We start from the raw sequence: 115,343 nt of genomic DNA, 5'->3' as shown, positions 1-115,343 counted from the left end.
CTCGTTGCCGCGCTTGTAGTTGCCGGTCCAGCGGGCCATCACTTCCTGCGGGTCGTCGTCGACCTCGGCCAGGAACTCGCTTGCGCGGGCGCCCCGCAGTACCGTCGCCGGCTTGCCGTGATGGGTGATCCGGACCGACCCGTCAGGGGTGGTCGCGTAGTCGAATCCGTTGGGTGCCGGCACCGAGCCATTCCAGCAGGAGCGGCTCGGTGCCGGCAACCAAATTAGGACGTTTCGGTCACTCGTCGCCGGACTTGCCGGAGTCCAGGTTGGTCTTGATCAGGTCCATCACCGTGCTGTCGGCCAGCGTGGTGACGTCGCCGACCTCACGGTTCTCGGCCACGTCGCGGAGCAGGCGGCGCATGATCTTGCCGGAGCGGGTCTTCGGCAGTTCGGCGACCACCATGATCTGCCGGGGCTTGGCGATCGGGCCGATCTCCTTGGCGACGTGGTTGCGCAGTTCCTGGACCACGTCCGGGCCGCCGTCGCCGGCCTCCGAGCGGAGGATGACGAAGGCCGCGATGGCCTGGCCGGTGGTCGGGTCGGAGGCGCCCACCACCGCGGCCTCGGCCACCTTCGGGTGCGAGACCAGCGCCGACTCGATCTCGGTGGTGGAGAGGCGGTGGCCGGACACGTTCATCACGTCGTCGACCCGGCCGAGCAGCCAGATGTCGCCGTCCTCGTCCTTCTTCGCGCCGTCACCGGCGAAGTACACGCCCGGCCAGCGCGACCAGTAGGTGTCCTTGAAGCGCTGGTCGTCGCCCCAGAGCGTGCGCAGCATGGCCGGCCAGGGCTTGGTGATCACCAGGTAGCCGCCGGAACCGTCCGGTACCGACTCGCCCGCGTCGTCGACGACGTCGATGCTGACGCCCGGGATCGCCTTCATCGCGGCACCCGGCTTGCCGGCGGTGACACCGGGCAGCGGGGAGATCATGTGCATGCCGGTCTCGGTCTGCCACCAGGTGTCGACCACCGGAGCGTTGTTGCGGCCGATGTTCTCCCGGTACCAGATGTAGGCCTCGGGGTTGATCGGCTCGCCGACCGACCCGATCACGCGCAGGGTGGAGAGGTCGAACTTCTCCGGGATCTCCTTGCCCCACTTCATGAAGGTACGGATCGCGGTCGGCGCGCAGTACAGGATGGAGACCTTGTACTTCTGGATGATCTCCCACCAGCGGCCCTGGTGCGGGGTGTCCGGGGTGCCTTCGTAGAGCACGGAGGTGGTCGCGTTCGCCAGCGCGCCGTACACGATGTAGCTGTGGCCGGTGACCCAGCCGATGTCGGCGGCGGTCCAGTAGACGTCGGTGTCGGCCTTCAGGTCGAAGACGGCCCACTGGGTGTACGCCGTACCTACCAGGTAGCCGCCGGTGGTGTGCAGGATGCCCTTCGGCTTGCCGGTGCTGCCGGAGGTGTACATCACGTACAACGGGTGCTCGGCGTCGAACGCCTCAGGCGTGTGCTCGGTCGACTGCTTGCCGACGAAGTCCTCCCACCACAGGTCGCGGTTCTCGACCATGGCCGTCTCCTGGCCGGTGCGGTTCACCACCAGCACGTTGCGCACGTCCGGGCAGTCGACCAGCGCGGCGTCGACGGCCGGCTTCAGCGCGGCCGGAGCGCCCCGGCGGTAGCCGCCGTCGGAGGTGATCACGACGCGGGCGTCGCAGTCCAGGATCCGGCCCTTGAGCGCGTCGGCGGAGAAGCCGCCGAAGACGACCGTGTGCGGGGCGCCGATGCGGGCGCAGGCGAGCATCGCGATGACGGTCTCGGGAATCATCGGCATGTAGATCGCCACCACGTCGCCGGCCTGGACGTTCAGCTCGAGCAGCGCGTTGGCCGCCTTGCTGACCTCGTCCTTGAGCTGGGCGTAGGTGATCTCGCGGGTGTCACCGGGCTCACCCTCGAAGTAGTAGGCGACCCGGTCGCCGAGACCGTTCTCGACGTGCCGGTCGACGCAGTTGTACGCCGCGTTGAGCTTGCCGTCGGCGTACCACTTGGCGAACGGCGGGTTGCTCCAGTCCAGCGTCTCGGTCGGCTCGACGGCCCAGGTGAGCCGCTTGGCCTGCTCCGCCCAGAAGCCCTCGAAGTCGGCGTCGGCGGCGGCGTAGGCGTCCGCCTTCACGTTGGCGTGCGCGGCGAGCCCGGCGGGTGGCTCGAACCGGCGCTCCTCGTGCATCAGATTCGACAGCGCATCGGACGGGGTGGACTCGGAACTGGTCACGTGGCTGACTCCTTGTTGAAAGCTGTCGGTGCACGTCGCGGGTACTACCGAAGCATTTCTACCAATTGCGGACCAGTGACGGAATTGGTGCGTCGCCCAGTCGGCCTCGATCTGCGCCGAACGGCTGGTACCGCGCCCGGTGTCACGGGCCCGGCACCAGCCGTAGCGGCGATCGCGATCAGCAGTCGCCGAGGCGCTTGCGGGCCAGATCCCGGATCTTGGTGATGAACAGGTCCGGCAGCGTGGTGGCCGGGCCGGTGCACAGGATGGTGCCCTCCTCGGGGGAGGTGAAGAAGTTGAAGTTCAGCGTCCGGACCTTCCAGCCGATCGGCACGCTCGGGTACGGGTACCGGACGCACTCGGTGTACTGGTCGTAGCCGCTGACCTGCTGGACGCCGCGGTACAGGCCGTAGTAACCGGGCTGGTTGAAGTTCCAGGTGACGGCGGTGGATCTCGAGGTGGTCGTCGATCCGGAGGTGACGACGGTGTAGTTGTACGTCGCCTTGATCGAGGTCGACACCTTGGCGATGACCACACCGGCCTCGGCCGAGGCGGAGACCTCGACGCCGACCGAGTTGGTCACCGACCGGGTCACCGTCTCCACCTCGGTGAGGGTGTCGGTCCGGGTGCCGGTGGTGCCGGGCGCGATGTTGATCGCGACCTGGTCGGTGATGACGGGCTTGACGCTCATCCAGGGGCCGTAGTAGCTCCAGACCTTCTGGCCCAGTTGGCTCGCGGTGCAGGACGAACCGTCGATCGGCGGCGGGTCGGCGGATGCGGCGCTGGTCAGGACGGTCGACAGCAGTACGCCGCCGGCCAGCGCGGCGATGGTGGCCCGCGCGGCCTTGGTGACAGATGACATGGGCGGTGTCTCCTCGTGAGGTGCGACCGGGCGTGGCGAAACGCCGCGATCGCGAGGGGGTCGGCATCGAGTGACGCCAGCGCGGAGTCAAGCAGTGGCGTTCGGTAGCGACAAGTGAGTGCACAAGTTCGCTGGAAAGCGGCCCGAAAGGTAAGGGTTTCACTTCGTTTCGCGGGAACCAGAGGCGGCCGGCGTGCATCTGAGCTGATGTGTCGTTCGAAGGAGCCGGGATGAATCAGCAGATCGAGATGGTGGCAGCGCAACCAGTTCCGCGGCGTCGGCCGTCCCGCGCCGCCCGTCGTCGGGTGCACGCTCGCGAGCACCGCGTCCGCCGTACTCAGCGTGCTGCTCGCGCGCTGCTGCCGAGCTGGTGACCTGAGCGCCGGCGGGTTCCCGCTGGTGATCAGTGCTGGTGGTGTCGCAGCACCTTGGTCAGCAAGGTGGTGAGCTGGTCCCGCTCCGAGGGGGTGAGCGGGGCGAACAGCTCGTCCTGAGCGGCTCGGACCAGGGTTTCGAGCCGCTCACGCTGCTGCTCGCCGGCCGGAGTCAGAGTGATGATGTTGCGCCGCCCGTCGGCCGGGTCGGGGGAGCGTACGACGTACCCGAGGTCGGCCAGCTCGTTGATCGCGGCCACCACGTCACTGCGGTCGATGCCGGTCCGCCGGCCGAGTGAGGCCTGACTGGCCGGCCCGTACTCCGACAAGGTCGCGAGCAACCGGTAGTGGTAGCCACGGGCGTTCCCGGCGGCGAACCTCTCGGCGACGATCCGCTGGGCGTGCAACGCGCTCTGCGTCAGCAACCAGCTGGGCATGCCCGACAGCTCGCTCGGTCCCGCTTCCTCACCGGTCGCCACTCGCGGAGTCTATGGGGTCGGCCGGTTGCAGGTTGCTGCAATTGGCCGGTTCGAAACCGCTGCCGACCCCCGAACCTGTGTCACGATGCGTGTTCGGGTCTTACCGGGGGTGGTCGTGATGGAGCAGCAGACCCTGCAACTGCTGGTCGGAATGCATCGGGTGGTGCGTCATCTGCGCCGGACGGGAGCGAGCAGCGCGCTGCACCCGACCCAGTTCATCGCGCTGCTGCTGATCGGGGACGAACAGCCGATCCGGATCGGCGAGATCGCGAACCGGGTGCCGTGCTCGCAACCGACGGCGACCACCACGGTCGCCGGGCTGGAGGCGGCCGGACTGGCGCGCCGTCAACCCGACCTGCTGGACGGCCGCGCGACCGCCGTCGTGCTGACGCCTCAGGGCGATGAGGTGGTCAAGGAGGTCGGGCGACAGGCGGTCGACGATCTCTCCAAGCTGCTGGTCCGGCTCTCCGACGAGGACCGCGCGCTGGTGCTCTCGGCCGGCGCGGTCCTGTCGCGGATGGCCGACGACCTCTAGGGTGCCGTGTCGGCAACTCGTCACCGGAGCCCCGGCACCACCGACACCGTGTACGGCGGAGTGCCGGGCGCGGCATCCAGTTGGCTGTTCACCCAAAGCAGGCGGTCGCCGTCCCGGGCGATCGTGGTCGGGGTCGAATTAGTTGCTGCGGGCATCGAATCGGCGATCACCCGGGCGGTGGTCCAGTCCCGGTCGAGGTGCGCGAGTCTGGTGACGTACTTGCCGCCGCCGGCGTTGTGAACGGCGTACAGGCGACGGCCTTCGAGCAGGTAGCCGTCGCCGGACAGGACGCCGTTCGCGCCGCTGACCGCCAGTGTCCGCACGGTCTTGGTGCGCAGGCTGATGCGATAGGTGACGTCCTGCCCCTGCTCGCCGACCAGGAGAGACCGGCCGTCGGTGACGATGCCGTTGAGGAAGTACGGCGTCGGCTCGATCTTGTCGCGGGTCAGCCAGGGCTTCAGCCGGCCGAGACCGTTCTCGGTGAGTGAGGCGCGCCAGAGCTGGTTGTGCGCGGAATCGGTGACATAGACGGCGTCCTCGGTGAAGGTGAAGTCGTTGAGGAAGGAGCCTTGCGCGGCGGGGCGGATCGCGAGGAGGTGACCGCGGGCGTCGTACATGTAGAGGTTCGACGTACCGGCACCGGCGACGAGGACGCGTCCCCAGCGATCAACATGTACGCCGGTCGCCGCGGTGCGGCCGTCGCTGCCGGCCGGCAGGAACGGCCTGAGTTTCGGGTGGCGCACCGAGCCGCGGTAGACGGCGCCGGTGCCGACACTGGTGACGTACATCGTGCCGTCGCGGGTCACCTCGATGCCTTCCGGGGTGTCTCCCGGAGTGGTCGAGACGACGTAGGTGTCCGGGCGGGGACGGTGTCGTTGATCGGCCTGTGCGACTGGCTGGACGCCCGCCGCGATGAGCGGAGCGGCGAGCAGGGCGGTGGTGGCGGTGCGTCGGGTGATCATCGGGTCAGCGTGGACGCTCAGTGGCCAGGCGCTCGACCGGTTTCGGGCAGGGCCGAAGGCGGGCGCCACTGGGCTCCGCACGAGGCACAATCGGGGCATGTACCGGATCCGCTTCCGCCCGGAGGACCTGGGCCGAGTGACGTTCCCGGCCGAGCCGGAGCCACTGTGGGAGGCTGCGCTGGCCGCGCGGGCGCTCGGCGACCACACGATCCCGTCAGCCGGACGCCGGTGGCGGCGAGCAGCGGCCCCGCTGGTCCGGCCGTCGATGAAGCCACTCTTCAAGCTGATCAGCCCATCCGGGCAAGTCCCGGACTTCCTCACGCCCGAAGTACCGGCACCCGGTCTGGAGTCGAGTCTCGCCGTACTGATGGACACGCCCGCCGACGTGATCCGGGACGAGCTTGCGCCGTATCTGCCGCCTGACATCGACCTGTTCATGCGGGGATTGCTGGCCGGGGCAGCGGAGTCGCGTACGGCGCTCGGCAACGCCGTACGGGAGTTTCACCAGGAGGTGCTGGTTCCTTCGGGAGTGGAGTTGGAGCGCCGCTACGGCGGGGACCTCGCGCTCCGCTCGCGGGCGCTGCTGCACGGTGGCGTCGACTGCCTGCTGTCCGGCCTGCATCCGGACCTCGAATGGGAAGCGCCGATCCTCACCGCGCACGGCCTCGGATCGGGCCGCGTGTACGAGATAGACCTGGCCGGCCGGGGCCTGATGCTCTACCCGTCCTCCCTGACAGCGGAGTTCCTCATGCTCGACGTCCCCGGCCGCCGCCCGGTCCTCACCTACCCGGCCGCCGACCTCCCGTCCACCGACGAGATCGACGCCGACGCCCTCGCCGACCTCCTCGGCCGCACCCGAGCCGCCGTACTCCGCGCCCTGACCACCAGCGCCAGCACCACCCAACTCTCCCGCCGCACAGGCATCTCCCTCGCCTCCGCCAGCGAACACGCCCGAGTACTCCGCAACGCGGGCCTGCTGATCACCCACCGCACAGCCGGCACCGCCCACCACTCCCTGACCCCCACCGCCCGCCGCCTGCTCGCCACCGGGCAGGCACCGGGCAGCTTGGGGCAGATAGCAAAACTCAAGCCCTAGGGGAGATCCGCCAGCTATAGTTGGCTTTGCCTCGGGACAGAATAGTTCCTTGGAAGTGGACCCGGCAGCCTTCCGGACGGTAGGTGGGCCGGGTCTTGCGCGTTCAAAGCTCCCGCAGCTGGCTGAACGCCGCCACTTCCCGGCGCCAGGCGCCGCCGTGTATCCAGGCCACGGCATCAGGCACCCAGAGCAGCGGATCCGCCTTCGGAGCCAGCAGCTCGAACCGCAACTCGAAACAACCGAACCGCTGAATCGCCGCATGCACCGCTTGCCGGTCGTGGTCCATGATCGACTCGTCCCGCTCGATCCTCAGCAGTTCGGTTGTTCCCGCGGAGTCCCGCACGATGGCTTCCAGGCATCGGCGGCGGTTGGCCAGCGTGTCTGTCTCCGCGAAGTAGAGGTCGACCAGGATGTGAAAGCCGTCGATCACCCGGAGGATCTTCTTTCGGCGAGGATCGCTTTCGTGGCGAAAGTGCAATCGCTCCTGTCCCGGGAGCAGTAGCCCGCGTAGGGCCTTGCGATGGACCGCGACGTCGCCGGCCTGGCAGCGCGCGGCTGCCATCAGGAGACCGCGCGACTTGGTTTCGTCGACGAAGACGTGGACTGGCATTGCCTGACTTCCCCCAGAGATGCGAAGTGCAAGCTCCGAGCCTTGCAGATCCTGGGGGATGGATCGTAGTAATCCACAGGGCAACTCGGGGCAGTTCGATCTGCCCGTTGGAATTTCTGCCGGGACCAGCGTTTGAGCAATAAAATAAGGGACGCAGGGGAGTGCGGCCGCCGGGGGTGAAACCCGGCGGCCGCTACTACCGGGCCTAGTTGCGGTTGATGGTGAACGTGCTGGTGGTGTTGCGGATGTCTACCGCGTTGTTGGACAGGGTGAGGTTGTTGAAGGTGACGGAGCCGACGGCGGGGCCTTGGCCCGGTTCGGGGAGTTCGTTGGCCCAGATGCCGAAGCCGGACTTGGCGTCGAACTGGTCGCCGGACTTGCGGGCGCCGGAGATCGAGACGTTCGTCAGGATCGTGTCGGCGACCGGGAACTGCGGTGCCGAACCGACGTAGTTCGTCTGGAACATGATCCCGCTGTAGGTGGGATCGACGATGTCGACGTCAGTGAGCCGGATGCCCTGGAAGACCTTCGAGGCGGAGAAGATCCAGATTCCCGGGAAGGTCTGGCCGTTCCAGAAGTGGCCGCCGGCCCGGGCCACGGAGATGTTCTCCCAGCGGGTCGGTGGGGTGGCGCCGAAGCCGTTCATCGGGATGCCGAAGTCGAGCGAGCTGATCGTGATCCCGGAGTACACCAGGGTGTCCGCGACGTACAGGTTGCGGAACACGTTGTTGGTGCCGCCGTAGACCGCGAAGCCGGCCGCCCGCCAGGTCAGGGTCGAGGTCAGGTTCTCGAAGACGTTGTCCCGGACCTCGCCCCCGCCGCCGTCGACGGCGTTGAAGAGCGCGAAGCTGTCGTCACCGGTACTGCGGGCGTCGTTGTTGCTGACGGTGTTGCCGGACGACCCGTTGGTCATGTTGATGCCGTCGGCGAAGGTGTCCCGGATCCGGCTGTTCTTGATGGTGGAGTTGTCGGTGTTGGCACCCCAGTACAGGCACATCTGGTGCTCGATCCAGATGTTGTCGATCGTCATGTTCGAGGTGCCGTTGAAGTTGAACACCTTGCCGGGACCGTCGTTACGGCTGTCGTAGTTGCCGAAGTACGAGAAGCCGCTGAAGGTCGAGCCGTTCGCCGACGACGAGGAGTCGAAGCCGACGTCGGTGTTGGTCTGGGTCGTCGGCGCGACGAACCGGGTGTACCAGGGACCGGCGCCGACCACCTTGATCGCCTTGCCGTACACGTTGAACTTGCTGGCCGTCGGGTAGGTCCCGGCGGGCAGGTAGACGCCCTGCAGGGTCGAGCTCTGCCGAACGGTGTCGATCGCGTTCTGCACGTCCTGCTGGCTGAACCCGGACGGGACCAGGAAACCGGTGCCCGGGTTGGCGATCGGCGCGACCTGCTCGGTGTTGACGAAGTCGATCGCGTAGTTGGTGTCGTTGCCGGGATCCTTCTGCAGCTTGATCTTCGTACCGGCCGGGAAGGTCCCGTCCAGCATGATGTTCGCCTCGTCGTAGATGTGCCGCGGCGATCCCGCTCCCGGCGAGTTGCCCGGGCCGGCCTCCGCGCCGTACAGCCAGGCGTACTTCGAGGTCAGCGGCAGCGCCTTGTGGAAGGTGCCGTTGACGTACACGTTGATGGTCGAGTTGATCCCACCGCCACCGGCCGAGTCCGGGATGGAGAACCGGGTGACCAGCGTGTTGGTGCTCGCCCGGGTGGTGAACTCGACGAACGAACCGTTGGAGTTCAGCGTGACCGCCCGGCGGCCGGACGCCTCACCGGCGAGGTTGCCGACGGTGCGGTTCGGGCTGAGCACGACCGCGCCGCCACCGACCGAGGCGTCCTCGGCCTCCAGGTGGTCGTAGGGCATGTTGGCGCCGCGACCCACGAAGAACGGCCGTTCGCTGGTGTTGTTGGTGCGCTTGACCGGCAGTTCGTTCGCGTCGTCGGCGAGCACCACGCGGACGGAGTACCGGCCGTTGGCAGCTGTCCAGGTGCCCAGGCTGATCGGAGCCGTGGTGGCGCCCGCGGCGATCGCACCGGAGTACGACGCCGTCAGGGTCCGTACGACGGTACTGCCGTTGAGCAGCGTCAGCGTGATGCCGTGCGCGCCGGCCGCCGACGCGATGCTGCCCTGGTTCTTGAGCGCGACCGAGAAGGTCACGGTGTTGCCGGCCGCCGGGTTGCCCGGGCTCCAGCTCACCGCGGACGCGATCAGGTCGGAGCTGGCGACCGGGGTGACGACCAGCGGTCCGGCGCTGTTGCCGGTGTTGTTGGCGTCGTTCTGCTCGATCACCGTGTTGGCTTCGTCCACCTTGGCGCTGAGCGGGTAGCTGCCGGCGTCGCGGGAGCCGATCGCTGCGGTCACCGTCGCGGACGCACCTGCGGCGAGCGCTCCGACGGCCGCGGTACCGACCTTGGTGGTGCCGAGGTAGAAGTTGACGTTGGTGGCCGGCGCGGCCGCGCTACCGGTGTTGTTCACCCGGGCGGACAGCGTGATCGTGTCGGTCTCGACCGGTGAGGTCGGGGTCCAGGTGACGTTGGAGACGGTCAGGTCCGGGTTCGGGGCCGGAACGCCCATCACCTGGAGCTCGGCCACCTGGCCGGCCGGCGCGCCGGTGTTGGCAGTGAAGTTCAGCCGTACGTCGGCCACCCGCGCGCTCACCGGGATCGTCACGCTGTTGCCGCTGGCCGGGCTGAAGTTGTACGACGCGGAAGCGGCGATCGTGGTGAAGCCGGTCGCCCCCTGCTCGCGGCCGAGGACGGAGAAGGTCTGGGTGCGGTTGCCCCAGGAGCTGTCCGGGTTGAGCCGGACCACGACCGAGCTGAGGTCGGCGTTCGAGCCGAGCTGAGTGGTCAGCGTGGCCGGGCTGCCGTTGCCTTCCCAGTAGGTCTGCACGTTGTCGTCGTTGGCGTTGGTGGCGACGAAGGTGTGCACGGAGCCGGACGCGGTGATCGGCTTGCCGAGCGCGAGGTTGTTGCCCGGGCCGTTGCTGCCGCCGCGGGTGACGGTGTTGCTGTTCGGCGACTGGTTGCCGACGGCATCTTTCGCGCGGACGAAGTAGCTGATCGAGGCGCTGGCCGGCTGGCTGTCGGTGTAGGTCAGCACGCTGCCGGCGAGGCTGGTGCGCAGCGCGCCGTTGGCGTACACGTCGTACCCGGTGACGCCGACGTTGTCCGTGGAGGCGGTCCAGGTGAGCCGGATCTGGCCGGCCGCGGGCTCGGTGAAGGCAAGGCTTCCCGGGGCGGTGGGAGCCTGGGTGTCACCGGTCGCGGGGCCGTAGACCTCGAGCTCGGACAGCTGCCCGGCGGGCCAGCCGGTGTTGGCGGTGATCCAGATCCGGATGTACCGCACGGTGGAGGTGCCGTAGTCGATGGTCACGGCGTTGCTCGGCGGGTTGAACGCGCGCGAAGCGGAGGCGGACAGGTCGTTGAAGTTCTGCCCGTCGGTGCTGCCCTGGACGGCGAGAGTCTGGTTGCGTGCGCCCCAGCCGCTGGTCGGCAGCTTCAGGACGACCTGATTGGTGCTGACCGAGGAGCCGAGGTCGACCTGGACCCACTGCGGGAAAGCGTTGTTGGCGCTCTCCCAGTAGGTGCCCGCGTTGCCGTCGGTGACGTTGGAAGCGGTGTAGTTCTGGTTGCTGCTGGTCGAGCTCGCGGACTTGCCGGCCGCGAGGTTCGGCCCGGCCAGTACCGCGGCCGCTGCGGTGACGCCGCGGTCGTGCTGGCCGACTGCGGCGAACATCGGTCCGGCCGACAGCACGAGGCTGCCGACGACAGTGGCAGCGAACAGTCGCCACTTTCCAGGTGTGGTTCTCATGGCATCCGGGGCCTCTCCGGTGGGCGGGGTGGTGAGGGCGCAAGGGAGTACGGCTGCCAAGAAAATTTCACGATGCCTGCAGAAGTTTCGTGACTTTGCCAATTTCTTGCGCAGCGCTGGCTCATTGTTACGGCAGTGCTACGCGAGCGTCAACGGTTCGTGCAGGTGCTGTTCGCCCGGGGGCGCTCGGCGGTCGTCGGAGGTCAACCAGCGGGTGGGGCGGAAGGCGGGCAGAACGACGAGGTGCCCCACCCGCCGCCCCTTGACCGCAGAGCCCACCGTGGGGGGCTCGGACAGAAAACGGCGGCCGTGAACAAGAAATATCTTGTTCACGGCCGCCATATGGTGTTCAAGCCCACCAGTGGTGGGCTTGGTTAGTGCTTGCCTGCACCCTCAGCACCCGCACCCGTGAGAGCGCGGACGGAGAGTTCGTTGTAGCGGTTCGCGGCGGACTTGTCCTTGCCGAGATAGGTGCCGACGACGCCGAGCAGGAAGCCCAGCGGGATGGAGACGATGCCCGGGTTGGAGAGCGGGAACCAGGCGAAGTCGGCGCCGGTGATCATCGAGGTCGGCTTGCCGGAGACGACCGGGGAGAAGATCACCAGGACCACGGCCGAGATCAGGCCGCCGTAGATGCTCCAGACCGCGCCCGAGGTGTTGAAGCGGCGCCAGAACAGGTTGAAAAGCAGGGCCGGCAGGTTGGCCGAGGCGGCGACCGCGAAGGCGAGCGCGACCAGGAAGGCGATGTTCAGCTTCTGGGCCGGGATCGCCAGACCGATGGCGACCGCGCCGATGCCGATCGCGGCGAAGCGGGCGACCCGGATCTCGTTCTTCTCGGTCACCTTGCCCTTGGCGATCACGTTCACGTACAGGTCGTGGGCGAACGACGACGCCGAGGTCAGCGTCAGCCCGGCCACCACCGCGAGGATGGTGGCGAAGGCGACCGCGGCGATCAGCGCGAGCAGGATCGCGCCGCCGAGCGAGCCGGCTCCGCCGCCGACCACTTCGGCGAGCAACACCGAGGCGGTGTTGCCCTTCGACTCCGCGACCGCGCTGTCCTTGCTGGTGTCGAGCAGCGCGGCGGCACCGAAGCCGAGCGCCAGTGTCATCAGGTAGAACGAGCCGATCAGGCCGATCGCCCACTGCACCGACCGCCGCGCCGACCGGGAGTCCGGCACGGTGTAGAAGCGGATCAGGATGTGCGGCAGACCCGCCGTACCGAGGACCAGCGCGAGCCCCAGCGACAGGAAGTCGATCTGGCCGACCAGGTCCTTGCCGTAGAGCAGGCCGGGCTGCAGGAACGCCTCGCCCTTGCCCGAGTTGGCCGCGGCGGCGCCGAGCAGCTTCGACGGGTTGAAGTCGAACTTCAGCAGCACCAGGAAGGTGATCAGCAGCGTGCCGGTCATCAGCAGCACGGCCTTCACGATCTGCACCCAGGTGGTGCCGCGCATGCCGCCGATCGTCACGTAGATGATCATCAGCGCGCCGACCAGTACGATCACGCCGGCCTTCAGGCCCTCGCTCGTCACCCCGAGCAGCAGCCCGACCAGCGAACCCGCGCCGACCATCTGGGCCAGCAGGTAGAAGATCGACACCACGATCGTGGACGACGCGGCCGCGGTCCGCACCGGCCGCTGCTTCATCCGGAAGGCCAACTGGTCGGCCATCGTGAAGCGGCCCGAGTTGCGCAGCAGTTCGGCGACCAGCAGCAGGGCGACCAGCCAGGCGACCAGGAAGCCGATCGAGTACAGGAAGCCGTCGTAGCCGTAGAGCGCGATCTGGCCGGAGATACCGAGGAAGGACGCCGCGGACATGTAGTCACCGGCGACGGCGAGGCCGTTCTGGGCGCCGCTGAAGGAGCGGCCACCGGCGTAGTAGTCGGCTGTCGTCTTGTTCTGCCGGGACGCCCACCAGGTGATGTACAGCGTCACGGCGACGACCGCGGTGAACAGCGAGATGGTCAGTGCCTGGTTGCCCGGCTCGGCGTCGGCGAGGGGCAGGAGCAGCGGTGTGGTCAGCTGTGTCATCGACGGCGCTCCCTCTTGTACTTGGCGTTCAGCCCGGCGGCCAGCGGGTCCAGCTTGCGGTTCGCGAACCGGCCGTAGAGGGCGGCGATGGCGAAGGTCGAGACGAACTGCAGCAGCCCGAAGACCAGCGCGACGTTGATGTGCCCGATCACCTGCTGGCTCATGAAGTCCCGCGCCCAGTTGTTACAGGCGACGTAGGCCAGGTACCAGACCATGAACGCGATCGTCCACGGCACGACGAAGTTCTTGTACCGCCGTTTCAGTTCCTGGAAGTCCCGCGCCTCGTGCACGGCCTCGTACGCACGAGCTTCCCGCTCCTGCCCAGTTTCCTCAGACATCTGCACCCCTCAGTCCGGAACGCGAACAAGGGCACGTTAGCGGTTGGTCGGCAGTTTGTGACCGAACGCAACAGAATCGTTCTTCAGGCCATCGTGCGGCGGTAGTTCGCCAGGTCGCTGGGGCGGGTGCGGTAGCAGTTGGTGAAGTACGGCATCCGCAGCGGCTCCGGCGGGCGGGCGGTGCCGTCGTAGATCGCGTCGATCTGCTCGAGCACCGATTCCCGTCGCGACTCGGTCAGCACCGCGATCCGCGAGTGGGACTGGGCGAGCTGCTTGAGCCCGTTGCGGTCGAGGTCGTGCCAGTGCCGGAACCGGGCCGTCTCGACCATCGAGAACAGGTCGGACTGGAGCAGCGTCGGCATCGGGTCGAACTCGTCGTTGCCGGCCAGGAAGTCCTCGCCGATCATCGTCCGGTGCAGCCGGCGGACCCACGGCACCACGGTGTCGTAGCTGTTCCAGAGCAGGCCGAGGACGCCGTGCGGGCGCAGTACCCGGGCGATCTCCGGCAGCGCTCGGGAGTGGTCGAACCAGTGGAAGGCCTGCCCGACGATCACCGCGTCGACCGAGGCGTGCGCGAGCGGGATCGACTCGGCGGCGCCGACCATCGTGTCCACCCCGGACAGCTTGCGGCAGACCGCCAGCATCTCCTCGGACGGATCGACCGCCACGACGTCGTGCCCGAGGGCGGCGGCGACCTGGGTGAGCTTGCCGGTACCGGCGCCGAGATCGAGGATCTGCAGCCGCCCCGGCCCGAGGATCCAGGTCAGCGCGTCGGCAGGGAACGTCGGCCGGCCGGCGTCGTACGCGGCCGCGACGGCGCCGAACGAGTGCGCGCGTGCTGAGTCATCGGTGGTCATTACCGTAAATCATGCCGTAGCCGTGGCCTCGCGGGGCGTCACTCGCCGAGCTTCTTCTGCTGGATGTGTGCGTTGAGCGCGACCAGCTCGGGGTGAGCGGCCAGAATCGCGACCAGTTCGGCGCAGTCGAGGCGGCTCGCGTCGTGCTCCTCGATCAGCGCGGTGAGCAGTTTGCGGTCGTCCTCGGTGTCCAGCGTCAGCCGGTACCGCGCTCCGTCGGGGGTCCCACCGCTCCACGGCTGGTTCAGCAGCCGTACGTCGCCCGGCCGGTTCTGGTGCAGGTACGGCGTGACGTGCTCCCGGTCGACCGCGAGCGTCGCCTTCGCGTCGGCGTCCAGCAGGCGCGCGGCCGAGAACACCTCGTACTCCATCCCGCGCGGATAGGTCCGCTCCAGGGCGTTCGACAGGTAGAGGTCCGGATCGTCCTCGGCGCGCCAGCGGTCGACACCGGCGGCCACCACCGCGGAGTCGATCAGCGGACAGTCCGACGTCACCCGGACCACCCCGTCCAGCCCGTACTGCAAAGCCGCGCCGGCGTACCGGGAGAGCACGTCCTGCTCGCTGCCCCGGAAGACCGGCAGCCCGAGCTTCTCGGTCAGGATCACGATCGGGTCGTCGTCGACGTTGGTGGTGGTCGCCACGATCACCGGCAGGCCGGTCGCGACCAGCCGCTCCAGGTGGTACTCGAGGTACGTCCGCCCGGCGGCGGTCAGCAACACCTTGGCGGGAAGCCGGGTGCTGGTGGCGCGAGCCTGGGTGATGATGCCGATCGTCATTGAAACGCTTTCTTCGTCGTCCACTGGAACATGTCCCGGATCTCCGCCGGGTGAGCGAGGTTCTCGACACCCAGTTCGGTGTCGGTGAACTCGCGGGCCTGCTGCAACGGTACGTAGGGCTGGTCCAGCTCGGGCCACAGCCGCTTGATCCGGGCCTGTCCGCCGAACGAGGGGTGCTCGTTCTCCAGCAGCATCGGGTCGCCGTAGACGCCGGGCTGCAGACCGAGGGAGGCGCCGTAGAGGACCGCCGAGCTGAGCCGGTTGGAGGCGACCCGGCGGTGCTTGCGAAGCTCCTTGAGCTGTTTGAGCAGGAAGTCCCGGTCGGTCTTGCGCCAGTGCAGGCCGCGGTACCCGTGGGTGATGACGCGGAAGCCGGCCTGCTCGTAGACCTGCCGGATCGCCACGTTCTCGTACTCGTTCCAGTACAGGCAGACCGTCACCGGGCCCTGCTCGTGCTCGTTGATCGAAGCAACGATCCGGCCGTGGTCGCCGAGCACGTGCTGGCCTTCCCAGCCGTGGAACGGGTAGAAGATGGTGCCCTGGGCATCGTTCGCGGGCGCCGCCAGCTCGGGGTGCAGTTGCAGGAGGTAGAGCCAGGGCGCGCCGATCACCGAGTAGTCGCGCAGCCCCATCGACCAGCCGCGGCGCCGCACGCTGTCCGACCAGACGAACTTGGGCATCCCGGCGACGAACGCGGTGTTGTACGCGAAGCCGTCCAGGATGTTCCACCCGTGCTGCAGGTAGCCCCAGATCCGCGGCGAGCCGCGCAGGCCGGCGTACGCCGCCATCACGTGCGCGTGGCCGTAGAAGTGGTTGGCGTGGTGCATCAGAGCCGCCGGAGGCGCTTCACGACGACGCGGGCGGGGTTGAGGACGGCGTGACCGATCCGGTATGGCCGGGACCGCCGGATGCCGTCCAGCTGGCTCTCGAACCAGGTCGCCTGTTCGTTGGCATCGGCAAGCTCCTGGGACAGCCTGGCGATCGTGGCCAGCTGCTCCGCCTGACCCTGCGGCCGAAGGTTGTCAATGGCAACGGTCAGCTCGCCGGTCACCTCCAGTCCGGCCATCGAGGCGAGGCGTGCCGTCAGTGCCTGCGTGTCACCCGCCCATGGTTGCCGCGAGCCCGCTTCCTGTGCGCGACGGACGAACCGGGCCAGATGCTCCACGGCGCCGCCGGACACCACGACGCCACTGCCGAACAGCCGGTACGCCGTACCGTCGACGATCACGTTGTCCGGAGACGCGATCGCCGCCGACTCCGGATCGAGGGAGTGCAGCCAGCTCACATAGGCCGGCACCGTACGCCGCAGCGCCGCCTGGTCGTCGACTTTCAGTGCCGCCAGCAACTTCTCTTCCAGCAGTACGCCGTCGCCGACCGGAATCGCCTTGTCCGGAAGCGTTTCCGGCGCCTTGTCGCCGACCACGAAGTACCAGACCGGCGCCAGCTCGCGACCCAGTCCAGCGGTGATCGCATCCTGCACCAGCCGATAGGGGTCCATCAGGGTCGGGCCGCTGTGACGCGCGGCGACCGACCTGGCGATCGCCGAGGCGGTCAGCGGCCCGGTCGGTGACAGGAGAGCGAGGTCGGCCGCGACGAGATCGGGGTACACGCTGTAGACGGTGGTGGCGGCCGCCAGCGCGCCGAGCGCTGTCCGGATACCCGCCAAGCCGACCGGGGCCTCGAGCGCACCGCCCACCACGCCGGGCCAGTCCTCGTTGCGGGGAACCCCAGCGGTCACGTCCGGCTGGATCAACCGCTCGATGCCGAAGGCGTTCTCGGCGGCCAGCAGCAGCCGGCCACGAGGTGCCATCCGCGCCTTGAGCAGCGCGAGGCCTTCCGTCCAGGACATGGCGGGGGTGTCGGGGCCGATCAGCCGGGGCAGCCCGTCGAGGGCCACGACCACGTCGTACAGGTCGGTGCCGGTGAAGCGGTCGAGGGCGCCGCAGTACACCCGACCGCTGACGACCCGGGCGATCTGCTCGGCATCAGGAGCCGATCGGACCAGTACGTCGACCGTCGAGGCCCTGGTCGCGATCAGCTCGAGCAGTTGCAGGGAATGCGGCCCGACGACGAGCACCTTGTCGGTCGGTCGCAGCGTCGCGTCCAGCAGCGCGGCGGTCGCGGAGCCGCCCGTCGCCGGTCGTCCGTCGGAAGGCCGGAGGTCGGACCAGTTGAGCATCTCCGCGCCGACCATCAGCAGGCCTGAAGTAGTAGTCACCGCACCAGTTTCGTCAGTGTCTCGATCACCCGGTCGACGTCGGCGTCGGTCAGGTCGGGGAACATCGGCAGCGAGAGCTCCTCGCGGTAGAACTGCTCCGCGTTGGGGCACAGGCCGCGCTGGTAGCCCTGTTCGGCGAAGACAGGGTGCCAATAGACAGGAATGTAGTTCACCTGGACGCCGATCCCCGCGGCGCGCATCCCCTCGAACACTTCCCGCCGCCGGTCACCGAGGACCCGGACCGGGTAGAGATGCCAGGCGGGATCGACTCCGGCGCGCTGCACCGGCGTCCGGAGGCCGTCGACGGAGGCGAGGGCTTCGTTGTACCGCGCGGTGATCTCGGTGCGGCGCTGCTTGAAGGCGGCGAGCCGGCGCAGCTGCGACAGGCCGAGCGCGCAGGCCAGGTCGGTCAGGCGGTAGTTCACGCCGAACTCGTGCACCTCCTGGTGCCACGGGCCCTCGTCGGTGATCGCGAACCGGGCCGGGTCGCGGACCAGCCCGATGAAGTGGAACTCTTGCACCCGCTGGGCCACCGCGGGGTCCTTGGCGACGACCGCGCCGCCCTCACCGGTGGTGAGGTTCTTGGTCGGGAAGAAGGACAGCGTGGTGACGTCGGCGAGGTCACCGACCGGGCGGCCGCCGGCGAAGCCGCCGACGGAGTGGGCCGCGTCGTCCAGAGTCGAGGCGCCGACGCGGTCAGCGATCGGCTGGAGGGCCGCGTAGTCGGCGGGGTGACCGGCGTAGTCGACCGCGGCGATCACCTTGGTGCGGTCGGTGGTGACCGCGGCGACGGCGGCCGGGTCGAGCAGCGCGGTGTCCTCCTCGACGTCGGCGAAGACGATCTTGGCGCCGAGGATCGCGGCGGACGAGGCGGTCGCCACGAAGGTCATCGGGGTGGTCACCACCTCGTCGCCGGGGCCGACGCCCAGACCGGCGTACGCCATGTGGAGGGCGGCGGTGCCGGAGGTGCAGGAGATCGCCCGATGACCGCCGGTGAGCTCGGAGACGGCGTTCTCGAAGGCGGTCACGGCCGGGCCGGTGGTGAGCCAGTCACCGCGCAGTACGGCGGTGACGGCCTCGATGTCCTCCGCCGAGATCGACTGGCGACCGTAGGGAAGCATCGCTCAGTCCTCGAGGATCTTGCGGATCTCGTCGATCGAGTACCACTGGTTGTTGGTGTCCGACGCGTAGTGGAAGTCGGGCGCGACCGGGATGCCACCCGGCGGCGGGGTGTAGCCCCAGGAGGCCAGGTCGGGCTGCAGGACGAACCGGTTGCCGAGGGTCAGCGCCCGGCGGCCCTCCTCCGGGCTGATCATCTCCTCGTGCAGCTTCTCGCCCGGCCGCAGCCCGACGTCGTGCATCGTGGCGCCCGGCGCGATCGCCTCGGCCAGGTCGGTCACCTTCATCGACGGGATCCGCGGCACGTACAGCTCGCCGCCGGTCATCAGCTCGAACGAGTCGACCACGAACTCGACCGCGTCCGGCAGCGTGATCAGGAACCGGGTGCAGCGCAGATCGGTGATCGGCAGCGACTGACCGGCCTCGTGCAGAGCCCGGAACTTCGGGATGATCGAGCCGCGGCTGCCCATCACGTTGCCGTACCGGACCACACTGAAGCGGGTCTCGTACGCCGCCGCGTAGTGGTTGCCGTTGATGAACAGCTTGTCCGCGGTCAGCTTGGTCGCGCCGTACAGGTTGATCGGGCTGGACGCCTTGTCGGTGGACAGCGCGACGACGCGCTTGACGCCCGAGTCGATCGCCGCCTCGATCACGTTCTGCGAGCCGATCACGTTGGTCTGGACGAACTCCCACGGGTTGTACTCACCGCTGTCCACCTGCTTCAGCGCCGCCGCGTGCACGACGTAGTCGACCCGGTGCATCGCCCGCATCAGCCGGGCCCGGTCCCGCACGTCCCCGAGGAAGAACCGCAGCCGCGGATCGTCGCCGAACGCGGCCCGCACCTCCCACTGCTTCAGCTCGTCCCGGCTGAACACGATCACCCGCCGCGGGTCGAGGTGCTCCAGCGCATGCTGGATGAACGCCCGGCCGAAGGACCCGGTGCCTCCGGTGACGAGAATGTCGGAGCCGGTGAGGATGGACACGTCAGACCCTTCTGAGGCACATTTCCGAACCACGCGATCACACCGCGCAAGTCCGTACCTTAGCTGGCGGCCCCCGGCGCGCTGCCGTTCCCCTGTGCGGTGCGCGGATCGAACGGCGGGCCCGGCCGACCCGATACGGTCTGGGCGTGGATCGGGTGCTGCGGGTCGGGGTCAGGTGTGATGTCGGGGTGCGGCGTGGGGTGGGGCACGTGATGCGGAGCCTGGCGTTCGCGGAGGAGTTGCGGCGGCGTGGGGTCGAGGTGGTGTTCGTCTGCGACAGCCCGACCGTGCCTTGGGCGGATGCGCAGATCCGGGGGCGGGGGATCGCGGTCGAGGCGGCGGTGTGGACGCCGGACGAGCATGTGCGGCTGGTCGAGCGATTGGGGCTCGATGCGGTGGTGTTCGACTCCTATGACCTGCCGGGCGAGGTCTTCGGCGCCGTACGCCGGTCTGGGGTGCCCACGCTGGCGATCGTGGACGGTGACCTGCGTGGAGCCGATGCCGACCTGCTGGTGGACCAGAATCTGGGAGCAGAGTTCGACCAGCCCGTGCTGCCTGCGGGCGCGGTGAGGCTGGCTGGGCTCGACTACGTGTTGCTGCGCGACGACGTGCTGGCTCTCCGACCTTCCGACCCACCTGTACTCCGGCAGTCCGGGGTGCCCAAGGTGTTCGCTTTCTTCGGTGGCACTGACGCCTACGGCGCCGGACCGTACGTCGTACGCGCGCTGGCGGCGACAGGTGTGCCGTTCGAAGCGACAGTGGTTGCCCCCGGCGAGCAGTTGGTCGAGGCGATCTCCGCAGTGCCGCTGGAGGCCGAGCAGCGGGTGCAGGTGATCGGGCCGACCTCTCAGCTGGCTCAAGCCGTCGTGGAGTCTGACCTGGTAGTCAGCGCCTCCGGTACGTCGACCTGGGAGCTGCTGTGTCTGGGAGCCACCGCTGGTCTCGTGTGCGTGGTCGACAACCAGGAGATGGGCTACGAGCGAGCAGTAGCCACCGGGGCGGCAGCCGGCGTCGGCACACTCGCCGCGCTCAAGGCTGACCCGACAGAGGCGGCAGCAGTTCTGCGGTCTCTGCTGACAGACGCCCCACGGCGTACTCAGCTCGCTCAAGCCGGCTGGAAGCTGGTGGACGGCCAAGGCCGGGTCCGTGTAGCCGATGCTCTCCTGCAGTTGATCGACGCAGCTACCTGATCTCGTAGATCGTCGCGTCCAGCGTCGCGTGCCGCAGCCGCACGTACTGCTTCAGCTCCGGCGAGATCTCCCCGGCCAGGTTGTCGGCGTACAGCCAGCGCACGCCCAGCTTCCGCAGCCGCGCGATGATCGCCACCGACGGTGAGGTGAAGGTGGCGTCGTTCGCCGCGAGTTGCTCCTTGTTCCAGTACGGCACCTGACTCGGCTCGATCCCGGTGGTGGCCGAGATGCGGCTGGACCTGTTGGTCCGGACCCAGCCCTCGATCAGCACCTGCCGCTCGGACAGGGCCGCGATCCAGAAGTGCCGGCTGTCGCAGCTCTCACCCGACTGCGCGATGCAGTGCGCGTTGGTGGCGATCAGATCCTCGCGAGGCGTGTTCTCCTTCAGCCAGCGAGCAGCATCTGCCTGAGCCTCGGTCGGCCCGCCACGAGCGGGCCGGCCGTAGGCGATGTCACCCGCCTGCTCGGACACCAGCCCGAACAGGGGCAGCGTCATCGCACCGACCATGCCGGCAGTCACCACGGCCGCGCAGAAGGCCGTCGCCAAGCCGCCCTTGCGCCGACCGGCCTTCCAGCCGGCCGCAACCACCAGTCCGACCACCAGCAGCGCGGCAACCGTCCAGATCAACGGCTCCTTGACGCCTTGCAGCTCCGCAGAGGACCAACGAGCAAAGCCACAACCGATCAACCCGAGCCAGGCAGCCACCGCCACCAGTACGGCGCTGCGGCGGTCGTCCAGCCGCTCGACCAGCCGGGCCAGGCCGACGCAGGAAAGCACCGCCAGGAAGGGAAAAGCCATCCGGTAGAACGACAGTGGCTGACTGGTCACCAGCGCCGCCACGAAGCCACCGATGGCGAAGCCGGCCACATAGATCCCGCCCGCGTCCCGCCAGAACCTTCGCAGGAACAACACCCCGGCAACAGCGAGCCCCCAGGCCGCGAGGATCACCACCGCACTGATCAACTCGGCCCGCTGGTCGCTCTCCACCGCCGCCCGGATCGACTCGTACGGCGGGAGCTGGGTGAACAGGTCGCCGAACTTCACCTGCAACCCGGACGACTCACCGCCGAAGACGACCACCACCGACCCGACGAACAACCCCAGCGCGATCACCACGCCGAAGAACGCGTTGCGGGTCGACCGCCGGAACAGGAACACCAGCAAGAACCCGCAGACAGCCATCGGCAGCACGGTCGCCTTGGCACCCGCCGCGGCGAGCGCCACCAGGAGCAGCAACAACCAGCGACTCCGCGGCGGTTGCTTGCGCAGCAGGTCGATCGCCAGCACCGCCAGTACGAGGGCGAACATCAGGCCCAGGTTCTGGGTAGGGCTCAGATAGGCCCCGGAGACCATCGAGACCCCGCCGATCGACAGATCCTTCAGTGGCTCCAACGCCCCGCCCAGACCCGCGACCAGGATGGCGAGCGGCCCGGCCCACACCGCGGCAGCACTCTCACCGGGCTGGACGAAACGCTGCATCACCGCGAAGACCAGCCCGCAGCCCGCCAGCGCGAACGGCAGCCAGACCAGCGTGTAGATCAGTTGAGTGAGCTCGACCCCGGTCGCCCACGACGTCGCCGCGGTGAGCTGGTGGAAGAACGTGTGGAACTTCATCGGCTCGCCGCCGAGCCACAGCGGCACGACCGGTACGTCGGCCTTCGCGCTGGCCGCGAGCGCCTGGTGGAAGGCCATCCCTGGATCGCTGACCGACGGATCCGTGTACGCCGGTGCGTAGCGCTCCGGCCCGTTCCGGTAGATCGCGAACAGCACCAGCGCGGTCGCCAGCGAGGTCAACCAGGCGGTCAAGGGCGCCAGCGGAGCCTCGACCCGGCGCCAGACCCGGTTGCGTACATCGCGATCGAGGACACCGAGCACGAGCACGATCGGTGCCCATCCCCAGGCCCAGCGCTGCAGCCCGACCGAGGACGCGGCGAGGTACACGATCAGCTGGGCCGCTGTCCCGATCGCGAACCCGGCAGCGAAGTCCTCCACCAGGTTGCGGCGGTAGGCGCCGACCAGTCGCCAGATCACCAGGCCGGGCAGCAGCACGGCCACCACGACGTACAGACCGAACTTGGCCACGTCGAAGACCGGCGCGCGGGAGAGCAGCAGCACCAGGACCAGCAACAGCACCGGTAGTGCCGCCATCCGCCCGGCGAGGGTGCCGGCCCCGGTTTCCCTCGGCCCGCGCCGTCGAGCCCTGGAGTGCATGCCGGTCACCCTAATGCCGCGACGGCTCCGATGCGTAGGCGGACTGTTACTCAGCGAAGCTCGTAGATCAGCGCGTCGGCCGTCCTGAAGCGCAGGGTGGCCAGACTGTTCAGGGTGCTTGAGACGATCGTCTGAGTCGGGTCGGCGTACAACCAGCGGACGCCGTACTTCTCCTGCAGCACCCGCAGGTTGTCCCGGGTCGGCGCGACGAAGACGATGTCGTTCTCCTGCAGCCTGGCCTGGTCCCAGAACGGCAGCGAGTTCGGGCCCATCCCGGTGCCGGCGACCAGGTCGTTCAGAGTGTTGGTGTAGGCCCAGCCTTCGAGCAGCACGTGCCGTTCCGACAACGCCGAGATCCAGAAGTGCCGGGCGTCGCAGCCGATCGTGTTCTTCATCGCGCAGTGCGCGTTGGTCGCGATCAGTTCTCCGGGTGCCGCGTGGTCGCGCAGCCAGCGGGCCGCTTCGGCCTGGCTGCTGGTCGGTCCGAGCAACTGCTTGTCCGTCTGCGGCGCGAGCGTGACCGGCCGGTACTGCGCCATCGCCTGCACCGGAAGGAACAGGCCGGCTCCCATCCCGGCGAGCAGGAAGGACGCCAGCGCGATCCGGGTCGGCCGGCCCCGGCGATGACCGAGTTTCCACAGGCCGGTGACGGCAGCCGCGACCAGGAGCAACAGCCCGATCGTCCACACCCAGGGCCCGATCAGCCCCTGAAGCGATCCGTCGGCCTGCCGGAACGGCTTGGCGTCCGCCCGGACGATCGCCCGGGCCGCGGCGGTGGCGCCGATTCCTCCCAGCACCGAGGCGAGCACGATCAGGTCGGACCGCTTGTCGGCGAACCAGAACACGACCATCCACACGCCGGCCGCGGCCAGCGCCGCGATCACCGGTACGGCGGTGCGGTGGAAGTACAGCTGGCTGGTCCCCGGCTGGTCGGTCAGGATCATCGCGCAGAAGCCGGCGATCGAGATGCCGACCAGGAAGATCGTCCCGGGGTCGCGGAACCAGCGGGCCGAGCTGCCGAGCAGCATCACCAGTCCGGCCGTGCCGAGCACCAGCCCGAGGCAGGCGGTGATACCGCTGATCCACATCGCGCTGTGGTCGAACTGCCCGGACGGCAACGGATCGGCGATCTGCGGGTAGATGCCGATCTTGGCGAACGTCACCCACGGCTTCACCGCCAGCCCGGACGAGTGCATGCCGAAGACCACCACGATCGAGGCGGCGAAGAGCCCGCCCAGCACGGCGGCGATGAGCAGGGCGACCCCGGACAGCCGGCCGTAGCAGAGCCGGATGAAGACGACCAGCGCGAGACCGCAGATGATCAACGGCAGCACGGTTGCCTTCGAGCCCGAACCGGCCGCGGCGATCACGACGAACAGCAACCACGAAGAGGGCGCGCTGCGGTCGCGCAGCAGGTCGATCCCCATGATGGCGAGCAGCACGACCAGGGCTCCGCCGAGGTTCTGCGTCGGGCTGCCCCAGACGTAGTTCATCAGGCCCTCGGACAGCAGTGATGCCTGTGGATAAACGCTGACCGTGCCGCCGACGGCGGCCACCGCGATCGCCAGCGGACCGGCCCAGCGTGAGCTCGGGGCCAGCCGGTCGGTGAGCGCGAAGATCAACGCCAGCCCGGCGATCAGCAGTGGTACCCAGCCGATGGTGTAGACGAGGTCGGTCAGGTCAATGCCGGTCGCCCACGAGGTGGCAGCCGTGAACTGGTGCCAGAAGTAGTGATAGTCCATCTGCTCGCCTGCGACGTACGGCGCCTGCAGTGGGAAGTCGTACTTCGCACTGGCCGACAGTGCTTGATGGAAAGCCATGTCAGGCGAGTTGGAGCGTGCATCTGTATAGGGCGCCGGCAGCAGGTTGCGGTAGCGGCCAGTGCCGTACAGCGGGAGCGCGCAAGCCAGCACGATCAGCCAGGCGGTCAGCGGGTGCACCGGTCGATCGACCTTGCTCAGCACTCGCCGGCGCCAGGCCGGGACCGAGACACCGACCAGCAGGACGGGAGCTGCCCACAGCCAGGCCCACTGCTGCAGTCCCAGTGGGGCGACGGCCATGTAGACCAGCAGCAGGATGGACACGCCGACCAGCGCTCCGGCCGCGAGGTCCTCGATCAGGTTGTGGCGTGACGGGCTGGCCAGCCGCCACAGGATGAAACCGGGCAGCGTCAGCCCGAAGACCCAGAACCGCAGCAGCGCCACGATGCTGTCCCCGGACGCGTGCCCAGCCATCAGCCAGATCGACAGCACGGCCAACGCGACACCCGCGCCGGCCTTCACCAAGCGCGCGGTCAGTGTCTCCGGCCCTTGGCGAGCAGGGGCCTGCGGCGGCCGGATGAAACCTCTGAACTTCCGCGACGAAGCCCGCAACCGGGCGGCCTCCCGGAGCCGAGTCTCCTCGATCTCGCGGGCTTCCTCCAGCTGACGGGCACTGTCACGCCGCAGGGCTGCCTGGCGCCGGCGATCGGCGAGGCTGCCGGGCGCATCGCCCGTCACGATTGACACTGGAGCAGCCTATCCGCGCACCAGCCGAGTAATCTCCCCGCAAGGGAGGTCCTCATGCCGGTCAGCCAGCCTGTCCTGTCCGTCGTCGTGCCGATGTACGACGAGGAGGAGGTGCTGCCGATCTTCTTCGAGCGGATGCACCCCCTACTGGACGGTCTGGGCATCGACTACGAGGTACTGGTGGTCGACGACGGCAGCCGGGACAGGACAGCGGCCCTGGTTACCGAGGCAGCCGGCCACTGGCCGCAACTGCGACTGGTCCGCCTGCTTCGCAACTCCGGCCACCAGGCCGCTCTGTCGGCAGGCTTCCGCCGGGCGCGCGGTGAGTACGTCGTCACCATCGACGCCGACCTGCAGGATCCACCGGAGGTCATCGCCGAACTGCTCGCCGCTGCCCGCGACCAGGACGTCGACGTCGTGTACGGCGTCCGCTCCGACCGCTCCAGCGACTCCTGGCCGAAGCGCACCACCGCCCGGCTGTACTACCGGCTCATGTGCCGCCTGGTCGGCAAGCAGATCCCCTTCGACGCCGGCGACTTCCGCCTGGTCTCGCGCCGGGTCGTGGACGCGGTGAACGCCCTGCCCGAGGACGGCCGGGTCTTCCGGCTGGTGATCCCGTGGCTGGGCTTCCCGAGCGCCGAGGTCGCCTACGTTCGCGCGGAGCGGGCGGCCGGCGTGACGAAGTACAACTGGTCGAAGATGTTCCGGCTGGCCTTCGACAGCGTGACCGCCTTCTCGGCGGCGCCACTGAGGCTGGCCACCTGGCTCGGTCTGCTCGGCGGGCTGCTGTCTTCCGGGGTGGTGGTCGCCGCACTGATCATCAAGCTGGCTGGGCGCAGCGTTCCCGGCTGGACGTCGACAGTGCTCGCAGTAGGAGTCATCGGTGCGATCCAGCTGCTGTGCCTCGGCCTGCTGGGCGAGTACGTCGCCCGGTTGTTCCAGTCGAGCCAGCGCCGGCCACAGTTCCTGGTCGGGTACGACAGCCTCGAAGACCCTGGTCACCACAGCTTCCCAGAGGTGATCGAGACCCCCGAAACCGACCAGCGGTAAGCTCCGGACCCATGCCGGAGCTGTCACCCATCCCGTTCGTCAAGGCATTCCTGGCAGGTGACGAGCTGGCCTACGTGAGCCAGTCCTTCAGCTCTGCCGCCGTCACGGGTGACGGTCCGTTCACGGCTCGCGCGACCGAGCTGATCACCAAGCTCACCGGCGGCATCGCGTCGTTGCTGACCACCTCGTGCACGCACGCGCTGGAGCTGACCGCGTTGCTGCTCGACCTCGCGCCGGGGGACGAGGTGATCATGCCGTCGTTCACCTTCGTCTCCACCGCCAACGCCTACGTACTGCGGGGCGCGGTCCCCGTCTTCGTCGACATCCGGCCGGACACGCTGAACCTGGACGAGACCCGGCTGGAGGCCGCTGTCACCGCTCGGACGAAGGCGATCGTGGTGGTCCACTACGCGGGTGTCGCGGCCGCGATGGACGAGGTGCAGGCGGTCGCGGCGAAGTACGGGCTGGCAGTGATCGAGGACAACGCGCACGGGCTCGGCGGGTCGTACCGCGGTCGCCCGCTCGGCTCCTTCGGGTTGATGGCGACGCAGTCGTTCCACGGGACCAAGAACGTGCACTGCGGTGAAGGGGGCGCGCTGGTGCTCAACGACGCCGGCCTGGTCGAGCGGGCCGAGGTGATCCGGGAGAAGGGCACGAACCGCAGCCAGTTCTTCCGCGGCCAGGTGGACAAGTACCGCTGGGTCGACATCGGTTCCAGCTACCTGCCGGCCGATCCGCTGGCCGCCTTTCTGACGGCCCAGTTGGAGCAGTTCGAGCAGATCCAGGCGCCTCGGTACGCGATCTGGCAGCGGTACGACGAGGAGCTCGCCGTCTGGGCCGCGTCGCGAGGTGTCGGCGTACCGACCGTGCCTGCCGAGTGTGCGCATCCAGCACACCTTTACTACTTGCTGATGCCGACACACGAGGATCAGCAAGGCCTGATAGCCCACCTGCGGGAGCTCAACATCAGCGCACCGTTCCACTACGTCCCGCTGCACTCGTCACCAGCCGGTGAACGCTATGGCCGAGTCGCGCCGGGCGGCTGCGAGGTCACCGACCGGGTCAGCGACAGACTCGTGCGGCTGCCTCTGTTCAGCCAACTGACAGCGGCTGAACAGACACGGGTGATCGAGGGCGTCACCTCCTACGACCTGGTGGCCGCATGAGCTGGTACGACGCCCTGGAAGCCGGCGAGCTGACCAGTACGCCGGGGGAGTACGAGGCGAAGCGTTTCGGCGTCTCGGTCGACCGCATCTCCGTGTCGGCCTCAGCCGGTACGCCGCTCGACGAGGTGCTCGCCGCTGTCGACAAGTCCTCCGCCGACGTCGTCGTACTGCGCTACCCCGCCCGTGAGGTGACCTGGTTCGCGGCGCTCGCCACCGGGTCGCGGACGGCGCTGCTCGCGGACAGCCTTGTGTACTGGGCGCTACCGGTCGGCAAGGGGCGTCGCCCGGCACCGCTGGCCGGGTTCAACGCCAGCCTGGAGAAGGAGGTCGACGACGGCCTCGTGGACGACCTGGTCGGCGACATTTTCGGCGACTACGGCAACCACTACTGCGCCAACCCGCTGTTCAAGCGCTCGGAGGCACTGGCCGGGTATCAGGAGTGGGCCCGGCGCAGCGTCGCCGAGTCAGGTGCCGTCGTACTGCGTGGGCCGGATCGCCGGGTGCTCGCTCTGGCGACGGTCGACCAGCAGCGGTCGTGGACCGAGGTCCAGCTTGCCGGGGTGGTTCCGGCCGAGCAGGGCCGCGGGCGGTACGGGCACCTGCTCGCAGCGGTCGAAGATGCCAGTACCGGCACGCGGTTGGTGATCTCCACGCAGGGACATAACACTGGGGTGCAGAGGGCATGGGCGAGGTACGGGTTCGAGCCTGTGCATACCCTGCTGACAGTGCACTTAGTAGCCGATCGGCTACTGCTAGCATGACGAACCGGAAAGACTGAGCCGAGGAGACCGAAGCAGTTGTGACGCCGCGGCTGAGCGTGGTTGTGCCGTTCTACAACGTCGGGGAGTACATCGGGGCCTGCCTCGATTCGATCGCCCGGCAGACCTTCGCCGACTTCGAGGCGATCCTGGTCGACGACGGATCGCCGGACGACAGCGCGGCGATCGCCAAGGGGGTCTGCGCCCGCGACTCCCGGTTCCGGATCGTCGAGCAGCACAACCAGGGGCTCGGACCGGCCCGCAACACCGGCGTACGGGAAGCCCGCGGTGAGTACCTGACCTTCGTCGACAGCGACGACCTGGTCAGCCGGCACGGCTTCGAGCGGTTGATCCACAGCCTGGACGAGACCGGCTCCTGCCTGGCCGGCGGCAACGCGCGGCGGTTCAACAACAGTGCCGGCGTCCGGCCGTCGTGGATCCACCGGCTGCCGTTCGCCAAGGACCGGATCGCCACCCACGTGATCGAGACGCCCGACCTGATCCTCGACCGGATGGTCTGGAACAAGGTCTACCGGCGGTCCTTCTGGGACGAGCACGGCTACCGGTTCCCCGCGATCCGCTACGAGGACTACCCGGTCACTCTGCAGGCGCATCTGGACGCGGTCACCGTCGACGCGCTGGCGGTGCCGGTCTACTACTGGCGCGAGCGCGAGTCCGGCGAGTCGATCACCCAGCAGAAGTTCCAGTTCGGCAACCTGGCCGACCGGGTCACCTCGGCCGAGCTCGTGCTCGACCTGATCGACTCGGGGCAGGCGGGGCTGGGCGAGATCAGGCGGCGCGTGCACTCGCACTTCACCCAGATCGACATGCTGACGCTGATGATGGCGTTCGGCACCGTGCCGGAGACCGAGGAGCAGGAGCTGGTGCAGCTCGCCTCCCGGTTCCTCGACCGGCTGGACGGCTCGGTGCTCGCGAGGGCCCACGGCTACGACCGGCTGCAGCACGCCGCGCTGCGCGCAGGGGATGTCGACCTGCTCCGCCGGCTGGCGAACTTCCGCAACGACGGCGGGCTACGTGGGGGTGCACGCGCACTGGCCAAACCGGGCCGGCGCCGGCACTTCGAGCACAACTACCCGGGCGTGCACGAGCCGAACACGGCGATCCCGCGCTCGCTCTACCAGTTGCCGGCGCGTGAGCTGACGCTCGCGACGACCGTGCAGGAGGTCGCTTGGCGCGACGGCGGCCTGTCGATCAAGGGCACCGCCGAGATCCGCCACCTGGCCACGGACGCCTCGTCGGTCCTGCGCATCGCGCTGGTCGTCGACGGCACCGAGACGCCGCTGGCCGTCCGCCGGTACGACGCCACCGACTCGCACGGCGACATGGCTCCGGTCGGGTTCGAGGTACGCCTCGACAAGCCGCTGCTGGCGAAGCTGAACGCGACCGGAGTACCGGCGCACTTCGCCGTACGGATGAAGTCGGGGAAGGCGCGGCGGGAAGGAAGACTGCGAGGCCAGAAGGCCGGCAGTCCCGGCTGGCCGCCCGGCAACTGGATCTCCCCGAGCAGCTGGGTCCAGCCCGGTCCCGGGGCCGACGGCGCGTTCGTACTGCGCCGGATGGTCGACCCTTGCCGGTTGACCTCCGTCGAGCAGTACGAGGACGCCCTTGTGCTGCGTGGCCGGCTGCCGGCCACTCTGGACGATCCCAGCCTCCAGCTGACCAGGCCACTGTCGGGACAGGACCAGGTACTGCCGGTCGAGCTGTCGAGCGACCGGCGGTTCAGCGTACGGATCCCGTTCGGTCCGATCATCGCGGAGACCAACCCCGACGACCCGTTCAGCCAGCGCACCACCTGGGCGTTCCGGCTGGTCGGCAGCGACGGCACCGAGAAGCTGCTGCTGTGGACGGCCGACGAACAGGCCGCCAACCACTTGGAGAAGGGCCGGCTGATCTCGCTGACCCGCTCGACCGGCGGCTACGTCAACCTGCACGAAGGTCCCTCCCGGGTGGTCGCCGACCGGGCCGCGGTCGTTGCTGAGCGCAACGAACTGCGGATCAGTGGGCCGTTGACCGAGGTCACCCACAGTTTCAGCTGGCGGCGCTATCTGGACGACTCCGACGACCACCTGGACGTGGCCTGCCGCAGTAGGCTGTCGGACGGGAACTGGACGGCTTCGGTGAAGCTGCCCGCGCTGGTCCCGGACAATCCGGTCGCCCACGCGGTCGATCCGCTGGCGAGTCTGGCGGACTGGGTGCTGTTCGCGGTCGCCGCGGACGGTTCGGCGCAGGCGGTGCAGTGCGAGCCGTTCCTGGCCGGCCGGTTGCCGCTGGTGATCGAGCAAGCCGGGCACACGCTCGGAGTCCGGCCGCACGCAGGCACTCTTCACGTCGAGGTTCGCTGATGCACCATCACAATCACTACTACGGTCAGGCGCACATCCTGGCCCGGTACGCCGGGCTGAACGACGAGTACCCGCCCCGCCTGCGCGGCTACCTGCAGCACGGCTGGAACATCGGCGACGGCTGGAACCCCGTGCACGAGTTCTACGACGGCGCCTGGCGGTTCACCTGGAGCGACGCCCCGCGTCGCCGCGGGCACGCGCTCGGCCGGCGGAACTACCACAGCATCGGCGCGCCGTTCCTCTATCTGCTCGACCTCGAGCCCGAGCTCGGCGTGGTGCCGGAGGAGGAGCGGGAAGGCACGCTCTGGTTCCTGTTCCACGGCTGGGAGGGCGGCAAGATCGAGGGCGACCACAAGCGCCTGATCGACGAGATCCGCGAGACCGAGCCCGGGCCGGTCACCTTCAGCCTGTACTACACCGAGTACGACCGGCCGGAGATCCGCAAGTCCTACGAGGACGCCGGGTTCCGGGTGGTCTCCTTCGGGCGGCGAGGATTCTCCTACGAGGGCACGGATCCGCGCTTCCTCTACAAACAGCTCGCGGAGCTGCGCAAGCACAAGCGGGTGGCGGCGAACAGGCTGTCGACCGCGGTCTTCTACGGGATCGCGGCGGGTTGCGAACCGGCCGTGTACGGCGATCCGATGCAGATGGCCGGCGAGAACCCGCTGTTCGGCGGCGAGGCGCGGATCGCGCGGCTGTGGCCCGAACTGCTGGGCAAGGAGATCGACCTGGCGGCCGCGCGGGCGACCACCGAGCTGGAACTCGGCGTGCCGTGGCTGATGCCGCCCGCCGAACTGCGGATGTTGTTCGATTGGAGAGAACGTGTCTGACAACCAGCTGGCCGTCGAGGTGGTTCGCGGTGAGATGCAGCCGTGGAGCGACTACAGCGGCAAGCGCGGTGCCGTCGGCGGCCCGGTGCTCCGGGCGCTGCTGACCGACGTACTCCCTGCTGGGGCACGCACCTTGATCGTCGGCCCGCACGCGGCCGACCTCGTCGCCGTCGCGGTCGAGCAGGCGTCGAGCGCGACGATGCTGGTCCGCTCTGTCTCGGACGCCTCCGCGCTGGCCGAGCAGTTCCCCGGCCTGCAGGTGATCGCGGGCGCACTCGACGGCCTCAGCGGTCCGGCGTACGAGGCGGTCGTCGCCGTCGACGGGCTGGACCGGGTGCTGGGCTACGACAGCGACGACCTCACCTGGCCGGAGCGCCTCGACTCCCTCGGCGCACTCTGTACGCCGGAAACCGTGCTGGTGCTGGGCTTGGAGAACGAGTTCGCCCTCACCAGCCTGCTCGATCGCCGCCCACCGCTGGACCGTCACGGCGACGACGAGTGGCGCCCGCTGCACGACGACCCGGCCCGCCCGGTCTCCGCGGTCCAACTGGCCGCTGAACTCAACCGGGTCGGTCTGCCGTTGCAGAGCATCTATTCGTCCTTCGCCGACAAGACCTTGCTGGCAGTCGACGTCGCGGCGGCCGCGCGACCAGGAACCCTGCCGGCCCGCCTGGCCACGCAGGCGCTGGAGTCTACCGACATCCCGCTCCTCGCCCCGATCGCGGAAGCCGCGGATTCAGCCTCCCGAGCCGGCCTCCTGGCCTCGACCTCGAGCGGCTGGCTGGCGGTCACCGGCCTCCCCGTCAAGCACACGATCTACAGCGACGCCGGCCCCGCCGTCCTCACCGCAACCCAGACACCCACCGCGTCAGAGGTTGGTTGGTCGATTGCTGCCCGGGTCACCGACACCTCGGCAGGTGACGACGCTGGTGAGGTTGCCGACGCGACGCCCCGGCCTTCGATCCGTGGTGTCGTCTACGACGCAGCGGTCGTCCCGGCCGAAGTCTCCGGCGGTATCAGCGTCGAGACCGTGCTCCACCGGCTGGCCGCCGCCGAGGATGTGCCCGCGTTCCGCGCACTGGCCGCGCGCCTCGGCGAATGGGCCCTCGCGCAGACCGGTCAGGTCGTCCTCCGCTGGGACGACATCGCCATCGACGGCGACTCCTTCGGTTTCGGCGTATCGGGCTGGACCGCCGACGCGTCCCGCACCGACCTGCTGGCAGCAGCCTGGCAGCGCTTCCACGCGCGCCTGATCGACAACCACCGCCGTCACCCCTGGCCGCCGTGGATGATCGGGGACGACCTCGTCAGCACCTGGCTGGCAATGTCCGGCGTCCCCGACGCGGAAGTTGCCAGCGGCAAGGAAATCGCCGGCGCGCTGACCGCCGCGCTCGGAACGGCCGAGATCCAGGCGCCCGACGTACGGACCGCCCTCGCCGACGCCGAGCGGGCGAGGCGCGAACTGTTCGAGCTGCAGGGGCACGTGTTCGGTCTCGAGCGCACGCTCGGCTTCCGCGACAAGGCGCTCAAGACCCGCGAGACCCGGCTGCGGGAGCTGCGCCTGCAGGTGCAGAAAGCGAACGCCGAGCGCACCCGCTTCCGCAACTCCCGCGCCTTCGCCGTCACCACGCTGATCCGCAAGGCCGCGCTGATCCGCAACCCGCGCAAGTTCGCCTACAAGGTCAAGCGCCGGCTGCAGAAGAAGCTGGGCAACCGCTTCTAACGGCGCGCGATCAGCAGCTGATGGGTGTCCGGCCAGTCGACCGGTTCACCCTGGAGCGAGCTGAGGGACGCGACCGGGGCGATCCGGTTCTCGATCACCCAGTCGTTCCGCCACGCCTTCGACGCCGGGTCGACGGTGAAGCCGGCGTTCTCGGCGATCTCCGACCAGCCGGCGAAGTTCAGCCCGCAGAACTGCTCGTGGGTCTCGCTCAGCCAGTTGTCCACATAGTCCTTGCGGGTCAGGAAGTCCATCGCGTCGGCCAGCCGCAGTACCAGCTCGCCGCCGCGGACGGAGTACTCGAACGGCACGGACGCGTTCCGCCGGAAGTCCTGGGCGAACTGGAAGAACCGTGCCCTGGTGGACAACCTGCGGATGTACGCCGCCGGGTCGGCCAGCGCCTCCAGCTCGGCCGGCGCGTCCGGGTTCTCCCCGTCGCTGTCGTCCAGCGCCAGTACGACGCTGCGCTCCGGCTCGGCCGGACCGCAGACGTCGGAGTTCACCCAGACGCCACCCGGTGCCGTGTGCGCGAACAGCCCGTCGGCGAAACGCTGCACGGTGTCCGGGCGCGAGCCGTCGGCGTACGACCAGATCTCGTGGGTCAGGGCCAGCGTGAGGGTGGTGTCGATCGAGCGCGCCGGGAAGACCGCCGAGCCGAGCATGTTGCGCTGGTAGAAGTAGACGTTCGGGTTCTGGAAGAGCCCTTGCTCCTTCTTGTGCACGCATTCGGCGTACAGGTGCCGGGCGACCTCGACCCCGATCAGGTCGGACTCGTGGAAGCGAGGGTCGGCGTCGACCAGTTGCAGCGTGGCGCCGGTCGCGCAACCGATGTCGAGGATCCGCCCGGGCCGGACGAAGTCCTTGAGCTGCAGCCATTTCCGGTCGGCCGCGGTCTCGAAGGCATCGGCGTAGGTCTTGTAGTCGCGGGTGGTGGTGAGCCCGCCGTCGTCACCGACCACCGGGTCGTTCACGCAGCGCTGGATGTGCGCGTCCAGGTGGTAGCGGTCGAAGACGTCCACGGTGGCCGGATGGGCCAGCTTCCGCCAATCGTTGTTGCCCTCAGCAATCATCAGCAGCACGTCCCAGGGCCGGTGCTGGTCCTCGGGCTCGACGCCGATCACCTGGTAGCCGAGCTGTTCGTAGAGTTTGGCCACCTCCGGTGTCGAACAGGCGACGATCGTGTTGCCCGGATGCAGCTGGACCTGGTCGTCGGTACCGGCCTCGACCGCCTTGATGGTGACATCGGCGAAGTCGTCAGTGGGTGGGGTGTCGACCACACCGATCACCAGCGACCGGATTCCGACCGCCACGCTGAGCCGCTCGATCGCGGCCTCCCGCCGGTCGAAGGGCACCGGGTTGCGTTTGGTGGTGTGGTGGTTGGCCGAGGTGACCGCCCAGACGATCGTCGCGTCGTACCGGCGCAGGAACTCCGCCTGGAACCGGGTCAGCACGTGGTGCCGGCCCGGGAAGAGCAGGTAGTCCATCTCAGTCGACCTCACGCTTGATGTCGGGGTGGGCGTCCACGTCGGTCCGCTCACGAATCACGTACGTCGGCCGGCCCATCGAGCCGGAGTGCAGGCGTCCGACGTACTCGCCCAGGACGCCGAGGGCCAGCATCTGGGCACCGGAGAACAACGCCACCATCGACGCGATCGTGGTGAATCCGGCCACCGTGGTCGCGCCGGTGACGTACTTGACGATGATCACGCCGAACAGCCCGACCCCGAAGACGGCGCAGATGAAGCCGAGATAGCCGACCAGCCGCAGCGGTTCCACGGAGTACCCGGTGATCAGCGTGAGCGCGTGCTTCATCAGCATCCAGGTCGTGTAGTTCGACTGGCCGGCCGCCCGTGACTCCATCCGGACGGTGGTCTGCGCGATCCGGGTGGTCGACCAGGACAGCGCCACGTCGACCGAGGCGTGCGGGCCGTCCAGCCCGTCGAACCCGTCCCGCAGGAAGGTCCGGAAGGCCCGGAACGCGCTGATCGACCGGGCGTCGCGCACCGCCATCGCCGACGCCAGCGCGCCCTTGACCAGCCGCGACGAGAAGCTCCGGGCGAACCCGTGCTCCTCCTCGGCCGGTACGCCGTACACCAGGTCGACGTCGTCGGTCAGCGCCCGCAGCAGCACCGGCACCTGGTCGGCGGGATGCTGCAGATCGTCGTCCATCGTCACGACGACCTCGTACCGCGCGTTGCGCACGCCCGCGATCAACGCGTTGTGCTGCCCGTAGTTCCGCGCCAGCCGCATCGCCCGGACCTCGGCGTACTTGTCGGCCAGTTCGCTCGCGACCGGCCAGGTGTCGTCCGGACTGCCGTCCACCACCAGCACGATCTCGAACCCGGTCGTCGCCCCCGGCAGAACCTCGACCAGCCCCTCCACCAGCCGCGGCAGGGTCGCCGCCGACCGGTAGCACGGCACCACAACAGAGACGAGCACAGCCAGCCTTCCCGTGGGATCCAGTAACGAAGGATCGACCGGTGCGATTATTCCACTGATGACTATTCCTTCCGGCCACGCACGCTGCCTCGCCGTGATGCTGGCCGCCGCCCTCCTGCTGTCGGCCTGCCGCTCCACCGCGCCCTCGTCCGCATCTGGGGCTCAGGCCGCCAGCACGAAAACTGCGAGCAGCACGCCCGATCCTCCGCAGTACCGCTTCGAGGCCAGCCAGCTCCAGGCCGCCCTGCCGACGACGTATTTGCGTCAACGCCTCGACGTGGGTAGCCACTTCATCGATCTCCGGACCATGCGCCAGCGCGAGGACCCGTTGGCCGGGCTGACGGTGGAACCGCAGAGCTGTCGCGCGATGATCCGGACCGGTGGCTTCACGGTCGAGTCGGTGGCAAGCTTCCGGTCCGACACCCCAGCGGCCCTCGGTACCGCCGAAGTAGGCGCCGCCGGTACGGAGGCCTTCGTCAACGCCGTTCTGTACGAGCTGACCGGCGCGGAGGCGGAACGCTATCACCGTCTTCGCTTCAAGTCGGCGCCCGAATGCCGCCGGATCTCAGTCGGCTCAGGGACGGCCCAGGCGTCGATCGAGGAGCGCCCGCTGACCGAGTTCGGCGCCGGGTCGCGGTACATCGTCAGGACCTACCCGAAAGCCGGCCGGTCGTGGGTCGAACGAACTCTGTTCTTCCGCACTCCTACCTACGCGGGTGAGGTTCGGGCTTTCGGCCGGGTCGGATCCGAGGCCGACTTCCTTGCCTTCGCCCGAATCATCCGGGATCGGGCTGCGGCGCAGTTGCGTTAGAGGTAGCTGGTCAGAGCAAGTCCCAGGTCAGGGCGGTTCCGGCCGGTACGTCGGTGCGGAACGGGCGGCCCTCGACTGTGGAGTAGGCGTCCGGCTGGAGTCCGCCGGCGGGGCGGACCGAGCGGACGTTGTCGGGGGAGACGAGCTCGCCGGCCTGCACGTCGCGGGTGACGTAGAGGGAGCGGCGGAAGCGCAGTACGTTCTGCTCGGCCTGTTTCGGGCCGATGGTCGGCTCACCGAGGGCCTCGTGGGCGATGGTGGTGCCTTCGACCAGGGCCCGGACCTCGGGCGGCTCGAGGGAGAAGGCGGAGTCGACGCCGCCGTCGGAGCGGGACAGGGTGACGTGCTTCTCGATCACCGTCGCGCCGAGGGCGACGGCCGCGATCGAGGCGCCGATGCCCATCGTGTGGTCGGACAGGCCGACCTGTACGCCGAGCGCGTCGCGCAGGACCGGGATGCCGCGGAGGTTCGACTGGTCGGCGGGGGCCGGGTAGCTCGCCGTACAGGAGAGGACGACGAGCTGCTCGTTGCCGGTGGAGCGAGCGGCCCGGACAGCAGCGTCGATATCGGTCAGCGTCGCCGATCCGGTGGAGATGATCACCGGCTTGCCGGTCGCGGCCATGGCGCGGACCAAGGGCAGGTCGCCGATCTCGTTCGAGGCGACCTTGTAGGCCGGGACGTTCAGCTTCTCCAGCAGATCGATCGCGGTCTGGTCGAACGGCGACGCGAAGGCGACCATGCCGAGCGAGTTCGCCAGCTCGAACAGCGGCTCGAACCAGGACCACGGCGTGTGCGCCTCTTCGTACAGCTCGTGCAGGTGCCGATCGGCCCACAGCTTGTGGTCACCCGGCAGCCGGAACGCGGGCAGGTCGACGTCGAGCGTCATCGTGTCGGCCGTGTAGGCCTGCAGCTTCAGCGCCTGGACGCCGGTGTCGCCCATCGCCCGGACGATCTCCTTGGCCCGCTCGAAGTCACCGTTGTGGTTGCCCGACATCTCCGCGATCACCAGCGGCCGGTGCTCCGGGCCGATCGGGACGCCCCCGAAATCGATGGTCCGGGTGGCGCTCATCTCTGCTCCTTCGGTTGACGGCGGTCTGCCCTGGCCAGCTTGATCGGCAGCACGGTGACCTCGCGCCCGCCGGCGGACCGGAGCTCCGGCTCGCCCTCGGTGAAGCGGAAGCGCCGGTTCATCTGCCGTACGACGGTGTTGTGCTCGAGCACCTCACCGGTCAGCTCGTCGAGGCCGAGGGTGTCGAAGGCGTAGCCGGTGGCCTCCTTCATCACCTCGATCCACGCGGGCAGCGTCTCGCCGGTCCCGGCCAGCCCGTCGGCGTCGAGGAAGAAACCCCAGGCGCCGGTGGCCGGCGACGAGGCCGGCTCGAGATCGAAGAAGTTCACCACTCCGGCGGTGCGGCCGTCGCGTTCGTAGATCAGCACCCGCCGGGCCGGATCGACCGCGGTCCTGGCCCACCAGCCGGCATGCTCGTCGGCGGAGATCTCGTGGGTGGTGATGCTGACGTCGCGGTTGGCCTGCTGGTTGCGCAGGGCCCGGATGGTGTCGACGTCGTCGTCCGTCGCCTGGCGCAGCATGGCCCAACCGTACCGACCTCTTCTGTGCCGGGCCCAACTGTGTAACTATTTTTCGACTTCAACCACGGAATCAGTCGGAGAGTGACATGAAACCCTGGCGGATCGCAGGCCTGCTCACCGCGTCGGCCTGTCTGCTGATCGGCGCCTTCACTGGTACAGCTGGTGCCGTGGAGCCCACGACGACCTCGGCCTGTACGCCGGCCGCCGACACCCCGCTGCGCCAGTTCCGGGCCGCCTGGGTGTCCTCGGTGGTCAACATCGACTGGCCGTCCCGGACCGGGCTGACCGCCGAACAGCAGAAGGCCGAGCTGATCGGCTGGTTCGAGGATGCCGTTCGCCAGCGCCACAACGCGGTCATCCTGCAGATCCGCCCGACCGCCGACGCCTTCTGGCCGTCGAAGGTCGAGCCGTGGTCGCAGTACCTGACCGGCACGCAGGGCGGCGACCCGGGCTACGACCCGCTGGCCTTCGCCGTCGCCGAGGCGCACAAGCGCAACCTCGAGCTGCACGGCTGGTTCAACCCCTACCGGCTGTCGATGGGCACCAACCTCAACGCGCTGGTGCCGACGCATCCGGCCCGGCTCCATCCGGACTGGGTGGTCACATACGGCGGCAAGCTCTACTACAACCCGGGGATCCCCGCGGCCCGCAAGCTGGTCGAGGACGCGATCATGGACGCCGTCGCGAACTACGACCTCGACGGGGTGCACTTCGACGACTACTTCTATCCGTATCCGGTCGCGGGGCAGGTGTTCGACGACGCGGCCACCTACGCGCAGTACGGCGACGGCTTCCCGACCGTGGCCGCGTGGCGGCGCAACAACATCGACCTGCTGATCCAGGAGCTGCAGCAGCGGATCAAGGCGGTCAAGCCGTGGGTGAAGTTCGGCATCTCGCCGTTCGCCGTCTGGCGGAACAAGGCGACCGATCCCCTCGGCTCGGACACGACCGCAGGCGTGCAGACGTACGACGATCTCGCTGCCGACACCCGGCGGTGGGTGCGGGAGGAGTGGATCGACTACATCGTGCCGCAGGTCTACTGGGCCGGCGGGTTCGCTCCGGCCGACTACAACAAGATCGTGCCGTGGTGGGCCGAGCAGGTGCGCGGTACTCGCGTGCATCTGTACATCGGGCAGGCGACGTACAAGGTCGGTACGTCGACGCAGTCCCCGGACTGGTCCGACCCGGCCGAGCTGAGCGACCATCTGGCCTTCAACACCACGGTTCCTGAGGTCAAGGGCGACATCTACTTCTCCGCCAAGGACGTCCGCGCGGATCGGCTCGGCGCCACGAGTCTGCTCAACAGCACCTGGTACACCCGCCCCGCGCTCATCCCGGCGATGCCGTCGCTCGACTCGCGTGCACCGCTGCCGGTCCACGCGCTGCGGGCTTCGCGGACGAGTGCCGGCGTGAAGCTGCAGTGGAAGCCGACCTCGCGCGACACGACGTCGTACGCGATCTATCGGCGTGACCTGGCGGCTGGTGACTGGTGCGCCGACAACGACGCCCGCAACCTCCTCACGACGCTGCGCGGCACCAGCTTCGTCGACACCACGGCAGTCCAAGGGCGCCACTACCTGTACTCCGTCACAGCTCTCGATCGAGCCGCCAACCAGAGCCTCCCCCTCCCTACCCTCGGGTGAGGGACTGCAGCTGGATGTTGCGGCGGATCTGCGACTGGATCGCAGTTGTGTTGCTTTGACGAGACTCAAACTGTTGGGCTCTCGTCGGTGACGATCCGTAGTTTCTTGGTGCGAGTTGACCAACGAAACGAAGGGGTATCGACAGATGAGCAAGAGGAATGTTGTGCGCGTGGCCGTGGCCGGCGCGGTGATGGCGGCTTCCGCGCTGACGATGACGACGACGGCCTCGGCGGGATCGAACGGGTGTGTCTTCATCACCTTCGACGGCAGCGGGCGGCCGGTCACCCAGCACCAGTCGGGGTGTGTGACCGGGACCTACCACATGGACATGTTCTACCCGGGAGTGCACGACACCGACGGTCCGTACACCTGGCGGGCCGGCGACGTCCGCCGCAAGACCTGGGAGCGCTACCCGGCCCGTGGGACGAAGGTCTGCGCGCAGGTGTGGCGGCACAACTCGGACGGCAGCTTCACCAGCGGTGGCCTGCCTTGCGAGACCCGCTGATCGATCAGCCCTGAGTGATCGCTGAGGCTACGGCTGAGGCGTGAAGCTGGGTGACGGCGACCCACCAGGCGTCTGGGAGGACGGGAGACCGCCAGGCGTCTGAGTGGGCAGGCCGCCGGGAGTTTGGCTCGGGAAGCCGCCCGGTGTCTGGGACGGCGTACCGCTGGGTGTTGGCGGCGTGCAGGGGCTGGTCGTCGGTGACGGCGTCTGGCTCGGCAGTGCGCCGGGAGTCTCCGTGGGTGCCTCCGGAGCCAGCGGCGCGCCTCCGGCCGGGGGTTGGGCTGAGAAGCCGCCTGGGGTTTTGCTCTGGAAACCGCCCGGGGTCTGCGACGAACCAGGGGACTGGGACGCTCCCGGGTTCTGGCTGGGAACCCCGCCGGGGGATTGGGTCGGGAGACCGCCAGGTGTCTGGCTCGGCAGTGCGCCCGGGGTTTGCGTGGGGAAACCGCCCGGTGTCTGGCTCGGGTTTCCGCCCGGGGTCTGCGATGGGAAGCCCGGGGTCTGGGTTGGGAAACCGCCTGGGGTCTGCGATGGGAAGCCCGGGCTTGGGGATCCGCCGGGGGTTTCGGTCGGGCAGGGGTTCTGTGGCGGGAACGGGGTGGCTGACGGCGGCGGGCCGACCTGGTAGATGCGGACCGTCCCGTAGTGGAAGCGCAGCGGTGCCAGCTTCTCCAGTGCGTCCGGGGGCGTGCCGACTCGCTCGTCGGCCAGCAACCACTGGACGCCGTACCGCGTCCGCAGCGTCTCCAGCAGCTCTCGCGTCGGCTCGGTGAACGCCTGGTCGTTCAGCCGGCGCCGCTCCAGGTCCCAGTAGGTGCCCTGGACCTTCTCGTCGCCCGCATAGCTGTCGTCGACGCGCTGGTTGTAGGCCCAGCCTTCCACCAGCACCCGCCGCTCGGCGTACCCGGCGATCCAGTACGAGCCGGTGAAGCAGCGATCGGCATCCGCCCGCCGGCAGTGGATGTTCGTGGCGATCAGATCGTTCGGCCCCGAGTTGCGCCGGATGAAGCGGGCTCCCTCGATCCCGCCCGGAGCAATCGACTCGTACGCCGTCAGCGGAGGCGCGGCGAACTCCTTCAGCGACGCCATCGTCGGCGACACCGTCAACCCCAGCGCGACCGCGACGGCCACCACTGCCCACATCCGCCGCTTCAGCCGCAGCAACAGCCCCAGCGCACCGGCTCCGATGACAGCGATGACCAGCGCGACCACGATCGGCTGAGCGAAACAGTTCGCAGTCGTGCACGACTCTTCGGACCGGTAGCGGCCCCAGTAGATCGCGGCGGCGCCGATCAGCAACCCCGCGGCGGCGACGTAGTACTGCTTTCGGTCGAGCGACCCCAGGCCCCAGGTGGCGAGCAGAACGCCGTAGACGAAGCCGGTACGGACGAAGAACACCTGTGTCTGGCCGGCGTCGTACAGCAGACCGGCTGCGATCACCGACGCCATCAGACCCACCAGCAGGAACAGAACCATCGGATCGCGTGGCAAGCGCCGCTTGATCAGCAGGGCGCCGACCGCGGGCATCAACCAGCCGATCACCACGATGCTCGCGATCACCAGCACCGCGGCGGTGGTGTGCAGCGGGGTCATCACATCCATCAGGTGCCGGAACGTCTTGCCGGGCTTGAACTCGATACCGGACGGCGAGCGCCGCAGTACGACGAAGAAGGTGAAGGCGTAGCAGGCCGCGATTCCCACCCCGAGCACCAGCGCTCGCAGGTTGAGCCGACGGGCCTGCACTGTCAGGTAGACCCAAGCGGCGGCCAGTCCGGCGGCGTACACGGGGAGTGCGGAGGCCTTGGTCGCAGAGATGGCCGCGATGAGCACAGTCGCCGCCACCAGCATGCCGATGACGTGCGCACGCGTCTGTGTCGGCTTGCGGCGTAGCAGCATGGGCGTCACGGCTATCAGCGGCAGCATCAGCACAGTGGAAAACGCCTGCGACGGGTTGGTCAGCTGACCCAGCGAGAACGGGCTGTCGTTGAAGAGCCTGGCATCGACGGCCCACGGCCAGGCAGCAAGCTCACCTGCGGCCACAGTGAGCCCAGCGGCGATCGGGGCCGCCACCGCTCGTCCGGTGAGCACCACACCGACCGCTGCCGCGCCAAGGACAGTAAGGAGAAGGAAAGCGAGAGGAGCCATCCGCTGGGTCAGTACGTCGAGTTCGACGCTGGTGATCCAGTGCGCCGACGCAAGGTGGTCGTAGACGGCGAAATGGCTCGTGAGCGGCCGGCCGGAGGCGTAGGGGAGCTGCGGCGGGAAGTGATGAGTCAGCTCGGCCGCCAGCGCCAGGTTGCGTGAGGCGTCGGTGTCGGAGCGCAACGCGGCGGGACCGTCGATCGGGATCAGCTGCGACCCGACCCGGACGAACCAGGCCGCGACCACGCCGACGGCCAGCATCACGCCGGCCATCGCCCACCACGGCGTCGGCTTCACCGGCAGCTTGCTCTGCGGGAACGCGCGATAGACCCCCATCGCGAGCGCCGGCATCACCAGAACGGCGAGCGGGATGTCGAAGTACCGGACGACCGGATAGATCAGCGCCTCGACCGCCAGACCGAACGACGTGCCGAGGGCGACGTCGACGGTGAACCAGCCGGTGCCGCCGGTCAGCCGGCGCCAGAACAACGTGCCGGGGACGGCGATCACCAGCAGCAGATAGCCGAGATAGGCAGCCGGCATCCACGGCGCGTGGTCCTGCAACGCGATGAACCAGGCGAGCGGAAGCACGGGCAGGCTCACCATCGAGGCAAGCCCCATCGCCCGTCCTGGTCTCGTCATACCGGTCCTCTCGGTCGCGTCCACGCAGACGGAAGAGTGCCCCGGACGACGAAAAGTTCGCTGCACGTCACTACTGCTGTCACATCCATCGCTGACAAACGGTCAACAGTGTATGAGCCGTTTACCAGGCGACGGCCCACGCCTACACTGAGTAGGCGAACTCCCCCTGGTCCGTCACACAGCGCACGGGAGGTCACGTCATGCCTGCCCAGCACCTCGCAGGATTTCCGGTCGAGGAGATGTTGCTCGCCGCGCTCGCCGCCGCGGCTCCGATGATCGCCCTGGTCGGCTGGGAGATCCGTGACCGGGTCCGGCGGGTCCGCCGCAAACTCTCCGGTACCGCGCCCGGCGCCGTACCGGAGGCCGGTCCCGATCCGGCTGCCGAGGTGCGGTAGCCCGTGTCGGCGCCCGCACCGAGCACCTGCTCGCGACTGCAGCGGCCCGCCGGGCATGCCCTAGGCTCTGTGGTCATGGCTGAGCTGACGCGGGAGCAGATCCGGGACCTGATGGGAGCGGTGCTGGAGGCACAGGGCAAGACCCTGCCGGCCGACGACGGCGCCGACCTGCGGGAGATCGGGTTCCGCTCGCTGGACTTCTCCGAGCTGGCCCTCCGGGTCGAGGACGAGATCGGTGACGAGCTGAACTTCGACGCCCCCGGGCTGCGCCAGATCGCCAAGGTCGGCGACGTGCTGGACTTCATCGAGCAGCTCCAGTCGGCGTGACCACGCGGCGCCGGTCCACCGCCCTGATCGGTGACGACAACACCGTCGTCGCCGGCGGCAGGACCGCGACGTGGCGCACTTTGCACAAGCTTCCGCAGCTGCCGTCGCCGGCCGCGGTGCTGGTCGACAACGGCGCCGACGCGCTGGCCGCCGTCCGGCACCACGCCGTGCACGGCACCGAGTTGCTCGTCGCCACCACCTCGCGGGTCGACCTGAGCATGCGCGAGGAGCTCGCCGACTCCGGTTTCGCGATCGTCATCGCGAAGGGCGACGAACACTCCGTCGAGCCCGCGAAACTCAAGCGGGTAGAGGAATCCGGCCGTGCCTGGCTGCTCACCTCCGGCTCCACCGGCCGCCCGACCCGGATCGGCCACACGCTCGAGTCGCTGACCACCGTCACCACCCAGCAGCAACCGCGAACTTGGCTGCTGCCGTACTCGCCTGGCACCTACGCCTGGTGGCAGGTGGTAACGATGTCGCTGACCCAGGCCTATCAGGGCCTGGTCGTGATCGAGCCGTCCGAGCTGGAGATCTGGCCGTCCATCGCGGCCGAGCACGGCGTCACCGCGGCCTCCGGTACGCCGACCTTCTGGCGGCAGACGATCTACCGCGACACCGAGGCGCTGGCCGAGGTGCCGCTGGAGCAGATCACGCTCGGCGGCGAACCGGTGGACCAGACCATCCTCGACCGGCTGCGGGAGATCTTCCCGAAGGCCCGGGTCTCCTGGATCTACGCCTCCTCCGAGGTCGGTGCCTCGATCGTGGTGCACGACGGCCAGGCCGGTTTCCCCAAGGCCTGGCTGGACCGCGAGCCCGGCCCGGAGGACGAGCGGCCGGTCATCTCCGTCGACGGTGACGAACTGGTGATCACCTCACCGCACCACGGCGCCGGGTTGGACGGCGCCGTGCGGACCGGTGACCGGGTCGAGTTCGCCGGTGACCGGGTGCTGATCACCGGCCGGCTCGACACCGACGAGATCAACGTCGGTGGTTCGAAGGTGTCGGCGGGCCTGGTCCGCAACGTGCTGATGGCTCACCCGGGCGTCGCCTGGGCGCGGGTGTTCGCCCGCAAGGCGCCGCTGGTCGGCCGGATGGTCGCCGCCGAGGTGGTGGCCAGTCCCGCGCTCGGGCCGATCACCGACCAGGACCTGGTGCAGTGGTGCTCCAACCGCCTGCCGGACTACGGCGTACCGCGGCGGATCAAGTTCCTGGCCGAGATTCCGCAGAAGGAGACGTTGAAGAGCGATGTCTGACCTCACCGCAGTACCGCCGTCCTCGGTGGTGCTCGTCTCCGGCGGTTCGCGGGGTCTCGGGCTGGCGATCGTCACCGAGCTGCTGGCCTCCGGCGTGAAGGTGGCCGCGTTCGCCCGGACCGTCACCGCCGAGCTGACGGCGCTGGCGACGAAGTACCCCGGGCAGTTGCACGTCGGCTCAGTGGACGTGACGGATGCCAACGCGACCCAGGCCTTCGTCAAGGAGGTCGAGGCCGAACTCGGCCCGATCGACGGACTGGTGAACAACGCGGCCGTCGGACAGGACTCGCTGCACGTGCACACCTCGGCCGAGCAGTTGGCCGCCATCATCGAGACCAACCTGACCTCGCCCCTGCTGCTGACCCGGTTCGTGCTCCGCCGGATGCTCGCGAAGGGGCTGAAGGGCCGGATCGTCAACGTCACCTCGATCTGCGCGCAGCGTGGCTACCCGGGACTGGTCGCGTACTCCGCGACGAAGGGCGGGATGGACGCCGCGACCCGTTCGATGGCTCGCGAACTGGGTGGCCGGGTGCTGGTCAACTCCGTCGCCCCGGGGTTCTTCGCCTCGGAGATGTCGGCCGTGCTCGGTCAGACCCAGCTCGACCAGATCGTCCGCCGGACGCCGACCGGTCACCTGACCGAGCCGGAAGAGGTCGTCCCGGTGGTCCGGATGTTGTTGCTGGAGAACACCAACGTGAACGGTCAGGTGCTGGTGATCGACGGTGCCGCGTCGATCTGAGGTGAGTTGTCCACAGGGCGTTCGGGCGGCTTTGGGGTCCGGGTGGATCGGGTGCCAGACTCGTCCGGGTGAGTGATCAGGAGCTTCAGGAACTGTTGCCGTCGGCCGCGGCCGCCGTCGCCCGTGACGACGGGCAAGCCGAGGGATACCTGGCGCTGCTGGGTGGATACGACGAGCGGGATCAGCCGCAGGTCGACCGGAGCCTGCAAACCTTCCTGGAGAGGCTGACACGCTCGGCGTGGGAGCGCGGCTGGACGCCGGGCGACGTGGTTCAGCATGCTCGGCGGCGCCTGGAGACGGGGACGGAGCCGTTGCTGCTGGCGGTGATCGCGTCCGAGCACCGTGCGTACCAGGAGATCGACCCACGCTGGCTGGACCAGTTGACCGACTTCGACATCGCCCCGCCGTACGCCGAACTGCGGTTGACCGCCTGGGCAGCCGACCAGCGACTCGGCCGCTACCTGGCTCTGCACACCGCACTCACGGTCGCGGGCTTCCTGCAGTCGCTGCCTGGCCTCGCCCGGCTCTTCCCGTTGCCCGGGGCACCGGTGCGAGCCCGCGCGGCGACCTCCGCGGTTCCGAACGACAAGATGCTCGCGCGGATCAGAGCCCTACTGGCGAAGGCGGAGGCAACCGACTTCCCGGACGAGGCGGAAGCCCTGTCGGGCAAGGCGCAGGAGCTGATGGCCAAGTTCTCGCTCGACCAGGCGCTGGTCGACGCGGATCCCGGACTCGACCTGCCGGACGACTCCGGTGCCCGGCGGATCTGGGTGGAGACCCCCTATGTCTCCGCGAAGGCCCAGCTGGTCGGAGCCGTCGCCTCGGCCAACCGGTGCCGCACCGTCTCGATGGAGCAGCTCGCCGTCGTCACCATCGTCGGCGCGGAGCTCGACCTGCAACTGACCGAGTTGCTCAGTACTTCGCTGCTGGTGCAGGCGAACCGCGCGATGCTTGCCGCTGGCAAGCACATCGGCCGGTACGGCGAGTCGCGCACCCGATCCTTCCGTCAGTCGTTCCTGATGGCCTACGCGCAACGCATCGGCGAGCGGCTTCAGGCGACCGCGGAGGCGACGCAGGCTGCTGTGCCGGCCGAGGATGCCGGGCGGTTGCTGCCGGTGCTGTCCAGGCGGGAGGAGCAGGTGGAGAAGCTGTTCACCAAGCTCTTCCCGGACACCGTCACCCGGCGGACCCGGATCACCAACGGCGCCGGCTGGGAGGCCGGGCTGACTGCCGCTGATCAGGCTCAACTCCAAGCTCGCCCCGCGGTACGCCGGTAGGCTGCGCGGCATGCCGACCGTCGAGCAGACCAGCATCCCGGGCCTTCTGCACGTCGAACTGGAGGTGATCGAGACTCCGCAGGGCTGGTTCAAGGAGAGCTTCCACCAGGCGAAACTGGTCGGCCAGGGGTTCCCCGAGGTCGACTTCGTGCAGAACAACGTCGCTTACACCGCTGACGTCGGCATCACCCGCGGCATTCACGCGGAAGCCTGGGACCGTTACATCTCCCCGGCAGCGGGCTGGCTGTTCACCGCGATCGTGGATCTGCGCGACGGCCCGGCCTTCGGTCGGCTGGAGACCTTCGAGCTCACCCCAGGGCAGGGGATCTTCCTGCCCGAGGGGTGCGGGCACTCGTTCTGCACGCTCGAGCCCAATACGGTCTACACCTACCTGCTGACCGCCCACTGGTCTCCCGACGCACCGAGGACGGTGCTCAACCTCTTCGATCCGCAGGTTGCTGTGCCATGGCCGCTGCCGAAGGACCGGTTGCAGTACGTCGAAGCCGACGCGACCGCGCCGTACCTGGACGCGGTCAAGCCGATCAAGCGCTGAACTGAGAGCTCAGGTCCCGGACCTCAGGCTCTGAGCCCGGCCAGCACGATCTCGAGCAACCGGCCGGCCTGCTCGCGAGACATGTCGCGGCCCATCGTGATCCCGCCGACCAGTCGCAGGATGTCCATCAGTTGCAGCTCCGGCCGGACCGACCCGTCCGCCTTGGCCGCTTCGAGCAGCAGCTCGCCGGCGTCGCGAACGTTGGTCTTGCAGGCGGTGAAGAACTCCGAGTCCTTGCCAAGGGCAACAGTCAGCTCGCCGGCCAGGCTCTTCTTCGAGACGCTGTAGTCGACGAAGCTGCGCAGCCAGGCGGCCAGTGCGTCGTACGGGCCGAGCTCGTCGGCGAAGCCGTAGGCCCGGTTGCAGACCGACTGGATCTCGTCGACGTAGACGGCCTCCAGCAGCGCGGTCCGGTTCGGGAAGCGCCGGTAGAGCGTGCCGATGCCGACGCCGGCCCGGCGGGCGATCTCCTCCAGTGAGGCGTCGGTGCCGTGCTCGGCGAAGGCCTCCCGTCCGGCCGCGACCAGTAGGTCGTAGTTCCGGGCGGCGTCGGCCCGGGCGGGCCGCGTCGTCGGAAGTGGTGTCGAGGTCATCCGGCCCTCCCGCCGCTTCGTCGTCCGAGGTGCCGAGCAAACGGCACGGATAGTCACTTGAAAAGCGGAGGGAGCCTCCGTATGGTGATCCGGAGGAGCACTCCACTTCATTGGTTTCCACTCTAGCCCCATCGGGGTAAGGAGCAAGTCACACTATGTCGGCAACATCCGCCGCGCCGCCCGGTGCCGGGACCCGCACGCCCGCCCGGCGGCCGGGGGTCGTCCTCGCAGTCATCCTGATCACCCAGTTGATGGTGATTCTCGACGGCACCGTGGTGAACATCGCGATGCCCAAGATCCAGCACGCGCTCGACTTCAGTCCGGCGAGTCTGTCCTGGGTCCAGAACGCCTACGCCCTCGCCTTCGGCGGGCTGCTGCTGCTCGGTGCCCGGGCCGGCGACCTGCTCGGCCGCCGCCGGGTGTTCATCACCGGCGTCAGCGTCTTCACCGCCGCCTCGCTGCTCGGTGGACTCGCCCCGAACGCCGAACTGCTACTGGCGGCCCGCGTCCTGCAGGGCATCGGTGGTGCCATCGCAGCGCCCGCCGCCCTGACCCTGCTCATGCTCACCTTCCGCGAGGGCCCGGAGCGCTTGAAGGCTCTCGGTCTCTACAGCCTGGTCTCCTCCGGCGGCGCGAGCGTCGGCCTGGTCGTCGGCGGCATGCTGACCGACTGGGTGTCGTGGCGCTGGGGGCTCTTCATCAACGTGCCGATCGGTATCGGCCTGGTCTTCGCGGCCCGGCAGGTGCTGTCCGAGACGCCGCCCGAGAAGGGCAAGTTCGACGTCGCCGGTGCGCTCACGTCGACGCTCGGCATCACCTCGGTGGTCTACGGCTTCATCCGGGTCGCCGAGGTCGGCTGGTCGTCGAACGAGGTCCGCGGCGCGTTCCTGGCCGGCGTCCTGCTGCTCGCCGGGTTCGTGCTGATCGAGCGCCGGGTCAGCCACCCGATCGTTCCGCTGCGGTTGTTCGCCGACACCGACCGGGTCGCGGCGTACGCGACCATGCTGCTGGTGGTCGGCACCATGTTCGGGATGTTCTTCTTCCTCACGCAGTACCTGCAGGGAGTGCTGAACTTCAGCCCGTTGCAGGCAGGACTGGCGTTCCTGCCGATGACCGGTCTGCTCTTCACCTCGTCGCGGATCGTGCCGCGACTGCTAGGCCGGATCGACGGCGGAAGGCTGATGATCACCGGTTCGCTGCTGGTGCTGGCCGGGATGCTGTGGCTGACCCGGGTCTCCGAGGAGAGCAGCTACCTCGGCGGCGTCGTCGGGCCGCTGATCCTGTTCGGGTTCGGCGCCGGGATGATCTTCATCCCGCTGACCGGGCGCGCGCTGGCCGGCGTACAGCCCGCGGATGCCGGGGCGGCCTCCGGCATGCTGAACGTCCTGCAGCAGGTCGGCGGGGCCCTGGGCCTCGGCATCCTGGTCACGATCTTCGGTACGGCGAGCCGCAACTCGGACGCGGCCTCGAGGAACCCGGTCGAACACGCCCGCGAGGTGCTGACCGACGGCGTGCACGCGGCCTTCGTCGGGTCAGCCGTCTACGCGGCTCTCACCCTGGCCGTGATCGTCCTCGGTGTCCGCCCGTGGGCTCGTCGGAAGACCCCGGCAGCCGTCGTCGCGAGGGAAGAGATCCCGGTCGAGCTCTGATCGCGGACCTGTCGCCTGTCGCTGACTCAGGTCAGCGGCAGGCGGTAGGTGATCGACTTGGCATGCTGCTGGAAGCCGAGCCGCTCGTAGAGACCGAGAGCGCCGGTCGGGTTGTCGGCGTCGACGCCGAGCGAGGCGCGCTTGAACCCGGTGCGCTCCGCCTCGCGCATCAGCGCCGACAAGGCGACCCCGGCCAGCCCGCGCCCTCGATGCGACCGGACCGTGCCGACCTGACCGACGTACACCTCGCGGATCCCCGTCACAGCGGTGTCGGCCTCGTACTCGAAGCCGTTCGCGTAGGCGACGATGGCGTCCCCGTCGAGCACCAGGAAGCTGATCCCCGGCCGGAACGCGCGCGACCCGGTGAACCACACCTTCCAGGTCTCCTCGTCCTTCGGCGTCGAACCCCAGTGATCCATGAAGGCCTCGTTGTGGACCAGCCGCAACGCCTCGTCGTACTCCGGTCCGAACGGCACCAGCCGCAGCCCGTCCGGTAGCTCGGCCGCCGGAATCGGGGTGTCGAAGGGCCGCTTCATCTCGAAGAAGTACCGCGCCTCCTCGAAGCCGAACGAGCCGAACAGCGCGGCGGCACCGGCATTGGTGCTGATCGCGCCGGCGTTGAGCTCAGCCTCGGCGACCTCCGGGTGGTGCTCCTCGTGCAGCTCACCGGCGCGCCCGATCATCCAGCTCATCAGCGCTCGTCCGAGACCGCGACGGCGCCAAGCCGGCCGCACGCCGGCGTCGGTGTTGAGCCGATCCACGTCGACCAGGTGCGCCCGCCAGTGCAGCACGGCGTAGCCCACCATCGTGCCGCCGTCCCACAGCCCGACCGTGTCCCGCTCACAGTCCAGCTTCGGATCGCTGAGCTCCTCGATCAGGTCGTCGGCGTCGTAGTTCTCGCCATTCTGATCGGCCTCTTGTACGTCGTTGAGCAGCGCCGCCCACTCAGCGGTGTCGGTCTTCTCGATCGGCCGTGCCTGCACCCACTCCGGAAACGTCCCCATACCGAGAACGGTAGGGCCGAGGCGCCGGACCGGCACCTGATTTAACCGGTCAGCTGCCGGCTGAGCCAGCCGACCGCCAGCGGATAGCGGTACTCGATACCACCGTGGCCGCCCTCGAACAGCTCGAAGGACAACCGCTCCTCCGGTACGCCGGCCGCCAGCGCGGCGCGATGGAAGGCGGCCGCGCCGAGATCGAGGTAGTACTCGTCCTGCCGGCCCGCGTCGACCCAGATCGCCCGCAGCGAGCGCAGCGCCTCGGCGTACCGGGGCTCGGTGGTGACCATCCGTACGGGGTCGCGGCTCAGCCAGCGTTCCCAGATCTCCGGAACCACCTGACCCAGATCGTCGTAGGGGAGCAGCACGGTGCCGTCCGGCTCGGCCGAGTACGCCGCGGCGTACCCGTACATCTCCAGGAACTCCAGGTCCTGCCGCGTCGCCCGGCCGACCCGGCTCTCGAAGTCGGCGAAGAACTTCGGGTAGGACCCGTCGTGCTGGTCGCGCAGTTGCCGGGCCCGCAGCGGGAACTCCGGCTGGTAGCAGACCTCGAACGCGGCATCGCCGGCGTGGGTGGCCAGTGCGCCGAACACGTCCGGGCGCAACAGTGGAGTCACCATCGCGGCGTACCCACCGCTGGACTTGCCGGTGATCGCGCGGTGGTCGCGATCCGCGATGGTGCGGTAGCGCGCGTCGACGTACGGGACGATCTCGTCGCACAGGTACGAGTGGTAGCGGCCGGTGCCGGGCGAGTCGAGGTACTGGCTGCCGCCGAGTCGCGTCCAGGCGTCGACGAACACGACGATGGCCGGCGGCACGTCACCGGTCGCGAACATCGCGTCGAGCAACTCCGGATAGGGCTGGCGGAACGGCGTCCGGTTGAACCACATGCCGGAGTGACCGGTGTAGCCCATCGCCACGTAGATGGAGGGATAGCGCTGGTCCGACTCGTCGTAGCCGGGCGGCAGGTAGACGAGTACCGGCCGCTCGTGCGGATCGCCGAGCGGGTTGTCGCGCAGGAAGGCGCTGTCGAACGTGGTCTGGTCGAACCGTCCGGCCAGCTCCGCGGACCATGGCAGCATCGGCGAGTCCTCTCGGTTCACATCGTCCCGGGCGCGTCGATGCCCAGCAGGTTCAGCCCATCCTGCAACACGTCCCGGGTCGCCGCGCACAAGGCCAGCCGGCTGGCTCTCGTCTCACCCGTGCTGCTCAACACCGGGCACTGCTCGTAGAACGCGGACAGTGCGCTGGCCACCTCGAACAGGTAGGTGCACAAGCGATGTGGCTGCAGAGTCTCCGCGACCTGTACGACGCAGTCGTCGAACCCGCTCAACAGCAACGCCAACCGCTGCTCGGCCGGCTCGGTGAGCACGGTGACCTTGCCAGGAGCTTCACCGGCCTTGGCGAGTAGCCGGGAGAGCCGGGCGTGCGCGTACTGCAGGTACGGTCCGGTGTTGCCGTTCATCGCCACCATGCGGTCGAGATCGAACACGTAGTCGTTGATCCGGTCGCTGGACAGATCGGCGTACTTGATCGCGCCGATCCCCACCGCGCCGGCGACGGCCGCTCTCGTCGCGACATCCATCCCACCGGCAGCTCGTACGCCCTCACTGCTGCCTGCGCCACCACCGCCGACCGTCCGGGCGCCGTCGTCGCCGTGCCGCTCGTCGAGCAGCGCTCTGGCCCGTGCCACCGCTCCGTCCAGCAGCCACGCCAGCCGCACGGTGCCGCCGTCCCTGGTCTTGAACGGCTTCCCGTCCGTGCCCAGGACGGTGCCAAAGGCAACATGTTCGGCACGGACCCCGTCCGGCAACCACCCGGCCGCCCGGCAGAGCGCGAAGATCTGCTGGAAGTGCAGCCCCTGCCGATGATCGACCACATAGACGATCCGGTCCGCCGCCAGCTCGTCGACCCGATGTCGCACCGCCGCCAGGTCGGTCGCGCTGTAGCCGAACCCGCCATCGGACTTCCGCACGATCACCGGCAGCGGCGTACCGTCCCGTCCGGCGAACCCGGGCAGGAACGCACACAGCGCCCCGTCCGATTCCGTCAGCAGCCCTTCCGTTGTCAGATCGTCCACAACCCCTTGCAATCGGTCATTGTAGGCGCTTTCGCCGACGACCTCGGCGCGCGTCAAGGGCGATCCCAGCTGGGCATAGATGCGGTCGAACTCGACCAGCGACACCTCGACCATCTGCCGCCAGATCGCCAGCGTCTCCGCGTCACCCGACTGCAGCCGCACCACCCGCGCCCGGGACAGGTCCGCAAAGTTGCCGTCGGCATCAAAATGCTTCCGGCCGCGCTGGTAGAGCTGCTGCAGCCCCTCGATATCAAGGGATTCCACCGCCAGTCCCTCGAACAGCACCTGCTCGACCATCATGCCGAACTGGGTACCCCAGTCGCCGACGTGGTTCTGCCGGACGACGTCGTACCCCACGAACCGCAGTACGTTGCACAGGGCGTCGCCGATCACGGTCGACCGCAGGTGGCCGACGTGCATCTGTTTCGCGACGTTGGGCTGTGAGTAGTCGACCACCACGCGCTCGCCGCGCGATGCGAAAGCGATCGGCTCGTTGACGCCGGCCGCAAGGGTCGACGGCAGCAACGTGAGGTTCACGAACCCTGGTCCCGCGATCTGGGCCGGTTCGCAGATCCCGGTCAGGTCGAGCGCGGCCACCAGCTGTTGAGCGATCGCACGGGGTGGCTGCCGGAGCTCCTCCGGCAACTGCTGCGCGAGCCGCAGCGCGAGGTTGGTCTGGAAATGACCGAACTCGGGCCTGGTCGCCGCCCGCAGTTCAGGATCGAGTACGCCGTACTGCGCGCCGAAGGCGGCCGTGACGGCGTCGGAGAGTCTGGTGGCAAGAATGGACAGCACAGCGGACATGACAGAAGTCCTTCAGGACGAGGCACCGGAACAGGGCTGAGGTGTTCAGACAGTGCGTCGTCGTCGCAGGCCGGAGCGATCGCGCAAGGCGCTCACGATCACCGGGCTGGTCGACATGCCGACCATTATGCACGAGAACCGGTCAGAGCCGATGGGGTGACGGAGCCGGGTGCCGGTCGGCCAGCGGAGTGATCGGCGGCAGGTCGGTCTCGCCGAGGAAGAGCCGGCGGACCACCCGCTCGGCCGCGCGGCCGTCGTCGAACTCGCAGAACTTCTCCCGGAACAGCTGCCGGTGCTTGGCCGCCTCGGCCTTCGCGAAGGCGCCGGTCTGCAACGCGGACAGCAACTCCTCCGGCGAGCGTGCCACCAGTCCGGGCGGGAAGGCGGTGATGTCGAAGTACGTCCCGCGGTTGTGGTCGTAGCTGCCCAGGTCGTCGACCAGCAGCACGATCGGCCGGTCGAGGTTGGCGTAGTCGAAGCTGATCGACGAGTAGTCCGAGATCAGCACGTCGGCCGCGAGCATCAGGTCCTCGACCCGGGGATGCTCGGAGACGTCCACCACCCGGGGCGACCGGGCCGACGGGTGCTTCGAGAGCGAGTAGTGCGTCCGCACCAGCACCCGGCCGTGCTCGCCGGCCGCGGCGGCCAGCCGGTCGAGGTCCAGGTGGATGCCGTCGCCACCGAGGTCGACCAGCCCGGACGGCGTACGAACCGAGTCGACGCCGTCGCGGAAGGTCGGCGCGTAGAACACCACCAGGTGGGAGTCGTCGAAGCCGAAGGACGCGCGGATCGCCCGGACGTCGTCCAGCGTCGCGTTCACCAGCCGGTCGTTGCGGGGGAACCCGTACTCCAGTTCCTCGAAGTGCGCGGGGTAGGTGCGTTCCCAGATCTCCGACGAGTACCGGTTGGCGGACAGGTTGAAGTCCCACCGGTCGACCTGCCGCATCAGCTCGTCCAGGTCGAGGTCCTTCGCCGCGACCGGGTAGTGCCGCAGATCGGTGCCCATCGTCTTCAGCGGCGTACCGTGCTGGGTCTGCAGGTGGATCTGCCCCTCGCGCTTCTCGAGCTCCTTCGGCAGGTTCATGTTGCTGATGAAGTACGTCGCCTTGGCGCAGAGCTTCGCGTACGCCGGGGAGCCCGCGACGACGTACTCGACGCCTTCGGGAATCGCCGCGACGTGGTCGGCGTCGATCACCCAGACACCGCGCAGCTGGGGCGCGAGCTCGGTGGCCTTCTCGTAGATCGCCCGGGGGTTGCAGGCGTACTGCTTGAACCAGTAGGCGCCGTAGAGCGCGAGGTTCGGGTCGAGGTCGCGGTGCAGCAGTTTGCCGACCGCCTTGCGCGGGCTGGGCACGCTCAGCACCTTGGCGCTCAGCTTCAGCGTGCAGTACGTCGCGTAGTCGTCGTGCACGATCTGCCAGCGGCGGAAGCCGCGCCGGGTCCGGTCGACGACGTACCCCTCGGGCTTCCAGCGCTTGGCGAAGGCGGCCGCGGCGTGGAAGAACTCCGCCCGGTCGTCCGGATGCACCCGTTCGGGCTTGTCCAGGACGGCCAGGATGTGGTCCAGCGACCGGTCGAAGGCGAACCGCCGCCAGCCGGCGAGGGCCGGGTCGGAGGTGATGAAGGCGTGCACCCGGTCGTACTGGTCGAAGATGTCGAACTGCTGCCGGGTGGCGGTGGCGTGGATGTTGCCGCCGGTGCGGTGCTGCCGGTAGTGCACGACCACCTGGTCCAGGGTGGCGATCCGCTCCGCGGTCAGCATCGTCGAGTAGGTCCACGGCGCGTCCTCGTAGAACCCGGCGGTGAAGACGAAGCCGTGCAGGGTGAGGAAGTCGCGCCGGATCGCCTTGTTCCAGACCACCTCGAGGAAGGTCAGGAAGACCGGCCGCTCGGCCGCGGTGAAGACGCCGTCGCCCTCGCGGGCGAACGCGTCGTGCCGCTGGTTGCGGACCACCCGGCCGTCCCAGTGGATCCGCTCGTAGTCGAACATCACGATGTCCGGCCGTCCGGTCGCCTCGATCCGCCGGGCGATCGCCTCGAGCGAGCCGGGCCGGTAGGTGTCGTCGGCGTCCAGGAAGAGCACGTAGTCGCCGCGGCACTCCTTCAGGCCGGCGTTGCGGGCCAGTCCGAGCCCGACGTTCTCGCTCAGGTGCAGCACCCGGACCCGCGGGTCGGCGGCGGCGTACTCGTCCAGGATGCGGTCACTGCCGTCCGGACTGGCATCGTCGACCGCGATGATCTCGAAGTCGGCGCAGGACTGGCTCAGTACCGAATCCAGGCACGGCCGCAGCCAGGCCCGTGACGCATGACACGGGACCACGATGCTGAACCGGGGGGACCCGGCGGAGTCGGTGCTGGCGGCCATGAGACGTCATCCTAGAGTGCGGTTCCATGACCTCTGACGTGTTCGAACCGCTGGCAGGACTCGAAGGGGTCGGCTCGGCGGCCAGGGCGGCCCGGGACGGGGTCGACGTGCTGTTGCGCGACCGCGGGCTGCGGAAGGTCAGCGCGGACATGACGGCCGAGGCGTTGTTACGGGGCGCCCATGCCTCGGCGGCGCTGGCCGGCAGTCCGTCGACGCTCGAAGAGGTACGCCGGGGCGACGGTGACGGTCTGGCGGCCGGAGCTGTCCGGATGACCGGTGAGCTGATGAGCCTCGCGCCACGGGTGACCACGGCGCCGGTACAGGTCTGGACCAGACTTCACCAGTTGGCGGCGGCCGATCTCGGCAGCGAGGACCAGATGGGCCACGTCCGGACCGGCCGCGAGCCGATCCCGGACGACATCCCTGGCCTCCGGCCGGCACCGCCCGCCGACGAGATGTGGGAGCGACTGAGCGGACTGGCCCAGGCGCTGAGCCGGCCGACCAGCGCGCCGGGGCTGGTGGTGGCCGCGATCGTGCACGCGGAGATCGCGGTACTGCGGCCTTTTCCGACCGCCAACGGGCTGGTGGCGCGAGCCGCCGAGCGCGCGGTGTTGATTGCCAAGGGCATCGACCCGTTGTCGGTCACGGTGCCCGAGGTCGGTCACCACGAGCTGGCGGGCTCGTACCCGCAGGGTTTGCGCGACTACGCGAGCGGTGGGCTGGTCGGCGTCCAGGCCTGGCTACTGCGGAGTTGTGAAGTGATCGCGCTCTCCGCCGAGCGTTCACCGCTCAACAACCCGGCTGGGTAGCAGAACATGCGAACGGCGCTCTCCGAAGAGAGCGCCGTCGCTGGCACGTCATCCTGGTTACCAAGCGTGCACCTTGTCTGCCGCCCCACGGTTTCGGCGTTGGCCGAAGTCTGGGGTCGCGCTGCCCGGTTGGGATGGGCTGGTCGCCGCGTGGGTACCTGACTGCCGTGCGATTCTCTACCGGATCCGAAGATCCTTCGTAGTTCCTTTGTACTCTTCGGATCCCTTCAGGGGAAGGGCTTACGCGACCTTCATGAAGCTGAGAAGAACGGAGCCGGCCTCAACTTCCGGCCGGCCGCGCGCGCCGGCGGGCGGCGTACAGGAGGGCGCCGGCCGCGGCCATGCCGACACCGAGCACGGATGCGGCGACCGCCGGCCGACGGACCTCGTGGAACCTGGTGCGCTCGGCGAGGGCCACCGGTTTGCTGAAGTCGAGCACCGGCCAGCAGCGCTCGGTGGCCAGCCGGCGAAGCGCCTTGTCCGGATTGGCCGCGAACGGATGACCCACGGCCGCCAGCATCGGCTCGTCGGTGATCGAGTCGGAGTAGGCGTAGGAAGCCTGCAGGTCATAGCCTTCCGCTGCGGCCAGCTCGGTGATCGCGCTCGCCTTGCGCGGGCCGTAGGCGTACTCCGAGATCTCGCCGGTGTACTTGCCGTCAGCAACGACCATCCTGGTGGCGATCACCTTGTCGGCGCCGAGCATCGCGCCGATCGGCTCGACCACCTCGGCCCCGGAGGTGGAGACGATCACCACGTCCCGGCCGGCCGCGTGGTGCTCCTCGATCAGCGACACCGCCTCGTCGTAGATCATCGGCTCGACGATGTGGTGCAGGGTGTCGGCCACGATCGCGCGGACGGTCTGCACGTCCCAGCCCGTGCACATAGCGGACAGGTACTCCCGCATCCGCTCCATCTGGTCGTGGTCGGCGCCACCGAGCAGGTAGACGAACTGGGCGTAGGTGCTGCGCAGTACGGTCCGCCGGTTGATCAGCCCGCCGGCGTAGAACGGGCGGGAGAAGGCCAGCGTGCTGGAGCGGGCGATGATCGTCTTGTCGAGATCGAAGAAGGCGGCCGATCGGGGCGTGCCCAGGTGCTCCATACCGACGAGCATAGGGCGGCTCGCGAAACGCCGAGGGGCCCGGGCTTTCGTGTACGCGGGTCTCCCGTTAGACTGTTGAGCAGTGTGACAGTGACACTGGCTCGGAAGGCTTCGATCGAGTTTCCGGCACCGGTTCTACAGGCACTCGGTTGCAATGGAACTGAGATGTGTGAGACCCGGACTCGGGGGGTACATTCTCCTCGACAGTGGCAGACTGTCGCCTCCTGATCGGCCCCCGGCTCCTCCCCCCGAGCCCGTGGCCGAAGACGGCCCCCGGTCACCCCCCCCGCCGGGGGCCGTCGCCTTTCCTCCTCCAGGTGACGGCCGGCAGCCAAGCATCCGAGGCCGCGAATCCTGATGCTGCAAGCGCTTACCCAAATCCCGCTTCCTGCCCGTGTTCGGGCAGATGTCGCCCACTGAACCTCAAAAAGCCATATAGATTTCAGTTTTCTTGAGCGTGAGAGCGTTCCCACTTTATGCAGGGTCTTGACAATGTAGTTGCCTAGTCACACTTTGTGTCACATGAACCCGCGTACGAACCGCCCCCACACCGCGGTCATCTCCGTCCTGTCAGCCCTGCTTCTCGCCATCAGCGGCCTGGTCCTGATCACCCAGGCCAGCTCCGCGGCGACCAACCTCGTCACCAACGGGACCTTCGAGTCCGGCACTCTCGCCGGCTGGTCCTGCACGGCCGGATCGGGAGCTGCCGTCAGCGGCTCGGCTCACACCGGCACCTACCAGCTGCAGGGCACTCCCACCTCGGGTGACAACGCCCGGTGCAGCACGTCGGTCTCGGTCAAGCCGAGCTCGACGTACACGCTGTCGGCCTGGGTGAAGGGTTCGAACGTCTACCTCGGCGCCGAGGGTGGCACCAGCACCTGGACCTCCAGCACCGGCTGGGCCCAGCTGACCACCACCTTCACCACCAACGCGTCCACCAGCACGGTGACGGTCTACCTGCACGGCTGGTACGGACTACCGGCGTACCAGGCGGACGACGTGGTGCTGGACGGACCGGGTGGCACCGGGCCGCCGCCGGACACGACTCCTCCGACCACGCCGGGTGGCCTCACGGTCGGCAGCCCGACCTCGAGCTCGCTGCGGCTGAACTGGTCGGCCGCCTCGGACGCCAACGGCGTCAGCCGGTACGACGTGGTCCGCGGCTCCGACGCCCCGCAGAGCGTGGGCAACGTGACGAGCTGGACCGCGAGCGGCCTCAGCCCGAGTACGGCGTACAGCTTCAAGGTGCGGGCCTGTGACGCGGCCGGCAACTGCTCGCCGTACGGCGCGGCGGTCTCCGGTACGACGTCCAGCGGGCCGGTCGAGCCGCCGCCGGGCAACCTGCCCAAGCACGTCCTGACCGGCTACTGGCAGAACTTCAACAACGGCGCGACGGTCCAGAAGATCTCCGACGTCCCCGCGGCCTACGACCTGATCGCGGTCGCCTTCGCCGACGCGGACGCCGCCCGGCCGGGTGGCATCACCTTCAACCTCGACAGCGCCGGCCTGAACGGCTACACGGTGGCGCAGTTCAAGGCGGACATCGCCGCCAAGCAGGCGGCCGGCAAGAAGGTCATCCTGTCCGTCGGCGGTGAGAAGGGCACCATCTCGGTGGCCAGCGCGACGGCCGCCGCCAACTTCGCCGCCACGGCCCAGTCGGTGCTGCGCGAGTACGGCTTCAACGGGATCGACATCGACCTGGAGAACGGCGTCAACGCGCAGTACATGGGACAGGCGCTGCGGACCCTGCGCGGCACCTTCGGCAGCGGGCTGATCATCACCATGGCGCCGCAGACGATCGACATGCAGGCCACCTCGTTCGAGTACTTCAAGCTGGCGCTGGCGATCAAGGACATCCTGACCATCGTCAACGTGCAGTACTACAACTCCGGCGCGATGAACGGCTGCAACGGGCAGGTCTACTCGCAGGGCTCGGTGGACTTCCTCACCGCCCAGGCCTGCATCATGCTGCAGAACGGTCTCCGGCCCGACCAGGTCGGCCTGGGGCTGCCGGCCTCCACCCGCGGCGCCGGGAGCGGCTACGTATCGCCGACGATCGTCAACAACGCGCTGGACTGCCTGACCAAGGGCACCAACTGCGGCAACTTCAAGCCGACCACCACCTGGCCCACGCTGCGAGGCGCGATGACCTGGTCGACCAACTGGGACGCGCTGAACGGCAACCAGTTCGCCAACCAGGTCGGCGCTCACGTCCACTCGCTGCCCTGACCATGCACGACTACCGACCCGCTCCGGTGCTGGAAGCGCTTGGTGTCTGCTCGGAGGACGAGCAGCTCTACCGGGTGCTTCTGGCCCGGCCGGAGGCCACTACGACAGAGCTGGCGAGTGACACGGGCTGGGCCGCCGCACGGGTGACCCGGCACCTCCAGTCACTCCTGGCACTGGGGCTGGCGTCCCGTGCTCCGGGACGCCCGGCCCGCTACACGCCTGCCGTTCCGGAGGCGGCTGTGGAACTGCTGGCCCTTCGCAAGCAGGCTGCGATCGTGCAGGCGCGACTCGGGGCTGCTGCGCTCACCGAGGAGTTCCGGTCGCGACGCGAGGCCGGGCCGTTCACAGTGATTCGCGGACAGCAGGCGATGGCGCAGCGGTTCTACCAGGCCCAGCAAAGCGCTCAGACGGAAGTGCTGGTGCTGGACAAGCCGCCGTTCGTCGTACTGCCGATCGAGCCGCGGCGGGCGCATGGAGTCGCCTACCGGACGATCTACGACATGGCCGCGCTTGTTGAGCCCGCGGAACTCGCTGCTGCCCGGAGTGCCGGGCCTAGCTGCCGGATGCTTCGCGACGTACCGCTGAAGTTGGTGGTCGCCGACAAGCGGACAGGGCTGCTGCAGTCCGGGCAGGAGCTGATCGAGATGGGCCCGTCGACCTTGCTCGACGGGCTACTGCGGTTGTTCGAACTGCTCTGGCAGCAGGCGAGCCCGCTGTCGCCGTCGGCTTCGGATGGTCCGCTGAGCTTCGAGGACCAGCAACTGCTCGCTCTCGCGGCCGCCGGTCTCACCGATCAGGCGATAGCTCGTCGGCTCGGTGTGGCGCAGCGGACAGTCGAGCGCCGGATGCAACGCATTCTGAAGGCTCTCGACGCGACCACTCGTTTCCAAGCCGGGCTGCGGGCGGGCCAGCGTGGTCTGCTGACCTAGTGGGTGGTCAGTTTGGCGCTGCGCCTCAACAGCAGGGTTAGGACGAGAGTGATGAGTAGCAGGGCGCCTGCTTCGGCTGCAACACCGGGCCAGGCGGCGTGCGTCCACGCAGTACCGGCCAGGCCGCCGAAGACGGAAGAACCCAGGTAGTACGCGAAGAGATAGAAGCTGGCAGCCTGCCCGGTCCCGCCTCCACCTGCATGCGCCCGTACTGCGACCCACCCGCTGGCGACACCGTGGACGGCGAAGAACCCTGCCGTCATCACTGCCAGCCCAGCCACCACCAAGGGCAGTGGCGACGCCAGAGTGATCGCGACTCCTGTCAGGGTCACCAGGCACCCGACCGGCACCACCGCTCTCCTGCTGTATCTGTCAGCGAGCCGTCCGGCTACCGCTGACGCCGCGGATCCCACCAGGTAGACAGCGAACACCAGACCGGCCAGTCCCGGTCCCAGCCCGTACGGCTCGGCAGCCAGCCGGAAGCCTGTCGCGTTGTAGACGGCCACGAACGCACCCATCCCCGTAGCGGCCATCCCGTACAGAGCCAGCAACGCCGGATCCTTGAGCACTCTCAGCGTTTGGCGACCGCCCTGCGCCCGGACGAAGTGTTGCGACTCCGGCAAGAGGACGGCAACCAGTACTGCGCAGATCACTCCCATTGCCGCGATGCCGCCCAGCGCCAGCCGCCAACCACCGAGGTCGGCCAGGCCACCGGCTACCAGGCGTCCGGTCATCCCGCCGACCGCCGTACCGGCGATGTAGAGGCCACTCGCTCTGGCCAAGCTGCTGTCGTCGACTTCCTCGCGCAGGTACGCCACGGCGACCGCCGGCAATCCCGCGAGGGCCACACCTTGCACGCCTCGAAATGCCAGCAGCACGTGCCAACTGGGTGCCACGACACACAACGAAGCCATCACCGCTGCCGCCGCTACCGACCAGCGCATCACTTTCGTCCGCCCGACGACCTCCGAGACCGCGCCTGCCGCCAGCAAGGCGACTCCGAGTCCGAGGGTTGCCACCGACACACTGAACGCACTCTGGCCGGGGGAGACCTGGAACACCCGCGCCAGCTCCGGCAGTAACGCCTGCGTGCTGTAGAGCATCGCAAAGGTGGCCAGGCCTGCTGCGAACAACGCCACCGACAACCGCCGGTACCCCGCCTCGCCAGGTAGATAGCCACGCGCCGGAGCAGTCTGCACACAGCCGACTATGCCGTCGGGGTGCCGGCCACCCGAAGCGCAAGTGACAAGAACAACAGACAGTGCTGCCGGTGATGGGGCCCGACTCGGGCGGTTGTTTCAAGCGAAGACTCTGGACGTCTATAGGGTCTGCGGCGTGAGGAAGCTTTTGAGTGGCGTGAGGCCCAATCGACGGCAAGTGTTCCTGGCTGGGGCGGTGGCAGCGGCGTCGACGGTGGCGACGACCGGCACCGCGGCAGCGGGCGGGTACGGATCGGGAGACCTGGGTGCGTGGAAGCACCTGACCAAAGCGATAGCGCCGGCGGCGACGATCCAGCGGGTGCTGGCGGCCAACGGGGTGTTCATGTTCGGCGACAGCATCGGCGTACAGGATGGGAAGGCGCTGTCGATCCGGCTGATGAACACGCTGAGCCTCGATCTGGCGGTGAACAACTGGTCGGGCCGGCCGACGAAGGAGACCGTCGACGAGTTGGCCAACTGGAAGGCGGCCTACGGGCTGCCCCGCCGGGTGGTGATGTCGTGCGGTACCAACGACGTCTTCACACCACCCGCGATGGCCGGGCAGATCGACCGGGCGATGAGCATCGTCGGGAGCCGGACCACCGTGTTCTGGGTGAACACCCAGGTCGCGCGGCCCGGACTGGGTGCCACGGTGCAGCTGGCCGACCAGCGCAACAGCGCGTGGGTCAACCTGCAACTGGCAGACGCGCAGCGGCGCTACCCGAACCTGCGGATCGTCCGCTGGGCCGAGTGGCTGGCGGCCAAGCCGACCCGGCTGGGCACCTACGTGCGGGGAGGCATCCACACCTCGGTGCCGTACGGCCAGGACGCCCGCAACGAGCTGATCGTTCAGGCGATCAAGGCCGGCTGACTCTTTTCCGACAACGTGCCGGGTACTGCGGCGGGCCACCGAGGCCCGCCGCAGTACCGGTTCTAGAACCCTGCGGTGATGCGGGTGAACTCCCAGTCGGACTGGGCGATCCCGCTGCAGTTGGCGACGACGCCGCCGCCCGCGCAGCCACGGTCGCGGTTGACCGACCAGAACGCCAGTCGCCCGATCCCGTTGGTCTTGGACCAGTTGGTGATGTTCTGCCAGGCGGCCGCGGTGGTCAGCTCCTGCTGGTCGGACAGACCGTTCATGCCGGAGATGCCCTGGTGGGCGTAGGCCTGGGCGGTGGTCCAGCCGAAGACGGACTTCAGCTTGTTGTTCAGGCCGACCGACGAGCCGACCGTGTCGGTATAGATGTTGGCGCTACTGAAGTTGAACGGCATCAGGGTGAAGATGTCGATGTTCGCGTCGAGCGCCTTGGACCGCTCGATCAGCCGGTTGCCCCAGTAGTTCGGGCCGGTGGTCGAGGTGCCGAAGGTCAGGATCGTCTGGATCCCGGGGTTGTTCTGCTTGACGATCTTCAGCGCGGTCAGGATCCGGTCCTGGACGACCTCGTTCTCGAACTCGTCGGAGTTCTCGATGTCGACGTCGATCGCCTTCAGGTTGTAGGCGCTGATGACCTTCTGGTAGGCGCCGGCCAGTGCTTCCGGCGTACTGCAGTTCGGACCGAGCTTGTTACCGCTCCAGCCGCCGATCGACGGCACGATGTCGCCGCCGGCCGCACGGATCTGCGCGATCGCGGTGGCATCAGCACTGCCCTGCAGCGGCCGTACGCCGTCCCAGGCCGGGTTGCAGCCGCCGGACGACAGGATGAAGGCCATCGTGAACCACTTGATGCCCGTTGCGTTCATGACCGTGGCCGGGTTCGGCGGGTCGCCCCAGCCCATGTAGAGGTACGGCGCTGCCCTGCGGGTGCCGCCCGGGTCGGGATCGGTGCCGCCGGTCTTGGTCGTCACGGAGACGGCGCCGCTCTTGGCGCCTTCGCCCGCACTGTTCGAACCACTGACCTGATAGCTGTACGCCGTGTTGGCGGTCAGCCCGGAGTCCGTGTACGACGTACCGGTCGGCGTACCGACCTTGCTGCCGTTGCGGTAGACGTTGTAGCTGGTGGCTCCGCTAGCAGCCGACCAGTTGAGGGTCACGGACGAGGCGGTCGAAGTACCGGCCAGTCCGCTGGGTGCGCCGGGGACTGTCCCGCCGCCTCCGCCAGTACAGGATCCGCCGTTGAGGCGGCAGGCGGCGATGCCAGGGAAGTTGCCCGGGCTGCCGTTGAAGCCGAAGGTGACACTGGCCCCGGGGGCGAGAGGCCCTGCCCAAGTCGGCGGGGTGAACGTGTGGGTCAGCCCGCTGGTACTGCGGACCGCGTCCCACGAGCTGCTGACGTTGTAGCCGGACGGGAAGTCCAGGGCGATCGACCAGGTGCTGATCGCGGCGGAGGTGCCGTTGGTGACGGTCACCTTGCCCTCGAATCCGCTGCCCCAGTCCGACACCTTGGTGAACGAGGCGCTCACCGGCGCGGCCTGGGCGGCCGGCGCGACCAGGAAGGAGGTCACTGCTGCCGCGATCGCGGCGATCGCGATCGTGATCTTCTTGCGTTTCATCATGCTCCGATCAGAGGGCGGTACGTGATCAGATCCGGCCCCAGAGTGCGGGGACGTTCGGCGGTTCCCATCCGGTCAGCGAGGTGTGGCCCTGGATGCATCGATAGTTCACGCCGTTGTAGGAAACCACCGAGTTGGTCGCGTACGCCGTGTTCGGGGCCCACGGGCTCGCCGTCGGAGGGGTGGTCGGCGGCGTGGTGGGAGGTGTCGTCGGGGGAGTGGTCGGCGGCGTCGTAGGCGGCGTCGTCGGAGGAGTGGTGGGCGGGGTCGTCGGGGGCGTCGTCGGCGGGGTGGTCGGCGGCGTCGTGGGCGGGCCGCTGCAGCCGGGGGTTTCGGCGTTGACCGAGTTGACGACCGCGTTGAAGAGCGTGACGCCGGGGTCCAGTGCTTCCAGCGAATACATCATCGCGCCGCCCAGACCGTTGCAGTGGCCGTAGTCGGCCTTCTCCTTGATCGAGCGGGCGTTGTCACCGGTCCAGAAGGTTCCGTTGCGGTAGAACCAGGAAGCCTTGGTGGCCTCGTCGAAGAACGTCGTGCTGGGGTTGTCGACGAAGCCGGTCAGCTCCTTGTAAAAGGAGACGCCGGGCACGTTGCCGCTGAGCGCGTGACCGTCGGCGGGACCGGTGGCCGTCTGGTACTTGCCGTTCGCGGTAGCCGGAACGCCCTTCCATCCTCTGTAGTAGAAGGGATAGCCGATGGTCAGCTTGTTCGCCGGGAAGCCGCCCGGGATCCCGTACGCCGGGTCGCCGACGGTCCACGCCTTCACGGCACCGTCGATCGAGTACTTCTTGGTGCCCGGCGGGATCGGGTTGCTCGGGTCGTTCGGCGCTTCGTACAGCGGGTCCTGGAAGTTCGTCGGACCGGTCGCCTCCCAGCCACCGTGCATGTCGTACGTCATCACGTTGTTGTAGTCGAGGTACTGGCCGATCTTGTCGGTCTCGATCGTGGCGATCTTGTCCTGACCGGCCGGTGTGGCCGCGGTCAGCCACATCTTCTTGCCGGTGCTGCTGCCGACGGCGTCGAGCTGGCGACGGAACTCGGCCAGCAGCAGGGTGAAGTTCTGCTTGTCGGCCGGGCTGTAGTGGTTGCCGACGTGACCGTTCGGCGAGCCGGGGTACTCCCAGTCGATGTCGATGCCGTCGAAGATGCCGGCCGCGCTGCCCGGACCGCCGAAGCCGTCGATGACCGGCAGATCGCCCTTGACGAACATGTTCACGCAGGAGCTGACCAGCGCCTTGCGCTTGGCATCGGTCGCGGCCGCGTCGGAGAAGTACTTCGAGTAGGTCCAGCCGCCGAGTGAGATCAGGATCTTCAGGTTCGGCTGCTTCGCCTTCAGCTTCTTGAGCTGGTTGAAGTTGCCCTGGATCGGCTGGTTCCAGACGTCGCCCACCCCGTCGACGCTGATGTCCGCGCCGTACGACTTGCCGTAGTCCGCGAACGCGTCGCCGGCACCGTCACCGGCGTTCGGGTCGTTCTCGTTCTGCGAGGCGGCCTTGTTGGCCATGAAGCAGGTGTGGCTGGTCGGGTGGATGTTCGCGAACGCGTAGTTGAGGAAGTCGAGCTTGCTCGCGACCCCGGTGGTGACCAGGTTCTTCGGGTAGAAGGCGTTCCCGTAGATGCCCCACTGGGTGAAGTAGGCCGTCTTCACGCCACCACTGGTGGCGGCCTGGGCTTGGGGTTGGGCGTTCGGTGCGGGTGGGCCGGCGGTGGCGGCGGTGATGCCGCCGACGGCGATCAGGGCGCTGGCGGCCACGGTGGCCGCGGCGGCGACGCTGCGCATTCGACTCATGGGGCGGGTCCTCCATTTAGGAGCTGAGCACTGCACGGATGTCCAGTTGATGTCCACGAGTGGACGACTTCTGAGCCTTCTGAGAGAAACTTAGTTAAAGACTCTTCGAAACGAACCGTAGCTCTTCGGCTGCCGCAGGTCTCCGGGTCGCGATGGCGGGTTGCCGCTGGTGACGGAGATCCGACAGTTCTCCACAGGCTGGGTATTTCTTGCGCCGCGGGGCTCGAACGACGGCACCTTCTAGGGCATGGACAACCTTCTTTCGATGCCTGCGCCGGCCGTCCTGCTGGCCACCGCCGACGAGCTGCTGCTGGACGACCTGCTCCGCCTCGCCGCGGCCGCCGAGGTGACGCCGCGCGTGGAGCGAGATCTCCTCGGGCTGCGCCGCAACTGGCAGACCGCCACTCTCGTGGTGGTCGGCCAGGATCTGGCCGAGCCGCTGGCCCGCTCGCAACCGGTCCGCCGCTCAGGTGTGCTGGTCGCCACGCGTGCGTTCGGCGGGCGCGGGCGGGTGGTTGCTGCCGATCCGGAAGCCGGGGAAGCGGCGGCCTATCGCCACGCCCTCGCGATCGGCGCTGAAGGTGTGTTCGGCTTACCAGCCGACGAAAGCGTGCTCGGCGACAAGCTGGCCGACGCCCTCGACGGCGGTGTCAGGACGGCCGTCACGCTGGCTTTCGTAGGCGGCTGTGGTGGGGCTGGCGCGACCACGCTCGCCGCCGCCGTCGCGGTCACCGCCGGCAGGTATGGCTTGCGCAGCATGCTGATCGACGGTGACCCGCTGGGCGGCGGCATAGAGCTGGTGCTGGGTAGCGAGGCCTGCGAAGGGTCCCGCTGGCCCGCGTTGCTGAACGCCGCAGGCCGGGTCAGCGCGGGTGCCCTGCGAGCAGCGCTGCCGCTCGTCGACGGGCTCGCGGTCCTGTCCTGGGACAGATCGGACGTCGCGGCTCTGCCACCGGAGGCGATGAGATCGGTGCTGGGTGCGGCCCAACGCAGCAGCGATCTGGTCGTCGTCGATCTGCCGCGACGATCTGATCCGGCCGCCGAGGAGGCGTTCGTCCGCGCGACCTCGACGCTGGTGGTGGTTCCTCGTGACGTGCGTTCCTGTGCTGCCGCGGCCCGGCTGGTCGCGCCGTTGCGGGAGGTTGCCCACGATCTGCGCGTGGTGGCCAGGGAGCCTGGGCTCAACGGGTTGTCCGCTCTCGACGTCGCGGACCACCTGTCGTTGCCGTTGGCTGCCAAGCTCGGGTTCGAGCGCGACCTGCCTTCGCTGCTGGACGAGGGCCGCTTCGATCCCCGGCCACGCAGCGCGTTGGGACGGGCAGCCACCGACATACTCGAGCTGTTCGGTCTCTACGGATCGCTCGCGGCATGAACATCTCCACCGACCTGCTCGAACGCGTCCGCACCACTCTCGCCGCGCACGGAGCCGAGCCGACCGCTGCCCGGGTCGCCGCGGTGCTGCGTGCCGACGGACACCTCTTCGGCGACTCGACCGTGCTCGCCGTGATGGAGGCGCTGCGTCGCGACGCGCTCGGCGCCGGCCCGCTCGACGGCTTGCTGACAGAGCCTGGGATCACCGACATCCTCGTCAACGGACCCAACGAAGTCTTCATCGACCGCGGCTCGGGCCTCGAACGCATCTCGCTTCCGACCGGCGACGAGGCAGCCGTTCGCCGGCTCGCCACGCGCCTGGCTGCAGCCGCCGGTCGCCGCCTCGACGACGCCACGCCGTACGTCGATGTCCGGCTTCCCGACGGCACTCGCTTCCACGCTGTCCTGTCCCCGATCGCCGCCCCCGGCACCTGCCTCTCGCTGCGGATCCCCTCACGCAAGATCTTCACCCTCGACGAACTGGTCGCCGCGGGCTCGCTTCCGGCCGGGGGCGCTCCTCTCCTGCGAGATCTCCTGCTGGCTCGGGTCGCCTTCCTGATCAGCGGCGGCACCGGGACGGGCAAAACCACCCTGCTGAACTCTCTGCTGTCGTTGGCCGATCCCGATGATCGCCTGGTCCTGGTCGAGGACGCCGGTGAGCTTCATCCCGATCACCCGCACGTGATCCGCCTGGAAGCCCGACCACCCAACGTCGAGGGCGCGGGCGAGATCTCCCTGCGCGACCTGGTCCGTCAAGCCCTGCGGATGCGCCCCGATCGTCTGGTCGTCGGCGAGGTCCGGGGCGCCGAGGTGGTCGACCTGCTGAGCGCCCTCAACACCGGCCACGAAGGCGGTTGCGGCACGGTCCACGCGAACTCGGCCGCTGACATCCCAGCGCGTCTGGAGGCACTGGGCGCACTGGCCGGACTGACCCGGGAAGCCATCCACAGTCAGATCTCCTCGGCCCTCCAAGCGGTGATCCATCTGACCCGGGGACCTACCGGCGTCCGCCGAATAGCCGAGATCCGAGCCGTCACCCGCACTCCCACCGGCCAGGCCGTCACCATCCCCGCCATCGAGTTCACTCCCACCGGTCCGCCGAGGTTCCACCCGGGCGCGACCCTGTTCACCCACCACCTCGCCGGAGCAGCCTGATGCCGACCGTGACCGCACTGCTGGCCTTGATCACCGTCCTGGCACTGTTGCCAACACCTACTCGCGCTCTGCACCGCCTCGACGCGCCTACTCCCCAACGCCGAACCCGGCCTACGCCTGGGTCCGCACGTACGGCTGGGTCTGCGCGTACACCTGGGTCTGCGCGTACGCCTGGGTCTGCGTTCGCGCCCGGGTCAGCGCTGACGCATGCTTCGACTCCACCGTGGCAACGCGGTCGATCTCAGCTCTCGAGTGGTTCCGCTGCCTTCACCCGTTCGACAGCCCGGCGCCTCGGCACAATCACCGCAATAGTTGCTCTAGGCATCTTGATCACCGCCTCGGCCGACCCATCGGTGATCGTGATCGCCCTGACGGCAGGCGCCATCGCTGCAGTGGTCATCAGCCAACGTGCACGCACCCTCCAAGCGCGAGCCGCCACGGCCAAACGATCCGCCGTCATCGAGGCCTGCGACGTCCTGGCCGCCGAGTTGGGCGCCGGCCGCCCACCGGCAGCCGCCCTCGAAGGCGCCGCCACAGTCTGCCCCGACCTCGAGGTGGCCTCGGCCGCCGCCAAACTCGGCGGCGACGTGCCCGCACTCCTCGACCTTCTGGCCGAACCCCCAGGAAACGAAGGGCTCCGAGCGCTCTCTGCGGCCTGGCGAGTAGCCGACGAATCCGGCGCCGCCTTCGCCCAGATCACCGAACGCCTGGCCAACTCACTTCGGGCCGACGAGATGATCCGCCGCCAGATCACCGCCGGCATCGCCGCCCCACGAGCCACTGCCCGCCTGCTCGCAGTCCTCCCCGCCTTCGGCACAGCCCTCGGTTATGCCCTTGGCGCCGACCCGCTGACGTTCCTCACCCAGACCCCACCGGGCTGGCTCTGCCTGGCCTTGGGTCTGGCTCTCATCACTGTTGGCCTTCACTGGACCAACCACCAAACCAGACCTCCATGGGAACCCAGCCGCCGCTCCCGCCAAGCCACCTGACCGATGCTCACCCCAACGCTGACCGTGATGATCGCCGCGCCCCACTCCCTTCCGCCGACGCCCTCGTTTCCGATCGCCGTGCCGAGCGCGCTTCTCCCGGCCTTGGCTGCGGCTCTGGCGCTCGTGCTCCTCCTGCCAACTCCACCCGGGCGTCGGCGGCTAGGAAGGCATCGGCCTCTCACCAAGTGCTGGCCGTTCAGTCTCGTATCCACAAAGCAGGTGCCACCAGCCACTCGTCGGCGTCACCTCACGGTTGCCGCCCTGGCTGCGTCCGCAGTTCTTCTCGTCCTCGGCCTGGCCGCAGGCCTGCTTCCCGCGGCGCTTGTCTTCCTCGCCACCCCGGCAGTTCTCAGCCGACTGGAACCCGCGGCCACGCGCCGACGTACGGCGCAGTTGGTCGCCGACCTGCCCCTGGCAGTCGACCTTCTCGCCGCCTGCCTTCGAGCTGGGCGTCCACCGCAAGCCTCGATCGCCGTCGTCGCGCAATCTCTCGGAGGCCCACTCGCGGATCTGCTGGCCGAAGTCGAGCGCCGCCTGAGTCTCGGCGCTGACCCGATCGACGCCTGGTCCTGCCTGCTCAAGGAGCCCGCCTGCGCCACGTTCGCCCGTGCCACCCAACGAGCACTCCGCTCCGGCGCGCCACTGGCCGGCATCCTCGAACACCAAGCCAACGACACCCGGCAAGCCCGCCGCTGGACCGCGGAGGAGCACGCCCGCGCGGTCGAATCGCGGTCGGTGGTCCCGCTGGGTCTCTGCTTCCTGCCCGCGTTCGTCCTGCTCGGCATCGTGCCCACTATCGCCAGTTCCCTTTCGGGCCTGCTCAGCTTCCTAGGCTGAAGGCAACGACTCCTTGAGCCGCTCCAGGCCCGCGGTGACAGTCGTGGCGAAGAACTGCGTCACCCGGTAGTCGCAAACTCCTGCCACGACGAAAGGATCGCCCGCCAGCAGCGTCTCCATGGCCGGCCGATCATTGCCAAGAGCAATAATCACACCGCCGTCGCGGGGTTCTTTCCGCCCTGATGCCAGGAAGACTCCGGCGTCGTACTGCGCCTTCACCCAGCTCAAGTGATCAGCCATGTGCTCGTCGACGCGATCCAGCGGTGCGGTGTAGGTCAGCTCCAGAACAAACATGCCGGTCACGTTAGCCCTGCTTTCGAGTCGCGCTGGCATCGGGTCTCGGGGAGTTGTCCCCAGGCCAGAAAGTCCTTCTCTGCAAGGGTGTCGACGACGGCACCTTGTCAGTAAGCCGATCCGGAACAGCCGGATCGCAGATCAGGAGGTCGACATGTCCAAGGCGCTGGTTTCCGTTCGCCGCTTCCGTCACCGCAGTGAGCGCGGCGCCGCCACCGCGGAGTACGCCGTCAGCATCGTGGCGGCCTGTGGCCTCGGTGGCATTCTCATCGCCCTGCTCAAGTCGCCTGCGGTGACGGCGATGCTCAAGGCGATCATCAACTACGCCCTGAAGGCCGCCGGCATGGACGGCGTCCAAATCTGACTGCCGACCCAGTCGGTTCCGTCCCCCAGTCCCGGCCGCGGCGTCTCCCCTCACGCCGCGGCCGGCCCACCCGATCGAAAGGAGTCATCGCATGCTCAGCCGGTCCCGATCCCACTCTCGAGCCCGATCCGACCGCGGCGCGATCACCGCCGAAGCCGCCTTCGTTCTGCCTGTTCTGCTGGCCTTGCTGGCTTTCGGTCTGTGGCTGGTCGGTGTAGTCGTCACGAACATCCGCTGCATCGACGCCGCGCGCGACACCGCCAGAGCCGCCGCCCGCGGTGAGTCGATCGAGAGTGCACGCCAGCTAGGTCAACGATCCGCTCCGAAAGGTGCCGCGATCACCATCAACCAGACCGGCTCCACCATTCACGTCCGAGTCGCTGCCGCTCCAGCTGCCGCGCCCGGCGTACTGCGGTCGCTGCCACAACTCGACATCCATGCGGACGCCACTATCCACGCTGAGCAGCCTGCCCTCCCTTATGCCCACACAGCCAACTGACGACCGAGGAAGCGCAAGCCTGCTGGCAATCGGCATCACTTTCGTCCTACTAGGAGGCTGTCTGGTGGGCGTGCTGTGGGCCGCGGTCTCCGTCGGTCACCACCGAGCTGATGCAGCAGCAGACCTAGCAGCCCTCAGCGCAGCACAAGCGCTACAAATCTCCGCATCGGGCTCCGCCACCACTGTCGGCGCCTGCGCTGCAGCAGCCCAGGTCGCCAGTGCACAACAAGTCGAGCTACGTGACTGCCAACTGCTCGGCGAAACAGTCACCATCCTGGTGGCCGTAGAACTGCAGTGGGGAATGCTCGGCACGCCGGTACTGACTGCCGAAGCCCGAGCCGGGCCAATGGAAGGAGCAAACTAGCCAGGTGACGGACAACCCAACCGGCGGCGATGCTCACAGCCCAATCGGCGGCGATGCTGACAGTCCCACCCATCTGCTGGTCATCGACGCGGCCAACGTCGTCGGCTCCCGCCCAGACGGCTGGTGGCGAGACCGGCCCGGCGCGGCCCGCCGCCTGCTCACCCAACTGGAAAGCCTGCCGCCCCTCCTCGACGTTCCCACCGAAATCGCCGTAGTACTGGAGGGAGCAGCCAAAGCCGCAGTCACCAGCACCCCAACGGACCCCGACTTCCCCGCCCTCCACCTCATCCTGGCCGTGGGCTCAGGCGACGACGCCATCGTCGACTTCGTCGCAGCAGCATCCACAGCAGACGCCAACCGCTCGATCACCGTCATCACCGCCGACCGAGCCCTCCGAGCTCGCCTCACCCCCCTGGGCGCCGAAACCGAAGGACCCAACTGGCTCTGGACCCAACTCCCCACCTGACACACACCTGCGCAGCCGCAGGACCCGACGCCACCACTACCTTTCAACACCCAGCCGCGAGTCCTGACCAACACCTCTCGCCACCCCAGCAGCAGGCCCCGACGCGACCAACACCTCTCGACACCCCAGCCGCTGGTGCTGGCGGCCAGGATGGGGTCGCGGAGTCCGATCGCCGGCGCTGGTCGGTTCGGTGTGCGGCTAGGGCTGACGGCTGGCCAGGATGCAGAACTCGTTGCCCTCCGGGTCGGCGAGGGTCACCCAGCTCCGGTCACCTTGACCGACGTCAGCGTGGCGGGCACCGAGATCGAGCAGGCGGCGGACCTCTTCGGCTTGGTCCCGGTCGGTGGGATTGAGGTCGAGGTGGAGTCTGTTCTTGACGACCTTGCCTTCGGGTACCGGTGCGAAGGTCAGGATCGGTGGCACCGGTCCAGGATGCGCCTTGCCCTCGGGCGCCAGCGGAGAGCCGATGCTGATGGCGCCGTCCGCTTCCTCCGTGTCCAGTACTTCGTAGCCGAGAACGGCACACCAGAACTGAGCGAGAGCTTGCGGATCGGCACAGTCGATCGCCAGCTCGGTGAACTTGCTGGACACCTCAGCACCTCCCGGTCGAACGACCCAACCTGTGACTCAACTCAGCTTCGCACGCCGGGTCAGTCGAGGAGCCAGCCGTTGCGGTCGGCTATCTGGATGGCGTCGGCTCGGGTGCGGGCACCGGTTTTGCCGATGGCGGACCACAGTCGGGTGCGGACGACTCGTTCGGAGACCTGGAGGTTGCGGGCCATCAGGGCGATGGTTCCGCCGTTGCGGGCCGCTCGGAGGGTGTCGGTCTCGCCGTCGTTCAGGGGAGTCTCGGTGTACTGGAGAGTTTCGGCTCGGAGGTCGGCGTCGACGACTCGGAGGCCGAGGTGCACCCGGCGTACGGCGTCGGCGAGCTGGGGAGCGGGGCTGCCTTTGAGGGCGAAACCCTTGGCGCCGGCTTCGAGGCCGCGACGCAGGTGGCCGGGGCGGCCGAAGGTGGTGAGCATGACGACGCGGCACTCCGGCATCGACGAACGCAGCTCGGTGGTGACGGTGATGCTGTTGCTGCCGGGACCGGCGGTGTCGACCAGTGCGACGTTGGCGCGGTGCTGTTTCGCGGCGCGGACCACGTCGTCGGTGCGGTTGAGTTCGGCAACGACCTCCAGATCCTGCTCGCGTTCCAGACCGCTTCTGAGCACGCCTCGGCTGAGGATCTGGTCATCGACCAGGAGCAGCCGGATGCGGTCGGGCAAACGAGCCTCCGGGGGGCCGTCCGGGCGCCGGGGAAGTGCGTCCGGGAGGAGATGGGCAAGACATCGGGTCCAGATCATGGATGGCCGAAACTCACGCCGTCCACATCAACGGCACATCTCTACCAGATTGCGACCAGATCGCGACCGGGCAGCGCCCGCACCACGCCGGGACCGTCCGGATTCATCCGGGATTGCCCAGCGCAGTTACCGCATCGCCCAAAGTCGAAGCCGTCAGCATCACCCGAAGCTCGAAGACCGATGGGAGGTCCGGCCGTTGACCGGTCTCAGTTGGTGAGAGAGAGGACTCGGTTGTCGTGGGTCATGAGGACTGTGCCGGTGGCAACGGGGGCCGGCACAGTCTCGTACGACGAGCTGATGGAGTGGCGGGCGCCGTCGGGGGTCAGCAGCAGGGTGTTGGGGGCGTCGATGACGACGAGTTCGTTGGCGTTGTGGAGGACGACGGGGGCGTCGTAGCCGGCCGAGATCGCGGTGCGGCCGGCGGCCAGGGCTTCCAGCACGGCGGGGACGAGTTCGTCGGGGGCCTCGGCGGACGCGTCGATGGCCAGCCAGGTGGTCGGGATACCAGGCGTGGTGAGGGAGCTGGGGTTGTGGTAGTCACTACCACCAATGGGAGTGGTAGCGCCGAGGCCCCAGGCCTGCCACCAGGCGACCGGTCCACCCCAGCGGTGGTCGAGCCAGGAGGAGTGCCAGACCTCAGCGAGGGGTGGGTGTTCGGGGAGCGGGTGGCGCCAGGCGCAGTCGCCGCTCAGGGGGTGGTTGATCGAGAGAAGGCCGCCGCGGCGGGCCACCTCGGTCACCCACGTGGAGGCCGGCCGGCGGAAGTCGATGACGCCGATCTCGCCGAAGGCGTTCGCGTGACCGGTGTCGGTGGTCACCTCCTGGCCTGGAATCAAGCCGATGCCGAACCGCCGGCCCAGTCCCGGGAGTTCCAAGTGGTGAGCCTCGGTGTTGTGGTCGGTGATCGCCATGACATCGAGCCCCGCCGAGACGCCCAAGGCGGCCAGGTTCGCGATCGGGGTGGAGCCGTCCGAGTGCAGCGAGTGCGCGTGGAAGTCGCCTGCGATCCACCGCAGTCCGTCGGCAGCAGGTAGCACGCGACGCGGCGGCCGAGCCGGTACGCCGACAGCCGCCGTCAGCGCGGCGTACCCGTCGAGGCCGGGGATGACCGAGACCGGGCCGGTGACTGCTTCGACGACCAGCTCGACGCCGTCGAGCGGCACGCGGTGCAGGCCGATCACCACGAACCAGATGCCGGGCTCCAGTTCGCCGGCCAGGTAGCCGGGGGTGGCGGCGGTCGGAGTAATGGCGAAGGTCTGTCGCGCGCCGCCGGACCACCCGCGCCAGCCGTCGGCGCCCTCGCAGCCGAGGTCAACCACCGCACCTTCGACGTTGGGCACAGTCAGCGTCACCGACAGCCCGGGGCAGCCTGGCGGGATGTCGACCGGCAACGAGTGCCAGACCGACTCGGCCCGGTCGTCGAGCGTCCAGCGTTGCCGGTACGTCGTGACCGCCATCAGTAGGCCACGAAAGGCTGACGAGCCCGCAGTTCGCCGGAGTACAGCAGGACACGGTTCTCCGCGACCACCGGCCGCACACCGGCCGAGCCGAGTACGGCTGGCTGGAACAAGCGCGGACTACGTCGCATCAGAAGGCTCCTCGCGGGTCGGTGCAGTCAGTGCCGGTTCACCTTGGCACCCCGTCAGGAACTTTGTGAAGCCTCCCGAGCGGCCCGTCAAGCGTTGCCCTCGGCTACCACCCGGAAGTGGCCGGTCGGCGTCAAGTCCGATCCAGGCGCAACGCGTTGCGGAAAAGTTAAAGCTCGCTCGCGGTTGAGTCACAAAGAGTAGCTGGGTAGATACAGACCGTGAGAACGGGAGGTAGCGTCAGTGCCGATCGGATCATCGGATCGGAGGTGAAGACAAATGCTCGGAGGACTTCTCCACGACCTGCTCGGTGGCTACCACTGGCACCACTGGCACCACCACTGCTGGTGGTGACCACCCGACGGGGCATCTCCGCTGACGCGCAAGCAGCGGATCGCCTACCACTGAGAATCTGACCACCGCGGTTCATGAACCGAAAGGAAAGGGCCGGCCCCGACAGTCTGTCGGGGCCGGCCCTCCTCTGTGTGGCTGAGGATCCTCCTGATTACCTCTGGGCCAGCTGCATCATCTGCTTGGGCAGAGTCGTCATCTGGGCCGGAACCGGACTCTTGGCCTGGATCAGGCTGAACAGGCTCGTCGCGGCGTTCGCGATCGGCAGCGGCAGGGCCAGGCCCAGCGATGCCAGTAGTGCGTTCACGAGTGCCAGTACCGCGCCGAGGATGTCCAGACCCGGCAGCGGCAGAGCGCTCCAGCCCTGGTACGTCGCCCCGCTGGCCGACTGGGCGCCGGTCGGCTGCGCCTGCTTCTTCACGCCCTTGCCGAGCAGCGAGCTGAGTGCCATTCCGTTCGCTGCGTTGACGAACGACCCGGAGGTCTCGTCGTAGTTCCACTTCTGTCCGTCACCGTCCCGGCAGGGCAGCACCAGGACCGGTGCACCCTTCGGAGTGGCGACCAGGTCCGCACCGGTGTCCAGGCAGGCTCCGGTCCGGGCAAGGGCGCCACCGACGCTCTTGCTCATCGCGACCTGCAACTGGCCCTTGTCGGTCATCACCCATTCCTGCGTCTTGCCCTCCTTGCCCGGAGCGCAAGCCATCATCACCGCCATCGGGACCTTGTTGGACGTGACGAAGGTCAGGCAGTACCGGGTGTCCGCGCGGTTGGCGATCTGCTTCACCACGCCGACCTCGACGCCCGGTGGGTCGGCCGGTGCCGGGGCCGCCGCCTGAGCGGGGATCGCGGTGGCCAGGGCGACGCTGACGGCGAGGACCGTGACGCCGGTGCGGCTCAGAATCTTACGGATGATCAAGACAACCTCCAGAGGTCGTGCCATCTCGCGGCGTCAGGTCGTCGGGACCCCGAAGCGAAAGCGCGTGCACCGGTTCCGGAACCGCGGCAGGCCCAGGTACTGGGGCTGACTGCGGGTCGATCCCCCGATCGAGGAGGCGGTGGGCCCGGAAGGCCGATGGTGACTCAACGCGACGTTGACGCCACGACCAGTAGTGCACAGGTCCGTCGGGGGTGGCTATCGAGATCAGCGGGAACTTGATGCCAATGGCAACTAACTGCCATCGGTCAATCGTTGCGCAGGGCATCGATATGCGCCTGCGTGCTGGCCGTGCCGCGGCTGAGCGGCGGCTGTGCCAGGATCGATACTTTACAACAGTTCTGGCTCGGGGGCACGTTCCCCGGATGGCCGGTTTCAGCTTCCGGAGAAGGTGAAACCGGCTCAGCTGGCGGGCGTCAGTGCGGTTGCTTCGAATCGGGGCCCTCGGCAACGGTGTGCCGATCGGTGGCCAGCCGGTCACCTGCCGAGAGGTCCACCGTCCGGCTGTCGGGATCGTCGGCGGGACGATCCGTGGAGGCCGGGTCGGCGGCGTGACGTCCGACCGGAGTACCGGCGGTGTCGACGTCTTCCCGGGAGTCCGGCCCGTGCGCCTCGCCGGCGTCGCGCGAGTCGTGGGTGCCGTGAGCGTCGCCGTCCGCGGTGGGGGCGGCGGCCACCTTCTGGCGGAGCTGGCGTACTTCCTTGTGCCGGCGGTAGCCGCGGCTGAGTCCCTTCTTCGTCAGCCACAGGCCGAGGGTGATGGCGATCCCGGCGGCGGCGCCGAGGAAGAACAGAGTGGGGACGGCGAGTCCGAAGTCGACGCCGAACACCGACATCGTGGTCGAGTCGCCGGACGAGACCGAGACGCCCAGGCCGAACAGGACGGCAAGGACGATCAGGACGATTCCGAGAGCCAGCATGATCGCTGCCTTTCTTCCAGCAGCCTGGTGCTGGAGGTTTCAGGCCTCACTGCGAAGGAGTGCGGTAAGCAGCGCCACGGCGCCGCCTTTGTCGAGCGGGTTGTTCCCGTTCCCACATTTGGGTGACTGTACGCACGACGGGCATCCGTCAACGCACTCACAGTGTGCAATCGCTTCCCGTGTCGCGGTCAACCACTCACGCGCCGCGGCGTACCCGTGTTCGGCGAAGCCGGCGCCACCGGGATGCCCGTCGTAGACGAAGACGGTGAGCCGGCCGGTGTCGGCGTGCTTGGCGGTGGAGACGCCGCCGATGTCCCACCGGTCGCAGGTGGCGAACAGCGGCAGTAGTCCGATCGACGCGTGCTCCGCCGCATGAGCGGCTCCTGGTACGTCGCTCAGCCCGAGCTCCTCGATCAGTTGGTCGGGCATCGTCCACCAGACCGCCTTGGTCCGCAGGGTGCGCTCGGGCAGGTCCAGAGGCTGCTCGTCGAGCACGTCGCCGGTGACGAGTTGCTTGCGCTGGAAGGAGATCACCTGGTTGGTGACCTGGACCCAGCCGCGGGACAGCTCGGCCGCGCCCCACTGACGGCTCTCCTCGGTGGCCAGGATGCTGATCTCGGTGACGTCGCGCGCGAAGGTGGTGTAGTCCGGCGACGCCGGCTCCACGATGGCCGCGTGGCTCTCCAGGTCGAGCGTGCGCACCAGGTAGGACTCACCGGCGTGCACGTAGACAGCTCCGGCGTGCACGCTCGCATGTGCCGAGCCGCCGTCGACAGTGCCGAGCAGGCGTCCGGTCTGGTCCTCGACGATCTGCACCGTCTTGCCGCCGGCCGAGCGGATGTCGATCGCGTCGACCGCCCGGTCCCGCCTGGTCCAGAACCAGCCATGGGGTCGCTCCCGCAGCAGCCCTTGCTTGACGAGCTGCTTGATGACGCTCTCGGTGGTCGCGCCGAAGACCTCGTAGTCGTCCGGAGTCAGCGGCAGCTCCTGGGCCGCGGCGCAGAGCTGCGGCCCGAGGACATAGGGGTTCTCGGGATTGAAGACCGTCGCCTCGACAGGTCGCCCGAAGATCGCCGCGGGGTGCCGCACCAGATAGGTGTCGAGCGGGTCGTCGCGAGCGACCAGTAGAGCCAAGGCGTCGCCGCCCGATCGTCCTGCGCGTCCTGCTTGCTGCCAGAGCGAGGCACGGGTGCCCGGCCAGCCCGACAGTAGTACTGCGTCGAGCCCGGCGATATCTATCCCGAGCTCGAGTGCGTTGGTCGCGGCCACTCCGGTCAGCTCACCGCTCTGCAGCATGCTCTCGAGTCGCCGCCGCTCCTCCGGGAGATAGCCGGCCCGGTACGCCGAGACCTGTTCGCTCAGTGAAGGGTCGATCTCGGTCAGGTTGTCGCGAGCGGTCATCGCGACGGACTCGGCTCCTCGCCGGGACCTGACGAACGCCACTGTTCTGACGCCCGACACGACGAGGTCGGTCAGCAGGTCGGCGACCTCGGCCGGGGCGGACCGGCGTACGGGGGCTCCGTTCTCGCCGCGTAGCGAGGTGAGGGGCGGCTCCCACAAACCGAAGGAGATGCCGCCGCGGGGCGAGCCGTCCTGCAGCACCTCCACCATCGGCAGGCCGGTGAGGCGCTCCCCGGAGACCGCCGGCTCCGCCACGGTCGCCGATGCGCAGACGAAGATCGGATGTGCCCCGTACTGCGCGCAGACGCGGCGCAGGCGGCGCAGTACGCCGGCGACATGCGCGCCGAACACGCCTCGGTAGTGATGACACTCGTCGACCACGACGTACTGCAAGGAACCCAGGAACCTGGCCCAGCGTTGGTGGTTCGGCAGCAAGGACCGGTGCATCATGTCCGGGTTGCTCAGTACATAGGTGGCGTGATCGCGGGCCCAGTCCCGCTCGCTGCGCTCCGAGTCGCCGTCGAGGGTCGTCGCGCGCAGGCCCGGCACCGAGTACGCCGAGACCGCGCGCAACTGGTCGTGGGCCAGCGCCTTGGTGGGGGACAGGTACAGAACGGACGCCGTCCGCCGGTGGGGCGACGCCGCGTGCGCGATGCTCAAGGTGGTGAAGGCCGGCAGCAGGTAGCCCAGCGACTTGCCGGACGCCGTACCGGTCGCGACGACCACGTGCTTGCCGCCGTACGCCGCCTCGGCGGTGGCGACCTGGTGGGTCCAGGGCCGCTCGATACCGGCATCGGCGAGTTGGCTGAGCACCTCCGGCGGAACCCAGCGCGGCCAATCACTCGTTTGACCTACTCGCGCCGGCACGGACTCGACGTGCGTCAGCCGCTCGGCGCGGCCCGGTCCCGCGGCGAGACGCTTGAGGATGTCGGCTGCCCCACTCACGGCAACGACCCTAGTCAAGGGCACCGACAGCCGGTATCCGAGAGTGCACGAGCGGATGCGCAAAGCGGGTGCAAATGCGAATGCACACGTCACTTTGGCCGGCCGACTCGACGCGGGATGCGCCGAAATGAAAGAGTTTTCGCACACGGCCCTACTCACGGTCCGTACATGGTTGAATGCAACAGTTCACGGGATCGGAGGCCGAAGTGGATCTGTCGCTGACGACGCGCACAGAGGGTGGGCGCACCGTCGTCGAGGTGGGTGGGGAGATCGATGTCTACACCGCGCCGAAGCTCCGCGAAACCATCGTCACACTGGTCGACGGAGGGCACTACGACCTCGTCGTCGACCTGGAAAGGGTGGAGTTCCTGGACTCCACCGGCCTCGGTGTCCTGGTCGGCGGACTGAAACGGGTGCGCACCCACGACGGCTCGCTGTCGCTGGTCTGCACCCAGGAACGACTGCTGAAGATCTTCCGGATCACCGGCCTGACCAAGGTCTTCGAGATCCACCCGGACGTCGCCTCGGCCATCTGAGGCGATCCGGACCCCGATCGTGGGCGGCGCCGGGAAGGTGTCCCCACGGTCACAGCGGGTGAACCGCATCCCATCGGTACCGGGTGTGGCGTAGACCACCCTGCCATCAGGTCTGGTCGTTCACCCGTTAGAGTGACCCACCGCGTCAGGCCATTGGCGCTGTGTCGTAATTCTCAACCCAACGACCACGGCAGTACGGGGGCCGTTCAGTCCTGAGGGTTGCCTACAAGGAGGACGGATGTCCCGGCTGCTTGCTGTACAAGCGGTGGATCTTTCGTCGAGCAACACCACGGTGGTCATCGTCGTCGGAGCGATCGCGATCTTCGCGGTCGCCATGGCGATGGTGTTCCGCCGTCAGGTGCTTGCCGCGAACGATGGCACCGAGAACATGAAGGCGATCGCGGTGGCGGTACAGGAAGGCGCTTCGGCCTACCTGTCCCGGCAGTTCAAGACGCTGTCGATCTTCGCTGTGGTGGCGTTCCTGCTGTTGTTCCTGTTGCCGGTGCACGGCGACGGCAACGAGACCACGCTGAAGATCTTCCGATCGGTCTTCTTCCTGATCGGCGCGGGCTTCTCCGCCGTCATCGGCTACCTCGGCATGTGGCTCGCGACCCGGGCCAACGTCCGCGTCGCCGCCGCCGCGCGGGCCGAGGGACGTGAGCCCGCCATGCGGGTCGCGTTCCGGACCGGTGGTGCCGTGGGGATGGCGACGGTGGGTCTCGGCCTGTTCGGCGCCGCCACGGTGGTGTTCTTCTTCAAGGGTGACGCTCCCACCGTGCTCGAGGGCTTCGGCTTCGGTGCCGCGATGCTGGCGATGTTCATGCGGGTCGGCGGCGGTATCTTCACCAAGGCCGCCGACGTCGGCGCCGACCTGGTCGGCAAGGTCGAGCAGAACATCCCCGAGGACGACCCCCGCAACGCGGCGACCATCGCCGACAACGTGGGCGACAACGTCGGTGACTGCGCCGGCATGGCCGCGGACCTGTTCGAGTCCTACGCCGTGATGCTGGTCGCCTCGCTGATCCTGGGCAAGGCCGCCTTCGGCGAGCAGGGCCTGATCTTCCCGCTGATCGTGCCGGCCATCGGTGTGCTGACCGCGGCGATCGGTGTCTACCTGACCAAGCCGCGGGCCGGCGAGAACGGCCTGCGCACGATCAACCGGTCCTTCTACATCTCGGCGCTGATCTCGGCCGTGCTCTGTACGGTGGCGGCCTACGTCTACCTGCCGGGCGACTTCGCCGGCCTGACCGGCGCCACCGACGCGATCGCCGCCAACGACGGCGACCCGCGCGTCATCGCCACCGTCTCGGTGATCATCGGAATCGTGCTGGCAGCGGTCATCCTGGCGCTGACCGGCTACTACACCGGTACCGAGGACAAGCCGGTCCAGGACGTCGGCAAGACGTCGATGACCGGTGCGGCCACCGTGATCCTGTCGGGCATCTCGGTCGGCTTCGAGTCGGCCGTCTACACCGCCCTGGTGATCGCAGCCGCCGTGTACGGCGCCTTCCTGGTCGGCGGCGGCGGCGTGGTCGCGCTGTTCGCGATCGCGCTGGCCGGTTGTGGTCTGCTGACCACCGTCGGCGTCATCGTCGCGATGGACACCTTCGGCCCGGTCTCCGACAACGCGCAGGGCATCGCCGAGATGTCCGGTGACGTGGACGGCGAAGCGGCCCAGATCCTGACCGAGCTGGACGCCGTCGGCAACACCACCAAGGCGATCACCAAGGGCATCGCGATCGCCACCGCGGTGCTCGCGGCGACCGCGCTGTTCGGGTCCTACACCGACTCGATCTACTCGGTGCTGAACGACGCCGGTGACGCCGCCTTCAACATGGACGCGCTGGTCTTCGACCCGTCCACGCTGGTCGGCCTGATCATCGGTGCGGCCGTCGTGTTCATGTTCTCCGGCCTGCTGATCAACGCGGTCGGTCGCGCGGCGGGTGCGGTCGTCTACGAGGTCCGTCGCCAGTTCCGCGACATCCCGGGCATCATGGAGGGCACCGGCAAGCCGGAGTACGGCAAGGTCGTCGACATCTGCACCCGCGACTCGCTGCGGGAGCTGGCGACACCGGGCGTGCTCGCCATCGCGGCACCGATCGCGGTCGGTTTCGGTCTGGGCGCCTCGGCGCTGGCCGGCTACCTGGCCGGCGCGATCGCCAGCGGCACCCTGATGGCCGTCTTCCTGGCCAACTCCGGTGGCGCCTGGGACAACGCGAAGAAGCTGGTCGAGGACGGCAACCACGGCGGCAAGGGCTCGCCGGCACACGAGGCCACCATCATCGGTGACACCGTGGGCGACCCGTTCAAGGACACCGCCGGTCCGGCCATCAACCCGCTGATCAAGGTGATGAACCTGGTCTCCGTGCTGATCGCACCGGCCGTCGTCGGCATGTCGGCGATCGGCGAGGACACCAACACCGGCCTGCGGATCGCCATCGCGCTGGTAGCGGTGGCCATCATCGTCGCGGCCGTGGTCGTCTCGAAGCGCCGGGAGTCGGTCATCTCCGACACCCCGGCCGAGGCCAACGTCGCGGCCTGACCGTCTGACGCAGTACGCCGAGAGGCCCGCCGGATCCGTCCGGCGGGCCTCTCGCCTTTTGGCCGGCGTAGCTCTCAACTGGAAGTCACTTCCATCGGTGATCGATGGATTTCCCCTGCTGGGCAAGACGATCGGCCACCCGGTCGCGACTTTGGTCGGATGCGCCGCCGGCCGGAGTACGGGAGGGTCGGGGGTGGGTCAGGGAGTCAACCGATGGCGACCCCGGCCGGGCGAACGGCAGAATCCACCTGAGGGAGGACACACCGGGTCAGCCCGGGGTCCGATGTGTTGACCCAGCCGGACCTCGATACTGAGGAGAGCACAGCCCGCCCATGAAATCACTGGCGCGCCACCGAACGAGGAGTACGGGATGATCGAGGCAAAAGGCCTCACCAAGCGTTACGGCCCAACCGTTGCCGTTGACAACCTCACCTTCGAGGTGAAGCCCGGCAAGGTGACCGGCTTCCTCGGCCCGAACGGGGCCGGCAAGTCGACCACCATGCGGATGATCCTGGGCCTGGACACTCCGACCTCCGGTGACGTCCGGATCGACGGTCAGCACTACAGCGACCTCAAGCAGCCGCTCAGCAAGGTCGGCGCGCTGCTGGACGCCAAGTGGGTGCACCCGAACCGGTCGGCACGCGCCCACCTGTCCTGGATGGCGGCCTCCAACAAGCTGCCGAAGCGGCGGGTGGACGAGGTCCTGGACGCCGTCGGCCTGACCCAGGTGGCCGGCAAACGCGCCGGTGCCTACTCGCTCGGTATGTCGCAGCGGCTCGGTATCGCCGGCGCCCTGCTGGGCGACCCGGAGATCCTGCTCTTCGACGAGCCGGTCAACGGCCTCGATCCCGAGGGCATCGTCTGGATCCGAAAGTTCATGCACCGGCTGGCCGACGAGGGCCGGACGGTCTTCGTCTCCAGCCACCTGTTGTCGGAGATGGCGCTGACCGCCGAGGAGCTGGTGGTGATCGGCCGCGGACGGCTGATCTCGCAGACCACCACCAAGCAGTTCGTCGACAACGCCAGCGGGAGCAGCATCAAGGTGCGCAGCCCGCAGCTCGACCAGCTGCAGAGCATCCTGCAGCAGGGCAACCTGGTCACCCGGATCGAGGACCTCGTGGACGAGGGCAAGGTGCTCTACGTCGACGGCGAGATCACCACCGACTCGATCGGCGAGACGGCCGCGGCCCAGGGCATCGTCCTGCACGAGCTGAGCCTGCAGCGCGGTTCGCTGGAGGCCGCCTTCATGCAGATGACCGGTGACTCGGTCCAGTACCACGCGCACGACTCGCAGCAGGCACCTCCGGTGCCGCCCGCCGAGATCGTCGTGGCAGAAGAGGAGAAGAACTGATGTCCCTGGTCACCGTGGAGCGGATCAAGCTCTTCAGCACCCGCTCACCCTGGTGGTGCATGGTGCTCGCCCTGGTGCTGGCCGACGGCTTCATGACGCTCGGCTTCGTCTTCGCGCCGGACGACATCTCCTCGGCCTTCCGGCCGGTGGACACCCAGGGCACCTACAACTTCGGCCTGATGGTGATGATGGTGATGGCGACCCTCGCCGTCACCACGGAGTACCGGTTCGGGACCATCCGGACCAGCTTCCTGTCGGTGCCCAAGCGGATCCCGATCCTGCTGTCGAAGACGCTGGTGGCCGCCGGCCTCAGCGCCGTGGTCGGCCTGATCACCGCCTTCGGCGCCTGGGGTCTGGGCACCGTGCTGGTCCCGGAAGCGGACCTCGCGCTGAAGACCGGCGCCGACTGGCGCGCCGTGCTCGGAATCGGCGTGGTGTACTTCCTGGCCGCGATCATCGCGGTCGCGGTCGGCATCCTGGTCCGGCAGAGCGCCGGCGCGATCGCGATCGTGATCTGCTGGCCGCTGCTGCTGGAAGGTATCGGCCTGGCGATCCCCAAGGTCGGCGAGTTCATCGGTGACTGGGGCCCGTTCTCCCGGGTGAACTGGTTCATCAGCGGTGAGCAGGGCATCAACCCCGGCTCGGACAGCGCCTCCACCTCGGTGATGTCGCCGACCTGGTCGCTGATCTACTTCGCCGCCTGGGCGATCGGCCTGCTGGTCATCTCCCTGGTGGTCGCGAAGAAGCGCGACGCCTGACAGACGGCCGCCGGGTGGCTTCGCTGCCCGGCGGTGCGAGGCCCGGCCGGGCTGAGGGGTCCTGGCCGCTACGGCCCGTGGAACAGCTGGTTCGCCGGCTGTCCCGCGGGCCGTTACCCGTCTCAGCGGCAGTTCTTGCCGTTCACGATCCCCCACTCGCCCTGGTTCGGCACGATCCGTTTCTGGTAGCAGGCGAAGCTGTCGATCTCACCAAGACTCTTGAGCGCGTCGAGAATGCTCCGGATCGTCACCGCCGCGGCCGCGCCGGTCACCTTGCACAGCACCTGGACCACCTTCTTGAGCTGGACCGGGAGCTTGGCCACCCCTTGGCAGCTGATGTAGGTGATCACACCGCCGCCGCCGATGATCACGCTGAGGATGCCCTGGACCTCGACCCCGGTCAGGTTCAGGTAGACGCCGCGGCCGTAGGTCAGCTTCGGGTCCATGGCGATCGGGTAGCGAGCACCGGTCGTGTCGACGTGCTGGACGAGCCGGTTGGCCGAGGTCGTCTCGTACCAGGTGCGCAGCGACCGGCCGGCGGCGTCGATCGCCCAAGGCGCCTGGATCACGCCGGTGAGTTCCGTCCCCGGCTTGGTGATCAGGAACCCGGCACCGGACCTGGTCAGTTGCCATCCCGGCGCAAGGCTCAAGTCGTACTGCGTACTGTCGCCGCGGCGCAGGACCGTGATCACCTGACCGCCATCCGGCAGGGCACGCACCACCGAGTTCCTCCGATCCGTCGGAGTGATCGTGTGCGAAGTACCGGCCGCAGACACGGTCAGGCTCTTGGCCTGCGCCTGGACGTCGACCGTCGGCCGAGCCGGACCTGTCGGCTCCGGTCCGCGCCGGTCGAGTGCACGCTGCACCACCGATCCGGTGCTCTGCTCGGTGGCTGCTGCGAGCTGGCTGCCCGCCAGACAGACGGCGAAAGAAGTCGCTACGGCAAGTACCGGTCTGAGAAAACGCATCAGAACCCCGCTCCTTCGGTCGAAAAGGTGCCTCGAGCAAATGTCGGGAGCCGGCGGCGCGACAAGGCGTTCTGCAGGTAGCTGCAAAGGTCGAAGCGCGGTGGCAACAAAAGTGTCGGGACCGCAACGGGACGGATCTTGCTGTCGCCACGGACGGTCACTGTCGGGCCGGGTGGTGGCTTTGTTAGCCTGCGGGGCATGACCGATTGGGCGCAGGTCCGCGCGAACGGGTTCGCCGTACCGGCCGGGCGTCCGGTCGACGAGTTGGTGGCCGAGTTGTCCGGGATGCTCCGGTCGCCCGATCCAGTGGTCCGGGACGGGCAGGCCTACTCGACGCTCGCCACCTGGATCGGTGAAGGAGTGCTCGACACCGACGCGCTGCGGGCGCTCGGCGACGAGATGGTGGGCCGGTTCGCCGATCCGGAGATCCAGGCCCGGACGTTCGCCCCGCTGATCCTCGACGCGATCGTGTCCGAGGGCGTCTTCGAGCCGGCCTGGGTGCCGCCGTTCGAGCGCTGGTACGTCGCGGAGGAGGATCTGCGCGGCTTCGACCCCAAGCTCGGCTGGTTGCACGCCGTCGCGCACGGGAGCGACCTGCTGGGGGCTCTGGCGCGGGTTCCGGCCGTCGAGCCCGTTCAGATGCTCCGGCTGGGCGTGGGACGGCTCCTGACGCCGACGGAGTACGTGCTGCGTGATCTGGAGGACGATCGGCTCGGCGTCGCCCTGGGCGTCGCGCTGACCCGGCCGGATCTGTCGAAGGAGGACGCGCTCGGCTGGCTCGATCCGGCGGTCCGGGCCGTCGTCACCACCCCGACCGCCGGTTTCGCGCCGGAGATCTCGAACACGCTCCGCACTCTGCGCGTGGTTCACCTCCTGGTCGACCACGGTGTCCGCCTCGACGACGAGCACCCGAACGTGCAGATCCCGCACGGCGACGAGGTGAAGGCCAAACTGCTGGAAGTCTTCCGCGCCGCCACCCCGTACTACTTCTGACACCGGCATGACCACCGCGGACATTCGCGCCAACTACAGCCAGGTCGCCACGGCCTACCTCGGCAAGTGGGCCGAAGCGCTGGCCGTCCACGGACGAGCCCTCGCCGACCGCCTGCCCTTGGCCGGTGATGGCCTGGACGGTGGTGACCGGTCCTTTGGTGGCGGGTCGTCCCCGGTTAGCGGGTCGGGGCGTCCGGATCAGGCGCGGCGGTTGGTCGAGGTGGGGTGTGGGCCGGGGTTGCTGTTGTCGCATCTGCGGCGGGTGGCTCCAGGGACTCAGGTGATCGGAGTGGACCTGACCGAGGCGATGCTTCGGCAGGCGCCGGCCGAGTTCGGCCGGGTGGCAGCGGATGCTCAGGCGTTGCCTTTCCGCTCCGGGGTGCTCGACGCCGTGTTGATGCCGTTCGTGCTGTTCCATCTTCCTGATCTCCCGTCGGCGCTCTCGGAGGTACGCCGGACGCTGGTGGCGGGTGGCTCGTTCGGGGCTGTCACCTGGTCCGGTCATGACCCGCACCCGGCGTACGAGGTGTGGGTGCGGGTGATCGACGAGCACGGCGCTCCGCCTGACCCGTCGCCCCAGATGCCCTCGAACGAGATCACCTCCGATCCCGAGAAGCTCGGGATCGCCTTGCAGAAGGCAGGTTTCGGTGCTGTCGACATCACCGTCGAGCGCTTCCGGCACCAGCCGACGGCGGCTGAGTTCCTCGAGCACTCGCGGGTGATCGGTGCGATGGCCAGACGAATCGCCGAGCTCCCCGCGGACCGGCGTACTGCGTGTCTGGCCGAGGCCGAGCGTGAGCTGAGCAAACTGGACGCCGACGCGTTCATCGAATCCGGAACAGTTCTCTACGCGACCGCCACAGCCACCTGATCGTCGCGACCACCTGCCGGTCGGTGTGGTCGTTCATCGGAAGGTCGCGGTGGCTGTCAGCGGCGGGAAGGTGACGGCGCCTGCCATCGGGTCGGCACCGGACGTGTTGCTGGTGAACTTCAACGTGCTGTTCGTGGTCAGCTGGACCGTCTTGGTGGTGGCCGGGACCGCGAAGGTGATCACGTCGGCGTCCGGATTGCCTTGTGTGGCAGGGATCGGCGCGCCATCCGCGGTCACCGTCAGGAAGGGGGACACCCAGGTGCTGCTGTAGATGACGTAGGTGTAGTCGAGCCGGGAGCCGATCTCGACCCGCACCCAGGCCTTCCCCTGCGGTGCCCAGCCGCGGGCCGGATCCCAGGGAGTCAGCACGGCCTTCTTGAGCGAGAGCGAGAAGGAGCTCTTGAAGTACTGACCTTGGTTTCGGGCGGTGGTCGGCAGCGCCTTGTTCAGCTCGGTGGAAGTGCCTGCGCGGTAGTACGCGGCGGCGACCTCGGGCGTTGTTCGCTTGCCAGTGGTCAGCGACAGTGACTGCACGACCGAGCCGCTGGTCGCGGTCAGCAAGATCTCCGCGCTGTCCTTCGGCACGGAGACGAGCAAGGTCTGCTCGACGGTCGCCGCCGAGCTGTCCTCGGAGAAGACCGTCACCGGACGTTGCTCACCGCCGACGTCCACCGTCCACTTGGTCACCGGGGTGCCTTTGGTCTTCCCCGGAACGTACGCCGGGCCGTTGGTCAGCGGATCAAGGGTCGGGCTGGTCCCGAAGACGGCGGCGACGAACTTCTCACCGCTCGCGGGTGCCAGCACCTCGGTGCCGCTACCGAAGATCTCCGGAGTGGCGACGCCCTTGAGCGTGAGAGTCCCGTCGGGGACGACCAGCTTGTCCGTGGCAGGTTTCAGGTCGAGGACCTCGCGCTTGCCGCTGACCGAGGTCAGGCCGGTCTTCGCGGCAGGGGCGGGTGGCGCAGCCAGCGCGTCGGCGTTGCCGTCGGCCGGCTTGTCGTCCGGCCGCCAGAAGGCGCTGCTGTCAGGACGGAGCTGTGACCGCTTCCATTGCTCGTCGTCTGCCAGCTCGAGGCCCGGCTTGTCACCGCCTGTGGGCTCGATCCGGGCGATGTCCCAGACCTGACGCTCGGCGGTGCCGAGGCGACGCAGTGGGCCGCACGCCATCGTGCCGAGCGACTGCTTGCCGTCGGCACCGGTGACGAAGTAGCACCGGGCCTGGGGGCTGAGGTTCTGGTTGGGCTCCGTGTCGACCTGCCGGTGCCAGTCGCTCTCGGCGGTGGTGAGGAAGGCCGAGGCAGTCTTCTTCTCGACCGTGCCCGCACCCGTCTGCAGACCTGACGCCCCGCACCCCGACACCGCCAGCAGCCCGGCGGCCAGCGTGCACCCCACTCGCGTCTTCATCGCGTTTCCCCCTTGAATTGCTGACTTCTGACACTGGGAATTCTGCCAGCGTCGCGGCCGCCGGAACGGAGGAATCCGAAAGCTGTGGATAACTTCGGGCAGCTGGTGGGGCGGCCTGCGAGGATGGGGACATGGACGAGCGAGTGCTGGGTGCGGAGCTGGTCGAGCGGTTGCGCGGTGCCTTCGAGGCAGCGGCGTACACGGTCGACGGAGTGGCGGAGCGGTTGGGGCCGCAGGCCAACGGTGCGTTGGCGCGCAACGAGACGACGCTTGCCTTCCAACGGACCGGCGCGGGTGATCCGCTGGACACGATGATCCGGTTGTTCCTGCTGCAACGGGTCGTGCCGCTGGAGTCGGTGGAGAAGGCGTTCCCCGGCGTGGTCGGTGATTTGGTTGCCCTAGGCATCTTAAATGTGGCCGAGGATCAGCTGGCGGCGGCGCTCGATCTGCGGCCGTACGCGGAAGACGACCGGTACTGGTGGGTGATCGCGGATCTGACGCCGGGGCTGGACGGCCGGCGCGAGCCGATGCGGCCGGACTACGTGCTGGGAATCGCGCCGGCGAGCCTGAGTCTGGTGAAGCTGACCGTGCCGATCAAGGCCGGGAGGGCGCTCGACGTCGGGACCGGCTGCGGGATCCAGGCGTTGCACCTCGCCGACCGGATCGGCCACCTCGTCGCCACTGATGTGAATCCGCGCGCGCTTCGGCTGACCCGATGGACCGCCGCCCTCAACCGCGTCGAGCTGGACGTGCGTGACGGCAGTCTCTACGAGCCGGTCGCGGGAGAGCGGTTCGACCTGATCGTGAGCAATCCGCCGTACGTGATCGCGCCACCGGCTGCCGACGCGCGGCTCACCTACCGCGAGACGGGGTTCGCTGGAGATGCGGTGGTCGAGCAACTGGTTCGGCAAGCACCGCAGCATCTGACCGAAGGTGGCTGGTGTCAGCTGCTCGCCAACTGGACCTGCGTCCGTGGTCAGGACTGGCGCGAGCGGGTCGCCGGCTGGACCGGCGACAGATCCAGCTGGGCGGTGCAACGCGAGCAGCTCGACCCCGCGGAGTACGTCGAGCTGTGGTTGCGTGACGCCGGTTTGCACGGGCGTCCGGAGTACACGAGCCGGTACGACGCCTGGCTGCGGTGGCTCGACGAGCAACAGGTCGAGGCGATCGGGATGGGCTGGATCAATCTGCACAACACGGCGGGCAGCACGCAGGCCGAGGAATGGCCGTACGAGATCGAGCAACCGATCGGTCCGCACGTGCTCGACAGGTTCGAGCGGATCGAAGGGTTGCCGGCTGAGCTGACCGGGCTGCACCTGACGATGGCCGACGACCTGGTGCAGGAGACGGCCGGGCAGCCGGGCGCCGAGGACCCGGCGACCATCGTGCTGCGGCGGCAGCGTGGCATGCGCCGGGCCGAGCAGGTGGACACGGTGCTCGCCGGGTTCGTCGGTGCCTGCGACGGGGAGCTGAGCGTCGGTCAGATCCTCGACGCGCTCGCCAGTCTGCTGCAGCGCGACGATCTGCACGCCGAGTACCTGCCGAAGATCGCGAACCTCGTCACCGAAGGTTTCCTGACGGCCGAGGGCTGACGCCCGGTGGACCAAGGCGAACGACCGCAAAGACGGTCTCCAGTGAGTGACTCCTGAGATGTGGGGTCAGGTGCGGGGACGGCGGTGACGCTTTTCTTCGTACATGCGGCTGTCGGCGGCGGTGAGCAGGTCGGCGACGGGGGTGCCTTCGGTGCTGCTGGCGTGGCCGATGCTGAGCCTGAGCATGGCGAACCACGGCTCGACGGCGCCGCGGGCCACCCGTTCGGCGGCCGTTTTGATCCGTTCGACCAGCTCGCCGGCTCCGCGGTCGTCGGGGTTGTCCAGGACGACGACGAACTCGTCGCCGCCTGCTCGCGCGACGAGGTCGTCGGCGCGGCACTGCTCGGTCAGCAGTTGGGCGACGCGGCGCAGTACCTCGTCGCCGCAGGCGTGGCCGTGGCTGTCGTTGACGACCTTCAGGTTGTCGACGTCGATCGCGAGCACCGCGATCGAGCGGCCCGACTCCAGCGCCGCGCTCATCCGCTCGTCGAGCGCGCGGCGGTTGCCGACGCCGGTCAGTGGGTCCTCGCGGGCGGCTCGCCACTCGGCGTCGTGCCGGATGGACAGGTCATGGGTCGCGAGTGCGCTCCGTACGGCGTACAGACCGCGCAGCCGCTCCGCCCACCAACCACGCGCGATGGCTCGCGCGTACTGCAGGCCGGAGGCGGCGCCGATGTCGCCGGAGTCGGCGACGATCCGCACCGCGGTGTGGCGCACCAGCGCTTCGACCGGCGGATCCGAGGTGGGTGGCAGGTCGGTCGCGGACCGCGCGGCGGCTTCCATCGCCTCGTCCAGCCGGCCGGCCGACGCGTAGGCCATTGCCAGGTAGGCGCCCGCGATGGCAGCCAGTTCGAGGGAGCCGAGCTTGGTCAGCTGCTCACGGCAGTCCTTCAAAATCACCGCGGCTTCGGCCGGATCGGTGTCGAAGTCGGTGGCCGCCAGCCACAGCCGTCCGGTCATCGGCCAGTAGCCGATCAGGTTCGCGCGGACGATCACCTCGTTCGCCTCGGCCGCCCACCGCCTGGCTTCGTCGCACCGACGCTTGATCTCCTCGTCGTACTCCGGGTCGCCGAGCCGCTCCAGTTCGTGCGCCCAGCGGAGATTGGACTCGGCCAGGTTGAGCCGGGTGATCGCGGGCGACTCGGGCAGTCCGAGCGGATCCACGCCGGCCGCGGCAGCGAGCTCGAAGTGCGGGATGCACAGCTCGAACAGGCGCAGCAGGTCATAGGCGTAGCCGAGGCCGGTATGAGCCCAGCTGGCCAGCCCCGCGTCCCGGGTCCTCGCCAGGGCGTTCTCCGCGGCGACAAGGTCGGCTACCGAGTCGCCACCCTCACCGGTGCGGATCAGGGTGACGATCCGGACCGCGAGCGCGTTCGCCTCCCAGCCGGGCTCGTCGATCGCGCGGGAGACCCGGATGCAACCGTCGACCGCGTCCAGCGCCGTCTCGGCGTCGGCGGCGTGGTGCGCGGCAACGGCTCGCACGTACTCCGCGGCGGCGCGTTCGCTGGTCGGCTCCGGGCCGAGCTCGGCCAGCAGCAACCGGATGTCGGTCGCCGCACCGGCCGGGTCTCCCGACTGGGCCCGCGTCATCGCAGCCGCGATTCGCGCGGTCACCCCCGACGTTTCCCGCACCCGGTCTTCCTTTCGTCCTGCCGATCGCCTACCTGGAACGCCGCTTGTCCTCGTACAGCCGGCTGTCCGCCAGCGGGATCAGCGACTCCACCGCCGCGCCCTCCGCGGTCGCGGCGTACCCGATGCTCACGCTCAGCTTCTTCAGCCAGGGCTTCGCCGTCGTACTCGCGACCAGGGCCACCGCGGCCCGCACCCGCTCGGCCAGCTGAGCGCCACCTTTGGCGTCGGGCTGGTCCAGCACCACGAAGAACTCGTCGCCTCCCGATCGAATCACGGCATCGGTGGCACGTGCCTGTTCCACCAGCAGTTCTGCCACAAGTTGCAGCAGCTCGTCGCCGCAAGCATGCCCGAAAGTATCGTTCACGACCTTCAGGTCGTCCACGTCGATGGCCAGCAGGGTCACCGCGCGCTGCGAGTCACGAGCCGCGGTGAGCCGCTCGTCCATCGCCCGGCGGTTGCCGATCCCGGTCAGAGCATCCTGGCGGGCCGCGTGCCACTCGGCATCATGGCGGGCCGAGAGGTCATGAGCCACCAGCGCGTGCCGCACGGCGTTCAGCGCGCGCCGGCGTTCCTTCCACCAGGCGCGGGCGACCGAACGGGCGTACTCGAGTGCGGCGGTGGCACCAGGTTCACCCGAGCCGGCGGCAAGCTCGGACCGCGTCTGCAGGACCAGGACGTGGGTGGCCGGATCGGCCAGCGGAATCAGGTCGTCGATCGCGCGGTCGGCAGCGGCCCGGGCCTCGTCACCGTTGCCCTGGGCAGCGAATGCCCTGGCCAGATAGGCACCGGCGATGGCCAGCCGCTCGGTCTCGCCGAGTTTGCTGATCTCGTCGCGGCATCTGGTCAGGTCGTCGATCGCCGCTGCCGGATCGGTCGACGTCGCGGCCGCTGCCAGCCAGAGCCGGGCGCTCACCCGCCAGTACTCCTGGCTCTCGTCGTCGACGATCACCTTCTCGGCCTCGCGGGCCCAGTGCGCGGCGGCCGCGAGCAACTTGCCGACCTCGCCCTGGTACGACGGATCGCCGAGCCGCTCGAGCTCGTGAGCCCAGCGCAGATGGGTCTCGGCCAGGTTGAGCCGGTCGATCGCGGGAGACTCGGCCAGCTCGAGAGCGTCGGCGTCGATCCCGGTGGCGATCTCGTAGTGCGGCACGCAGAGCTCGAACAGCCGCAGTACGTCGTACGCGTAGCCGAGGCCGGTGTGGGCCCAGCCACGCAGCCCGGGGTCGGTGGTCCGGCTCAGGGCGTGCTCGGCGGCGACCAGGTCGCTGATGGTGTCGCCACCACGGCCGCTTCTCGCGAGGGTGATGATCCGGATCGGGAGCGCGTTGGCCTCCCAGCCCGGCTCGTCGATCGCGCGGGCGACGGCCAGGCACTCCGCCACTGCCGCGAGCGCCTCGTCGGCGTCGCTGGCGTGGTGAGCCGTCACTCCGCGGACGTACTCCGCCGCTGCCAGCTCATAACTCGGTACGCCGCCGAGCTCGGCGCGGATGGCTTCGAGCTGAGCGGCCGCGACGACATGGCCGCCCGACTGGGCAAGCGTCATGGCCGCTGCGATCCGCGCGGACAACACCCCTGCCTCCATCCCGCCCCCCTTGGTTATCCGCTGTCGAGGCGCGGAGTTCCCAGACACCCTCTTAGCTCAGACCGCCCATTGTGACCGCGCCGGAGTCCTCTGTCACGGGTCAGCCGGCGGCTTGTTGGGCGGCGGCGACGGCGTGCAGCCGGACCGGCAGCGACTCCACGCCGTAGACGATGGAGAAGTCGCGGAAGCGGAGCTGGTCCTCGGCGACGGCCAGGGACAGGTCGGGAAAGCGGTTGGCGAGGGCGCTGAAGGCGGCTCTCAGTTCCATCCGGGCCAGCTCGGCACCGACGCAGCGGTGCATGCCGTGACCGAAGGCCAGATGGGCGGCCGGCGCGCGCCGGGGCCAGAAGTCCTCCGCGTCGCCACCGAAGACGGCCTTGTCGCGGTCGGCGCCGGACAGTGAGACAGCGACCAGGTCGCCCTTCTTGACCTGCTGACCGAACAGCTCCTGGTCGTGCTTGGCGAACCGCGGGAAGGCGACCTGGACCACCGTCAGGTAGCGCAGGAGCTCCTCGACGATCTCGTCCACCGACTCCGGCTCGTCCCGCAGCCGGGCGAAGCTCTCCGGGTCGCGCAGCAGCACCAGGGTGCCGAGCGCCAGCATGCTCGCGGAGGTCTCGTAGCCACCGAGGAAGACGCCGTCAGCGAGCCCACCGAGCTCGATGTCGTCGATCCCGTCGCCGTGCTCGCGGATGATCGAGCCGATCAGGCCGTCACCGGGGTGCTGCCGTTGTTTGCCGACGATCTCGAACAGGAACTCGCGCGACTCGCTGGCCGAGCCGAAGACGCCGATCCCGCCGCCGGACAGGTCGAACCGGGCCGGACCGAGGGCCCGGAACCGATCACGGTCGGACTCCTCCACACCGAGCAGATCGGCGATCAGCAGGAACGGCACGTTGAAGGCGAAGTCGGCGACGATGTCGGCGACCGGGCCCTTGGCCTCCATCAGGTCGAGCTGGTCGTTGACGATCTTCTCGATCATCGGCTCCAGCCGGGCCAGCCGGCGCTTGGTGAACTCCGGCGTCAGCAGCTTGCGCAGCCGGGTGTGGTCCGGTGGATCGGTGAAGCCCAGGCCGCCGATGCCCTCGGCCGGCTTGTTCGGGTCCGAGCCGATCATCGGCCGGATGTCGTTGCTGAAGTTGGTCGAGTCGGCCAGGACCGCCTTGGCCTCGGCGTGACCGGTGACCATCCAGACGTTCAGCCCGAACAGGTTGGCCAGCTTGTGCACCGGCTCGACCTCCCGGATCGTGCCGAGCTCGGGCACCGGGTCGAGGCCCTCGCGCCGTAGGGGCATCGAGACCTGGCGCGGGAACACCCGCATCTTCGACAGGTTCAGACCACCTTTGCGGGTGGTCCGGTTCAGCACCCGGCTGCCGACCCATCTCTTCAGGTATGTCGCAACCATGACTCCCACGCGCCCTCTCTGAAACTGCTGCCCCCGACGGCTTTCGGCTACTTCGAAAGTAGCGGCAGTGGGGACCAGATCTGATGGTGTTGGCACTACTGATGCAGTGGCGTTGGCACCACCATGGGAGGGGGCCATGGCGTTGCTCGGTGTTGCCAGCTCAGACCTTGTCATGGACGAGGGCCCGGAAACCACCGGAACCCACCTGTACCGTCCCCTGGGACGGCTGACAGGTGGGTTCCGGGGTAGCTCAGGGGAAGTTCAGCCGAAAGTCGGATGCGTTCGATCCGGCCGGCTGCTGGCTCAGGCGCTCTTGCAGACCAGTCGTGCCTCCGCCCAGTCCGCATGGTCGCTGGTGACACCGTCACCGGCATCGGTCACCTGCAGGGTCAGCAACTGTCCGCCGGTCGTGTCGACCGTGATGGGCACGGTGGGCGAGTTCCCGGTCAGCAGATCGGATGTGTACTTCGCCACACCGTCGACCAGCACCTTGAAGCTCACCTTGCCACGATCCGCCACCTCGTCGTCGATCCCGGCCTTGGCGGTGAAGGCCGTGCAGTTGCCGCCGATCCGGACCGTCACCGACGACGCCGCGTGCGTTCCCAGGCCCTTGGCGTACTGCGTTCCGTCGAGGGTCAGGGCCGCTCCGTCACCGGCGCCGTCCTCGCCGTTGCTCTTGTCCCGCTCGACCGGGCCCCAGCCGTTGGCCGAGTCGACCCACTCCAGATCGCTCACCCAGGGCTGACCGGTCGGCGCCGGAGGCAACGGCTTGTCCGCCAGGGTCGCGGCGAAGAAGCCGAGACCGCCGCCAGGCAGCTTGATCGCCTTCACCGTCTTGCCGGGCGTCAGCGCAACGGCTGTGTAGAACACCCGGTAGTCCGTGGTGGTGTTGGCCAAGCCGGCGGCGGTGTACCGGCCTTTCACGGCGGCGGCGACCTTCGCGCCGCCGGTGGCCGGGTCCTGGCAGCACCAGTTCGGCAACTGCAGAGGCGCTTGGGACTCGGTGCCGTCGGTGTAGATGACCGTCACGCTGCCCTTCGCGTTCAGGCTCGCGCCCGCACCGAGCAGGGCCAGGTGCGATCCGGTTCCGGAGACGAGGATCGGGGCGGACTGGTTCTTGACCAGGTTCGGCGTACCGGGGGCTCCGGTCGGCCAGGTGAAGTCAGCGCCCTGCACAGTTACCTTGGCGCCCGGCGTGAAACCCCCGCCGGCCAGCGCCTCGCCGTTGAAGCTGTTGCCGGAGCCATCGAAGTTGCCCTGAGCAAATGTCTTCGCATCGCTGACGCCGACCACTGTCGCTGCCTGCGACAACGATCCGTAGGGTAACTGCGCCGTGGCGACAGTGCTGTTGCCGTAGCTGTCCTCGTGCACCTGGTACGTCGCGTCGAGGCGCAGCGTGAAGGCCGCCGGTTTGACCGATGCCGCCGGTGTCACCGCGAGCTTGGTGGTGACTGTCCTGCCCGGCTCCACCTTGGCGAAAGTGCTGGTACCAGTAGCAGTCCACCCCGTCGGCAGGTCCAGGGCGAGGCGCACGTTGCGCATGGTCGCCGCGCTGGGGTTGGTGAAGGTGGCAGTCAGCTCGGTGGCCTGTCCCGGCGCGTTCCACAGTGCGGGGGAGGAGAGCTCCGGCGTACCGGTGGACTCGAGTACTGCCTTGCCGCCGCCGACCGAGGTGGTGCCGGCCAGCCGCACAGTGGCGTCCTTCGCAGTGGAGACGGACGCGGTCTTCACGAGCACCACGCCGTTCTCGTAGAACCAGCCGGTGGATGCGGCGAGGTACGCGGCCTTGTCGGCGTGCTTGTTGAGCTGCACGTTGTCCACCGAGACGTCGCGCGGGGCGGTGCCGGTGTGGACGGTCAGCTCGTAGGGACGCGAGCTCGGCTTGCCGGCGTACGAGCCCTTGCTGGCGCCGATCTTGACGGTGACGTCACCGCGGGCGGCGACAGGTGCGGTGACCTCCAGCAACTGCGTGGCCGACTTGGCCTGCTTGTAGTCCCGCGTGACGCGGTCGTCCTCGTAGAGGCTGAACGACGACTTGCCCTCCGGGTAGACGTCGATGGTCAGCCGGTCGCCGAAGCCCTGCTCGGCCGCGTTGTTGATCCCGCTCTTCCACATCGGTACGACGGCGCCGGCCTTGACGAACAGCGGCAGTGTGTCCAGCGGTGCGTGGTAGCCGTTGACCGTGGTCGGCCCCTGGTGGACCTTGCCGGTCCAGTAGTCCACCCAGTTGCCCTTGGGCAGGTAGATGCCGCTCTTCACGTCGTCGGCGCCCCACATCGGCGCCACCAGGAACTCCTTGCCGGCCAGGAACTCGTACTTCGCCGTGTCGTCCCAGGTCTTCGGGTCGTCCGGGTACTCCAGCACCAGGGAGCGGTTCAGCGGAGCGCCGGTGGCGTGCGCCTCGGCGGCGTACGAGTAGAAGTAGGGCAGCAGGCGCTCGCGCAGCTTGAGGTACTTGCGGTTGATCGAGGTGTACGGCTCGCCGTACGTCCACGGCTGCTTGTACGCCGGTGTCGCCCACCCCGACATGGTCATGAACGCCGGGTTGAACACCTTCCACTGCAGGTCTCGCGTGTAGCTGGTCGGGGAGCCGCCGAAGATCCCGTCGACGTCGCCCGCGCTGTAGGCGATCCCGGAGTTGCCGGAACCGGTGATGGCCGGGATCTGCCACTTGATCGCGTCCAGCGAACCGCTGTGGTCGCCGGTCCACTGCACTGCACAGCGCTGTGCTCCTGCCCAGCCCTCGACCATCCAGGCGTAGCCGCGAGCGTTGCTGTGCTGCTCGATGCCGCTGTGCGCGGTGTCGCAGGCACTGAGCGCGTACCGGTAACCCGGGCCGACCCAGGCTACGTCCAGCTTGCGTACGCGGACTCCCGCGTCGCCTACCTCTTCGGGCTGGCGATCCAGGGACGACTGCGTCCACAGGCCCATCTGGATGTTCCGCTTGCGCAGCTCGTCGCCGGTCTGCTTGAGCGCGGGGATCTCCCGCTTGCCCCACCAGGTGCCCTCGACCTGCTCCGACTCGGTGTTGGCGGAGTAGCCGCAGCCGTAGTCGTCGTTGACCAGCATCCAGCCGCCGGGCATGTCCTCGTCCTGGAACCGCTGCGCGACCTTCACTGCGTCAAGCGTGGTCACCTTGTCCGGATTCACCTTCCAGTCGTTGCTGGGGTCCGGGTCGGTGGCGTAGTGGCCGCGGTTGTAGCAGTCCGAGTCGCCGTACTCGAGTCCGTAGATCGGCGGCATGAAGGGCCGGCCGGTGAGCTCGGTGTAGCGGTTCAGTGAGGTCTTGAGGTCGCCGACGAAGTAGTACGCGTCGAACCGCTTCTCGTCGTGCTTGGTGACGACGGGGGTGGTGAAGCTGTAGCTGCCCGGGGCGAAGGTGTTCCGCAGTACGCCGTACCCGGCGGTGCTCATGTAGTACGGCGAGGCGTTCGGGTTGCCGCCGTCCTCCCAGTTGAAGTCGCGAGCGACCGTGATGGTCTGGTCGCGATGGGAGAACCGGCCGTTCTGCATGCCGCCGCCGAAGAACTGCTCGGTGGCGCCGCGACTCAGCGACTGGCTGGCGGCGGTGTCGGTCCAGGTCAGCGGCGCGGTCTCGGACCAGACCTGCTGGCCGTTCGCCCGGTAGAGCGAGAAGCGCAGCGGTGACTTGTTGGCCCGGACCTCGATCTTGCCGGTCGTCAGCGAGTAGTAGCTGCCCTTGTCGGCCCAATTGGTGGCGGGCTTGGGGTAGTCGGTCTTGACGACGATGTTCGACGCCGGTGCGGTCGGGTCGGTCGGTGGCGTGTTGGCCGGGTCGGTGAACGTGCCGTCCGGCGCCAGCCAGATCCGGAACACGTCGTCCTTGACGAACACGACCCGCACCTTCGCAGTACCCGCAGTGAGCGTGTACTGCGCGGTGTCGGCGGCGAAATCGGTCACTGCTCCGAGGGCGGTGCCTGCCGTCGCTGCGGCGGTTTCTGCGCTGGCGGGAGCGACGGCGTTGGCCAGGGCACCCGCAACTAAGGCCAGGGATGTCCCGGCGATGACTACTGAACGTTTAACGCGGACAAAGATGCTCACGAGTGCCTCACTTCACGCATCTATGAACAGGATTGGGCTATTGATAACCCACCCGGTGTCCGGTTGTCACTAGTTGGGGGCGGACTCGTCGTCATGAAGTTGAGACGCGGTCTCCGCCGAGTGGGGGGATCGCGGCACCGAGCGGGCGGCGACGATGATTCGCATGACGAACTATCAAAGCTTCAGCCGCCGCCGGATCGTCACCGCCGGCCTGGCGGCGGGCTTGATCTTGTCGACCCCCGCGGCAGCGAGCGCATACCCGGTGGACGAGCGCGATCGCGGGACCGCCGCCGGCAGCACGCTCGCCGCGGCCGCCACCGCGCCGACGTACCCGCCGACGAAGATCAAGGTGCCCGCGCCGACCGGGCCGAACAGGATCGGTACGACGGAGCTCCACCTGGTCGACCGCGAGCGCAGGGACGAGCGTGCGCCGGGCGGCCGGCGGGAACTGATGGTGAGTGTCTGGTACCCCGCCCGGCCGCGAGCGGAGGGTCCGTTCGCCAAGTACATGCCGGCGAAGACCGCGGACGCGCTGAGCCGAAGCTTGTCGAAGGCAACTTTCGGGCTCAGGGAGCCGCTGTTCGACTTCGCTGGTAGCGACACGCAGGCGCGGGACGGCGTACCGGCTCAGTTGGGAAGGCACCCGGTGGTCCTGTACTCGCCGGGCTACCCGCTCAGCCGGTTCTACGGCACGGCCCAGGTGGAGGAGCTGGCCAGCCGCGGGTACGTCGTCGTCACGATCGACCACACGCACGAGGGACCGGTCGAGTTTCCCGGCGGCCGGTTCGCGCCGGGCACCGACCTCGTGCTGCCGACCGCGGCGGAGACCAAGGCGTTCGTGGACACGCGGGTGGCGGACACGCGGTTCGTGCTCGACCAGCTGACGCTGCTGGCGCGCGGGTTCAACCCGGACGCCGGGCGGCGCGATCTCCCTTCGGGGTTGCGGCAGGCGCTGGATCTGCGCAAGGTCGGGATGTTCGGCTTCGCGGCCGGTGGCCACACGGCGGCCAACGCGATCGCCGCCGACGGGCGGATCAAGGCCGGCGCGAATCTAGACGGCACGCTCGCCTACGACCTGCAGGCAGGACCGCTCGGGCCCGCCGCCGAGCGTGGTCTGGACCGGCCGTTCCTGCTCTTCGGCTCCGACGACAGGCAGCGAACCGACTCCGCCAGCGCGGGCGACTACGACATGTCCTGGGCGGCCTTCTGGAAGAACCAGCGCAGCTGGAAGCTGAACCTGCAGTTGCCGGGATCGAACCACCTCGGCTTCTCGGACTACCAGTTCTTCTTCTACGACGTCTTCTACGGACTCACCCAGGACGAGGACGGCGCGGTCCAGGTCCAGGCCAACGTCACCGGCATCCTCGACCGCCGGCGGATGCTGGCCGCTCAGCGCGCCTACCTGACCGCCTTCTTCGACCGCTTCCTCAAGGAGCAGTCCCAGCCGTTGCTGAAGAAGGAGTCGAAGGACTTTCCGGAGGTCGAGTTCGTCCGCTGATCACACCGGCGGAGGACTCGCACGCGCCCCGGGTATCCCGCCCGAGGTCGTCACCGAGGGTCCCGGAAGGGTCGATCCGGAGGTGCCGGTGAGCTGCCCGCGACTCGCGCCGACCGTGTTCCCCGGCCGGTTTCTGAAACCCTGATGAGGTCGGCGGCGCCCCGAGCGGTTACCGTGCGTTGAGAAATGCGTTGCTGTCGGCCGTACTCTGTCCTCGGACGGTGCGGTTTTGGGTTCGGGGGAACAAGGCAGTCCGGCTGCAGGGTTGAAGCATTGACGGCGTTGACAGGCAAGGAGCGCAGTGGCAGCGGCAACAGGGACCAAGAAATCGTCCGGTAAGTCGTCGACGGCGGCTGCGGGTCAGCGTCGGCTGGTGATCGTCGAGTCGCCGAAGAAGGCCCGGATGATCGCCGGTTTCCTGGGCGCCGGTTATGTGGTGGAGTCGAGTTTCGGTCACATCCGGGACCTGCCGAAGGGCGCCGACGAGATCCCGGCGAAGTACAAGGGCCTGCCCTGGGCACGGCTCGGGGTGAACATCGAGGACCACTTCGACCCGCTGTACGTCGTACCGGCGGACAAGAAGGCGCAGATCCGCAAGCTGAAGGATCTGCTGAAGGACGCCGACGAGCTCTACCTGGCCACCGATGAGGACCGCGAGGGCGAGGCCATCGCGTGGCACCTGCTGGACGAGCTGAAGCCGAAGATCCCGGTCAAGCGGATGGTCTTCCACGAGATCACGCCGAAGGCGATCCAGGACGCGGTCGGCAGCGCGCGGCAGATCAACGACGCGCTCGTCGACGCCCAGGAGGCGCGGCGGATCCTGGACCGGCTGTACGGCTACGAGGTCTCGCCGGTGCTGTGGAAGAAGGTCATGCCGAAGCTGTCGGCCGGCCGGGTGCAGTCGGTCGCGATCCGGATGGTGGTCGATCGCGAGCGCGACCGGATCGCCTTCCGCTCCGCGTCGTACTGGGACCTGGACGCCAAGCTCGACGCCGGCGAGGGCAAGACACCGCGGATCTTCCCGTCCCGGCTGGTCTCGGTGGACAGCCGCCGGATCGCCCAGGGCCGCGACTTCGCCTCGACCGGTGAACTGAAGAGCGAGAACACCGTCCACCTGGACGAGACGACCGCCACCGCGCTGGCCGCGGCGCTGCAGGAGTCGACGTTCAAGGTCCGCTCGATCGAGTCCAAGCCCTACACCCGCAAGCCGTACGCGCCGTTCCGGACCACCACGCTGCAGCAGGAGGCCGGGCGCAAGCTGAACATGTCCGCCTCGCAGACGATGCAGATCGCGCAGCGGCTGTACGAGAACGGCAACATCACCTATATGCGTACGGACAGCGTCACGCTGTCCGACACCGCGATCACCGCGGCCCGGGCGCAGGTCCGCGAGCTGTACGGCGCGTCGTACCTGCCGGACAAGCCGCGGGTCTACACCTCCAAGGTGAAGAACGCGCAGGAGGCGCACGAGGCGATCCGGCCGGCCGGTGAGCACTTCCAGACGCCGGCCCAGACGGGTCTGAGCGGTTCGGAGTACCGGCTGTACGAGCTGATCTGGATGCGCACGATCGCGTCCCAGATGAAGGACGCGGCCGGCAACAGCGTCTCGATCAAGATCGGCGCCTTGGCCTCGACCGGGGAGAACTGCGAGTTCACCTCGTCCGGCCGGGTGATCACCTTCCACGGCTTCCTGAAGGCCTACGTCGAGGGTGCGGACGACCCGTCGCACGAGACCGACGACCGCGAGACGCAGATCCCGGACGTGGCCGAGGGCGACGTGCTGCCGGCCACCGAGGTGTTCGCCTCCGGCCACGAGACCAAGCCGCCGTCGCGCTTCACCGAGGCGACGCTGATCGCGCAGCTGGAAGACCGCGAGATCGGCCGGCCGTCGACGTACGCGTCGATCCTGGGCACGATCCAGGCGCGGGGCTACGTGTACAAGAAGGGCACCGCGCTGGTGCCGGCCTGGCTGGCCTTCGCCGTGGTGCGACTGCTGGAGCAGCACTTCACCCGGCTGGTCGACTACGCGTTCACGGCCTCGATGGAGGACGTGCTGGACGACGTCGCCGCCGGCAACCTGCAGCGCGAAGGTGTGCTCGGGCGGTTCTACTTCGGTGACGACGGCGTCGAGGGCCTGCAGTCCATGGTCAGTGACCTCGGCGACATCGATGCCAGGGAGATGTCGACCTTCCCGGTCGGTGACGCCGACAGCGGGATCGTCGTCCGGGTCGGGCGGTACGGGCCGTACGTCGAAGGGCCGGATGAGACCCGGGCGAACGTGCCCGAGGACCTGCCGCCGGACGAGCTGACCGTCGAGCGGGCCAAGGAGCTGCTCTCGCAGCCTTCCGGAGTCGAGCTCGAGCTCGGTACGACGCCGGACACCGGGCTGAAGGTGGTCGCGAAGGCCGGTCGTTACGGGCCCTATGTGACCGAGGTGCTGCCGGAGGACGCGCCGAAGAGCGCCAAGCCGCGGACCGGGTCGCTGCTGTCGACGATGCAGCTGGACACGGTGACTTTGGAAGATGCGTTGCGGCTGCTGTCGCTGCCGAGGGTGGTCGGCAAGGACCCGGAGACCGGGGACGAGATCACCGCGCAGAACGGGCGCTACGGGCCGTACCTGAAGAAGGGCACGGACTCGCGGTCGCTGCAGACCGAGGAGCAGATGTTCGACATAACCCTCGAGGAAGCGCTGAAGATCTACGCCGAGCCGAAGCAGCGGGGGCGTCGTGCCGCCGCGCCGCCGTTGAAGGAGCTGGGCGAGGACCCGGAGTCGGGTCAGCCGGTGGTGGTGAAGGAAGGCCGCTTCGGGCCGTACGTCACCGATGGCGAGACCAACGCGACCCTGCGCAAGGACGACTCGGTCGAGACGATCTCGCTGCTGCGCGCGTCGGAACTGCTGGCGGACAAGCGGGCTCGTGGACCGGTGAAGAAGAAGGCACCGGCCAAGAAGGCGGCCAAGAAGACCACCGCGAAGAAGACGACGGCCAAGAAGACGGCCGCGAAGAAGACCGCGGCCAAGACCGCCACCAAGAAGACGGCGGCGAAGAAGACCACCACGGCGGCCGGCGCCGCGAAGAAGACGGCGGCGAAGAAGGCCTGATGCCCGGTACTGCGAAGGGCCCGGCCGAGGTCACCGCGCAACGCCTCCGAGAACGAGGCGAACGCGTGACCCCGGCCCGGCTCGCCGTGGTCGAGGTACTGGCCGCCACCGACGAACACCTGAGCGCCGAGCAGATCGGCGAACGGGCCGAGGAACTGCGGCCGGGCATCCACCGGGCAACGGTCTACCGGGCGCTGGACGCGCTGGGCGAGTTCGGCCTGGTGACGCACGTCCACCTCGGGCGCGCCGGTACGACGTACCACTTGGCGGGTGAGCTGGCCCCCCGGCATCTGCATCTGCGGTGCAGCGAGTGCGGGACAGTGGTGGATGTGGCGGGGGACATTTTGGATCCCGTGCGGCGCAAGCTGCTGCGTGAGCTGGGCTTCCACCTGGCGCCGGAGCAGGTCGCGCTGGTGGGGGTCTGCAAGGACTGCAGCGCTCAATAGCCTGCGTCTTGCCAGGCTCGTGGCGCTGGGCGCCACCTCGCTCTGAGTGGGTTCTCGGGTGAGTGCTCCAGTTGACGTGTCTTTGACGGCTATTGCGGATGGCCAGATCTGGGCGCGCGAGGTGCGCGGTGCGGTGGTAGAAGTTCAGGCTCGTCGCATCGAGGCGGTGGGTGGCGTCAGCATCCGGGCGGAGGCGAGGTGGCGCCCAGCGCCACGAGCCGGGGCGCGGCGAAGTCGCGGATCGATCTCCAGGTAGGTCCGGACAAAGTGATCCAGATGCTGTCCATATTTGTTCATCGGTGTGGATTTGTGACGGGATCGGTCGTAGGGTCGATGGTTGTGACCTACGACCACAGTTATGTCGAAAACTTTGCTTCGGGTGCGGGTGTGCTGGCTCCGCGGGCCTGGCTGGATGATGATTCGGCTCGGGTGCCGCTCGGTGGGGAGTGGAGGTTTCGGCTCTCGGCCAGTTTGGAGGAGGCGCCGGACGATCTGACGGAGCCTGCCGTCTCGGGCTGGGACACGATCGTGGTGCCGGGGCACTGGCAGCTCGCGGGGTACGGGGCGCCGGCGTACACGAATATCGACTATCCCTTTCCGGTCGATCCGCCGCGGGTGCCGACGGCCAATCCGACCGGGGACTACGTCCGGACCGTGACTGTGCCGGGGGACTGGGACGGGCGCCAGGTGGTGTTGCGGTTCGAGGGGGTGGACTCGCGCTTCGCGGTGTTCGTCGACGGGACTCCGGTCGGGTGGTCGTCGGGGTCGCGGCTGCCGAGCGAGTTCGACCTGACCGAACTGGTTGCCCCCGGCAAAGAGGTGCGGATCGCGGTCCGGGTGCACCAGTGGTCGGCCGGGTCCTACGTCGAGGACCAGGACATGTGGTGGTTGTCCGGGATCTTCCGTGAGGTCAACCTGCTCGGACTCGCGCCGCAGGCTCCGACCGATGTGTTCGTGCACGCCTCGTACGCCGATGGCGCCGGCACGCTGAAGGTCGACTCCGACGTGCCGGGCACCGTGGTCGTCGAGGAGCTCGGGCTGGAGTTCCCGACCGGGTTCGAGACGCCGGTTCCGGCGGTCGAGCCGTGGAGTGCCGAGAGCCCACGCCTCTACGGCGCCGTACTGCGGACCGCGGGCGGCGAGGTCCGCCTCAAGGTCGGCTTCCGGACGGTGGCGATCGTGGACGGCGTACTGACGGTGAACGGCAACCGGGTGCTCTTCAACGGGGTCAACCGGCACGAGTTCCACCCCGATCGTGGCCGGGCGCTGACCGAACAGGACATGCTCGACGACGTGCTGATCATGAAGCGGGCCGGGATCAACGCGGTCCGCACCAGCCACTACCCGCCGCACCCGCACTTCCTCGACCTGTGCGACCAGTACGGCCTGTACGTCGTCGACGAGTGCGACCTGGAGACCCACGGTTTCGGCTACGAGCCCGAGCCGCCGAAGCTGCCGAACCCAGTGATGGATCCGCGCTTCGAGGCCGACCTGGTCGACCGGATGCGGCGGATGGTCGAGCGGGACAAGAACCACCCGAGCATCGTCATCTGGTCGCTCGGCAACGAGTGCGGGATGGGCGAGAACCTTCGTTCGATGTACGCGTTCACCCGTGATCGCGATCCGTCGCGGCCGGTGCACTACGAGCGGGACACGCAGGCGGAGTTCGTGGACGTGTACTCGCAGATGTACACGTCGCCGGAGGACGTCGCGCGGATCGGCGAGGACCCTTCGTCGTACCGGGGGTTGCCGTTCATCCTGTGCGAGTACGGGCACGCGATGGGCAACGGGCCGGGCGGGCTGGCCGACTACCACGCGCTGTTCGAGAAGTACCCGCGGTGCCAGGGCGGGTTCATCTGGGAGTTCATCGACCACGGGTTGCGGACGTCGGTGGACGGCAAGGAGTTCTACGCGTACGGCGGTGACTTCGGCGAGGAGATCCACGACGGCAACTTCGTCTGCGACGGGCTGCTGTTCCCGGACCGGACGCCGACGCCGGGGATGCTGGAGTACGTCAAGGTGATCGAGCCGCTGGTGATCGGCGGTGATGCCACCGGGATCACCATCACCAACCGGTACGAGGTGCTGGACACCAGCCACCTGACCCTCCGAGTGGTCACCGAGATCGCGGGCGAAATGGTCGGCAGCGGGAATCTTCCGGTCCCGCTGATCGGCCCGGGCGAGACTGCCGTGCTGGAGCTGCCGCCGGGCATCATCGCTCAGGCCGAGGCGGGGCTCCCGGAAACCTGGGTCACCATCACGGCAGAGCTGACGGAGCCGACCAGCTGGGCCGAGGCCGGGCACCGGATCGCATGGGGCCAGATTCGGCTGGACCAGCCGACTGGGCCGCGCCACATCGCGGCGGCTGCGCCTGAAGGCGGCGTGATGGCCGACGTAAGCAACACCGCGACCGGTGCGGACGCCGCAGCTGGCGGCGGTGCAAGCGCTGGGGGAGCTTCGCTTGCCGAGACGGCAACTGCCTCCACCTCTTCTTCGTCCGGTGCCGAGGTCGCCGGAGGCGGCGAGGCGCGGCACGCGCGGAGTAACGCGGGGGAGGACGTCACCGCCGGAGTTCACGGCATCGGCGTTGCCTCGCTGGGAATCAGCAACCTGCGGCTGGATGTCTGGCGAGCTCCGATCGACAACGACGTGATCCCGGGGGTTTCAGACGCCTGGAGAGAAGCCGGGCTGCATCGGGTGCAGCACCGGGTGGTGTCGGCTGGGCTGGTCGACGGTGCTTGGGAGGTTGTCACCAGGACGGCGCCGCCGGCGCTGCAGTGGGGTCTGGTCGCTACCTGGCGCTGGACTCACGGGCAGAACGGGTCAGTCGTGCTCGACCTCTCTGTAGAGCCCGACGGCCAGGTCCCGGCGACCTTGCCACGATTGGGCATCACCTTCGAGCTGCCGAAGGTCGGTCAGGTCGAGTGGTTCGGCACCGGCCCCAGCGAGGCGTACGTCGACACCCGCGCCGCCGCGGCGGTCGGTAAGTACTCCGGCACGATCGCACAACTGCAGACGCCCTACGTGCGCCCGCAGGAGAACGGTCATCGCATCGACACCCGCTGGGCTCAGCTGGACTCGTTGCGGGTGGAGGCTGCTCCCGACCTCTTCGGCCTGACCGTCCGGGACTGGACCACAGCCGACCTGGCCAACGCGAAGCACGCGCCCGACCTGGTCGCCGGCGACACCACCTACGTCACTCTCGACCTGGCGCAGGCAGGTATCGGCTCCAACTCCTGTGGCCCGGCCCTCCCCGACCGGTACCAGCTCCACACGGCGGCAGCCTCGTTGTCGCTCCGCTTCACCACCGGCTGACGCGAACACAACGACAGGCAGTGGTCGGCTCAGACAGCTGACCCGGCCCTGGCCTACGCCTGGCGGGCAGCCGACCGGGTGACCACTGCCTGTCGTTGTGTACGCAAGTACGAGGTTGTCGATGCGCCCGACTAGGCTTCTGGGTGTGCCGGAGGTATACGACCCGCTGACTGATCCTGCACCGGCGCACGACGTGCGCGCGGTGTTGCGGATCAAGGCGTTCCGGCGGCTCTGGATCGGGTTCGGGCTGTCCAGCCTGGGCGACTGGATCGGGCTGCTGGCGCTGACCGCGATGGCGAAGTCCTTCGCCGGCGACGACTACCAGGCGGCCAACTTCGCGATCGGTGGCGTGCTGTTCCTGCGGGTGCTGCCCGCGCTGGTGATGGGACCGGTGGCCGGCTGGGTCGCCGACCGGCTGGACCGGCGCGCGACGATGATCATCGGCGACTTCGTCCGGGCGGCGTTCTTCGTCAGCATCCCGATCGTCGGCACCCTCACCTGGGTGCTGGTGGCGACCGTGCTGATCGAGATCGTCAGCCTGATCTGGGGCCCGGCCAAGGACGCCAGCGTGCCCAACCTGGTGCCCCGGCACCGGCTGGAGGCGGCCAACCAGCTGAGCCTGATCACCACCTACGGGTCGGCGCTGCCGGCGGCCGCGATCTTCACCGCGATCACGCTGGCCACCCGCGGTCTGGGCGGCAACTTCTCGATCAACCTGGCCGTCTACGTGAACGCGGCCACCTTCTTCATCTCCGGCCTGGCGATCATCTCGGTCGCGGAGATCGGCCGCTCCGGCCGCCACGACCACGAGGGCCATCCGACCCTGTGGCGCACGATGGTCGAGGGCTGGTCCTACGTCACCGGTACGCCGGTGGTGCGTGGCCTGGTGGTCGGCATCTCGGGCGCCTTCGCGGCCGGCGCGGTCGTGATCGGCCTCGGCCGGACCTACGTCGAGGACCTGGACGCGGGCGATCCCGGGTACGGCGTGCTCTTCGGCGCCGTCTTCGGCGGTCTCGCGCTGGGGATGGGGTTCGCGCCGCGGATCTTCTCCGGCCTGTCGCGCCGCCGGCTGTTCTCCGCCGGCCTGGTCGGGTCGGGGATCGGGCTGGCCGGCCTGGCGCTGATCCAGCAGATCGAGATCGCCACCATGATCGCGATCCTGCTCGGCTTCTGCGCCGGCGCCTCCTGGGTCTCCGGCTACACGCTGCTCGGGCTCGAGGTGCCGGACGCGGTGCGTGGCCGGACCTTCGCGTTCGTGCAGTCCGCGGTCCGGACGGTGCTCGCGGTCACGCTGGCGATCGCGCCGTTCGTCGCGGGCGCGATCGGGCGCCGGACGGTGTCGGCCGGTGGCCGCTCGATCAGCTACAACGGCGCCGCGATGACGATGCTGATCGCCGCGGTGCTGGCCACCGTGATCGGGGTGGTCGCCTGGCGGCAGATGGACGACCGTCCCGGCGTACCGTTCTGGCGCGACCTGCGCCGCAGCTTCGGCAAGACTCCCGGGGTCTATCCGACCACCGGCCTGTTCATCGCGCTCGAGGGTGGCGAAGGCGCGGGCAAGTCGACGCAGTCCGCCCTGCTGGTCGAGTGGTTGACCGAGCAGGGCCAGGAGGTGCTGCTCACCCGCGAGCCGGGCGCCACCGACCTGGGGAGGACGCTGCGCCAGATCGTGCTCGACCCGGCGACCGGCGACATCTCGCACCGCGCCGAAGCCCTCCTGTACGCCGCCGACAAGGCGGAGCACGTCGACAAGGTGATCAAACCGGCGCTCAAGTCCGGCGCCGTCGTCATCACCGACCGGTACGTCGACTCCGCGCTGGCCTACCAAGGCTCCGGGCGGGACCTGAAGCTGGACGAGGTCGAGCGGGTGAACCGCTGGGCGACCGACGACCTGCGGCCCAACCTGACGATCCTGCTGGACCTGCCCCCCAAGAGTGGGCTCGGCCGATTCGAGGAGCGAGACCGGATCGAGGCCCAGTCCGCCGAGTTTCACGAACGGGTCCGGACGGCGTTCCTGGAGCTCGCGGCGGCCGAGCCGCAGCACTACCTGGTCCTCGACGGCAGCCAGGACCGGGCCGAGATCGCGGCGCAGATCCGGGCTCGCCTGCTGCCGCTGCTGCCGAAGGTGGGGTAGGTCGTGCCGGATCGAGCTGCGCCGCCGAGCACCCGTTCGCGACGGCACGGAATGAGGAGACAGGTCCGATGACGGTTTGGGACGACCTGGTCGGCCAGGAGCCCGCGGTCGCCGTACTGCGCAAGGCCGTGTCGGGCGCGTCGGCGCGCCTGCGGGGCGAGGGCGGCACGGCCACCAACGGGATGACGCACGCCTGGCTGATCACCGGCCCGCCCGGGTCCGGCCGGTCCAATGCGGGCAGGGCTTTCGCCGCCGCGCTGCAGTGCCTGACCGAGGGCTGCGGCGAGTGCGCGGTCTGCGCCACCGCGCTCAACGGCGCGCACCCCGACGTGACGCTGATCCGCACGGAGCTGCTGTCGATCCGGGTCAGCGAGATCCGCGAACTGGTACGCCGGGCCGCGATGAGCCCGACCCAGGGCCGTTGGCAGGTGATGCTGATCGAGGACGCCGACCGGCTGACCGACCAGGCCGCGGACGCGCTGCTGAAGAGCATCGAGGAGCCGGCGGCACGCACGGTGTGGGTGCTCTGCGCGCCGACGGTCGAGGACGTCGTGCCGACGATCCGGTCGCGCTGCCGTCTGCTGGTACTGCGAACTCCGCCGGTGGCCGCGGTCGCCGAGATGCTGACCCGGCAGTCCGGGATCGAGCCGGAGCTGGCCGGTTTCGCTGCTCGGGCGGCCCAGGGACACATCGGCCGGGCGAAGGCGCTGGCCCGGGACGAGGAGGTCCGCGGCCGGCGGAGCAAGGTGCTGGAGGTCCCGTTCGAGCTGCACGACATCGGCGCCTGCCTGAACGCGGCGCAGCGGCTGGTCGAGGCGGCGAAGATCGAGTCGAAGGCGAGCGCCGCGAAGGTCGACGAGCAGGAACGGACCAATCTCGAGCAGGCGCTCGGCGTCGGCACCAAGGGCGCCAGACCCCGGGAAGCCGGCGCGGCGCTGAAGGAGCTGGAGGACCAGCAGAAGGCGCGGGCGAAACGCTGGGAGCGCGACGTGCTGGACCGGTCACTGGTCGACCTGATGGCCTTGTATCGCGATGTTCTGGTCGTGCAGACCGGTGCGGGAGCAGAACTGATCAACGCCGAACTGCGGCAGGAGATCGAGCGGCTGGCCGGCCGGACCAGCCCCGAGTCGACGGTACGCCGGATCGACGCGCTCACCGGTTGCCGCGAGGCGATCGAGGGCAACGTCGCGCCGCTGCTCGCCCTCGAGGCGATGACGATCTCCCTGTTCGAGGGCTGAGACGCGCGTCTGGGGTGCGGACGCGGCTGTAACGAAGGCCAGGGCCCTGCCGATACGTGGGTGGCTGGCCCGCCAGGCCGGCGTACTGCTTCGTAAGGACGCTCCTTGACCCAACCTCCGCCGATCCAGCCTGTGCGGACGCCGCTCCCGTCGGCAGAGTCCTGGCTGGAGGGCGTGCCGACGCCCGCGCAACGTCGGCTGGATCGCTATGCCGTCGCGGCGTTCGTGACCAGCCTGCCGGGGTTGGTGCCGATCGCGGCGGTGCTCGGACTGATCGCGCTGCCACGGACCCGGCGGTCCGGAGTACGGGGGCGGAGGTTGGCGATCGGCGCGCTGGTGATCTGCGGGTGCTGGCTGATCGCGATCGGGGTCGCCGCCGCGCTCAACCTGCGGGGTGAGCAGCGCGCGGGGATCGGCCGTACGACGGTGATCTCGGAGGTGCGGGTCCAGCAGTGCTTCGACGCCGACCTGGACGTGGACACGCTGCGCCAGGTGAAGATCGCGGACTGTGCCACGCCGCACACCGGTGAGGCGTACGCGAAGGTCCGGGCGATGCTGACCGGGCTGTCCACCGAGCAGAAGGGCACGGCCGCGACGCAGCAGTGCGCGACGGCTTTCCAGACCTTCGTCGGCAAGCCGTACGAGCGGTCGGAACTGGACATGTACTACGTGGTGCTGGAAGATCGTGCCGTTGCTGACGGCAACATCCTGTGCATGGTCGGGAAGCCCGGAGAGCAGTTGGCGGGCTCCATGCGCGGATCTCAGCGCTAGTGCGCCGTGTCAGGGGGAGGCAGCTGTGAGTTATCCACCGGGGTCAGACCCGAATCGGCCGCAGGACGTGCCGCGGGATCCGGCTCCGGGACTGCCGACGTACGGGCGGCCGCCTGAGTCGGCGAGTTCCTACGAGCCGCAGTTCGGGCAACAGGTGCCGCAGTACGGGCAGCCGCCGCAGCAGTTGCCGCCGTACCCGCAGCAGCAGGCGCCGTACGGGCAACCGCAGCAGCCGCAGTACGGGCAAACCCAGTACGGGCAACCTCAGTACGGCCAGCCGCAGTATCCGGCGGCCTACGGCTACGGCTACGGGTATCCAGGGCACCAGCAGACCAAGACGAACGGCCTCGCGATCGCGGCGCTGATCTGCGCGCTGGGTGGTTTGGTGATCGGCCTGAGCGCACCGGTCGGCGTCGCGCTGGGGATCGCCGCGCTGGCGCAGATCAAGAAGAGCGGCGAGTCCGGCAAGGGTCAGGCGATCGCGGGCATCGTGATCGGTGGGCTGCTCACCCTCTTCGGAGTCGCGCTGCTGACGATCCTGATCATCATCGGCGCCAACTCCGACGACTACCAGGGATCCGGCGACCGTTCGGGACAGACCACGTACGTCGACTCGCTGGCGGTCGGCGAGTGCTACGACGACGCGTGGGAGGAGGACGAGGTGCACCGGCGGTCCTGCGCCACACCGCACGACGGCGAACTGATCTCGAACGTCACCCTGCCGGCCACTCCCTACCCCGGTGAACGACCGCTGGAGGACCTGGCCCGCAACCGCTGCGACATCGAGTTCGGCAAGTACGTCGGCACCACGGTGCAGAAGTCGGAACTGCAGTCCGACTACTGGGTGCCGTCGGAGGACAACTGGGACCACGGTGACCGCCTGGTCATCTGTGCCGTCTACGGCCCCGACGACGACGCGCTGACCGGGACCGTCAAGGACAGCAAGCGGTAGCGAGGCACGCCGGGCACTGGTCGAAGCGCCGCCCAGGAGGCGCGAAAGCGAGTGCCGTGTGGGTTGTGCACGTAGTCTGGCGCGGTGGGCATGGTGATGGCGGTGTCGTTCGAGCGCTACGGGCGGCTGTACTACCTCGACCCCGGTTCGCACAGACCGCGAGTCGGGGACAAGGTGCTGGTCCCGACCGATGACGGTCCGGAGGTGGCCGAGTGCGTCTGGGCCCCGCAGTACGTCACCGAGGAGATCGGTGGGCTGCCGCTGTGCGAGGGTGTCGCGACCACGGCCGACCTGGACCGCGACGAGCAGAACCGTCAGCGCCGGGCCGACGCGCGGCTGATCGCCAAGCGGCTGGTCCGCGAGCACAAGCTGCCGATGAAGGTGGTCGGGATCGATTTCGTGGATCGCCGGCCGGACGTCGACCAGTTGGTGATCATCTACTTCTCCGCGCCGCACCGGGTGGACTTCCGGGAGCTGGTCCGGGATCTGGCCCGCGGACTGCGGGCGCGGATCGAGCTGCGCCAGGTGGGTGCCCGCGACGAGGCCCGGCTGCAGGGCGGGATCGGGCCGTGCGGGCGCGACCTGTGCTGCGCGACGTTCCTGAAGGACTTCGAGCCGGTCAGCGTGCGGATGGCGAAGGACCAGGATCTGCCGCTCAACCCGCTGAAGATCTCCGGCGCGTGCGGGCGGCTGATGTGCTGCCTGAAGTACGAGCACCCGCTCTACCAGGAGTTCAACGCCAAAGCCCCCGCCACCGGTACGCCGGTCGAAACGCCGGCGGGTGACGGCGTGGTCGTCGGGCACAACGTCCCCAGCGATACCGTGGTGGTCCGCCTTGCCGCCTCCGGTCGCCGCTGCGCCTGCAGCCGAGCGGACGTCTGCTCCCCACGCCAGCAGTACGAAGCATCCGACACCACTACCCCGGACGCCCCGCCCGTCGTTCCGGTGGAGTTGCCGCTGCCGGTCGTACCGCAGGCAGCTGTGACCCCTGTCGAGGCAGAGCTAGCTCCGGCGCCGACAGTTGACGCGGTGTCGCAGGACGAGGCCGGCAAGACGGACGAGGCGGACGAGGAGTCAGCCGCGTCGGCCAGGCGCCGCCGCAAGCCGCGACGCCGCCGCAGGCTGAGTCAGGGTGAAGGCGACAACTCGCAGGACAGCGCGGTACGGGACGGGTTGGACGACGGTACGGGGGACGGCTCGCTGTGAAGATGCGCAGGACGACCGTGGTGGTGACGGGCTTCGCGCTCCTGGCCGGTGGATGCGGGGTGGCCAGCCGGGCGCAGGATGCCGAAGGGCCGGGTGGGACACAACCGAGCGCCGGGCCGACAGGACCGGCCGGGCCGGTGCCGGCGGGGCTGGAGAAGATCTACAGCCAGCAGCCGAACTGGGAGCGCTGCGGGCAGGGCAACCAGTGCGCCACCATCAACGTGCCGCTCGACTACAGCAAGCCGGACGGCAAGACGATCGAACTGCGGGCCCGCAAGGTGCCGGCGCGGGACCGGGCCGGCAAGATCGGCACGCTGTTCATCAACCCGGGCGGGCCGGGTGCCTCCGGGCAGCAGTTCGCGGCCTCGGCCGGGTTCGTGCTCGGCGCTCCGCTGCTGCGGAAGTTCGACGTGATCGGCTGGGACCCACGAGGGGTGGCCGACTCGACGCCGGTGCGCTGTCTCGACGCCGAGCAGCTGGACAAGTTCATCGAGGCGGACGGCAGCCCGGACGACGAGGCCGAGATCGAGGCGCTGAACACCCAGGCCAAGACCCTGGCCGACGGCTGTCAGCAGCGCTCCGGCGAGCTGTTGCCGCACGTCTCCACCAAGGACTCCGCCCGCGACATCGACGTACTGCGGGGCATCGTCGGTGACTCCGAGCTCTACTACCTCGGGATGTCCTACGGGACGATGCTCGGCGCCACCTACGCGGAGCTGTTCCCGAAGAACGTCGGCCGGCTGGTGCTC

Annotated in this window: 94 protein-coding genes (2 of these 94 only partly in view); 49 read left to right on the top strand and 45 right to left on the bottom strand. The window is 68.7% G+C overall.

Annotated elements, in window-relative coordinates; all coding sequences use genetic code 11:
- The 3 genes from OX958_RS34045 to OX958_RS34035 all read right to left on the bottom strand — a co-directional run.
- Positions 1–183, bottom strand: the 5' portion of a protein-coding gene (locus OX958_RS34045) for a hypothetical protein (RefSeq protein ID WP_270134456.1). Its footprint begins 36 nt before the window's first position; 183 of the gene's 219 nt are visible here — the first part of the coding sequence; its start codon is at positions 181–183; its stop codon lies beyond the left edge, outside the window.
- A 55-nt stretch (positions 184–238) separates the two neighbouring features.
- Positions 239–2,173: an acetate--CoA ligase gene (acs, locus tag OX958_RS34040; RefSeq protein ID WP_270139197.1), complete on the bottom strand. Its 1,935-nt coding sequence runs from the start codon at positions 2,171–2,173 to the stop codon at positions 239–241.
- Between the two features lie 223 nt (positions 2,174–2,396).
- On the bottom strand, positions 2,397–3,080 hold the full coding sequence (locus OX958_RS34035) for a hypothetical protein (RefSeq protein WP_270134455.1): 684 nt from the start codon (positions 3,078–3,080) through the stop codon (positions 2,397–2,399).
- Between the two features lie 230 nt (positions 3,081–3,310).
- On the opposite strand from OX958_RS34035, the gene OX958_RS34030 reads away from it, so the two are divergent.
- Positions 3,311–3,454 carry a hypothetical protein gene (locus tag OX958_RS34030; protein WP_270134453.1) on the top strand — a complete coding sequence of 48 codons (144 nt, stop codon included), beginning with the start codon at positions 3,311–3,313 and terminating at the stop codon, positions 3,452–3,454.
- A 29-nt stretch (positions 3,455–3,483) separates the two neighbouring features.
- Here the strand turns inward: OX958_RS34030 and OX958_RS34025 are convergent, their stop codons facing one another.
- On the bottom strand, positions 3,484–3,933 hold the full coding sequence (locus tag OX958_RS34025) for a MarR family winged helix-turn-helix transcriptional regulator (protein WP_270134451.1): 450 nt from the start codon (positions 3,931–3,933) through the stop codon (positions 3,484–3,486).
- A 118-nt stretch (positions 3,934–4,051) separates the two neighbouring features.
- Between OX958_RS34025 and OX958_RS34020 the strand changes: the two genes are divergently transcribed.
- Positions 4,052–4,468: a MarR family winged helix-turn-helix transcriptional regulator gene (locus OX958_RS34020; protein ID WP_270134450.1), complete on the top strand. Its 417-nt coding sequence runs from the start codon at positions 4,052–4,054 to the stop codon at positions 4,466–4,468.
- Between the two features lie 20 nt (positions 4,469–4,488).
- On the opposite strand, the gene OX958_RS34015 is transcribed toward OX958_RS34020, so the two are convergent.
- Entirely contained in the window at positions 4,489–5,430 is a 942-nt protein-coding gene (locus OX958_RS34015; protein WP_270134449.1) for a superoxide dismutase, read from the bottom strand.
- 97 nt (positions 5,431–5,527) lie between these two features.
- Here OX958_RS34015 and OX958_RS34010 point away from each other — a divergent pair, with 97 nt between their 5' ends.
- Positions 5,528–6,526 carry a winged helix-turn-helix domain-containing protein gene (locus OX958_RS34010; protein WP_270134448.1) on the top strand — a complete coding sequence of 333 codons (999 nt, stop codon included), beginning with the start codon at positions 5,528–5,530 and terminating at the stop codon, positions 6,524–6,526.
- A 103-nt stretch (positions 6,527–6,629) separates the two neighbouring features.
- Here OX958_RS34010 and OX958_RS34005 read toward each other — a convergent pair whose 3' ends face one another.
- From OX958_RS34005 to pseB, 10 genes are all read right to left on the bottom strand, one after another.
- Positions 6,630–7,136: a hypothetical protein gene (locus OX958_RS34005; protein ID WP_270134447.1), complete on the bottom strand. Its 507-nt coding sequence runs from the start codon at positions 7,134–7,136 to the stop codon at positions 6,630–6,632.
- A gap of 205 nt (positions 7,137–7,341) precedes the next feature.
- Complete coding sequence (locus tag OX958_RS34000) at positions 7,342–10,950, bottom strand: discoidin domain-containing protein (protein WP_270134445.1); 3,609 nt, start codon at positions 10,948–10,950, stop codon at positions 7,342–7,344.
- 374 nt (positions 10,951–11,324) lie between these two features.
- Positions 11,325–12,977, bottom strand: a complete 1,653-nt coding sequence (locus OX958_RS33995) for a solute symporter family protein (protein ID WP_270134443.1) — start codon at positions 12,975–12,977, stop codon at positions 11,325–11,327.
- Entirely contained in the window at positions 12,974–13,315 is a 342-nt protein-coding gene (locus tag OX958_RS33990; RefSeq protein WP_270134441.1) for a DUF485 domain-containing protein, read from the bottom strand. Before OX958_RS33990 ends, OX958_RS33995 begins: the two co-directional genes overlap by 4 nt.
- Positions 13,316–13,398: 83 nt before the next feature.
- The gene (locus OX958_RS33985) at positions 13,399–14,172 is read right to left on the bottom strand and encodes a class I SAM-dependent methyltransferase (RefSeq protein WP_270134440.1); all 774 of its coding nucleotides are present in this window, start codon (positions 14,170–14,172) and stop codon (positions 13,399–13,401) included.
- A 38-nt stretch (positions 14,173–14,210) separates the two neighbouring features.
- Complete coding sequence (locus OX958_RS33980; RefSeq protein ID WP_270134439.1) at positions 14,211–14,948, bottom strand: glycosyltransferase family protein; 738 nt, start codon at positions 14,946–14,948, stop codon at positions 14,211–14,213.
- Positions 14,945–15,775, bottom strand: a complete 831-nt coding sequence (locus OX958_RS33975; RefSeq protein ID WP_270134438.1) for a hypothetical protein — start codon at positions 15,773–15,775, stop codon at positions 14,945–14,947. Before OX958_RS33975 ends, OX958_RS33980 begins: the two co-directional genes overlap by 4 nt.
- Entirely contained in the window at positions 15,775–17,166 is a 1,392-nt protein-coding gene (locus tag OX958_RS33970; protein WP_270134437.1) for a hypothetical protein, read from the bottom strand. Before OX958_RS33970 ends, OX958_RS33975 begins: the two co-directional genes overlap by 1 nt.
- The gene (locus OX958_RS33965; protein WP_270134435.1) at positions 17,163–18,287 is read right to left on the bottom strand and encodes a DegT/DnrJ/EryC1/StrS family aminotransferase; all 1,125 of its coding nucleotides are present in this window, start codon (positions 18,285–18,287) and stop codon (positions 17,163–17,165) included. The genes OX958_RS33970 and OX958_RS33965 overlap by 4 nt, the downstream gene beginning before the upstream one ends.
- A gap of 3 nt (positions 18,288–18,290) precedes the next feature.
- Positions 18,291–19,268, bottom strand: a complete 978-nt coding sequence (gene pseB / locus OX958_RS33960; protein ID WP_270134434.1) for a UDP-N-acetylglucosamine 4,6-dehydratase (inverting) — start codon at positions 19,266–19,268, stop codon at positions 18,291–18,293.
- A 146-nt stretch (positions 19,269–19,414) separates the two neighbouring features.
- Between pseB and OX958_RS33955 the strand changes: the two genes are divergently transcribed.
- Positions 19,415–20,458, top strand: coding sequence for a PseG/SpsG family protein (locus OX958_RS33955; RefSeq protein ID WP_270134433.1), 1,044 nt, complete (start codon positions 19,415–19,417; stop codon positions 20,456–20,458).
- Here the strand turns inward: OX958_RS33955 and OX958_RS33950 are convergent.
- Both OX958_RS33950 and OX958_RS33945 read right to left on the bottom strand, forming a co-directional pair.
- Positions 20,451–22,670, bottom strand: coding sequence for a hypothetical protein (locus OX958_RS33950; RefSeq protein WP_270134431.1), 2,220 nt, complete (start codon positions 22,668–22,670; stop codon positions 20,451–20,453). The genes OX958_RS33955 and OX958_RS33950 overlap by 8 nt on opposite strands.
- Before the next feature lie 50 nt (positions 22,671–22,720).
- Positions 22,721–25,177 (bottom strand): hypothetical protein, encoded by a 2,457-nt coding sequence (locus tag OX958_RS33945; RefSeq protein ID WP_270134430.1) that lies wholly within the window; start codon positions 25,175–25,177, stop codon positions 22,721–22,723.
- Positions 25,178–25,231: 54 nt separating this feature from the next.
- Here OX958_RS33945 and OX958_RS33940 point away from each other — a divergent pair, with 54 nt between their 5' ends.
- From OX958_RS33940 to OX958_RS33915, 6 genes are read left to right on the top strand one after another with little or no spacing between them, the layout of a single operon-like run.
- The gene (locus tag OX958_RS33940; RefSeq protein WP_270134428.1) at positions 25,232–26,227 is read left to right on the top strand and encodes a glycosyltransferase family 2 protein; all 996 of its coding nucleotides are present in this window, start codon (positions 25,232–25,234) and stop codon (positions 26,225–26,227) included.
- 11 nt (positions 26,228–26,238) lie between these two features.
- Positions 26,239–27,393 carry a dTDP-4-amino-4,6-dideoxygalactose transaminase gene (rffA, locus tag OX958_RS33935; protein WP_270134426.1) on the top strand — a complete coding sequence of 385 codons (1,155 nt, stop codon included), beginning with the start codon at positions 26,239–26,241 and terminating at the stop codon, positions 27,391–27,393.
- Positions 27,390–28,154: an N-acetyltransferase gene (locus tag OX958_RS33930; RefSeq protein ID WP_270134424.1), complete on the top strand. Its 765-nt coding sequence runs from the start codon at positions 27,390–27,392 to the stop codon at positions 28,152–28,154. The genes rffA and OX958_RS33930 overlap by 4 nt, the downstream gene beginning before the upstream one ends.
- A 38-nt stretch (positions 28,155–28,192) precedes the next feature.
- Positions 28,193–30,514, top strand: a complete 2,322-nt coding sequence (locus OX958_RS33925; RefSeq protein ID WP_270134423.1) for a glycosyltransferase — start codon at positions 28,193–28,195, stop codon at positions 30,512–30,514.
- Positions 30,514–31,344, top strand: coding sequence for a hypothetical protein (locus OX958_RS33920; protein WP_270134422.1), 831 nt, complete (start codon positions 30,514–30,516; stop codon positions 31,342–31,344). The genes OX958_RS33925 and OX958_RS33920 overlap by 1 nt, the downstream gene beginning before the upstream one ends.
- Positions 31,337–33,067, top strand: a complete 1,731-nt coding sequence (locus OX958_RS33915; protein ID WP_270134420.1) for a hypothetical protein — start codon at positions 31,337–31,339, stop codon at positions 33,065–33,067. Before OX958_RS33920 ends, OX958_RS33915 begins: the two co-directional genes overlap by 8 nt.
- On the opposite strand, the gene OX958_RS33910 is transcribed toward OX958_RS33915, so the two are convergent.
- The gene (locus tag OX958_RS33910; RefSeq protein ID WP_270134419.1) at positions 33,064–34,548 is read right to left on the bottom strand and encodes a class I SAM-dependent methyltransferase; all 1,485 of its coding nucleotides are present in this window, start codon (positions 34,546–34,548) and stop codon (positions 33,064–33,066) included. The two genes, OX958_RS33915 and OX958_RS33910, sit on opposite strands and share 4 nt — an antisense overlap.
- A gap of 1 nt (position 34,549) precedes the next feature.
- A complete protein-coding gene (locus OX958_RS33905; RefSeq protein WP_270134418.1) occupies positions 34,550–35,503 on the bottom strand; it encodes a glycosyltransferase family 2 protein in 954 nt (317 codons plus the stop codon).
- A gap of 58 nt (positions 35,504–35,561) precedes the next feature.
- Here OX958_RS33905 and OX958_RS33900 point away from each other — a divergent pair, with 58 nt between their 5' ends.
- Entirely contained in the window at positions 35,562–36,314 is a 753-nt protein-coding gene (locus tag OX958_RS33900; RefSeq protein WP_270134416.1) for a hypothetical protein, read from the top strand.
- A 10-nt stretch (positions 36,315–36,324) separates the two neighbouring features.
- Here OX958_RS33900 and pseI read toward each other — a convergent pair whose 3' ends face one another.
- Positions 36,325–37,383: a pseudaminic acid synthase gene (gene pseI / locus OX958_RS33895; RefSeq protein WP_270134414.1), complete on the bottom strand. Its 1,059-nt coding sequence runs from the start codon at positions 37,381–37,383 to the stop codon at positions 36,325–36,327.
- Complete coding sequence (locus tag OX958_RS33890) at positions 37,380–37,904, bottom strand: GNAT family N-acetyltransferase (RefSeq protein ID WP_270134413.1); 525 nt, start codon at positions 37,902–37,904, stop codon at positions 37,380–37,382. The genes pseI and OX958_RS33890 overlap by 4 nt, the downstream gene beginning before the upstream one ends.
- Before the next feature lie 86 nt (positions 37,905–37,990).
- Between OX958_RS33890 and OX958_RS33885 the strand changes: the two genes are divergently transcribed.
- Complete coding sequence (locus OX958_RS33885; RefSeq protein ID WP_270134411.1) at positions 37,991–39,547, top strand: glycoside hydrolase family 10 protein; 1,557 nt, start codon at positions 37,991–37,993, stop codon at positions 39,545–39,547.
- A gap of 145 nt (positions 39,548–39,692) precedes the next feature.
- Positions 39,693–40,052 carry a hypothetical protein gene (locus OX958_RS33880; protein WP_270134410.1) on the top strand — a complete coding sequence of 120 codons (360 nt, stop codon included), beginning with the start codon at positions 39,693–39,695 and terminating at the stop codon, positions 40,050–40,052.
- Between the two features lie 27 nt (positions 40,053–40,079).
- Here the strand turns inward: OX958_RS33880 and OX958_RS33875 are convergent, their stop codons facing one another.
- Positions 40,080–42,836 (bottom strand): hypothetical protein, encoded by a 2,757-nt coding sequence (locus tag OX958_RS33875; protein WP_270134409.1) that lies wholly within the window; start codon positions 42,834–42,836, stop codon positions 40,080–40,082.
- A gap of 200 nt (positions 42,837–43,036) precedes the next feature.
- Between OX958_RS33875 and OX958_RS33870 the strand changes: the two genes are divergently transcribed.
- From OX958_RS33870 to OX958_RS33845, 6 genes are all read left to right on the top strand, one after another.
- On the top strand, positions 43,037–43,231 hold the full coding sequence (locus OX958_RS33870; protein ID WP_270134408.1) for a hypothetical protein: 195 nt from the start codon (positions 43,037–43,039) through the stop codon (positions 43,229–43,231).
- A gap of 75 nt (positions 43,232–43,306) precedes the next feature.
- Complete coding sequence (locus tag OX958_RS33865) at positions 43,307–43,558, top strand: acyl carrier protein (protein WP_270134407.1); 252 nt, start codon at positions 43,307–43,309, stop codon at positions 43,556–43,558.
- Positions 43,555–44,811, top strand: a complete 1,257-nt coding sequence (locus OX958_RS33860) for an AMP-binding protein (protein WP_270134406.1) — start codon at positions 43,555–43,557, stop codon at positions 44,809–44,811. Before OX958_RS33865 ends, OX958_RS33860 begins: the two co-directional genes overlap by 4 nt.
- A complete protein-coding gene (locus OX958_RS33855) occupies positions 44,804–45,550 on the top strand; it encodes an SDR family NAD(P)-dependent oxidoreductase (protein ID WP_270134404.1) in 747 nt (248 codons plus the stop codon). The genes OX958_RS33860 and OX958_RS33855 overlap by 8 nt, the downstream gene beginning before the upstream one ends.
- A 68-nt stretch (positions 45,551–45,618) precedes the next feature.
- Complete coding sequence (locus OX958_RS33850) at positions 45,619–46,827, top strand: DUF2786 domain-containing protein (protein WP_270134402.1); 1,209 nt, start codon at positions 45,619–45,621, stop codon at positions 46,825–46,827.
- 10 nt (positions 46,828–46,837) lie between these two features.
- Positions 46,838–47,380, top strand: coding sequence for a dTDP-4-dehydrorhamnose 3,5-epimerase family protein (locus OX958_RS33845; RefSeq protein WP_270134400.1), 543 nt, complete (start codon positions 46,838–46,840; stop codon positions 47,378–47,380).
- Positions 47,381–47,403: 23 nt separating this feature from the next.
- Here OX958_RS33845 and OX958_RS33840 read toward each other — a convergent pair whose 3' ends face one another.
- On the bottom strand, positions 47,404–47,973 hold the full coding sequence (locus OX958_RS33840; RefSeq protein ID WP_270134399.1) for a TetR/AcrR family transcriptional regulator: 570 nt from the start codon (positions 47,971–47,973) through the stop codon (positions 47,404–47,406).
- A 155-nt stretch (positions 47,974–48,128) separates the two neighbouring features.
- On the opposite strand from OX958_RS33840, the gene OX958_RS33835 reads away from it, so the two are divergent.
- Positions 48,129–49,622: an MFS transporter gene (locus OX958_RS33835; RefSeq protein WP_270134398.1), complete on the top strand. Its 1,494-nt coding sequence runs from the start codon at positions 48,129–48,131 to the stop codon at positions 49,620–49,622.
- Positions 49,623–49,648: 26 nt separating this feature from the next.
- Here the strand turns inward: OX958_RS33835 and OX958_RS33830 are convergent, their stop codons facing one another.
- From OX958_RS33830 to OX958_RS33815, 4 genes are all read right to left on the bottom strand, one after another.
- Positions 49,649–50,626, bottom strand: coding sequence for a GNAT family N-acetyltransferase (locus OX958_RS33830; RefSeq protein ID WP_270134397.1), 978 nt, complete (start codon positions 50,624–50,626; stop codon positions 49,649–49,651).
- A gap of 41 nt (positions 50,627–50,667) precedes the next feature.
- Entirely contained in the window at positions 50,668–51,702 is a 1,035-nt protein-coding gene (locus OX958_RS33825) for an alpha/beta hydrolase (RefSeq protein ID WP_270134396.1), read from the bottom strand.
- Positions 51,703–51,719: 17 nt separating this feature from the next.
- Positions 51,720–53,504, bottom strand: coding sequence for an arginine--tRNA ligase (gene argS / locus OX958_RS33820; protein ID WP_270134395.1), 1,785 nt, complete (start codon positions 53,502–53,504; stop codon positions 51,720–51,722).
- Between the two features lie 142 nt (positions 53,505–53,646).
- The gene (locus tag OX958_RS33815; RefSeq protein WP_270134393.1) at positions 53,647–55,869 is read right to left on the bottom strand and encodes a bifunctional glycosyltransferase/CDP-glycerol:glycerophosphate glycerophosphotransferase; all 2,223 of its coding nucleotides are present in this window, start codon (positions 55,867–55,869) and stop codon (positions 53,647–53,649) included.
- A gap of 26 nt (positions 55,870–55,895) precedes the next feature.
- Between OX958_RS33815 and OX958_RS33810 the strand changes: the two genes are divergently transcribed.
- Entirely contained in the window at positions 55,896–56,678 is a 783-nt protein-coding gene (locus OX958_RS33810) for a Fic family protein (RefSeq protein WP_270134392.1), read from the top strand.
- 280 nt (positions 56,679–56,958) lie between these two features.
- Here the strand turns inward: OX958_RS33810 and OX958_RS33805 are convergent, their stop codons facing one another.
- The gene (locus OX958_RS33805) at positions 56,959–57,789 is read right to left on the bottom strand and encodes an HAD family hydrolase (protein WP_270134391.1); all 831 of its coding nucleotides are present in this window, start codon (positions 57,787–57,789) and stop codon (positions 56,959–56,961) included.
- A 510-nt stretch (positions 57,790–58,299) separates the two neighbouring features.
- Here OX958_RS33805 and OX958_RS33800 point away from each other — a divergent pair.
- Entirely contained in the window at positions 58,300–60,006 is a 1,707-nt protein-coding gene (locus tag OX958_RS33800; RefSeq protein ID WP_270134390.1) for a chitinase, read from the top strand.
- Between the two features lie 2 nt (positions 60,007–60,008).
- A complete protein-coding gene (locus OX958_RS33795) occupies positions 60,009–60,935 on the top strand; it encodes a helix-turn-helix domain-containing protein (protein ID WP_270134388.1) in 927 nt (308 codons plus the stop codon).
- On the opposite strand, the gene OX958_RS33790 is transcribed toward OX958_RS33795, so the two are convergent.
- Entirely contained in the window at positions 60,932–62,134 is a 1,203-nt protein-coding gene (locus OX958_RS33790) for an MFS transporter (RefSeq protein WP_270134387.1), read from the bottom strand. The genes OX958_RS33795 and OX958_RS33790 overlap by 4 nt on opposite strands.
- Before the next feature lie 136 nt (positions 62,135–62,270).
- Between OX958_RS33790 and OX958_RS33785 the strand changes: the two genes are divergently transcribed.
- Positions 62,271–63,005 carry a hypothetical protein gene (locus OX958_RS33785; RefSeq protein ID WP_270134385.1) on the top strand — a complete coding sequence of 245 codons (735 nt, stop codon included), beginning with the start codon at positions 62,271–62,273 and terminating at the stop codon, positions 63,003–63,005.
- Positions 63,006–63,067: 62 nt separating this feature from the next.
- Here the strand turns inward: OX958_RS33785 and OX958_RS33780 are convergent, their stop codons facing one another.
- Positions 63,068–64,627: a glycoside hydrolase family 18 protein gene (locus tag OX958_RS33780; protein ID WP_270134384.1), complete on the bottom strand. Its 1,560-nt coding sequence runs from the start codon at positions 64,625–64,627 to the stop codon at positions 63,068–63,070.
- Between the two features lie 25 nt (positions 64,628–64,652).
- On the bottom strand, positions 64,653–66,413 hold the full coding sequence (locus tag OX958_RS33775; protein ID WP_270134383.1) for a glycosyl hydrolase family 18 protein: 1,761 nt from the start codon (positions 66,411–66,413) through the stop codon (positions 64,653–64,655).
- A 247-nt stretch (positions 66,414–66,660) separates the two neighbouring features.
- Here OX958_RS33775 and ssd point away from each other — a divergent pair, with 247 nt between their 5' ends.
- The 4 genes from ssd (at position 66,661) to OX958_RS33755 (ending at position 70,765) form a co-directional block, all read left to right on the top strand.
- On the top strand, positions 66,661–67,785 hold the full coding sequence (gene ssd / locus OX958_RS33770) for a septum site-determining protein Ssd (protein WP_270134381.1): 1,125 nt from the start codon (positions 66,661–66,663) through the stop codon (positions 67,783–67,785).
- Positions 67,782–68,939, top strand: a complete 1,158-nt coding sequence (locus OX958_RS33765) for a TadA family conjugal transfer-associated ATPase (protein ID WP_270134380.1) — start codon at positions 67,782–67,784, stop codon at positions 68,937–68,939. Before ssd ends, OX958_RS33765 begins: the two co-directional genes overlap by 4 nt.
- 326 nt (positions 68,940–69,265) lie before the next feature.
- The gene (locus OX958_RS33760; RefSeq protein ID WP_270134379.1) at positions 69,266–69,928 is read left to right on the top strand and encodes a type II secretion system F family protein; all 663 of its coding nucleotides are present in this window, start codon (positions 69,266–69,268) and stop codon (positions 69,926–69,928) included.
- Between the two features lie 219 nt (positions 69,929–70,147).
- A complete protein-coding gene (locus OX958_RS33755) occupies positions 70,148–70,765 on the top strand; it encodes a type II secretion system F family protein (RefSeq protein WP_270134377.1) in 618 nt (205 codons plus the stop codon).
- Here the strand turns inward: OX958_RS33755 and OX958_RS33750 are convergent.
- Positions 70,757–71,059: a YciI family protein gene (locus OX958_RS33750; RefSeq protein ID WP_270134376.1), complete on the bottom strand. Its 303-nt coding sequence runs from the start codon at positions 71,057–71,059 to the stop codon at positions 70,757–70,759. The genes OX958_RS33755 and OX958_RS33750 overlap by 9 nt on opposite strands.
- Before the next feature lie 154 nt (positions 71,060–71,213).
- On the opposite strand from OX958_RS33750, the gene OX958_RS33745 reads away from it, so the two are divergent.
- The 4 genes from OX958_RS33745 to OX958_RS33735 all read left to right on the top strand — a co-directional run bounded on the left by OX958_RS33745 (position 71,214) and on the right by OX958_RS33735 (position 72,752).
- The gene (locus tag OX958_RS33745; RefSeq protein ID WP_270134374.1) at positions 71,214–71,423 is read left to right on the top strand and encodes a DUF4244 domain-containing protein; all 210 of its coding nucleotides are present in this window, start codon (positions 71,214–71,216) and stop codon (positions 71,421–71,423) included.
- A gap of 91 nt (positions 71,424–71,514) precedes the next feature.
- Entirely contained in the window at positions 71,515–71,922 is a 408-nt protein-coding gene (locus OX958_RS33740; protein ID WP_270134373.1) for a TadE family type IV pilus minor pilin, read from the top strand.
- The gene (locus tag OX958_RS35450; RefSeq protein ID WP_442913236.1) at positions 71,861–72,286 is read left to right on the top strand and encodes an Rv3654c family TadE-like protein; all 426 of its coding nucleotides are present in this window, start codon (positions 71,861–71,863) and stop codon (positions 72,284–72,286) included. Before OX958_RS33740 ends, OX958_RS35450 begins: the two co-directional genes overlap by 62 nt.
- A gap of 4 nt (positions 72,287–72,290) precedes the next feature.
- The gene (locus OX958_RS33735) at positions 72,291–72,752 is read left to right on the top strand and encodes a hypothetical protein (RefSeq protein ID WP_270134372.1); all 462 of its coding nucleotides are present in this window, start codon (positions 72,291–72,293) and stop codon (positions 72,750–72,752) included.
- Positions 72,753–72,950: 198 nt separating this feature from the next.
- On the opposite strand, the gene OX958_RS33730 is transcribed toward OX958_RS33735, so the two are convergent.
- From OX958_RS33730 to OX958_RS33700, 7 genes are all read right to left on the bottom strand, one after another.
- A complete protein-coding gene (locus OX958_RS33730) occupies positions 72,951–73,343 on the bottom strand; it encodes a VOC family protein (RefSeq protein WP_270134370.1) in 393 nt (130 codons plus the stop codon).
- 59 nt (positions 73,344–73,402) lie between these two features.
- Positions 73,403–74,023, bottom strand: a complete 621-nt coding sequence (locus tag OX958_RS33725; RefSeq protein WP_270134368.1) for a response regulator transcription factor — start codon at positions 74,021–74,023, stop codon at positions 73,403–73,405.
- A 284-nt stretch (positions 74,024–74,307) separates the two neighbouring features.
- Complete coding sequence (locus tag OX958_RS33720; RefSeq protein WP_270134367.1) at positions 74,308–75,558, bottom strand: CehA/McbA family metallohydrolase; 1,251 nt, start codon at positions 75,556–75,558, stop codon at positions 74,308–74,310.
- Positions 75,558–75,689 carry a hypothetical protein gene (locus tag OX958_RS33715; protein ID WP_270134365.1) on the bottom strand — a complete coding sequence of 44 codons (132 nt, stop codon included), beginning with the start codon at positions 75,687–75,689 and terminating at the stop codon, positions 75,558–75,560. Before OX958_RS33715 ends, OX958_RS33720 begins: the two co-directional genes overlap by 1 nt.
- Before the next feature lie 503 nt (positions 75,690–76,192).
- The gene (locus OX958_RS33710) at positions 76,193–76,954 is read right to left on the bottom strand and encodes a ricin-type beta-trefoil lectin domain protein (protein WP_270134364.1); all 762 of its coding nucleotides are present in this window, start codon (positions 76,952–76,954) and stop codon (positions 76,193–76,195) included.
- A gap of 434 nt (positions 76,955–77,388) precedes the next feature.
- The gene (locus OX958_RS33705) at positions 77,389–77,892 is read right to left on the bottom strand and encodes a hypothetical protein (protein ID WP_270134362.1); all 504 of its coding nucleotides are present in this window, start codon (positions 77,890–77,892) and stop codon (positions 77,389–77,391) included.
- Between the two features lie 39 nt (positions 77,893–77,931).
- A complete protein-coding gene (locus tag OX958_RS33700) occupies positions 77,932–80,238 on the bottom strand; it encodes a DEAD/DEAH box helicase (protein ID WP_270134361.1) in 2,307 nt (768 codons plus the stop codon).
- Positions 80,239–80,414: 176 nt separating this feature from the next.
- Here OX958_RS33700 and OX958_RS33695 point away from each other — a divergent pair, with 176 nt between their 5' ends.
- The 4 genes from OX958_RS33695 (at position 80,415) to OX958_RS33680 (ending at position 85,425) form a co-directional block, all read left to right on the top strand.
- Positions 80,415–80,774, top strand: a complete 360-nt coding sequence (locus OX958_RS33695) for an STAS domain-containing protein (protein WP_270134359.1) — start codon at positions 80,415–80,417, stop codon at positions 80,772–80,774.
- Positions 80,775–81,012: 238 nt separating this feature from the next.
- Entirely contained in the window at positions 81,013–83,316 is a 2,304-nt protein-coding gene (locus OX958_RS33690; RefSeq protein WP_270134358.1) for a sodium-translocating pyrophosphatase, read from the top strand.
- 370 nt (positions 83,317–83,686) lie between these two features.
- The gene (locus OX958_RS33685) at positions 83,687–84,667 is read left to right on the top strand and encodes an ABC transporter ATP-binding protein (protein WP_270134356.1); all 981 of its coding nucleotides are present in this window, start codon (positions 83,687–83,689) and stop codon (positions 84,665–84,667) included.
- Complete coding sequence (locus tag OX958_RS33680; RefSeq protein WP_270134354.1) at positions 84,667–85,425, top strand: hypothetical protein; 759 nt, start codon at positions 84,667–84,669, stop codon at positions 85,423–85,425. Before OX958_RS33685 ends, OX958_RS33680 begins: the two co-directional genes overlap by 1 nt.
- 122 nt (positions 85,426–85,547) lie before the next feature.
- Here OX958_RS33680 and OX958_RS33675 read toward each other — a convergent pair whose 3' ends face one another.
- Positions 85,548–86,393, bottom strand: a complete 846-nt coding sequence (locus OX958_RS33675) for a hypothetical protein (RefSeq protein WP_270134353.1) — start codon at positions 86,391–86,393, stop codon at positions 85,548–85,550.
- 198 nt (positions 86,394–86,591) lie between these two features.
- Here OX958_RS33675 and OX958_RS33670 point away from each other — a divergent pair, with 198 nt between their 5' ends.
- Both OX958_RS33670 and OX958_RS33665 read left to right on the top strand, forming a co-directional pair.
- Complete coding sequence (locus tag OX958_RS33670) at positions 86,592–87,386, top strand: DUF2785 domain-containing protein (RefSeq protein WP_270134352.1); 795 nt, start codon at positions 86,592–86,594, stop codon at positions 87,384–87,386.
- Positions 87,387–87,393: 7 nt separating this feature from the next.
- A complete protein-coding gene (locus OX958_RS33665) occupies positions 87,394–88,257 on the top strand; it encodes a class I SAM-dependent methyltransferase (protein ID WP_270134350.1) in 864 nt (287 codons plus the stop codon).
- 33 nt (positions 88,258–88,290) lie between these two features.
- Here the strand turns inward: OX958_RS33665 and OX958_RS33660 are convergent, their stop codons facing one another.
- On the bottom strand, positions 88,291–89,661 hold the full coding sequence (locus tag OX958_RS33660; protein WP_270134348.1) for a hypothetical protein: 1,371 nt from the start codon (positions 89,659–89,661) through the stop codon (positions 88,291–88,293).
- A gap of 131 nt (positions 89,662–89,792) precedes the next feature.
- Between OX958_RS33660 and OX958_RS33655 the strand changes: the two genes are divergently transcribed.
- A complete protein-coding gene (locus tag OX958_RS33655; protein ID WP_270134347.1) occupies positions 89,793–91,253 on the top strand; it encodes a class I SAM-dependent methyltransferase in 1,461 nt (486 codons plus the stop codon).
- Between the two features lie 66 nt (positions 91,254–91,319).
- Here the strand turns inward: OX958_RS33655 and OX958_RS33650 are convergent, their stop codons facing one another.
- The 4 genes from OX958_RS33650 to OX958_RS33635 form a co-directional block, all read right to left on the bottom strand.
- Entirely contained in the window at positions 91,320–92,885 is a 1,566-nt protein-coding gene (locus OX958_RS33650) for a GGDEF domain-containing protein (RefSeq protein WP_270134346.1), read from the bottom strand.
- Between the two features lie 28 nt (positions 92,886–92,913).
- Complete coding sequence (locus OX958_RS33645) at positions 92,914–94,467, bottom strand: GGDEF domain-containing protein (protein WP_270134345.1); 1,554 nt, start codon at positions 94,465–94,467, stop codon at positions 92,914–92,916.
- Between the two features lie 100 nt (positions 94,468–94,567).
- Positions 94,568–95,872, bottom strand: coding sequence for a cytochrome P450 (locus OX958_RS33640; protein ID WP_270134344.1), 1,305 nt, complete (start codon positions 95,870–95,872; stop codon positions 94,568–94,570).
- A 303-nt stretch (positions 95,873–96,175) separates the two neighbouring features.
- Positions 96,176–99,793 (bottom strand): NPCBM/NEW2 domain-containing protein, encoded by a 3,618-nt coding sequence (locus OX958_RS33635; RefSeq protein WP_270134343.1) that lies wholly within the window; start codon positions 99,791–99,793, stop codon positions 96,176–96,178.
- 304 nt (positions 99,794–100,097) lie between these two features.
- On the opposite strand from OX958_RS33635, the gene OX958_RS33630 reads away from it, so the two are divergent.
- The 10 genes from OX958_RS33630 to OX958_RS33585 all read left to right on the top strand — a co-directional run.
- A complete protein-coding gene (locus tag OX958_RS33630) occupies positions 100,098–101,432 on the top strand; it encodes an alpha/beta hydrolase family protein (protein ID WP_270134341.1) in 1,335 nt (444 codons plus the stop codon).
- Between the two features lie 403 nt (positions 101,433–101,835).
- Positions 101,836–104,532 carry a type I DNA topoisomerase gene (gene topA / locus OX958_RS33625; RefSeq protein WP_270139196.1) on the top strand — a complete coding sequence of 899 codons (2,697 nt, stop codon included), beginning with the start codon at positions 101,836–101,838 and terminating at the stop codon, positions 104,530–104,532.
- Positions 104,532–104,978 (top strand): Fur family transcriptional regulator, encoded by a 447-nt coding sequence (locus OX958_RS33620; protein ID WP_270134340.1) that lies wholly within the window; start codon positions 104,532–104,534, stop codon positions 104,976–104,978. The genes topA and OX958_RS33620 overlap by 1 nt, the downstream gene beginning before the upstream one ends.
- Before the next feature lie 387 nt (positions 104,979–105,365).
- Positions 105,366–108,293, top strand: coding sequence for a glycoside hydrolase family 2 TIM barrel-domain containing protein (locus OX958_RS33615; RefSeq protein ID WP_270134339.1), 2,928 nt, complete (start codon positions 105,366–105,368; stop codon positions 108,291–108,293).
- A 145-nt stretch (positions 108,294–108,438) separates the two neighbouring features.
- On the top strand, positions 108,439–110,427 hold the full coding sequence (gene tmk, locus OX958_RS33610; protein WP_270134337.1) for a dTMP kinase: 1,989 nt from the start codon (positions 108,439–108,441) through the stop codon (positions 110,425–110,427).
- A gap of 68 nt (positions 110,428–110,495) precedes the next feature.
- Entirely contained in the window at positions 110,496–111,665 is a 1,170-nt protein-coding gene (locus OX958_RS33605) for a DNA polymerase III subunit delta' (RefSeq protein WP_270134336.1), read from the top strand.
- Between the two features lie 105 nt (positions 111,666–111,770).
- Positions 111,771–112,436, top strand: coding sequence for a DUF4190 domain-containing protein (locus OX958_RS33600; protein ID WP_270134334.1), 666 nt, complete (start codon positions 111,771–111,773; stop codon positions 112,434–112,436).
- Between the two features lie 25 nt (positions 112,437–112,461).
- Positions 112,462–113,388 (top strand): DUF4190 domain-containing protein, encoded by a 927-nt coding sequence (locus OX958_RS33595; protein ID WP_270134333.1) that lies wholly within the window; start codon positions 112,462–112,464, stop codon positions 113,386–113,388.
- A 90-nt stretch (positions 113,389–113,478) separates the two neighbouring features.
- Positions 113,479–114,594 carry a PSP1 domain-containing protein gene (locus OX958_RS33590; protein WP_270139195.1) on the top strand — a complete coding sequence of 372 codons (1,116 nt, stop codon included), beginning with the start codon at positions 113,479–113,481 and terminating at the stop codon, positions 114,592–114,594.
- Positions 114,595–114,596: 2 nt separating this feature from the next.
- Positions 114,597–115,343 carry the start of an alpha/beta hydrolase gene (locus tag OX958_RS33585; RefSeq protein ID WP_270134331.1) on the top strand. The gene runs 783 nt beyond the window's last position, so the window shows 747 of its 1,530 coding nt (coding positions 1–747); its start codon is at positions 114,597–114,599; its stop codon lies beyond the right edge, outside the window.

Source organism: Kribbella sp. CA-293567, assembly GCF_027627575.1.
In the GTDB taxonomy this organism is placed as follows: Bacteria; Actinomycetota; Actinomycetes; order Propionibacteriales; family Kribbellaceae; genus Kribbella.
Note: the sequence above shows the minus strand (reverse complement) of the source record. Positions and strands in the feature narration are given on the sequence as shown.

Bases quoted from the DNA above. Each gene is read 5' to 3' on its own strand.
- OX958_RS33930 (WP_270134424.1), top strand. From the start codon at position 27,390: ATGAGCTGGTACGACGCCCTGGAAGCCGGCGAGCTGACCAGTACGCCG.
- OX958_RS33705 (WP_270134362.1), bottom strand. From the start codon at position 77,892: ATGCTGGCTCTCGGAATCGTCCTGATCGTCCTTGCCGTCCTGTTCGGC.
- OX958_RS33675 (WP_270134353.1), bottom strand. From the start codon at position 86,393: ATGCGTTTTCTCAGACCGGTACTTGCCGTAGCGACTTCTTTCGCCGTC.
- OX958_RS34035 (WP_270134455.1), bottom strand. From the start codon at position 3,080: ATGTCATCTGTCACCAAGGCCGCGCGGGCCACCATCGCCGCGCTGGCC.
- OX958_RS33750 (WP_270134376.1), bottom strand. From the start codon at position 71,059: ATGTTTGTTCTGGAGCTGACCTACACCGCACCGCTGGATCGCGTCGAC.
- OX958_RS33995 (WP_270134443.1), bottom strand. From the start codon at position 12,977: ATGACACAGCTGACCACACCGCTGCTCCTGCCCCTCGCCGACGCCGAG.
- OX958_RS33815 (WP_270134393.1), bottom strand. From the start codon at position 55,869: ATGGCCGCCAGCACCGACTCCGCCGGGTCCCCCCGGTTCAGCATCGTG.
- OX958_RS33900 (WP_270134416.1), top strand. From the start codon at position 35,562: ATGACTATTCCTTCCGGCCACGCACGCTGCCTCGCCGTGATGCTGGCC.
- OX958_RS33835 (WP_270134398.1), top strand. From the start codon at position 48,129: ATGTCGGCAACATCCGCCGCGCCGCCCGGTGCCGGGACCCGCACGCCC.
- OX958_RS33645 (WP_270134345.1), bottom strand. From the start codon at position 94,467: ATGGAGGCAGGGGTGTTGTCCGCGCGGATCGCAGCGGCCATGACGCTT.
- OX958_RS33870 (WP_270134408.1), top strand. From the start codon at position 43,037: ATGCCTGCCCAGCACCTCGCAGGATTTCCGGTCGAGGAGATGTTGCTC.
- OX958_RS33780 (WP_270134384.1), bottom strand. From the start codon at position 64,627: ATGATGAAACGCAAGAAGATCACGATCGCGATCGCCGCGATCGCGGCA.
- ssd (WP_270134381.1), top strand. From the start codon at position 66,661: ATGGACAACCTTCTTTCGATGCCTGCGCCGGCCGTCCTGCTGGCCACC.
- OX958_RS33965 (WP_270134435.1), bottom strand. From the start codon at position 18,287: ATGCTTCCCTACGGTCGCCAGTCGATCTCGGCGGAGGACATCGAGGCC.
- OX958_RS33695 (WP_270134359.1), top strand. From the start codon at position 80,415: ATGCAACAGTTCACGGGATCGGAGGCCGAAGTGGATCTGTCGCTGACG.
- OX958_RS34000 (WP_270134445.1), bottom strand. From the start codon at position 10,950: ATGAGAACCACACCTGGAAAGTGGCGACTGTTCGCTGCCACTGTCGTC.
- OX958_RS33990 (WP_270134441.1), bottom strand. From the start codon at position 13,315: ATGTCTGAGGAAACTGGGCAGGAGCGGGAAGCTCGTGCGTACGAGGCC.
- OX958_RS33845 (WP_270134400.1), top strand. From the start codon at position 46,838: ATGCCGACCGTCGAGCAGACCAGCATCCCGGGCCTTCTGCACGTCGAA.
- OX958_RS34010 (WP_270134448.1), top strand. From the start codon at position 5,528: ATGTACCGGATCCGCTTCCGCCCGGAGGACCTGGGCCGAGTGACGTTC.
- OX958_RS33890 (WP_270134413.1), bottom strand. From the start codon at position 37,904: ATGCTGCGCCAGGCGACGGACGACGACGTCGACACCATCCGGGCCCTG.
- OX958_RS33885 (WP_270134411.1), top strand. From the start codon at position 37,991: ATGAAACCCTGGCGGATCGCAGGCCTGCTCACCGCGTCGGCCTGTCTG.
- OX958_RS33620 (WP_270134340.1), top strand. From the start codon at position 104,532: ATGCCCGGTACTGCGAAGGGCCCGGCCGAGGTCACCGCGCAACGCCTC.
- OX958_RS35450 (WP_442913236.1), top strand. From the start codon at position 71,861: ATGCGGACGCCACTATCCACGCTGAGCAGCCTGCCCTCCCTTATGCCC.
- OX958_RS33875 (WP_270134409.1), bottom strand. From the start codon at position 42,836: ATGACGAGACCAGGACGGGCGATGGGGCTTGCCTCGATGGTGAGCCTG.
- OX958_RS33605 (WP_270134336.1), top strand. From the start codon at position 110,496: ATGACGGTTTGGGACGACCTGGTCGGCCAGGAGCCCGCGGTCGCCGTA.
- OX958_RS33825 (WP_270134396.1), bottom strand. From the start codon at position 51,702: ATGCTGCCATGGTCCGCGGAGCTGGCCGGACGGTTCGACCAGACCACG.
- OX958_RS33985 (WP_270134440.1), bottom strand. From the start codon at position 14,172: ATGACCACCGATGACTCAGCACGCGCGCACTCGTTCGGCGCCGTCGCG.
- OX958_RS34015 (WP_270134449.1), bottom strand. From the start codon at position 5,430: ATGATCACCCGACGCACCGCCACCACCGCCCTGCTCGCCGCTCCGCTC.
- OX958_RS33940 (WP_270134428.1), top strand. From the start codon at position 25,232: ATGCCGGTCAGCCAGCCTGTCCTGTCCGTCGTCGTGCCGATGTACGAC.
- OX958_RS33665 (WP_270134350.1), top strand. From the start codon at position 87,394: ATGACCACCGCGGACATTCGCGCCAACTACAGCCAGGTCGCCACGGCC.
- OX958_RS34030 (WP_270134453.1), top strand. From the start codon at position 3,311: ATGAATCAGCAGATCGAGATGGTGGCAGCGCAACCAGTTCCGCGGCGT.
- OX958_RS33745 (WP_270134374.1), top strand. From the start codon at position 71,214: ATGTCCAAGGCGCTGGTTTCCGTTCGCCGCTTCCGTCACCGCAGTGAG.
- pseI (WP_270134414.1), bottom strand. From the start codon at position 37,383: ATGAGCGCCACCCGGACCATCGATTTCGGGGGCGTCCCGATCGGCCCG.
- OX958_RS33840 (WP_270134399.1), bottom strand. From the start codon at position 47,973: ATGACCTCGACACCACTTCCGACGACGCGGCCCGCCCGGGCCGACGCC.
- OX958_RS33765 (WP_270134380.1), top strand. From the start codon at position 67,782: ATGAACATCTCCACCGACCTGCTCGAACGCGTCCGCACCACTCTCGCC.
- OX958_RS33715 (WP_270134365.1), bottom strand. From the start codon at position 75,689: ATGCGACGTAGTCCGCGCTTGTTCCAGCCAGCCGTACTCGGCTCGGCC.
- OX958_RS33810 (WP_270134392.1), top strand. From the start codon at position 55,896: ATGACCTCTGACGTGTTCGAACCGCTGGCAGGACTCGAAGGGGTCGGC.
- OX958_RS33640 (WP_270134344.1), bottom strand. From the start codon at position 95,872: ATGGTTGCGACATACCTGAAGAGATGGGTCGGCAGCCGGGTGCTGAAC.
- acs (WP_270139197.1), bottom strand. From the start codon at position 2,173: ATGCACGAGGAGCGCCGGTTCGAGCCACCCGCCGGGCTCGCCGCGCAC.
- OX958_RS33805 (WP_270134391.1), bottom strand. From the start codon at position 57,789: ATGCTCGTCGGTATGGAGCACCTGGGCACGCCCCGATCGGCCGCCTTC.
- OX958_RS33690 (WP_270134358.1), top strand. From the start codon at position 81,013: ATGTCCCGGCTGCTTGCTGTACAAGCGGTGGATCTTTCGTCGAGCAAC.
- OX958_RS33980 (WP_270134439.1), bottom strand. From the start codon at position 14,948: ATGACGATCGGCATCATCACCCAGGCTCGCGCCACCAGCACCCGGCTT.
- OX958_RS33830 (WP_270134397.1), bottom strand. From the start codon at position 50,626: ATGGGGACGTTTCCGGAGTGGGTGCAGGCACGGCCGATCGAGAAGACC.
- OX958_RS33910 (WP_270134419.1), bottom strand. From the start codon at position 34,548: ATGGACTACCTGCTCTTCCCGGGCCGGCACCACGTGCTGACCCGGTTC.
- OX958_RS33670 (WP_270134352.1), top strand. From the start codon at position 86,592: ATGACCGATTGGGCGCAGGTCCGCGCGAACGGGTTCGCCGTACCGGCC.
- OX958_RS33950 (WP_270134431.1), bottom strand. From the start codon at position 22,670: ATGCACTCCAGGGCTCGACGGCGCGGGCCGAGGGAAACCGGGGCCGGC.
- OX958_RS33685 (WP_270134356.1), top strand. From the start codon at position 83,687: ATGATCGAGGCAAAAGGCCTCACCAAGCGTTACGGCCCAACCGTTGCC.
- OX958_RS33590 (WP_270139195.1), top strand. From the start codon at position 113,479: ATGGTGATGGCGGTGTCGTTCGAGCGCTACGGGCGGCTGTACTACCTC.
- argS (WP_270134395.1), bottom strand. From the start codon at position 53,504: ATGTCCGCTGTGCTGTCCATTCTTGCCACCAGACTCTCCGACGCCGTC.
- OX958_RS34020 (WP_270134450.1), top strand. From the start codon at position 4,052: ATGGAGCAGCAGACCCTGCAACTGCTGGTCGGAATGCATCGGGTGGTG.
- OX958_RS33655 (WP_270134347.1), top strand. From the start codon at position 89,793: ATGGACGAGCGAGTGCTGGGTGCGGAGCTGGTCGAGCGGTTGCGCGGT.
- OX958_RS33680 (WP_270134354.1), top strand. From the start codon at position 84,667: ATGTCCCTGGTCACCGTGGAGCGGATCAAGCTCTTCAGCACCCGCTCA.
- OX958_RS33855 (WP_270134404.1), top strand. From the start codon at position 44,804: ATGTCTGACCTCACCGCAGTACCGCCGTCCTCGGTGGTGCTCGTCTCC.
- OX958_RS33740 (WP_270134373.1), top strand. From the start codon at position 71,515: ATGCTCAGCCGGTCCCGATCCCACTCTCGAGCCCGATCCGACCGCGGC.
- OX958_RS33880 (WP_270134410.1), top strand. From the start codon at position 39,693: ATGAGCAAGAGGAATGTTGTGCGCGTGGCCGTGGCCGGCGCGGTGATG.
- OX958_RS33720 (WP_270134367.1), bottom strand. From the start codon at position 75,558: ATGGCGGTCACGACGTACCGGCAACGCTGGACGCTCGACGACCGGGCC.
- OX958_RS33975 (WP_270134438.1), bottom strand. From the start codon at position 15,775: ATGCACCACGCCAACCACTTCTACGGCCACGCGCACGTGATGGCGGCG.
- OX958_RS33630 (WP_270134341.1), top strand. From the start codon at position 100,098: ATGACGAACTATCAAAGCTTCAGCCGCCGCCGGATCGTCACCGCCGGC.
- OX958_RS33800 (WP_270134390.1), top strand. From the start codon at position 58,300: ATGAACCCGCGTACGAACCGCCCCCACACCGCGGTCATCTCCGTCCTG.
- OX958_RS33795 (WP_270134388.1), top strand. From the start codon at position 60,009: ATGCACGACTACCGACCCGCTCCGGTGCTGGAAGCGCTTGGTGTCTGC.
- rffA (WP_270134426.1), top strand. From the start codon at position 26,239: ATGCCGGAGCTGTCACCCATCCCGTTCGTCAAGGCATTCCTGGCAGGT.
- OX958_RS33865 (WP_270134407.1), top strand. From the start codon at position 43,307: ATGGCTGAGCTGACGCGGGAGCAGATCCGGGACCTGATGGGAGCGGTG.
- OX958_RS34005 (WP_270134447.1), bottom strand. From the start codon at position 7,136: ATGCCAGTCCACGTCTTCGTCGACGAAACCAAGTCGCGCGGTCTCCTG.
- OX958_RS33775 (WP_270134383.1), bottom strand. From the start codon at position 66,413: ATGAGTCGAATGCGCAGCGTCGCCGCCGCGGCCACCGTGGCCGCCAGC.
- topA (WP_270139196.1), top strand. From the start codon at position 101,836: ATGATCGCCGGTTTCCTGGGCGCCGGTTATGTGGTGGAGTCGAGTTTC.
- OX958_RS33920 (WP_270134422.1), top strand. From the start codon at position 30,514: ATGCACCATCACAATCACTACTACGGTCAGGCGCACATCCTGGCCCGG.
- OX958_RS33660 (WP_270134348.1), bottom strand. From the start codon at position 89,661: ATGAAGACGCGAGTGGGGTGCACGCTGGCCGCCGGGCTGCTGGCGGTG.